102 protein-coding genes, 4 tRNA genes and 1 other RNA gene (2 of these 107 only partly in view) are annotated in these 115,343 nt (G+C 43.2%); 46 read left to right on the forward strand and 61 right to left on the reverse strand.

The window, feature by feature from the left end:
* Positions 1 to 155, forward strand: the 3' end of a protein-coding gene (gene tnpA / locus ACO067_RS05640; protein WP_421871697.1) for an IS200/IS605 family transposase. 313 nt of this gene lie to the left of the window's left edge; the window shows 155 of its 468 coding nt (coding positions 314–468); its start codon lies beyond the left edge, outside the window; its stop codon occupies positions 153 to 155.
* 167 nt (positions 156 to 322) lie between these two features.
* Here the strand turns inward: tnpA and ACO067_RS05645 are convergent, their stop codons facing one another.
* From ACO067_RS05645 to ACO067_RS05655, 3 genes are all read right to left on the reverse strand, one after another.
* Positions 323 to 3,697: an alpha-amylase family glycosyl hydrolase gene (locus ACO067_RS05645; RefSeq protein ID WP_421871698.1), complete on the reverse strand. Its 3,375-nt coding sequence runs from the start codon at positions 3,695 to 3,697 to the stop codon at positions 323 to 325.
* 467 nt (positions 3,698 to 4,164) lie between these two features.
* Complete coding sequence (locus ACO067_RS05650; protein ID WP_421871700.1) at positions 4,165 to 5,766, reverse strand: DUF6377 domain-containing protein; 1,602 nt, start codon at positions 5,764 to 5,766, stop codon at positions 4,165 to 4,167.
* Positions 5,767 to 6,000: 234 nt separating this feature from the next.
* Positions 6,001 to 6,082: transfer RNA gene (locus tag ACO067_RS05655), tRNA-Leu, on the reverse strand.
* 163 nt (positions 6,083 to 6,245) lie between these two features.
* On the opposite strand from ACO067_RS05655, the gene ACO067_RS05660 reads away from it, so the two are divergent.
* The 3 genes from ACO067_RS05660 (at position 6,246) to ACO067_RS05670 (ending at position 8,309) form a co-directional block, all read left to right on the forward strand.
* Complete coding sequence (locus ACO067_RS05660; protein ID WP_421871702.1) at positions 6,246 to 7,025, forward strand: LytTR family DNA-binding domain-containing protein; 780 nt, start codon at positions 6,246 to 6,248, stop codon at positions 7,023 to 7,025.
* A gap of 65 nt (positions 7,026 to 7,090) precedes the next feature.
* A complete protein-coding gene (locus ACO067_RS05665; protein ID WP_421871705.1) occupies positions 7,091 to 7,711 on the forward strand; it encodes an intradiol ring-cleavage dioxygenase in 621 nt (206 codons plus the stop codon).
* Positions 7,701 to 8,309, forward strand: a complete 609-nt coding sequence (locus ACO067_RS05670; protein ID WP_421871707.1) for a YceI family protein — start codon at positions 7,701 to 7,703, stop codon at positions 8,307 to 8,309. The genes ACO067_RS05665 and ACO067_RS05670 overlap by 11 nt, the downstream gene beginning before the upstream one ends.
* A 132-nt stretch (positions 8,310 to 8,441) precedes the next feature.
* On the opposite strand, the gene ACO067_RS05675 is transcribed toward ACO067_RS05670, so the two are convergent.
* The 4 genes from ACO067_RS05675 to ACO067_RS05690 form a co-directional block, all read right to left on the reverse strand.
* Positions 8,442 to 9,863: an RtcB family protein gene (locus ACO067_RS05675; protein WP_421871709.1), complete on the reverse strand. Its 1,422-nt coding sequence runs from the start codon at positions 9,861 to 9,863 to the stop codon at positions 8,442 to 8,444.
* Positions 9,845 to 10,369 (reverse strand): hypothetical protein, encoded by a 525-nt coding sequence (locus ACO067_RS05680; RefSeq protein WP_421871711.1) that lies wholly within the window; start codon positions 10,367 to 10,369, stop codon positions 9,845 to 9,847. Before ACO067_RS05680 ends, ACO067_RS05675 begins: the two co-directional genes overlap by 19 nt.
* Before the next feature lie 59 nt (positions 10,370 to 10,428).
* Positions 10,429 to 11,532, reverse strand: coding sequence for a slipin family protein (locus ACO067_RS05685; protein ID WP_421871713.1), 1,104 nt, complete (start codon positions 11,530 to 11,532; stop codon positions 10,429 to 10,431).
* Between the two features lie 778 nt (positions 11,533 to 12,310).
* Positions 12,311 to 12,394: transfer RNA gene (locus tag ACO067_RS05690), tRNA-Tyr, on the reverse strand.
* Between the two features lie 752 nt (positions 12,395 to 13,146).
* On the opposite strand from ACO067_RS05690, the gene ACO067_RS05695 reads away from it, so the two are divergent.
* Entirely contained in the window at positions 13,147 to 19,245 is a 6,099-nt protein-coding gene (locus ACO067_RS05695; protein WP_421871715.1) for a CHAT domain-containing protein, read from the forward strand.
* Here the strand turns inward: ACO067_RS05695 and ACO067_RS05700 are convergent.
* On the reverse strand, positions 19,234 to 19,707 hold the full coding sequence (locus ACO067_RS05700; protein ID WP_421871716.1) for a hypothetical protein: 474 nt from the start codon (positions 19,705 to 19,707) through the stop codon (positions 19,234 to 19,236). The genes ACO067_RS05695 and ACO067_RS05700 overlap by 12 nt on opposite strands.
* Before the next feature lie 84 nt (positions 19,708 to 19,791).
* On the opposite strand from ACO067_RS05700, the gene ACO067_RS05705 reads away from it, so the two are divergent.
* The 3 genes from ACO067_RS05705 to ACO067_RS05715 all read left to right on the forward strand — a co-directional run bounded on the left by ACO067_RS05705 (position 19,792) and on the right by ACO067_RS05715 (position 22,894).
* Entirely contained in the window at positions 19,792 to 20,682 is an 891-nt protein-coding gene (locus tag ACO067_RS05705) for a hypothetical protein (RefSeq protein ID WP_421871718.1), read from the forward strand.
* A 384-nt stretch (positions 20,683 to 21,066) separates the two neighbouring features.
* Entirely contained in the window at positions 21,067 to 21,951 is an 885-nt protein-coding gene (locus ACO067_RS05710; protein WP_421871720.1) for a hypothetical protein, read from the forward strand.
* 4 nt (positions 21,952 to 21,955) lie between these two features.
* Positions 21,956 to 22,894, forward strand: a complete 939-nt coding sequence (locus ACO067_RS05715; RefSeq protein ID WP_421871722.1) for a DUF6807 family protein — start codon at positions 21,956 to 21,958, stop codon at positions 22,892 to 22,894.
* Between the two features lie 173 nt (positions 22,895 to 23,067).
* Here ACO067_RS05715 and ACO067_RS05720 read toward each other — a convergent pair whose 3' ends face one another.
* Together ACO067_RS05720 and ACO067_RS05725 are read right to left on the reverse strand one after the other, a co-directional pair.
* Entirely contained in the window at positions 23,068 to 24,738 is a 1,671-nt protein-coding gene (locus tag ACO067_RS05720) for a M56 family metallopeptidase (protein ID WP_421871724.1), read from the reverse strand.
* Complete coding sequence (locus ACO067_RS05725; RefSeq protein ID WP_421871726.1) at positions 24,731 to 25,108, reverse strand: BlaI/MecI/CopY family transcriptional regulator; 378 nt, start codon at positions 25,106 to 25,108, stop codon at positions 24,731 to 24,733. Before ACO067_RS05725 ends, ACO067_RS05720 begins: the two co-directional genes overlap by 8 nt.
* Positions 25,109 to 25,285: 177 nt before the next feature.
* Between ACO067_RS05725 and ACO067_RS05730 the strand changes: the two genes are divergently transcribed.
* Positions 25,286 to 26,260 carry an NAD(P)-dependent alcohol dehydrogenase gene (locus tag ACO067_RS05730; RefSeq protein ID WP_421871728.1) on the forward strand — a complete coding sequence of 325 codons (975 nt, stop codon included), beginning with the start codon at positions 25,286 to 25,288 and terminating at the stop codon, positions 26,258 to 26,260.
* Positions 26,261 to 26,364: 104 nt separating this feature from the next.
* On the opposite strand, the gene ACO067_RS05735 is transcribed toward ACO067_RS05730, so the two are convergent.
* The 6 genes from ACO067_RS05735 to ACO067_RS05760 all read right to left on the reverse strand — a co-directional run bounded on the left by ACO067_RS05735 (position 26,365) and on the right by ACO067_RS05760 (position 31,173).
* Positions 26,365 to 26,715 (reverse strand): hypothetical protein, encoded by a 351-nt coding sequence (locus ACO067_RS05735; RefSeq protein WP_421871730.1) that lies wholly within the window; start codon positions 26,713 to 26,715, stop codon positions 26,365 to 26,367.
* 21 nt (positions 26,716 to 26,736) lie between these two features.
* On the reverse strand, positions 26,737 to 27,105 hold the full coding sequence (locus tag ACO067_RS05740; protein WP_421871732.1) for a hypothetical protein: 369 nt from the start codon (positions 27,103 to 27,105) through the stop codon (positions 26,737 to 26,739).
* Between the two features lie 2 nt (positions 27,106 to 27,107).
* The gene (locus tag ACO067_RS05745) at positions 27,108 to 27,470 is read right to left on the reverse strand and encodes a hypothetical protein (RefSeq protein WP_421871734.1); all 363 of its coding nucleotides are present in this window, start codon (positions 27,468 to 27,470) and stop codon (positions 27,108 to 27,110) included.
* Between the two features lie 70 nt (positions 27,471 to 27,540).
* The gene (locus ACO067_RS05750) at positions 27,541 to 28,035 is read right to left on the reverse strand and encodes a GbsR/MarR family transcriptional regulator (protein ID WP_421871736.1); all 495 of its coding nucleotides are present in this window, start codon (positions 28,033 to 28,035) and stop codon (positions 27,541 to 27,543) included.
* Positions 28,036 to 28,246: 211 nt separating this feature from the next.
* On the reverse strand, positions 28,247 to 29,365 hold the full coding sequence (locus ACO067_RS05755) for a glycoside hydrolase family 88/105 protein (protein ID WP_421871738.1): 1,119 nt from the start codon (positions 29,363 to 29,365) through the stop codon (positions 28,247 to 28,249).
* Between the two features lie 50 nt (positions 29,366 to 29,415).
* The gene (locus tag ACO067_RS05760; protein WP_421871739.1) at positions 29,416 to 31,173 is read right to left on the reverse strand and encodes a chloride channel protein; all 1,758 of its coding nucleotides are present in this window, start codon (positions 31,171 to 31,173) and stop codon (positions 29,416 to 29,418) included.
* A 335-nt stretch (positions 31,174 to 31,508) separates the two neighbouring features.
* Between ACO067_RS05760 and ACO067_RS05765 the strand changes: the two genes are divergently transcribed.
* From ACO067_RS05765 to pbpC, 6 genes are all read left to right on the forward strand, one after another.
* Positions 31,509 to 32,105, forward strand: a complete 597-nt coding sequence (locus tag ACO067_RS05765; RefSeq protein WP_421871740.1) for an inner membrane CreD family protein — start codon at positions 31,509 to 31,511, stop codon at positions 32,103 to 32,105.
* Positions 32,095 to 32,751, forward strand: coding sequence for a cell envelope integrity protein CreD (gene creD / locus ACO067_RS05770; RefSeq protein WP_421878276.1), 657 nt, complete (start codon positions 32,095 to 32,097; stop codon positions 32,749 to 32,751). The genes ACO067_RS05765 and creD overlap by 11 nt, the downstream gene beginning before the upstream one ends.
* Positions 32,748 to 33,158: a VanZ family protein gene (locus ACO067_RS05775; protein ID WP_421871742.1), complete on the forward strand. Its 411-nt coding sequence runs from the start codon at positions 32,748 to 32,750 to the stop codon at positions 33,156 to 33,158. Before creD ends, ACO067_RS05775 begins: the two co-directional genes overlap by 4 nt.
* A 19-nt stretch (positions 33,159 to 33,177) precedes the next feature.
* The gene (locus ACO067_RS05780) at positions 33,178 to 33,768 is read left to right on the forward strand and encodes a M23 family metallopeptidase (protein WP_421871745.1); all 591 of its coding nucleotides are present in this window, start codon (positions 33,178 to 33,180) and stop codon (positions 33,766 to 33,768) included.
* A 92-nt stretch (positions 33,769 to 33,860) separates the two neighbouring features.
* Positions 33,861 to 39,287 (forward strand): alpha-2-macroglobulin family protein, encoded by a 5,427-nt coding sequence (locus ACO067_RS05785; RefSeq protein WP_421871747.1) that lies wholly within the window; start codon positions 33,861 to 33,863, stop codon positions 39,285 to 39,287.
* 3 nt (positions 39,288 to 39,290) lie between these two features.
* Positions 39,291 to 41,579: a penicillin-binding protein 1C gene (gene pbpC, locus ACO067_RS05790; RefSeq protein ID WP_421871749.1), complete on the forward strand. Its 2,289-nt coding sequence runs from the start codon at positions 39,291 to 39,293 to the stop codon at positions 41,577 to 41,579.
* Here the strand turns inward: pbpC and ACO067_RS05795 are convergent, their stop codons facing one another.
* The 5 genes from ACO067_RS05795 to ACO067_RS05815 form a co-directional block, all read right to left on the reverse strand.
* The gene (locus ACO067_RS05795; RefSeq protein ID WP_421871751.1) at positions 41,580 to 42,230 is read right to left on the reverse strand and encodes a response regulator; all 651 of its coding nucleotides are present in this window, start codon (positions 42,228 to 42,230) and stop codon (positions 41,580 to 41,582) included.
* On the reverse strand, positions 42,208 to 44,787 hold the full coding sequence (locus ACO067_RS05800; protein ID WP_421871753.1) for a PAS domain S-box protein: 2,580 nt from the start codon (positions 44,785 to 44,787) through the stop codon (positions 42,208 to 42,210). Before ACO067_RS05800 ends, ACO067_RS05795 begins: the two co-directional genes overlap by 23 nt.
* Entirely contained in the window at positions 44,750 to 45,169 is a 420-nt protein-coding gene (locus tag ACO067_RS05805; protein ID WP_421871756.1) for a response regulator, read from the reverse strand. The genes ACO067_RS05800 and ACO067_RS05805 overlap by 38 nt, the downstream gene beginning before the upstream one ends.
* 8 nt (positions 45,170 to 45,177) lie before the next feature.
* Positions 45,178 to 47,082, reverse strand: a complete 1,905-nt coding sequence (locus ACO067_RS05810; protein ID WP_421871758.1) for a PAS domain-containing sensor histidine kinase — start codon at positions 47,080 to 47,082, stop codon at positions 45,178 to 45,180.
* A gap of 225 nt (positions 47,083 to 47,307) precedes the next feature.
* Positions 47,308 to 47,574, reverse strand: coding sequence for a heavy-metal-associated domain-containing protein (locus ACO067_RS05815; protein ID WP_421871761.1), 267 nt, complete (start codon positions 47,572 to 47,574; stop codon positions 47,308 to 47,310).
* 179 nt (positions 47,575 to 47,753) lie between these two features.
* Between ACO067_RS05815 and ACO067_RS05820 the strand changes: the two genes are divergently transcribed.
* The 3 genes from ACO067_RS05820 (at position 47,754) to ACO067_RS05830 (ending at position 48,841) form a co-directional block, all read left to right on the forward strand.
* A complete protein-coding gene (locus ACO067_RS05820; RefSeq protein WP_421871763.1) occupies positions 47,754 to 48,032 on the forward strand; it encodes a rhodanese-like domain-containing protein in 279 nt (92 codons plus the stop codon).
* 4 nt (positions 48,033 to 48,036) lie between these two features.
* The gene (gene trxA / locus ACO067_RS05825) at positions 48,037 to 48,348 is read left to right on the forward strand and encodes a thioredoxin (protein WP_421871765.1); all 312 of its coding nucleotides are present in this window, start codon (positions 48,037 to 48,039) and stop codon (positions 48,346 to 48,348) included.
* Between the two features lie 106 nt (positions 48,349 to 48,454).
* Positions 48,455 to 48,841 carry a hypothetical protein gene (locus tag ACO067_RS05830; RefSeq protein WP_421871767.1) on the forward strand — a complete coding sequence of 129 codons (387 nt, stop codon included), beginning with the start codon at positions 48,455 to 48,457 and terminating at the stop codon, positions 48,839 to 48,841.
* 88 nt (positions 48,842 to 48,929) lie between these two features.
* On the opposite strand, the gene ACO067_RS05835 is transcribed toward ACO067_RS05830, so the two are convergent.
* The 11 genes from ACO067_RS05835 to ACO067_RS05885 all read right to left on the reverse strand — a co-directional run bounded on the left by ACO067_RS05835 (position 48,930) and on the right by ACO067_RS05885 (position 59,524).
* Positions 48,930 to 49,982 carry a M42 family metallopeptidase gene (locus tag ACO067_RS05835; RefSeq protein ID WP_421871770.1) on the reverse strand — a complete coding sequence of 351 codons (1,053 nt, stop codon included), beginning with the start codon at positions 49,980 to 49,982 and terminating at the stop codon, positions 48,930 to 48,932.
* A gap of 227 nt (positions 49,983 to 50,209) precedes the next feature.
* Positions 50,210 to 50,293, reverse strand: a tRNA-Leu gene (locus ACO067_RS05840).
* A gap of 60 nt (positions 50,294 to 50,353) precedes the next feature.
* Positions 50,354 to 51,301 (reverse strand): L-histidine N(alpha)-methyltransferase, encoded by a 948-nt coding sequence (gene egtD, locus ACO067_RS05845; RefSeq protein ID WP_421871773.1) that lies wholly within the window; start codon positions 51,299 to 51,301, stop codon positions 50,354 to 50,356.
* 23 nt (positions 51,302 to 51,324) lie between these two features.
* Positions 51,325 to 52,593, reverse strand: coding sequence for an ergothioneine biosynthesis protein EgtB (gene egtB / locus ACO067_RS05850; RefSeq protein WP_421871775.1), 1,269 nt, complete (start codon positions 52,591 to 52,593; stop codon positions 51,325 to 51,327).
* A gap of 176 nt (positions 52,594 to 52,769) precedes the next feature.
* Positions 52,770 to 53,534: a LytR/AlgR family response regulator transcription factor gene (locus ACO067_RS05855; protein ID WP_421871777.1), complete on the reverse strand. Its 765-nt coding sequence runs from the start codon at positions 53,532 to 53,534 to the stop codon at positions 52,770 to 52,772.
* Positions 53,535 to 53,555: 21 nt separating this feature from the next.
* Positions 53,556 to 54,545: a histidine kinase gene (locus ACO067_RS05860; protein WP_421871779.1), complete on the reverse strand. Its 990-nt coding sequence runs from the start codon at positions 54,543 to 54,545 to the stop codon at positions 53,556 to 53,558.
* Positions 54,546 to 54,556: 11 nt separating this feature from the next.
* Positions 54,557 to 54,763: a hypothetical protein gene (locus tag ACO067_RS05865; RefSeq protein WP_421871781.1), complete on the reverse strand. Its 207-nt coding sequence runs from the start codon at positions 54,761 to 54,763 to the stop codon at positions 54,557 to 54,559.
* A 198-nt stretch (positions 54,764 to 54,961) separates the two neighbouring features.
* A complete protein-coding gene (locus ACO067_RS05870; protein WP_421871783.1) occupies positions 54,962 to 57,373 on the reverse strand; it encodes an FtsX-like permease family protein in 2,412 nt (803 codons plus the stop codon).
* A 179-nt stretch (positions 57,374 to 57,552) separates the two neighbouring features.
* Complete coding sequence (locus ACO067_RS05875) at positions 57,553 to 57,957, reverse strand: DUF2141 domain-containing protein (RefSeq protein WP_421871785.1); 405 nt, start codon at positions 57,955 to 57,957, stop codon at positions 57,553 to 57,555.
* A 73-nt stretch (positions 57,958 to 58,030) separates the two neighbouring features.
* Positions 58,031 to 58,810 (reverse strand): acyl-CoA desaturase, encoded by a 780-nt coding sequence (locus ACO067_RS05880; RefSeq protein ID WP_421871788.1) that lies wholly within the window; start codon positions 58,808 to 58,810, stop codon positions 58,031 to 58,033.
* Positions 58,811 to 58,933: 123 nt separating this feature from the next.
* The gene (locus ACO067_RS05885) at positions 58,934 to 59,524 is read right to left on the reverse strand and encodes a sigma-70 family RNA polymerase sigma factor (protein ID WP_421871791.1); all 591 of its coding nucleotides are present in this window, start codon (positions 59,522 to 59,524) and stop codon (positions 58,934 to 58,936) included.
* 109 nt (positions 59,525 to 59,633) lie between these two features.
* Between ACO067_RS05885 and ACO067_RS05890 the strand changes: the two genes are divergently transcribed.
* Positions 59,634 to 60,323 carry a pseudouridine synthase gene (locus ACO067_RS05890; protein WP_421878278.1) on the forward strand — a complete coding sequence of 230 codons (690 nt, stop codon included), beginning with the start codon at positions 59,634 to 59,636 and terminating at the stop codon, positions 60,321 to 60,323.
* A 327-nt stretch (positions 60,324 to 60,650) separates the two neighbouring features.
* Here ACO067_RS05890 and ACO067_RS05895 read toward each other — a convergent pair whose 3' ends face one another.
* Together ACO067_RS05895 and ACO067_RS05900 are read right to left on the reverse strand one after the other, a co-directional pair.
* Complete coding sequence (locus ACO067_RS05895) at positions 60,651 to 61,109, reverse strand: ExbD/TolR family protein (protein ID WP_421871794.1); 459 nt, start codon at positions 61,107 to 61,109, stop codon at positions 60,651 to 60,653.
* A 10-nt stretch (positions 61,110 to 61,119) separates the two neighbouring features.
* On the reverse strand, positions 61,120 to 61,665 hold the full coding sequence (locus ACO067_RS05900) for an ExbD/TolR family protein (RefSeq protein WP_421871797.1): 546 nt from the start codon (positions 61,663 to 61,665) through the stop codon (positions 61,120 to 61,122).
* A gap of 100 nt (positions 61,666 to 61,765) precedes the next feature.
* Between ACO067_RS05900 and ACO067_RS05905 the strand changes: the two genes are divergently transcribed.
* Positions 61,766 to 62,317, forward strand: a complete 552-nt coding sequence (locus ACO067_RS05905; protein WP_421871800.1) for an RNA polymerase sigma factor — start codon at positions 61,766 to 61,768, stop codon at positions 62,315 to 62,317.
* Positions 62,310 to 62,570 carry a hypothetical protein gene (locus ACO067_RS05910; RefSeq protein ID WP_421871802.1) on the forward strand — a complete coding sequence of 87 codons (261 nt, stop codon included), beginning with the start codon at positions 62,310 to 62,312 and terminating at the stop codon, positions 62,568 to 62,570. Before ACO067_RS05905 ends, ACO067_RS05910 begins: the two co-directional genes overlap by 8 nt.
* On the opposite strand, the gene ACO067_RS05915 is transcribed toward ACO067_RS05910, so the two are convergent.
* On the reverse strand, positions 62,571 to 65,168 hold the full coding sequence (locus ACO067_RS05915) for an ABC transporter permease (protein WP_421871805.1): 2,598 nt from the start codon (positions 65,166 to 65,168) through the stop codon (positions 62,571 to 62,573).
* A 1-nt stretch (position 65,169) separates the two neighbouring features.
* Positions 65,170 to 65,502 carry a PadR family transcriptional regulator gene (locus ACO067_RS05920; RefSeq protein WP_421871808.1) on the reverse strand — a complete coding sequence of 111 codons (333 nt, stop codon included), beginning with the start codon at positions 65,500 to 65,502 and terminating at the stop codon, positions 65,170 to 65,172.
* Between the two features lie 547 nt (positions 65,503 to 66,049).
* Here ACO067_RS05920 and ACO067_RS05925 point away from each other — a divergent pair.
* From ACO067_RS05925 to ACO067_RS05935, 3 genes are read left to right on the forward strand one after another with little or no spacing between them, the layout of a single operon-like run.
* A complete protein-coding gene (locus ACO067_RS05925; protein WP_421871811.1) occupies positions 66,050 to 67,996 on the forward strand; it encodes a TonB-dependent receptor plug domain-containing protein in 1,947 nt (648 codons plus the stop codon).
* Positions 67,993 to 68,499 carry a hypothetical protein gene (locus ACO067_RS05930; RefSeq protein ID WP_421871814.1) on the forward strand — a complete coding sequence of 169 codons (507 nt, stop codon included), beginning with the start codon at positions 67,993 to 67,995 and terminating at the stop codon, positions 68,497 to 68,499. Before ACO067_RS05925 ends, ACO067_RS05930 begins: the two co-directional genes overlap by 4 nt.
* A 50-nt stretch (positions 68,500 to 68,549) precedes the next feature.
* Positions 68,550 to 68,957 (forward strand): hypothetical protein, encoded by a 408-nt coding sequence (locus ACO067_RS05935; RefSeq protein ID WP_421871817.1) that lies wholly within the window; start codon positions 68,550 to 68,552, stop codon positions 68,955 to 68,957.
* Between the two features lie 38 nt (positions 68,958 to 68,995).
* Here ACO067_RS05935 and ACO067_RS05940 read toward each other — a convergent pair whose 3' ends face one another.
* On the reverse strand, positions 68,996 to 69,535 hold the full coding sequence (locus ACO067_RS05940) for an outer membrane beta-barrel protein (RefSeq protein ID WP_421871820.1): 540 nt from the start codon (positions 69,533 to 69,535) through the stop codon (positions 68,996 to 68,998).
* A gap of 197 nt (positions 69,536 to 69,732) precedes the next feature.
* Between ACO067_RS05940 and ACO067_RS05945 the strand changes: the two genes are divergently transcribed.
* The 6 genes from ACO067_RS05945 (at position 69,733) to ACO067_RS05970 (ending at position 75,660) form a co-directional block, all read left to right on the forward strand.
* Positions 69,733 to 71,679: a formylglycine-generating enzyme family protein gene (locus ACO067_RS05945; RefSeq protein WP_421871823.1), complete on the forward strand. Its 1,947-nt coding sequence runs from the start codon at positions 69,733 to 69,735 to the stop codon at positions 71,677 to 71,679.
* A 44-nt stretch (positions 71,680 to 71,723) separates the two neighbouring features.
* Positions 71,724 to 72,263: an RNA polymerase sigma factor gene (locus tag ACO067_RS05950; RefSeq protein ID WP_421871825.1), complete on the forward strand. Its 540-nt coding sequence runs from the start codon at positions 71,724 to 71,726 to the stop codon at positions 72,261 to 72,263.
* On the forward strand, positions 72,253 to 72,792 hold the full coding sequence (locus tag ACO067_RS05955) for a hypothetical protein (RefSeq protein ID WP_421871828.1): 540 nt from the start codon (positions 72,253 to 72,255) through the stop codon (positions 72,790 to 72,792). Before ACO067_RS05950 ends, ACO067_RS05955 begins: the two co-directional genes overlap by 11 nt.
* Positions 72,793 to 72,893: 101 nt before the next feature.
* Entirely contained in the window at positions 72,894 to 74,399 is a 1,506-nt protein-coding gene (locus tag ACO067_RS05960) for a TolB family protein (RefSeq protein ID WP_421871831.1), read from the forward strand.
* 105 nt (positions 74,400 to 74,504) lie between these two features.
* The gene (locus ACO067_RS05965) at positions 74,505 to 74,876 is read left to right on the forward strand and encodes a hypothetical protein (protein ID WP_421871835.1); all 372 of its coding nucleotides are present in this window, start codon (positions 74,505 to 74,507) and stop codon (positions 74,874 to 74,876) included.
* Positions 74,877 to 74,958: 82 nt separating this feature from the next.
* A complete protein-coding gene (locus ACO067_RS05970) occupies positions 74,959 to 75,660 on the forward strand; it encodes an SIMPL domain-containing protein (RefSeq protein ID WP_421871838.1) in 702 nt (233 codons plus the stop codon).
* 160 nt (positions 75,661 to 75,820) lie between these two features.
* Here ACO067_RS05970 and ACO067_RS05975 read toward each other — a convergent pair whose 3' ends face one another.
* Complete coding sequence (locus ACO067_RS05975) at positions 75,821 to 78,097, reverse strand: patatin-like phospholipase family protein (protein ID WP_421871841.1); 2,277 nt, start codon at positions 78,095 to 78,097, stop codon at positions 75,821 to 75,823.
* 52 nt (positions 78,098 to 78,149) lie between these two features.
* Between ACO067_RS05975 and ACO067_RS05980 the strand changes: the two genes are divergently transcribed.
* The gene (locus tag ACO067_RS05980) at positions 78,150 to 78,980 is read left to right on the forward strand and encodes an alpha/beta hydrolase (protein WP_421871844.1); all 831 of its coding nucleotides are present in this window, start codon (positions 78,150 to 78,152) and stop codon (positions 78,978 to 78,980) included.
* Here ACO067_RS05980 and ACO067_RS05985 read toward each other — a convergent pair.
* The 4 genes from ACO067_RS05985 to ACO067_RS06000 form a co-directional block, all read right to left on the reverse strand.
* Positions 78,977 to 79,408, reverse strand: a complete 432-nt coding sequence (locus tag ACO067_RS05985; RefSeq protein WP_421871847.1) for a hypothetical protein — start codon at positions 79,406 to 79,408, stop codon at positions 78,977 to 78,979. The genes ACO067_RS05980 and ACO067_RS05985 overlap by 4 nt on opposite strands.
* A 108-nt stretch (positions 79,409 to 79,516) precedes the next feature.
* Positions 79,517 to 81,382, reverse strand: a complete 1,866-nt coding sequence (locus ACO067_RS05990; protein ID WP_421871850.1) for a PAS domain-containing sensor histidine kinase — start codon at positions 81,380 to 81,382, stop codon at positions 79,517 to 79,519.
* Between the two features lie 63 nt (positions 81,383 to 81,445).
* Entirely contained in the window at positions 81,446 to 83,080 is a 1,635-nt protein-coding gene (gene glgP / locus ACO067_RS05995) for an alpha-glucan family phosphorylase (protein WP_421871853.1), read from the reverse strand.
* Positions 83,081 to 83,206: 126 nt separating this feature from the next.
* Positions 83,207 to 84,136: a succinylglutamate desuccinylase/aspartoacylase family protein gene (locus ACO067_RS06000; protein ID WP_421871856.1), complete on the reverse strand. Its 930-nt coding sequence runs from the start codon at positions 84,134 to 84,136 to the stop codon at positions 83,207 to 83,209.
* Between the two features lie 148 nt (positions 84,137 to 84,284).
* Between ACO067_RS06000 and ACO067_RS06005 the strand changes: the two genes are divergently transcribed.
* Genes ACO067_RS06005 through ACO067_RS06020 form a run of 4 tightly spaced genes read left to right on the forward strand, consistent with a single transcriptional unit; the run spans position 84,285 to position 86,015 of the window.
* Positions 84,285 to 84,734, forward strand: a complete 450-nt coding sequence (locus ACO067_RS06005; RefSeq protein ID WP_421871858.1) for a Spy/CpxP family protein refolding chaperone — start codon at positions 84,285 to 84,287, stop codon at positions 84,732 to 84,734.
* A gap of 10 nt (positions 84,735 to 84,744) precedes the next feature.
* Complete coding sequence (locus ACO067_RS06010; RefSeq protein ID WP_421871861.1) at positions 84,745 to 85,257, forward strand: RNA polymerase sigma factor; 513 nt, start codon at positions 84,745 to 84,747, stop codon at positions 85,255 to 85,257.
* A complete protein-coding gene (locus ACO067_RS06015) occupies positions 85,247 to 85,534 on the forward strand; it encodes a hypothetical protein (RefSeq protein ID WP_421871864.1) in 288 nt (95 codons plus the stop codon). The genes ACO067_RS06010 and ACO067_RS06015 overlap by 11 nt, the downstream gene beginning before the upstream one ends.
* Complete coding sequence (locus ACO067_RS06020) at positions 85,527 to 86,015, forward strand: hypothetical protein (RefSeq protein ID WP_421871868.1); 489 nt, start codon at positions 85,527 to 85,529, stop codon at positions 86,013 to 86,015. Before ACO067_RS06015 ends, ACO067_RS06020 begins: the two co-directional genes overlap by 8 nt.
* Here the strand turns inward: ACO067_RS06020 and ACO067_RS06025 are convergent.
* From ACO067_RS06025 to ACO067_RS06040, 4 genes are read right to left on the reverse strand one after another with little or no spacing between them, the layout of a single operon-like run.
* The gene (locus ACO067_RS06025) at positions 85,956 to 86,675 is read right to left on the reverse strand and encodes an N-formylglutamate amidohydrolase (RefSeq protein WP_421871871.1); all 720 of its coding nucleotides are present in this window, start codon (positions 86,673 to 86,675) and stop codon (positions 85,956 to 85,958) included. The two genes, ACO067_RS06020 and ACO067_RS06025, sit on opposite strands and share 60 nt — an antisense overlap.
* Positions 86,672 to 87,901 (reverse strand): carboxylate-amine ligase, encoded by a 1,230-nt coding sequence (locus ACO067_RS06030; RefSeq protein ID WP_421871874.1) that lies wholly within the window; start codon positions 87,899 to 87,901, stop codon positions 86,672 to 86,674. The genes ACO067_RS06025 and ACO067_RS06030 overlap by 4 nt, the downstream gene beginning before the upstream one ends.
* Positions 87,901 to 89,349, reverse strand: coding sequence for a RimK family protein (locus ACO067_RS06035; protein WP_421871877.1), 1,449 nt, complete (start codon positions 89,347 to 89,349; stop codon positions 87,901 to 87,903). The genes ACO067_RS06030 and ACO067_RS06035 overlap by 1 nt, the downstream gene beginning before the upstream one ends.
* Positions 89,342 to 90,100 carry a C39 family peptidase gene (locus tag ACO067_RS06040; protein ID WP_421871880.1) on the reverse strand — a complete coding sequence of 253 codons (759 nt, stop codon included), beginning with the start codon at positions 90,098 to 90,100 and terminating at the stop codon, positions 89,342 to 89,344. Before ACO067_RS06040 ends, ACO067_RS06035 begins: the two co-directional genes overlap by 8 nt.
* 183 nt (positions 90,101 to 90,283) lie before the next feature.
* Here ACO067_RS06040 and ACO067_RS06045 point away from each other — a divergent pair, with 183 nt between their 5' ends.
* A complete protein-coding gene (locus ACO067_RS06045; protein WP_421871883.1) occupies positions 90,284 to 90,526 on the forward strand; it encodes a hypothetical protein in 243 nt (80 codons plus the stop codon).
* A 394-nt stretch (positions 90,527 to 90,920) separates the two neighbouring features.
* On the opposite strand, the gene ACO067_RS06050 is transcribed toward ACO067_RS06045, so the two are convergent.
* On the reverse strand, positions 90,921 to 92,246 hold the full coding sequence (locus ACO067_RS06050) for an NAD(P)/FAD-dependent oxidoreductase (RefSeq protein WP_421871885.1): 1,326 nt from the start codon (positions 92,244 to 92,246) through the stop codon (positions 90,921 to 90,923).
* Positions 92,247 to 92,381: 135 nt separating this feature from the next.
* Between ACO067_RS06050 and ACO067_RS06055 the strand changes: the two genes are divergently transcribed.
* Positions 92,382 to 93,692 (forward strand): MFS transporter, encoded by a 1,311-nt coding sequence (locus ACO067_RS06055; protein ID WP_421871888.1) that lies wholly within the window; start codon positions 92,382 to 92,384, stop codon positions 93,690 to 93,692.
* Positions 93,664 to 94,110 (forward strand): type I restriction enzyme HsdR N-terminal domain-containing protein, encoded by a 447-nt coding sequence (locus ACO067_RS06060; protein WP_421871891.1) that lies wholly within the window; start codon positions 93,664 to 93,666, stop codon positions 94,108 to 94,110. The genes ACO067_RS06055 and ACO067_RS06060 overlap by 29 nt, the downstream gene beginning before the upstream one ends.
* A gap of 58 nt (positions 94,111 to 94,168) precedes the next feature.
* Here the strand turns inward: ACO067_RS06060 and ald are convergent, their stop codons facing one another.
* The gene (gene ald, locus ACO067_RS06065) at positions 94,169 to 95,284 is read right to left on the reverse strand and encodes an alanine dehydrogenase (RefSeq protein WP_421871894.1); all 1,116 of its coding nucleotides are present in this window, start codon (positions 95,282 to 95,284) and stop codon (positions 94,169 to 94,171) included.
* A 278-nt stretch (positions 95,285 to 95,562) separates the two neighbouring features.
* Between ald and ACO067_RS06070 the strand changes: the two genes are divergently transcribed.
* Positions 95,563 to 97,968 (forward strand): alpha-ketoacid dehydrogenase subunit alpha/beta, encoded by a 2,406-nt coding sequence (locus ACO067_RS06070; RefSeq protein WP_421871897.1) that lies wholly within the window; start codon positions 95,563 to 95,565, stop codon positions 97,966 to 97,968.
* Here ACO067_RS06070 and ACO067_RS06075 read toward each other — a convergent pair.
* Positions 97,965 to 98,741 (reverse strand): hypothetical protein, encoded by a 777-nt coding sequence (locus tag ACO067_RS06075; protein ID WP_421871900.1) that lies wholly within the window; start codon positions 98,739 to 98,741, stop codon positions 97,965 to 97,967. The two genes, ACO067_RS06070 and ACO067_RS06075, sit on opposite strands and share 4 nt — an antisense overlap.
* 54 nt (positions 98,742 to 98,795) lie before the next feature.
* Here ACO067_RS06075 and ACO067_RS06080 point away from each other — a divergent pair, with 54 nt between their 5' ends.
* Positions 98,796 to 99,776: an acyl transferase gene (locus tag ACO067_RS06080; protein WP_421871903.1), complete on the forward strand. Its 981-nt coding sequence runs from the start codon at positions 98,796 to 98,798 to the stop codon at positions 99,774 to 99,776.
* A 239-nt stretch (positions 99,777 to 100,015) separates the two neighbouring features.
* Here ACO067_RS06080 and ACO067_RS06085 read toward each other — a convergent pair whose 3' ends face one another.
* The 5 genes from ACO067_RS06085 to ACO067_RS06105 all read right to left on the reverse strand — a co-directional run bounded on the left by ACO067_RS06085 (position 100,016) and on the right by ACO067_RS06105 (position 107,907).
* The gene (locus ACO067_RS06085; protein ID WP_421871906.1) at positions 100,016 to 101,173 is read right to left on the reverse strand and encodes a sigma-54-dependent transcriptional regulator; all 1,158 of its coding nucleotides are present in this window, start codon (positions 101,171 to 101,173) and stop codon (positions 100,016 to 100,018) included.
* 18 nt (positions 101,174 to 101,191) lie between these two features.
* An RNA gene (gene rnpB, locus ACO067_RS06090) (RNase P RNA component class A) lies at positions 101,192 to 101,569 on the reverse strand.
* Between the two features lie 15 nt (positions 101,570 to 101,584).
* A complete protein-coding gene (locus ACO067_RS06095; protein WP_421871909.1) occupies positions 101,585 to 101,983 on the reverse strand; it encodes a hypothetical protein in 399 nt (132 codons plus the stop codon).
* Positions 101,984 to 102,021: 38 nt separating this feature from the next.
* Positions 102,022 to 103,320, reverse strand: a complete 1,299-nt coding sequence (locus ACO067_RS06100) for a cryptochrome/photolyase family protein (RefSeq protein ID WP_421871911.1) — start codon at positions 103,318 to 103,320, stop codon at positions 102,022 to 102,024.
* Between the two features lie 33 nt (positions 103,321 to 103,353).
* Positions 103,354 to 107,907, reverse strand: a complete 4,554-nt coding sequence (locus tag ACO067_RS06105) for a translocation/assembly module TamB domain-containing protein (protein ID WP_421871914.1) — start codon at positions 107,905 to 107,907, stop codon at positions 103,354 to 103,356.
* On the opposite strand from ACO067_RS06105, the gene tsaD reads away from it, so the two are divergent.
* The 6 genes from tsaD to ACO067_RS06135 are packed head-to-tail and all read left to right on the forward strand — an operon-like array spanning position 107,907 to position 112,113.
* Positions 107,907 to 108,917 (forward strand): tRNA (adenosine(37)-N6)-threonylcarbamoyltransferase complex transferase subunit TsaD, encoded by a 1,011-nt coding sequence (gene tsaD, locus ACO067_RS06110; RefSeq protein ID WP_421871916.1) that lies wholly within the window; start codon positions 107,907 to 107,909, stop codon positions 108,915 to 108,917. The genes ACO067_RS06105 and tsaD overlap by 1 nt on opposite strands.
* A 50-nt stretch (positions 108,918 to 108,967) precedes the next feature.
* Entirely contained in the window at positions 108,968 to 109,435 is a 468-nt protein-coding gene (smpB, locus tag ACO067_RS06115; RefSeq protein ID WP_421871919.1) for an SsrA-binding protein SmpB, read from the forward strand.
* Positions 109,436 to 109,437: 2 nt separating this feature from the next.
* Entirely contained in the window at positions 109,438 to 109,941 is a 504-nt protein-coding gene (locus ACO067_RS06120) for an HNH endonuclease (protein ID WP_421871922.1), read from the forward strand.
* Between the two features lies 1 nt (position 109,942).
* Complete coding sequence (locus ACO067_RS06125) at positions 109,943 to 111,310, forward strand: NAD-dependent succinate-semialdehyde dehydrogenase (RefSeq protein ID WP_421871925.1); 1,368 nt, start codon at positions 109,943 to 109,945, stop codon at positions 111,308 to 111,310.
* Positions 111,311 to 111,365: 55 nt separating this feature from the next.
* Complete coding sequence (locus tag ACO067_RS06130; RefSeq protein ID WP_421871928.1) at positions 111,366 to 111,734, forward strand: arsenate reductase family protein; 369 nt, start codon at positions 111,366 to 111,368, stop codon at positions 111,732 to 111,734.
* Complete coding sequence (locus ACO067_RS06135) at positions 111,721 to 112,113, forward strand: hypothetical protein (protein ID WP_421871931.1); 393 nt, start codon at positions 111,721 to 111,723, stop codon at positions 112,111 to 112,113. Before ACO067_RS06130 ends, ACO067_RS06135 begins: the two co-directional genes overlap by 14 nt.
* Before the next feature lie 51 nt (positions 112,114 to 112,164).
* Here the strand turns inward: ACO067_RS06135 and ACO067_RS06140 are convergent, their stop codons facing one another.
* From ACO067_RS06140 to ACO067_RS06170, 7 genes are all read right to left on the reverse strand, one after another.
* Positions 112,165 to 112,629, reverse strand: a complete 465-nt coding sequence (locus ACO067_RS06140; RefSeq protein WP_421871934.1) for an ExbD/TolR family protein — start codon at positions 112,627 to 112,629, stop codon at positions 112,165 to 112,167.
* An 11-nt stretch (positions 112,630 to 112,640) separates the two neighbouring features.
* The gene (locus tag ACO067_RS06145) at positions 112,641 to 113,273 is read right to left on the reverse strand and encodes an ExbD/TolR family protein (RefSeq protein ID WP_421871937.1); all 633 of its coding nucleotides are present in this window, start codon (positions 113,271 to 113,273) and stop codon (positions 112,641 to 112,643) included.
* A complete protein-coding gene (locus ACO067_RS06150; protein WP_421871940.1) occupies positions 113,273 to 113,578 on the reverse strand; it encodes a hypothetical protein in 306 nt (101 codons plus the stop codon). The genes ACO067_RS06145 and ACO067_RS06150 overlap by 1 nt, the downstream gene beginning before the upstream one ends.
* 22 nt (positions 113,579 to 113,600) lie before the next feature.
* Positions 113,601 to 114,428 carry a MotA/TolQ/ExbB proton channel family protein gene (locus ACO067_RS06155; protein WP_421871943.1) on the reverse strand — a complete coding sequence of 276 codons (828 nt, stop codon included), beginning with the start codon at positions 114,426 to 114,428 and terminating at the stop codon, positions 113,601 to 113,603.
* A gap of 151 nt (positions 114,429 to 114,579) precedes the next feature.
* Positions 114,580 to 114,822 (reverse strand): GIY-YIG nuclease family protein, encoded by a 243-nt coding sequence (locus tag ACO067_RS06160; RefSeq protein ID WP_421871947.1) that lies wholly within the window; start codon positions 114,820 to 114,822, stop codon positions 114,580 to 114,582.
* A gap of 19 nt (positions 114,823 to 114,841) precedes the next feature.
* A tRNA-Ser gene (locus ACO067_RS06165) sits at positions 114,842 to 114,929 on the reverse strand.
* A gap of 86 nt (positions 114,930 to 115,015) precedes the next feature.
* A protein-coding gene (locus ACO067_RS06170) for an asparaginase (protein WP_421871950.1) crosses the window boundary here: on the reverse strand, positions 115,016 to 115,343 show its 3' end. The gene runs 740 nt beyond the window's last position; the window shows 328 of its 1,068 coding nt (coding positions 741–1,068); its start codon lies beyond the right edge, outside the window; its stop codon occupies positions 115,016 to 115,018.

Here is a 115,343-nt window from a genome sequence, read left to right on the forward strand (position 1 = left end):
CTCAAAGTGCCGTTAACAATGTGATTCAATACATTTTAAATCAAGAGGAACACCACCGCAAAAAAACTTTCAAAGAAGAATACCATTCCTTCTTAAAAAAATTCGAGGTGGACTTTGAAGATCAATACTTGTTCGATTGGATAGACACAATCTAAACAGGTCGCTCCTACGGAGCTTAATCGAATGGTAAAACAGTCATATTACAGGTCATCCCTACGGGATTCGTTCTCTACAAACACTACTTGGGAGGTCTATGTATGCAAAAAACCGGGGCCTAAGGCCCCGGTTCTATCCAATCAAAAAAAAATGAAGAAGAAGTAGTTTACTCTTTAATCACTTTGAAGGATCTGGCCTGACCTTCAGAAAGTAACTGTAGGTGGTAGATTCCAGATTCCATTGAGCTCATGTCTAGTTGTTGATGCAGCGAACCATCGTCAGCTGTTTTTACCTTAACTGTCTGAACTTGCCGTCCGGACAGATCAGTCAGTCTCAATTCCACTTCTAAATTGCCAGCCCAGCCAGAAGCATCAAGCTTCAGATAATGAGTAGTTGGATTGGGGTAAACACTCAGAGAAAGCTGCTCTTTCAATTCATCCAGCTGCGTAGTTCTAGCGGCTGATGCAGACTCCAATGTCCAATGACTGCTATGCCAGGCGGCATTAATGGATCCATGCTGTGCATTACCGGTAAGGTTTTCTACATGTATGTAGTCACCTGACTGCCACCTGTTCCTGAATCTTTTGTGACCGTCATAGTCCTCAACCGCCCACTGGGCACTCCATGCTCCCGTGCTGATATTGGTGCTCTGTACGGTGCCAGTCAATGCCTCAATATTCATGTAATGACCGGTGGCTACATTCTGGATAGCTGTATATCCATCTACACTCACCAGTTCCCACTTGTGGTCATCTGCGCTGCTGAATCCACCATATCCCGTGTTGGTTCCTGCGTCGTAGAGATAGGTTCCCTGCCACCTGTTCTTGATGTAGTAAACAGAACCGCCACCACCAGTCTGGCTTGCAGTGAAAGTCACACTGTTTAAGTTATACCCACCACTAATCATATAAATACGAATGATTTGCGGACCGGCACTTAGCGCCACATTAGTGACTGTGACCGTCTGCCAGCTTTGCCATCCGCCTGTATTTGGTGCAGAAATTGACCCGGTTTTATCCACGCCATCAAATTCAATTCGTAGCGATCCACCTACAGCACTGGCCACTCGCACATCGACATCATAGTTTCCAGCGCTAGCGACATCTACTGTGTATTCGAGCCACTCACCACCATTGGTCCAGCCTACATTGTAGCCTCCCTCAGAGCATGCTTCTATGTCCACTCCAGTAGATCTGTACTGACCGCCATTGTTGGAGGCATCACTGTCATTATAGGACTCTCCATTAGCGCCGTTATCAAAATTCTCAGCCTCAACTGTACCAGGTAAGCTAATCACCCCATTGTATGGCGTTTGTCCGAGGGAGTTTACAGTAAGTGAAAAGTCCTGAGTAGAAGTGGCTCCACATGAATTGGTATAAGTCGCTGTGTAGGTACCTGACTGACTCACCTGTACATTAGAAAGCGTAATCTCACGAACTGAAGCAGAGTAACTGTTTGGTCCAGACCAGCTCCAATTACCACCAGTAGGCTGAGGACCAAAGGTTACTGAACCACCAGCATCCAAAGTAGCAGTGGCTGTCTGATTCCAGCTGCCGCTGTTTACATTCACATAAGGAGTGATTGTTGTTGGGTCACAGCCTCCAGGGTTGCTATTGTACCAAGTCCCATTTTGATACCAGCCATCTGTACCATTTCTGGATAGGTCGGCACTTTGATTGGTACCATCATTGAAGATCAGGTTCGTAGAAGTCACGTTGGTGAAAGTGTAAGCATACCAGCCACTTCCTTCACTGGTCATGGACACTCCTGGCCATGAACCATCTGCCAACACACCCGAAGGCTGTGCTGCCCACCAGTAAATATTGATTGCAGTTCCCCAGGAGGTGGGCTTATAAAAGTGAACAGTAAAGGTAGGAGCGGGATTTACCGTCACTGATGAACTAGCTTGAAAGCCTCCATCATTGGTGGTCACCGTGATAGTTGCCGACCCTGCTCCCACTGCTGTTACTAAACCGGAAGCACTTACGGTGGCCACACTTGTATTACTGGAACTCCAACTTACTCCCTGGTTGGTGGCATTTGATGGCTGCACGGATGCATTGAGTTGCTGGGTTAGTCCTTGATTGATGGTTATATTCGTTGGGTTCAATCCAACACCAGTTACATCTACCGTTGGTACATTCCCATTGGTCAGGACAATGTATTCATAAGCTCCCAACGTCACATTCTGACCTGTGGTCCAGATAACTGAAGTGCCGGGATTAAAAATATCGGTATAGGATCCGGCCATGCCAGACGGAATGGTAAATGATCGGTTTCCCCCTCGTGGGTTGATCAAAACAGCTACTTTCTCGCCACCACTCTCCTTAGTAAATGCGAAAATATCCGGATTAGTGTTTGCTGGATCGATGTAAGAAGTGGGTAATCCTCGTCTCAATGCCACGCTATTATTACGCGCATTGAGGATCTGTTGCATTTCCGTATAAACGGTCAAATCCTGTGACCAATTAATATTTCCAGAATTCCATGGATATGGTAGTGGATTGGTGTTACCCACTTCTATTCCATTGTAAATAAAAGGAACACTTCTGTGATAGGTTGCCAGCACAAATGCAGCCATCACCCCATTCCTACCTCCTTGAAGGAATGAAAATGGTGAACCTTCGGCATTGTAATCATCATGGTTACTTAAGAACCTAGCTACCAACTGTGTAGATCCTGCCCCATTGTATTCTCCAGCTGTAACGCCATCCAGATTGGTTACTGGCTCTCCAGAATCCCAAACTTTCTTCATGACATTCCAGTAGAAATTGGTGCCAAAGATGTAGTCAAATCCCTGGGCATAATGTGCTCCTGGCTGATTATTACCACAGGTCTGACATCCAGATTGGGTTCCTTCGTTGGACCCTTCCGCAAGCAACAAAAGGTCATGAGAAGAAATACCTCGCAGGTTGTTTACAGCATTGGTCCAAAAGGCCTGTGGAGGCTGGTCTGCCCAGTCAAAACGAAATCCATCGACATTGGCCGCAAACACCCAATACCGCATCGCATCTATCATAGCATTCGCTGCTCCCGTGTTGTTCAGGTCTATTCCTGCCACATCAGGAAAAGGACCAGCCTGTACGATATTGCCGCTACCATCTGTCTGATAGTACTCCGGATGCTGGGTAATCCAGGGATGATCCCAGCCAGTCTGGTTGACAATAAAATCGAGGATCACAGCCATGCCCATGTTGTGGGCATCTTCCACCAATCCTCGAAGATCTTGCAAACTTCCAAGATCCGGTGCTACTGCTTTATAATCTGTATTCGAATATGGAGATCCAGAAGCCTGACTGGCCGTGCTTACAGGGAAAATCGGCATCAGATAGAGCACATTGATACCGAGATCCTTGACACGTTGCAAGTTGGCTCTAGCTCCGGCAATATTTCGTGAGCTACTATACTCCCTTAGGTTCATTTGGTAAATATTAGCATCCATTCGGTTTGGCACTCCACTAAAAGGCGTGCCATACTGCGGCGGGTCTTGTGCTAGTACTAGTTGAGGGAGGAACAGCAACATCAGCATTAACGCTGACATAAGGGTCCTCAGTCTTTGGTTGAGTAAACGAATTTTCATCATTTAATAGGTTTTGGTTTAATACTTCATTCACGCGTGGAGATTGGGGGTGCGTGGAAAGCTTAGGTGAGATCAATAGACGAGCTGTCTTAAATCCCGGTAGATGTTCACTTGGTTTTTCATGTTCACTTTTGGTTAAATTCAATCAGCTACCACAATCAAGAAGTCGCATGATTTGATTTTATAAAAGAACCAAGCTGCAAAGGCAAACCCAAAATGCAGGCTCAGAATATAGAAAATATTGGAGCTCAATCACTCCTTAAGCATTGTAATTCAGTCAATTACAGAATTTAAGAGACTTGAAAAATATAGAAAATATATAGGTGCTATTTGCGGGGTATTTTGCTATTTATGCAAAAAGAGTAGCGAAATAACCAATGTTATTGCGGTATTTTTAATGAGGTGGGTGTTTACAGCAGATTATGCAATCAACTAGCCTGTATCTCCATAATCCGCTTTTCGAACTCTTCATTTGGAATGATAGACTTGCTCTTCACCCGGTTCTTGTAAGCATAAATGGTATTGACGGAGTAGCCTAAAATCTTTGCCATCTTATCACTGTCAGAAATTCCCATCCGGATGAGTGCGAAGATGCGAAGCTCCGTATTGAGGAGCTGATCCTTATCTAATACGACTCGATCCTCTTCTTTGAAAAAAGAATTGAATATCTCCACAAAATCGGGAAAGAGCTTCAAGAATACTTTATCAAAAGAATAATAAAGTTCCTCGCGCTCTTTCTTCAAGTCAATCTTGCTCATCACAAACCGGATATCTTCATACTTCTTTTGAATCAGCTTCTGATCAACCGAGCGCTTAAACTTCTCGATCTTCTCAATGTATTCCGAATTGATATTGAAATAATAACCGAGATATTCTTCTTTGATTTTATTCGCTTCAACCAGGTTGTTATTGGTTTCACTTAGGTGCAGGTTCTTATCCTGAATCACGCGATCCTTTCTGCGAAGTTTACGAAACTGGAGAAACGTGCTCACTGCAAAGAATATGGTCAGGATCGCTAATAGGGTCAACCCAATGGAATATCCCAACAACGTCTTTCGTTGGTCATCAATGTAGTTGAGCCTGGCTGAGGCTATAATAGGCAATATGGCACCTACTTCACTTTTTCGTTGTTTGGCACCATAGAAATTCGCATCATCCATGGAATGGTTAATGAACTTATAAGCAGCTTCAATTCTTCCCTGACGATAAAGCAAATCAGCGAGACTGGTCATTGCAGATGTCTCTTTGATGGCGGATTTAATATCCGAGATACAAGCCTCTGCCAGTAGGTTGATGGCCTGAGTGGTATCTCCTAACTTCAAGTGAAGGAAACTCAGCGTGGAGGCGGTGATTGCAAACTGATGATTGGTCAATTGAGCCTGCTGGTTCATCAGTTTGCTCAGGTAGTTTACCGCCTCGTCTGTACGCTCTACTCTGAGGTTATGCAAGCCTTTGAGGTAGAGAAAATTGTACGAATTTGGCTCAGACATATTCGTGGCAAACTCAATGTATTTATCTGCCATGGTCACATATCTCTTAGAATAATAGGGGTCTCTGTTGAAATCACTAATATCATAAAGCACTCGAGCCATCAACGCGTAGTAGTCAAGCTTGGTGTCATCATCAAGATCACTAATTCGAACAGTATTGAGAGTATCAAATGTTTCTTTAAACATTCCGGCAGATAATGTGGTAAATCCCAGTTGAGTTTTTGCATAACCTATTTTCCTGGGATCTGCTGTTTGATAACTCAGATCAATCAAACGCTGCGCATAAGTGAAAGCTGAATCGTATACAAAGCTTCGATATTCATTGTAGAGCTCATCTACAATCTCAAACCGGATCAGTAGATCCGCGTTTGGATTGGCGGCAAGTCGTTTCTTGAGCAAATTGATCTTTTGCTCCTTTAGAGCGACATAAGACTTCTTGTTCTCTAATACTTGATCCAACTGCTCCAGCTTACTTGTTTGCTGGGCATGCCCGACCCAAGTCATTAGGAACCCAATAAAAAGCAATGTACCTCTTGGCATAAAAATACTTCTTCAACTATCTGTGCCCTAAAGCTAATCAAATTGATGAATCAAGACTCTACTCATACTATCTCCTATTGTAAATGACCTCTACCCTGATTTTGGCAGTGAAACCAGGATATTGGTTGAAAGCACGTGCTGGTTTATGATCAGCTGTGTCAATAGTCTGAATAGCTGAATTTCACTTCAGGACACAAAAAAAGACTGATCAGTAACTGACCAGCCTTTTTTATGTGCGCACGAAAGGAGTCGAACCTTCACGCCTTGCGGCACTGCCACCTGAAGACAGCGTGTATACCAATTTCACCACGTGCGCGGATGAGATGGCAAAAGTACCGGCTAGAATTAAAAACTCGCTATAGAAGCTCACAATTTTTATAGAGACCTGTAATTCCCTGGCTATCTACTCGCATTCAAATAGATTGGTAATGGGTTTATTCAAACTCACTAACTTAAATTCTCGTTAGCTTAGAGTAATTATGATTTCGCTCCCTCTCCACATTCCCAAGTCGTCACGATACGTATTCATCCCAATCATTGGGTTAATGGTACTGGCTGTTGGTAGAGACCTTTTTTACTCCTTCAGTCACCAAAGCAGTTTTTACCTTTCAGAATCCCTTTTATTCAATTCATTCTGGGCACTTTTCCTCCCCATTGTGCTACTTAGCAGAAGAGTTGCTGGACGCTTTCCTTCAGTTCATTATACAATAATCACGGTGGTACTGACCATGTTCCACATCACGTTATTCTCTTTTACGGTTTATGCGGTTTCTGGAATTTTCATGTACCATACATTTAGTTTTTCAGGCGTTTTTGGAGAGAGTCTCAGCGATCACTGGCTGACATGCCTAATGGTGTACGGGGTTTTCCATTACCTTGAAAATGGTAGACCAAAAACGAACCCGAATAGTCCTTCATTGACTATGATCAAGGTGAGTCATCTAAATCAAAACATTTTACTGCCTATCTCAGAAGTCCAATATGTCAAAACAGAAAGGCCCTACATCGCCTTGGTCACTGCCGATAAGACTTATCTGTACAATGACACGCTCCATGGGTTCAAGGCCAAAATAGCGAGTGGAAACTTCCTACAAATACACAAGAGTACTATCATCAATTCTGACTATGTACGTTCGTACACTTCCAGAAAGAACGGTGATCATGATGTGCAAATGATGAATGGTGATAATGTGAGAGCTAGTCGCAATTATAGCCAGGAGTTTAAGTCCATAATCACTCACAGGATAGCCAGCATTTAACTCATCTTGGCCTATTCTCTGTGAAATTCGTGTCCTGTTGGCATTTTTCAGACGTACTTCATGGCATGAAACAAATCATTAGTACAGCACTCCTTATCCTATCGATCTGGTCGTGCGCTCAAGAAAAACCAACAAACTACCGACTTGTAGGTGGGCCTTGTGAAGGATGTGAGGCTATTTTCGAATACGGAGAGCGAAATCTAACGTCCATTGACACACTTCCGGATTTCAATGAAAAAGGTCCAAAAATCAAAATTAGTGGAACAGTGTATCAAATAGATGGAAAAACACCAGCGGCAGGGGTCATCATTTACGTCCATCATACCAATCAGGACGGATACTACCCACCGGCCAAGGATGCTCAAGGATGGGGAAGACGCCATGGGAGAATTCGCGGCTGGATGAAAACCAATCAAGCCGGTCAGTATGAATACTACACCTTAAGACCAGCTCCATATCCAGGAAGGACAGACCCCATGCACATTCACTACACCATATTGGAACCCAATGGGAAGTACTATTGGATTCACGACGTAGTGTTCAAGGGTGACCCTCGTCTAAAAGATTATGATGGTAGCATAGCACGAGGCGGAAATGGACTCGTGGAGCTGAAACCACAAGGCAACCTGCTTGTCGGCAACAGGGATGTTATTTTAGGCAAAAATGTGAATGACTATGAGAGGTGAGTGGGTAGTTGCATTGGTCATTTTGGTGTCCTGCTCGAGCGCATCACAGTCAGCAGAACCGCCGACTCAAAAAGCTGATTCCATCATAATATCCGATACATTGGAGATAAACCTGGCTAGGTCTATATTGCATTGGAAAGGCACCAAAATGCGTGGTTTGGGGAAGCATGAAGGTATTATAAACCTTTCAGGCGCTAGCTTATTGACTCAAGGTGATCGACTCGTTGGAGGAAGTTTCACCATCGATATGACCTCCATCCAGGTGACCGATATACCGGCCCATGAGACAGTCCCTAGAAGACGTTTGGTCAATCACCTGAAAAGTGAAGACTTCTTTGATGTGGCGAATTATCCCGTTTCCAGATTAGAAATCGCTGTGGTAAATCCAATTGGTGACAGTCTTCAGATTACTGGTAATCTGACCATTAAGGAGATAACGAAACCCATCACTTTTAATGCTTTCAAGCAGAAAAATGAGTTGACTGCTCTAATCGTTTTTGACCGATTCCGCTGGAATGTGGCTTATGAAGGGAACTTAATCGATCGAACGTTGGTGGATCCTAAAATAGAATTGAAAGTAATTTTAAAAATGGAATAAAAGAGGCCGTCTCAAAAGTGAACCAATCTCGATAATTGTCACATTGAGCTTGTCGAAATGTAGTTAATAGCACGATAATTGGTCGACAGGCTCAACCTGGCATTCGGAATTACTTTTGAGACAAACCTCTTCTTAGTCTCGCTGAGCAAATTCATTGCCCCCACACATTCTCACCACTTTCGGAGTGAACGTTCCTAGTACATCCACCAGATCTACTTGCTGCTTCATTACTTGATGAATGTCTTTGTAGGCCTGTGGTGCTTCATCCAAACCAGATCCAATCACTGTCACACCAGCTTTTTTGAGATGATTTCTCACCTCATCCTTGGATAGACTTTGCTTGGCTCTTGTTCTGGACATCACCCTACCAGCTCCATGCGATGCGGAATTGATGGAAGCTTTTTCCCCTTTTCCTCTCACAATAAAACCTGGTGCTGTCATCGATCCTGGGATTATTCCCAGCACGCCTTTACCTGCCGGTGTTGCTCCTTTTCTATGGACGATGATCTCCTCACCTTCTGCATCCTGCTCTTTCCAGGCAAAGTTGTGATGGTTCTCAACCATCGCTAGAGGCTGTTCTCCCAAAGCTTTTGCCATTCGTTCGTGGATCTGATGATGACAGGCCGACGCATAATCCCCAGCCAGATTCATCGCAATCCAGTACTCCTGACCATCTTCGGTATCCAAATCCAGCCATGCTAAATGTTTCGCTTCCGAAGGAAGTTTACACTTATCCATAGCCAGCTTGGTATAGTGTCGGGCGATGTTTGCACCCAACCCCCTAGAACCTGAGTGTGACAATACCGCCAGGTATTTACCCTTTGGCAATTTCAAGTCATTCTCATCACTTAGCAGCTCCGCCACACCAAACTCTACGAAGTGGTTTCCTCCTCCTGATGAACCGATTTGCGAGTACGCTCTATCCTTCAAGGATTTCAGAATATTGATCTCACCGAAAGACTTGTTTTCCAAGACCTCATGATCCATCGGTCTCCTAAAAGTCGCGTTTCCAAACCGCGAATTATCCTCCAATAGCTGCTTGAAGTCAGAAACTGCATCATATGAAAACAATGGCGGCAGGTCATAAAGGGTCATACACATTCTACAACCAATATCTACTCCTACTCCATATGGAATCACAGCATTTTTAGTCGCCAAGACACCACCAATCGGCAGCCCATAACCTTGATGTGCATCCGCCATTAAGGCTCCAGAGTGTGTCACTGGCAATTTCATCGCCACTTCCATCTGATGGACCGCACCCTGCTCGATTCCTTCAGCACCGTAGGTTTGATACGGAATTCTTGAAGCATTCAACTCTAGCGTTTTGTTGTGTTCAGTTTTGATAATCAAACCTTTAGCAACAGCTCCTAGCTTTTCATGCTTCTGATAGAATGCCGGATTTTCCAACACTCGCTGCAAAAGCTCTAGCTTATGCTTCTTACTCTTTCCTTTGAAATGAGCCTCCAACACTTTCATGGCCGTCCCGATTACTTTTCCTTCCGGGTAACCAAGTTGTCTCAGCTCTTTTCCTGTCAACTTTGTGGTTGCCATTTTCTAAATATTGTTTTGAATCGCTTCATGCGAATTCGTTTTACATCTTTTTTCAACTCTGCTGAGTCGTCATTGTCGGTGGATTCCATCATTGCAATACGGTATTCTTTCATCGCATTGATATAATCCCCAAGCTTCTCATAAACTACTCCGAGTTTCTTTCGAAGCATTACCTGATCAAGACTTTCAACAGTTAGAGCTTTAATCAATATATTCTTTGCATACTGATAGCGTTTTGCATTAATATGGATATCCACTAAATCACCATAAGCATCTTCATACTCAGGGTCAAATTTGATTGTCAGCATATAATGACGCTCCGCTCTTAATTTATTGACACTGTAATAATTAAAGAACCAGGCCAATGTATAATGCAGTTTGGGATAACCAGGCTCTTCGTATAAACCTGATTGAAGCAAGTCATAAGCTTGTTGATAATTCCCATCAAAGACTGCATCTTCTGCTATATTGATTAAATCCTCTAGACTTTGATCTACAATTTTCATTTTAGTATTAGGTTTTGGTGAAGCATCACCCTTCGAGTACCTCGGGGTGACAATCACCATTACTTAGCTGGAGCGAAAATCTCTCGGAGCTGGTTGACCACATGTCCGTTTCCGGAAACGGTGATCTGACCAATTTTCTCAGCGATCTTTTCTACATACTCCATCTCTTTGAGTTTCCACAACATTTCATTGTCTTCCATCAATTTTGCAGTGTTGAGCAAGCTTCGGGTAGAAGCTGTTTCTTCCCGTCTCATGATCACATTGGCCTGCGCTTTTTTCTGCGCCACCAATACTTGATTCATGATTTCTTTCACCTCGCCTGGCAAGATGATATCTCTCACACCACAATCTTGCACCACAACTCCAAGATCCGCAGCTTTCGCCTGAATCTCTTTCATCACGTATGCTGAAATGGATTCCTTTCTTTCAAGGGTTTCATCCAGCGTGTAGGTTCCAATAAAGTCTCGAAGCGCCAGCTGCACCAACACATAGAGTTGTTTTTCATAGTCTTTGTTGTCAATGACAGCTTTTGTCACATCATTGACTTTGTATTGCACCATGAAGTTCACTCGAAGTGCAGCCTTATCTCCAGTCAGGATTTCCTGACCATTGATTTCCATTTGCCTACTTCTCAGATCCACTTTCACCACTTTTATTGGGATACTGTTTTTCCAAAAGTAGTAGGCACCTGCACCTAGCTCCCTATCGAATTTACCGTCCACGAAAAGCATTCCCTTTTCATAATCCTCTACTGTAAGAATTCGGACATACCGCGCTACTTCTACTTTTTCCAAAATAGCGATTGGCACATCTTCTTTGATATCGACAGAAGTCAAATCCAGGATTTGAAATCTGAAAGCAATCAATCCTTTCCAGTAGGCATATCGACCTGGGATCAAGACATGTTTGAAGTTGTCATTTTCATAAACCAGGCATAGCTCACCATCTTTTACATTCACAATGTCCAATAGTGATGCTAGCTCCTCATCCTTGAGCAAAACATCCAGGTTTACTGGCGCGTAAAATGGCTGAGCCATATTGAACTCACGAACTGTCTCCCATGGAGACAACCAGTAAACACCTGCTGTGATTACTCGCTGGTAATCACCTCCGCGAAACACTAGTCCCACGTAGCCTACGTTGATTTTTACTCGATTCAACATTTGTTTACTCATTTAAAAAATTACACATGTGATTCTCGCTACTTGCAAGAATCGAATTTGATTTACCCCTTCCCTAAAGGGTGTCAAATTCAATTTGGGACCTCATGAGGTTGAACTATTCACCTTCAGAGCTATCACTGTTGGCCAATAATATTTTATCCACATTGTCATTCTGACGATAGGAAGAATCTTTATAGATCCTTCATTCTTCAGGATGACAAAACGTTTTCATATAAAAGAAAATGATCTCAGTGTTCCATCCGAAAATTTGGCGGAGTGTCAAATTGAGTAGGTATTTCAATGGACAGTTCATTCCTACTTCTCCTCCCTGCTCATCAACTACACAGAAGCAATCCTGAAGTACCCACTGGTCAACCCACGGTATCCTTTACACTCAAAGCCATTTCCAGACTTTTTATGAGTACATGACGGTGAAACCCCTGAGGGTTAATCTCATAAGGATCACTGCGATCATTTTCTATGGTATCTTTTGTAGAGTAGACTTCTCTTTTAAATCAAATGGAACCTAAATCCATCGCGTCTGCCAATTCCGCCAACCTAGATAACTAGGCGTGGGACTCGAACCCACACTGAAATGGTTGTTGTTCTAACCAGACTGAACTATCCTAACTTTTACATCAGGAGAGGGAATCGAACCCTCGACCTACAACGTGGTTGGAAATCCTCCAGCCAAAGCAGCATATCTCCACCTACAGGCGGACACTATGGTGCCGTACAGAAACACTCATCTGGTCTTTGTACTTTCGGTTATTTCCAGTGGGAGTAGTAGGATTCGAACCTACTCAGCTTAAAAACATCGGATTTACAGTCCGACACGACTCTCCAACTTCGTCGCACTCCCATACAGGTCACCGAATGGATTGAATAATCATTATGGTCCAATCCACCGATGACCAATCGCCTACATAATCAGAGCTTTTACAAACATCACTGAGCGAACGAAACTCAGTTTACGGTCCTCACCCGTTCTCTGAACTTAAGGAAGACACTCGTTCTGCCTCCTCCCAAGCGAATTTTCTTTGCCTCTTATGTCATAAACAATAAAAAACCCCGACCCGCCAGTTGGCGAATCGGGGTTCTCAGCGCTCATAACAGTCTATGCTACACTAAGTATCCTTTCATTCGCAACTGCGATTTACAATCATTTTCATTTCGGTCTGGACGTAATTCCGACAGGGCATACTTCTCCCATCGACTTTCAGTCGTAAACAAAATATTATTCTGTACGATATGTATTCTCACCAAATCCATAAGCAATAAAAAACCCAGACTGGAAGGCCTGGGTTTCAATATCTTTAGTAATGATAAATCAACTTTCACCAGGCCAATATCCATCATAGCATACCAATAACATCCCTTCCGGGTTACTATCAGCTTTTATATGTTGAATAAATTGACGCATGTCTTCTATTTTTAATTGTGCTGCAATGATCGGAAAAGGATTTTTAAAAACCAAATATTATTCTGAATATTAACAAATATTCATTGGGAGACTACTTTAGACTTACTTATCCAACTTCAACTAATCTACCGAGATCACGGTATTTTCCCTTAAGGGCATTTCCTCTAGTTTTAGGCATTGAGATTACCGATATGAAACCAATCGCCTACATACCCATTTTTTTGCTCCTTTTTGTGTCATTTGACAGTCTGAGTCAAATCCCCTCCCGCCCCAATGCGTACGATGCAGACAGTCTGCGGACTGGTGAATGGCTGGTACTTTATGACAGTGCAGGTGAGCATGAAGTTTTTGAAATAGCAGATGCCAACACCTACTGTCTGGTCAATTTTAAAGAAAACCTTCCTACCAATCTGGTAGAGTGTTTCTACATGGATGGCATCAAGCAGTTTGAAGGACGACTGCTTTCTTTTGATCCACTCGTCAAACATGGAAAAGTCCTCTTCTTCCACCCTAATGGGCTGGTACATCAAGATGTACGGTTTGCATATGATTCACTCCATGGCCCGATTACTATCTACCATGACAATGGACTGGTGGAGTCTACAGGCGAAATGGTCAATAATAAACAAGATGGTTATTGGGAGTACTTCTATCCAAACGGGTCTATTCAGATGACTGTCTCTTTTGAAAATGGACTCGCGAATGGACCTTTCTCAGCCTATGACCTAAATGGCAACCTCCTAAAAGAAGGTACTCTCAAAAACGGTAAAAACCATGGAGACTGGAAATATTACTATGCCTCAGGTGAACTGAAAAGTACGGCCCAATGGGAAAATGACCTTTTGGTAGGTAAAAGTGTTTTTTATTACCCATCTGGAGAACTTAAAGAAATCAACTACAAAAAGAACGGTGAACTTCATGGTCACATTACCTCCTACTATGAAAATGGAAATAAGAAATCAGAGAGTACCTACAACGAAGGTAAGAGGTTCGGGAAAGCGACCTATTACCATGCCAACGGCCACATAGAATCTACCGGCAATCTAGAGGAAGACTTGTATGAAGGTAAATGGACCTATTACCATGAAAATGGAAAAATAGCCTCATCTGGACTATATCATGAAGATCAGCGTGTTGGTCATTGGAGGTTTTATAACGACTCTGGCTTCATTACCTCTGAAGGCTATCTCGAAGGGGGTCTTTGGGAAGGTTGGGCCCGACTTTATGATCAAAATGGAACGCTCACCTCCACAGGTACTTACAAAAATGACCTAAAAGATGGCTGCTGGGAATACTATGATGGTGGCCTGTTAACAGGAGTTAAATACTTCACACAAGATGTGCTCGACGGCTCTTATGATGACTACTATCCTAGTGGAAGGTTAGAAGCTAGCGGTAAACTCACTAGTGGCAACATGGACAGCCTATTTCTATTTTACTACCCGAATGGCCACCTATCCTCAGCAGAACGCTATTCTAATGGAGTGCTGAATGGTGAATCCACCACCTACTACGAAAATGGGCAGATCAAGTCTCAGGGCGCCTACCTCAATGGGAACAGGCATGGGCACACCCGGTTTTTCTTCGAAAATGGCCAGCTCAAATCAGAAGGCCGATATGAAGAAGGCAGTATCGAAGGACCATGGACCTACTACCATCCAAATGGTCAGGTTTCATCTCATGGTGAATATATAAACAACCAGTCTCAAGGCTACTGGAAGTATTATTATGACGATGGAACCTTGAAAAATGAAGGCTTGGAGCAAGAAGATAACCGCGAAAGGCACTGGATCTATTACTATCCCAATGGCCACAAAGAAATGGAAGGGCTCTTTACCCGTGATCTTCAGGATAGCCTCTGGACTTACTATAAGGAGGACGGCTCATTCAGCAGCACTTCGATGTACCATTTGGGCAAAGCCCTCAACTTCAGCACCTACTACGACAGTGCTACTAGCCTCGCAGATGCTGGTCAATTCAAGGCTGCATTTGAGATCGCTAAAATTGCTAAAAAGAAGAAAGAGGAACAGTTCAACAAGGACCACTACTCCTATAGTGATGTATACTCCCTATATGACTACCTCTACAAGAAAGAGGGCAACTATAAAAAAGCAATCAAAATGTCCAAAAAAGCTGTGAAGGCTGCTAGAACCAGCCAACCAGACACTTCTTCCTGGGTCACGGCCAACCTAAATTCATTGGCAGCCAGGTATCTCAATGCGCGTGACTACCAAAAAGCCTTGTCAACTGCTAAAGAACTGATGCAGATTGGTCTACAAACCAAAGCAGGCATTTTCTCCAAACCTTACGATCAGGGCCTCTATCAATACACGGAGACTTTGCAAAACATGGGGCAGAAAACAGAAGCCCTTCACGAATACAAAGATTTTGTGGAAGCTCAAATCGAAAGAGATGCTGACTCGATTGTCATTGCTGAAAATGCCCTCACACTTGTGCAAAGAGCTTACAACATAGACAGCAATGATTATGCGGTAAAAATGGCCACCTTCCTGATTGACTATTCGGAAAAGAAAGGCATTACCCAACACTACACCTATCCGCTAGCCCAATACCACAAAGCCAAAATCATCATGACTGACGATTATGATGGAGCGATTGACATCCTGCAAAAATCCATTTGGGACCATTACCAGGCCAATGACACCACGTCCAACCAGTTTTTTGAAACACTCAACTACCTGGGCAATTTTTATTATGGTAAAGCGCTTCTGGATAGTGCTCAAATCTTCTTCAACGAAGCACTTTGGAGACTCGATCATCCGTTCTTTTCAGAGTCCTACTTACGGCCCAAGATGCTCGCCTCCTCGGCCAAAAATGTCTACTTGCTCAATGACAATGCAACCGCTAAAGCACAATATGAGGAAGCACTAAACCTCTACAAGAAATTAGTAGAACCAGACCCGTACATCATGAGTATGGCCTATCAGGGATTGGCTCTGATTGCTCAGGATGCAGGCGACCAAAAACTGACTGAACAATACTTCAACAATGCGCTGAGTGTACTGGAGCACAAACAGGATTACCAAATGCAGTATGCGAATACGCTGTTGCTCTATGGAGAATACTACGAAGAGATGAACAAGTATGACAAGGCTCTGCAAAGACTGAATCAGTTGGATGCTTATCGCACAAGATTTCCCAAAGAAGAAAACCTGGGGGTGGCATCAGCCCACCTGAGAGGTGAGGTATACTACGAACTCCAGCAGTTTGATTCGGCCATCCACTATTTTCAATTATGTGTAGATCTGGCAAAGGACGACCCTTTCAGTGTTACGGAGGCTGCAGAAGCGCTAAGAGGAATTGCTGACGTGTATGAGGACCGAAATCAGGACTATGTCAAAGCTCAAACCTACAATTTGAAATCATTGCATCTTCTGGATTCAACTATCGGAAAAAACAACATTCCCTACATCATCACCTTGTCCGAAATCGCCCGGAATTTTGAATTCCAGAGACAACATGCCACTGCAATCAATTACCTCAATCAGCTAATAGAAATCTGCCCCAACATCGCAGGAAACAAACTTAGCTATGAACTATTTGCCCGGATAAACCTGGGAAAAAACCTGCGGAAAAACGGAAAGGTAAGTGAGGCTGTCAAAGTACTCAAAGAGGCGAAACAATCTTTTGAATCCAATGAGTTCACCTACTCCTGGGAGTATTCCTCGGCTTTACGCGAACTGGCTTATTGCTATGAAGAAGAACCCTTCAATGACCCTCTTAGCGCCGAGAAGTTGTTGCTGGCAGCTGCTGAGGTGGCAGAAAACTACTACGGTGAAGGCAATATGGGACATGCCTCTGCACTAGACAATCTAAGCTATTTCTACACCAGGACCTACGATTATGCACAGGCCAAAAAATACAGGCTGCAGTCAATGGAGATTGTAGAGAAAAGCTCAGGCAAAAACAGAGACTATGCAACTGATCTCAAAGCCTTGAGTTCTATCGAATACCATCTAGGAAACTACCCAATAGCCATTAATCTGATCAATGAGGCTATTGACATTTATGCTGGACTAGACCTGGGAAGTGAGGATTATATGAATGCAGTCTATAGTCGTGGAGAATACCTGGAAAAGCTTGGCCAATTTCAAGAGGCCATCGACGGATATCACAAAGTGCTTGAGCTGGTGGAAAAACGATATGGAGCATTTAGCTATGCCGTCAGCAATCCGTACGAGCTCATAGCCATGACGTATTACCGATGGAAGAAGCCTGACAAAGCGATGAAATACCTCAACATCACCGAAGCACTCTACGACAGCCTCCAAGCCAAACCGACCACTTACCTTGAGGTATTTAACATGAAGGGGTTGTGTCTGACTGATCTCAATCGGCACGAAGAAAGTAAAGCGTACTTTGAAAAAGCACTGAACATCGCCAATGAGCTTTGGCCCGATGATCCGGATGCCTCAGCAGTCTATCGCAACAACCTGGCTTTTTACTACCTGATTATTGGGGAGTTTGCCACGGCAGAAAAACTATGGCTAAGTGCCGAATCCATAGGTAAAGACGGAACACCTATCCAACAGGTGCGGTGGCTGGACAACATGGCCACTCTCTACCAATCATGGGGCAAAATGGATGAAGCAGCTACCTACTGGCAACAAACATTGGATATTTTGTTTGACAAGATTGAAACAGACTTTCCCTACCTCAGCGAAGAGGGCAAAGCGGCCTTCTGGGATGCTTACAAAGAAGATTTCGAATATTTTAACAGCTATGCCACCAAAGCAGCAGGGTTGGGCCGTATGAACGCCCTTCGGGATATGTATGACAACCATATTCGTACCAAGTCGCTACTGCTGAGCACCAGCACCAAAGAACGACAAAGAATACTCAGTAGCGGTGATAGTACACTGATTGCGCTCTACAAGGAATACCTTGGTCTGAAAGAACAACTCGCCAAGTACTATGGCTATACCAAAGAGCGACTGGCTGAAGAAGCCATCAATTTGAAGGCAGTAGAAACAAACATCAACCGAATGGAAAAGGTCCTGAGCATGGATGCTGAAGCACTGGCCTCTGCCCAGAAGGAATCCAAAATCCGTTGGAAAGACGTCCAACGCTCTCTTCAGCCAGGTGAGGCAGCCATTGAGATCATTCGCTACCGCCAATTCGATCGGGTAGTGACCGACTCAGTCATTTATGCTGCACTCATTCTCACTCCAGACACCCGCAATCAACCAGCACTGGTAACACTTGGTAATGGGTATGAATTGGAAACCAAATACCTGAAAGCTTATTTATCGTCCATCAAATACCAGGTACCGGATCAGTATTCGTACAGTCAGTTTTGGCAACCCATCAATGAGCAGTTAAAGGGAATCGAAACACTCTACCTATCTCTGGACGGTGTTTACAACCAAATAAGTCTTGGTTCCATTCCATTTCCGGATGGGTCTTACTTACTGGACCACTATGACGTGCGCCTGGTGAGTTCGACCAAGACTATACCAAGTTTAAAAAACGCGACCAAAAAGAATTTTCTGAGCAATATTGGATACTTATTTGGCTATCCCAAATACGACCTCAATCATGAATCGATAGAGCTGGAGCTGAAAGAGCGCGGCATCACTACTGCCCCTGCCTCTACCGAGCGAGCTACTGACATGCGCAATTTTAGCTTTGCTGAACTGCCCGGCACCAGGGACGAAACTACAGGTATTTATGACCTACTTGCTGATAGAAAATGGGAGATGAACCTCTACCTTCAAAATGAAGCGCTGGAAGAGGAACTGAAGCGCGTTTCCAACCCCAGATTACTCCATATCGCAACGCACGGGTTCTTCCTGGAAGACACCGAAGAATCATCCAACCCGATGCAGCTGGGCATCAACACCGAAACGAGTAGAAACAATCCACTGCTCAGGTCGGGATTGCTCATGGCTGGAGCTACCCAAACAGCCCAGGGCAATCACCTGGAAGGAATCGAAAACGGTGTATTCACAGCCTATGAAGCCATGAATCTGGATCTCACGGATACCGAACTGGTAGTACTTTCAGCCTGTGAGACGGGCCGTGGAGAGATCAAAAATGGTGAAGGGGTATATGGACTACAGCGTGCTTTTCAGATTGCTGGTGCTGAGGCCATCGTGATGAGCCTTTGGAAGGTGGATGACCGGGCCACACAGCTGCTGATGAACAGCTTTTATGATGCCTGGTTACAGAATCAATCGAAAGCACAAGCTCTGAAAACCGCCCAGATGAAAGTGAGAAGAGAATTTGCCAATCCCTACTATTGGGGTGCATTTGTGCTAGTGGAGTAACCCCTCCAGCTCCAGCTCATAGTCGTGCTGTAAATCTGCGTGAAGCGCATTAATGGACTTGCGAATGATTTGAATCTGGCGGAGATACAGGTTCTTTAACGGAATGCTTTTGTTGACAAACCCAGATTCATCAAGCTCTGAACAATAATGCAGCAGCAACTCCACCTCAGTTCGTTTCTGTTTTGAATAACGAATGTATTTTTTGGTATTTCGGAGAATCTTACGTGCACTCTTTTTCACATAATAGACGCTTGACGTGTTCATGTCCATAAAGTCCTCGGTAATTTCAGCCTTCACCCCTGAGATGTAGCTCTCTTCGTCGTGCGCTTCAAAAAGGAGATAGGTCAATAGCTCCTTGGTATCTTTCTTGAACTTGGCCATACTCAGACATAGCTCGATCAGGTCTTCTTTTTCCTTATGCTTGAGTTCGTCTTTCAGTTGCTTGACTGTTGCTGTGATCATTGGGTAAATTTAGAGGATAGATCTCAGACACTAGATATTGGATGTTAGACGCAAGACTGATAGACAAAGGGTATATTGCGAGATATGAAAATTCCTTATGTGCAATTCACGTTCCTAGTGGTGTTTAGTTGCTCTCTGGTGAGCTGCAATAGTCCAAAGACCTCTCCCAACCTGGATAAGAGAAATCAGGAAAGAATAGCGAACCTCTCAGACAGAATAGTCCATAGCATCAACCATTTTGATTTTTCGGTGATCAACAATAGCTGGAACAATGAAGCGTTTAAAAACCGTTTATCAAGCATTGGTCGAGTTCAGAAAAGTGTTTTTGAGCATCTCTTTGAGTCAAAGCTCAAATTTCATATCAAATCAGGTAATCTATCACTGATTCATGATATCAACGATTACAATGGGCAGGCTTCTTTTTTGACGCTCAATCACTTTGAGGAACACTCTGAACTGATACTCCTGGTCACTTTTCCAATGAATTATGACTTCATGAAATACCGGATTGAGATTATCAAAGGCAAGCTCGCGATTGTGGATTTTTATAATTTCAAGGACAATCTCTGGTATTCAGAGAGCATCATTAACTCCTTACAGTGGAATTCGGAATATGATGCCTACTCAAAAGAACGGCATAACGCCAATGCTGCCGTGGGACTGTACAAACAGGCGGCAACCAGGGAAGAGAAGAAAGCAGCCTTAAGAGCTTTAAACAACATTCCAAAGACAGATATTCTGGGAAACGAACTGAGTATCATGAAATTGACCCTCGCCATGGACTTGGGTGATACCATATATATGGGTGCGTTGGCTTCCGAATATGAACACAATCAAAGTTTATACCTGCAATATCTTTACTATTGGTTGACAGACACCACCAGACTCGGGGAGGTATACCAGTCAATTGAAAAAGAAATCGGGGAATCCATCTCATTGGATACGCTTTGGAACGGGGATCGTGTGTGGAATTGATCTGATTAATGAGTATTTTCATTGGCAATGAATACTTCAAAACTTCTGATATTTTTTAGCTTAATAGGTTATTCCGTTAGTAGCTTCACACAGTCAGCTGACTCGGTGCGATTGGTTAGATGGAATACGTCTGAATGCAATGATCAATATGATCCGAATAAGCTACTCAGCAGAATATTAAATACGGAAAAAGAAGGCGAATTGACTAGCATTAATATAGGTTTTAGTGATAACTGTTGTGTGAAATTTGACCCCACAATAACGTTTAAAGACAATCGCCTAATACTAGTACCTTACATCAATCCTGGAGAAGAAATTTGCATGTGCAATTGTTGTTTCTCAATCGAATATGTAATTGAAGGATTAACTGACCAAAGTTACAATGTGTATTTTAGAAATAAGAAATTGGAAATCACGGATGATTATTATGAAACATTTGACTCAAGTCAGTTAACCTATAATGGTGATATTATCAATAAAACTAATAAATACGGTTTTCAGGAAGGATTATGGATTAGTTTTTTTCCTGACAGCACAATAAGTACACTTGAAAAATATCCCGATAAAGTTCTCTATTTCGAAGCAGAAGCAGATTGGGCAAAAAGGTTTTATTCAAATGGAAAACTTAGATCCTATCATCGGAAGGATACATCACAGTCATGGTTAGAGTCGGGAGAACTGGCCTATGAAACAATTAAGTATCAGATAAATGATACAGTTTTCCACAGAACTTTTACTCTTTACGAGAATAGTCAACTCAAAGAGAAGTCGCTGACAAAAATATATCGAGTCTTGTATGATACATGCGATCGGTTAAAGGAGTATCGTAATGAAACGATATATAAGGAGTCCTATTACCAAAACGGTCAACCGAAATACTTGTATAGCCAAGACACAAGCTACCAATGGTATGAAAATGGTATCACTAAGGAGTTGACAATTGGCAAAGAAAGAATCATTCGATTCGATTCTAATCGAAACTTAACAAGCCGCGTGTTTCGATGGAAAAAACCAGGAAGAACCTGTGGTTATGCTTTGAGCAATAGTTTATATGTCATGTACGCCAATCGTAATGAAATTCAGGAAGTAAGACTTATTCGAGATGAATTAACAGATGATGGAACAGCCCTGGGTGTCAGCTATACCTGGCGATGGGATGAGGAGAACAACCTAATAGAGTCACCAAGAAACTGGAGTGAGGAGATGCCCTGGGAAAGGTTTTCATCTCTTCTTGAAGAATTCCATCAGAAGCAACAAATCAATAAATAATCTCATGAAACTCCTCACCACTCTCCTTTTCACTTTGCTCCTCACTTATGCTTGCTCCCAGCCAGTTCGACTGGACATCCAACCAGAAGGCGTGCTATTCACCGAAAACTCCGACACCATCCTTTTCCACCAAACGGCGGAGAAATCTCTGAACAGTGAGTATACACGGTCCAATTACATTCATCCACTCTACGCCTTGGATGGAGAAGTACTCACTGAAGACTTCCCCGAGGACCACCCACACCACAGAGGTATCTTCTGGGCCTGGCACCAGCTTTATGTAGGTGAAAAGCGAATTGGTGATGGTTGGTTGATTGAAGACTTCAAATGGGAAGTACTACGTGTGAAAGAACTATCCACAAAAACCAAAGCTAAAAGCGTCCAAACAGATGTAGTTTGGAAATCGCCATTGTGGACAGATGATACCGGAAACGAAAAGCCACTGGTTTCGGAAACTACCACCATCACCGTCCACCTAGCCAAAGCGAATTACCGCCTAGTGGACATCACGATTTCCATGATTGCACTGGAGCCCGACATGCGACTGGGAGGATCAGAAGAAGCGAAAGGGTACGGTGGATTTTCACCCAGAATCCGACTATCAGACAACATCATCTTCACCGGACCAGAAGGGCAGGTGGAGGCGCAAAACTTGCCGGTATCCGCTGGTGGCTGGATGGATATTTCTGGGTCTTTAGGAAAAGGTGGTTCACCTGCAGGTATCACGATCATGGCGCACCCAACAAATCCCGGTTATCCCAACCCCTGGATTCTACGCGCCAAAAACAGTATGCAAAACGCCGTGTTCCCTCACCCCGGTGCTCAGGCGATTCCACTTTCAGACACTGAACCTACAGTTTTGAAGTATCGACTGGTGATTCACATGGGATTGGAACCGGAAGTGATTGGTAAGCTGCATAAGGAATATAAAAAAGGTGATTAACAAAGGAAACTTCACTCCCCGAATCACTGCACAACACCTTTTAAAATCTTCTCATTTTGTGAGCGAGAGTAACAAGTATAAACAAAACAACTGCCTCCCTCCGGAGACAGTTGAATACTCGATGTGTACTAAGTTTTTTAATTGATTTAATCCTCTAACACCCCCACCCAGATCTACTGAATGGCAAACATGGAGCTGATCTGGAAACCATTTGGATCGCCAATCTGGATCATGACGGCATCTCCTTTCTGTGCATCTTTCAAGAGTCCTGCTAATTCAATAGAAGATTTCGGCATGATCTTTTTGTTCGTAATTTGTGTGACCATTCCCTTGCCTCTCATCAGGCTAACTGTAACATTTCCCGCTTGCTTTTCCAGCACGCTGAAGTCTACAAATTCGGAAATTACATATTCCAGTTCTACCTTAAACGCTTTATCCTTTAGCGAGGAAAAGGAAACGCCTTCTTGGCTGCTGACCGCCTTACCGTCTACAAAAAGATCCATCGGAGCTGGGGGCAAATCCATACGATTCGCTTTTTCCCAGTTATCACTTTCTCTGAAAAGTGGAAAATGATACAACTTGGTCACCTCAGCCGGCCCATCTATGATGTCGATAATGAGGTAATCCTCAAGCTCCGCCTGGCTAAGCAATTCACCAATATTGAAGGAAGCGCTTTCTTGCAGCTTCTTGCTCGCATGACCTACTTTCTGACCTTTTCGCACCAGCTCCACACCAACATGGATGTTGTCTTGTTTGTCATTGCTGATTTCAAATCTAAACTCACCCGCACTGTTTTTTAGCTTCGAAAACTCAAGACCTTTGTTCAATGGAACCCCGTCAATGAAAAATTGCATTTCGGCTATTTCACTAGCTGTCCGATCCATCTCACCTAAAGGTTGGCTAGTTAGAAATGCGTTGCTTTGTGCAGTCATCAGACCTACTAATAAGATGGAGGACAATGCTACTGCCACTTTTACTTTTCCGGTCAGTCCGGATTCTTTTACTTTCATCATGGTTATTCTCTTTTTGATAAATGATAAATTGAAATTGTGTACCAACCCGTATGAGTTGTTGCTGATCAATTGTCTCAATAGCAAGGTTTGGTACTCCACTAAGGAATAACCCTGGTTAATCATTTGCTTGTCTACAATGTATTCATGAGTTGCTTTTAGGGATTTTATCAGCTGCCAGACCACTGGATTAAACCAAAGGAAGGCCGCTATCAGTTGAACAAAAATTAAGTCGATCGAATGTCGCTGATCAATGTGTGTCTTTTCATGTGCCAGAATCTGATCAAATGAGGCATCGCTGCACGTCTCTTCAGGCACATACATGGCATTCAAAAAGGAAAATGGAGCCAGCTTGTAAGGCAGTTTCACCACCACCACTCCATCGATGATTTCCTGGACATGGCGCTTTCTTAAGCGATGCATCCAGGTATAGGTCCAGATCGTTCGGTAGATCAATGCAATCACTCCAACGGCATATATCAATAATACGCTGCTCAGTAGCCATTGCCTCACATCCATGGATGGAATGATGGAATACTGCTCTGGAGGATTTACCGCACCACTTCGGGCCTCAAAGACCCAGTTATCCAGTGACTGGTAATAAGCCATCCGCATGGCACTAAGCTCCGAAACTGGTCGGTTAATGACACTCTCGGCTGATGGCATGAAATCAAAACTCAAAAGCGGGATCACCAAAGCAAAAACCAGAATAGTCAGCAGAAAGAACCGATTGAGGTTAAAAAACGTCAATCGCTTGAGGAGTAGGGCATAAAACGTATACAGCAATGCCAGTGTCACACTAGCCTCCAGTAAGTATAGTATGAGCTTATCCATTTTTTTTCTGTGATTTTAACTCTTCCAGCATTTGTATGGCTTCATCCAGCTCCTTTTCATTGAGCTTCTTGCTTTCTGAAAAGAAACTGACCACTTGCTTCAGCGAATTATCATAATAATCCGTCACCAGACGCGAGAGCTGCCCCTTACTGTAATCTTCTTTCTCGATGAGTGGGTGGTACTGATGTGACTTGCCGTAGGCAGTATAGCCCACGATTTCCTTTTGCACCAACACCCTTACGATCGTCGAAACCGAATTGTAAGGAGGTTTAGGGTCGGGATATTGATCCAGTATATCCTTGATAAATCCTTTTTCAATATCCCAGAGGATCATCATGATCTTCTCTTCTGCCTTAGTGAGTGTAACCATTGCTTTTGAGTTTAGATTAATCAGCTATACAATAGTATAACTTAATTTTAAGTTTACCAACTTATTATTAAGTTTTATAATTTAATTTTAAGTTAAATCAACTGATTATGTCAATAAATGGAGGTTTTCCCATAGTTTCATTGATGATTAAATCAGCAGAAACACTATTTTACTCACATGAAGGCAGCAATTCGTAGAAGGTACGGCTCACCCGATCAGATCACAATAGAGACCGTGGACCAACCGATTCCTAAAGATCATGAAGCCCTGGTAAAAATTCATGCGACTACCGTCAACAGAACCGACTGTGCCAATCTTACCGCCAAACCATTCATTATGAGGTTCGTGCTCGGGTTCTCCAAGCCAAGAAAAATCACCCTGGGAACGGATTTTGCCGGTGAGATCGTAGCGATTGGTAAGGACGTAACTTCCTTTCAGGTTGGCCAACGCGTGTTTGGGTTTATCGACTTAGGTGCTGAGTCTCACGCAGAATACGCTACAATTACAGCAGACCATCTATTTCCTATTCCCGATAACATCACTTACAATCAAGCTGCGGCAAGTCTGGAGGGAGCCAACTATGCCTACACGTTTATTCATAAGGTATCGCTACAGCCTGGACAGAAGGTACTTATCAACGGAGCAACTGGAGGAATAGGCTCTGCCCTACTTCAGTTTGTCAAACAGTTTGATGTGGAAGTTGCAGCTACCTGCAATACCAAAAACATTGAGCTCATCAAATCATTAGGAGCTGACAAAACCTATGATTACACCAAAGAAGATTTCACTGCTGGCCATGAAACCTATGACTACATTTTTGATGCTGTAGGTAAAAGCACCTTTGGCAAGTGTAAACGGCTATTGAATAAAAACGGCGTATACATCTCCTCTGAATTGGGCCCCTATTCCCAAAATCTCTTTTATGCGGCAATATCCTTTCTGACAGATAAGAAAGTAATCTTCCCAGTTCCCTACAGCAAAGACAAGACCATTCCTTACATCAGCTCCTTGCTGGAACAACAGAAATTTCAACCAGTAATTGATCGGAAATATGAGCTAGAGAACATCCGTGATGCTTTTGACTATGTGCTTACAGGTGAGAAAACCGGGAATGTCCTTATCCAAATTACAAAAGCTGAAAGCCAAAGCTGATTATTCATACAATTCTTTTCACCTCATCATTTGGATCGACTAAATCGGTAAAGAACCTACAAACCCCGAATCGCCTCACCTAAACGTTTCTATGATGATCTTTTTCATGGCTTTTTATGGTATTGGTAGGACAAGATCATGAAGTATATGGCCAGTATCCATGGAATCACAAAAGCGAGCAATGTCGTGACCAGACGAAAGTCATCTGGTTCGATCATAGTAAATAGGGATAAGCACAACAAATTGGCTAGTGCCGCCAGGAAATAAACTCTAAATTGTCCATTAAGCACACTTTTGAAAGCGAAAAAAGCCCCTACTAAAAACTGGTACACCCCCACTCCAAACTGAAGATAAAGGATGAGCATCATCAGACCATTTTCAAAAATGGATGCGAGTAAAATCAACAGGATGGAAATGACAATTCCCAATTGAACATAATAATTAAAGGTTTTCATAGCCATTATTTTGTTTGATTATCAATTAGATACGGGCGACACTCGCTTCCACAGCAAATCTTCAATTACTACCAGGAAGTAGATGGCAAAAATCCACGGTACTCCAAAGACCAATACCTGCCATTGAAAATCACTAAGATCCAAACTCAATCCCAAGATGATCAGGAGAATCACATAGCCTTTGACGCCTACCCAGTAAATCGTTAGTAGCCCCTTGTTTCTTTTCAGCCGAGTTATGAGCATCCAGCTCATGCCATACTGATACACACCCAGCAGGAACATGAGCAGTCCTGCATAGAAATACCCAACGCCCTGATCAGGCCCTTGCAGTCCACATGCAAGGGCTACTAAAATCATCAGGCTTTGGATGTAAAAGTGAAGCTCTTTCATGGCTACTGAGCAGTTACTTCAGCTTGAGCTCTGTTACGCAGACGGAAAAAGACAAACAGGTTGAAGAAATGCATGCCGCCAAGAATCAGTATGATTGCCCCGATCTTTAGACTCAGCTTTTCAATCACCACCTGCACGGAATCAATTTCCCCCATAATCTGCAAGGTATAAACGGCATACCCGACATTAATCAGGTAAAAACCAACGATTAAAAGTTTGTTCACACTGTCAGCCAGTGCTTCATTTCCATGAAAAATATCAACCAGGAAAATTCGGCCATTATTAAATAATGTTTTTGCCACCCACACGGTGAGCACCACCGTGATTGGTAAATAGATGCCATAAGTTAAAATAGAGTAGTTCATGACTTTGATGTTTAAGTTTACTAATTATTGTATTTTCAGAAATATTTGAAAGTAATATTTAAAAAAATAGTCAGAGTTTCATCAGCAGTTTCAAAAACCAGTTTTGATCGGATTTTACAAACTTGTCCAGGACACCGTCCACCTTTTCACTAAAGTCCTTGAGTTCACCTGTCACCGCTTTAAATTCATCCACTTTCTTCCCACTGCCCTCTACTGCCTGCACCTGACTAAGCACTTTGATGATGGGTTCGATCTCTCGTTTTCTTCGTTCTCTTGATACCTGTCGCGCCAGCTCCCAAACGTCCTTATCAGCTATGAAATAGTCCTTACGATCTCCCACTCGGTTTTCCTTTGTGACGATTCCCCAATCCATCAGCGCCCGCACATTCATGTTCACATTACCTCGAGACATCTGCAGCTCATCCATGATATCGTCAGCAGTAAGAGGCTCTGGACTGATGATCAGCAGCGCATGTATCTGTGCCATCGCTTTGTTGATGCCCCAGTTGGAACCCAAGGTACCCCATGCTTGAATAAACTTATGTTTTGCGTCCAGGTAATCCATAGTGATACAAACGTACAGTTATTTTCTAAAGTTTCAAAACTTTTTGAAAGTTTATGAGTGGTGGGGTAGACACTATGTACAAACGTTTACTGAGCATGAAACCAATTCGTTTCCTTATTTGTCTTGGCCTAATGCTAATCTATGCGTTGATCAGCTCCCTGTGGTTTGGGTAAAAACTATTCACTGGTGTTACCGCCTGATCATTGTACTATTACTGCATCAATGTGGATGCAAACCAAAGCATCGGTGCCTGACCATGAAGATCTCCAGCCACCCTGGGACGCTGACGGTAGTATTCAGGATCCAGACTCTGTCCCGTACCCACACAAACTTCTCGGATATTTCCACGTGAGTCTAGATACTTGCACAAGGCATTCCAGGCGTTGACATAAGACCTGGTATAGGTCTCATCCAATAGTCCTTCTTTCACTCCTACAGCCATTGCAAATCCAAACATGGCCGTGGAGGAGCTTTCTTCAAATGAATCAGGCTTGTCAATCAACTGATGCCACATTCCATTTTCACCCTGATAGCTTAGAAGGGTTTTCATCATGGCTTTGTAGCTGTGGAGGAGTAATACATAATGTGGATTGGACTCGGGCAGTTCAGACAGGAGCAGGGCCAAACCTGCTGCTACCCATCCGTTTCCCCTACCCCAGTAAAACGGAGCCTCCGGACCATGATAGAACAATCCGTTAGCCTGCTGAAGCTTTTTCACATAAGTAGCCACAGTCGTGGCGGCACGGTCAAGATAGACTGGCATATTGGTGGCTCTAAACGCCTGCACCTGTAGTGCTGAAATCATGTAAATATCATCTATCCAGTAGCGGGTTTGATACGTCAGGCCATTGTCCAGTGTATCGCTCCATTGTCCATCAGCTAGATATATCCCCTGATGGTAAAAGGTACTATCAACGGTTTGCAGAAACATTTCAAGTGGTAATATCCCAACTACATTCGCATCCACATGATTGATGGTATTTCGAATGTGCGTGGTGTCTGTTTTTGCGTACCGCTGAACCAACCTGCTGATCATCACTGAATCATCCACCAGACCAGCAAAATCCAATGCACCAAACCCGGCGCACGCTTCTGCATAATGCAAAGCATATACATCAGGCGTATCGTACATCATAAAACCTGCTCTGGAAAGCAGGTTTTCCACTAGCAAGCTTCCCACCTCTTTCGGATCATTGGTGATCGTTTTTTGTGGAGAGCAAGCCGCAAGACTAATCAACAAAGTCCATGATCCCAGTAAAACAGCGAGACTCTTATAGGCATATTTAATCATGAGATAAATAAACCATTTATCAACCAAACACTTGGGCATGAAATCGAATCAAAAGCGGCACAATTTCTCTTGAATGATCGAGAAGCCGACTAGTCCATACTCAGGGTAACCAGTACATCTCTGTAGGCAGAAAGTAGCTTGGATTTACTAATGAATCCTACGTAATGTCCTTCTTGATCAACCACTGGGAGATTCCAGGCGGAAGTACGGTCAAACTTCTGCACAATCTGCTGCATGCTGTCAGTAGCCAATATCAATGCTGGTGGTTGTCGCATCAGTTCGCTCACAGTCAACTGATCAAACATCTCTTGTTTGAAAATAAAAGGTCTGGCATCATCCAATAAGACAATACTCACCAGCTTACCTTCATCGTCTAATACTGGGAAAATATTGCGTTTGGACTGTGCCACAGCATCTTTCAGAAATTCGCGTAGTGTGGCATGTGGATGCGTAGCTTTAAAGTCATTTTCCACAATACCTTTCATACTCAGCATAGATAAAGCCGCTCGATCCTTGTGGTGAGTAATCAGTTCGCCTCTTTTAGCCAACCGGCGGGTAAACAACGAATGAGGCTCCAGGTAATGAATTATAAGGTATGAAGTAGCCGAAACAAGCATAAGTGGCACAATCAGGTCATATCCACGGGTAATTTCAGCAATCAAAAAGACTGCCGTTAGTGGTGCATAAAACACCCCACTCATTACTCCTGCCATTCCCACCAGTGTGAAATTATCTTCAGACAACCGAACACCAAAAAAACCCATCATGTTCACCAACCTGGCTAGAAGAAACCCTGTGATCCCGCCCATAAAGAGTGATGGAGCGAAATATCCTCCAATACCACCAGCACCCAGAGTGAAAGCTACGGCGATAGCTTTCACTACCAGCACGATTGCCAGAAATATCAAAAAATGGACATGAAACTCATCGAAACTAGCAAAAATGCTATTGTGAAGCATAGCGCTGGACTGTCCAGACAGTATCTGGTTAATTGCACTATACCCTTCACCAAACAATGGAGGCAAACAAAAGATCATCAGAGCCGCCAGACCTCCCAGCACTATGGTCTTTTTCCAACCTTCACCCAGCCTCCGCCTGAGGCGCTCAGTGAGACGATCAGTCCATGAAAAGTAAAAAGAAACCAAAGCGCACAATACGCCCAAAATCAAGAAATAGGGCAGTTGTTCCACGACAAACGAACTGTGATGGGAGAAATCTAACACCAGATCATCACCCAAGAAAACCTTACCAATGATAGCTCCGATCACAGAAGCCACCAGCAATGGCAGTAATGAATTCATCGTAAGATCCAGCATTAGCACCTCCAGGGCAAAAATCACACCGGCTATCGGTGCATGAAAAAAGCAAGAAAGAGCAGATGCCGCTCCACAGCCGAGTAGTAGCACCCTGTTGGAAAAACTACCGCGAAACCATCGTGCAACATTTGACCCTACTCCCGATCCAGTCATCACCAGGGTAGCCTCCATCCCTACCGAACCTCCAAAACCAACTGTCAATACGCTTCCAAAAAGAAAATAAATGACATTTTTGATTTTGACGATACTTTTCTGTTGGCTGATAGAATAAAGGACATTGGTAATACCATGCGCAAATGACCCCCTATAGAGGTACTTTACCATAATCACAGACAGGCTGATACCCACTATGGGCAATAGGAAAAACCAGAAGTTGTGCGAGGAAGTATGAATGGCATTAGTGAGCGCTCCGTGGAGGAAATGAATGCCCAGCTTGATGCCCACGGCTAAAAATCCCACGATGATTCCCACTATTGCACTTAGTAGCAACACGAACTGACGATCATTCAGGTTTTTGGAACGCCAAACCATTATTTTACGCAATACGCGGCTCAAGACTCCAGTTTTTTTTATAGTTAGGAAGTTGGTTCCTATAAGATTAACACATCAGCAAGGGTGTAGTTCTTACTTATAAACGAAGGAACAGAAAACACTCCGAAATACTTAATATTCCTAGAAGTTTATCGCCCTCACAACCTTAAATGATCAATTACCGTTAGTAAACTTTGTATTTCAAAGTACTTTTATTTAATATGAATTCTGAATCAAACATTACCGAGCGAATTAATAACTGGATGAAGCATTCGGTTACTCTCAAATTAATCAGCATTACTATACTCATTTTGCTCCTACTAATTCCATCGTCGATGATAACATCAATCATTCATGAACGCGAAAATCTGAGTCAGGAAGCAATAAGTGAAGTAAGTTCTAAATGGGCCAATGCCCAGTTAATAAAAGGTCCTGTACTCTCCATTCCCTTAATCTATGAACTAGAGAAGAAGGATGGCATGGTTGAGCTGACCCGTTATCTACATGTGCTTCCCGAAGAGCTAAACATCAATGGGAAAATTGATCCAGAGCAACTCAAACGCGGGATCTATGAGGTGGTCGTCTACAAATCCAATCTATCAGTTAATGGGTCATTTTCCCCTGAGACCTTGATTGATCGGAATAATCTCAGAGAAGTCAAATGGGATCAAGCGTTTATAACCATTGGAATCTCAGATCTTCGGGGCATCAAAGAGGATATTATTTTAGATTGGAATAAGGAGCATATCAAAGCTGAACCGGGATCCAAAATCGCTGATCTCATCTCCTCTGGAGTTACCATTGACCTCCCAAAAGGATTTGACCCAACTAAGAAATCTATAGATTTTCAATTTAACCTTCAGCTCCAGGGAAGCGAAAACATGTCTTTTGTGCCACTAGGAGGAACTACCAATTATCCAACTGGAATCTAAGTGGAATTCTCCAAGTTTCAATGGAAACTTTCTACCGAACGATCGCAGTGTAACTCAAGAAGGATTTACAGCAAACTGGAAAGTACTTCAACTGAACCGTAATTATCCGCAGCAATGGATCGGGGATCAATACAGTCAGTCACTCAACCAATCAGCCTTTGGTCTAGACTTGATTCTTCCGCTCGATGATTATCAGAAAGCAATTCGTTCTGCGAAATACGCCATCATGACCATCGCACTTACCTTTCTCATTTTCTTTTTAGTAGAAATCCTTCATGGTCGCAAAATACACGCCTTTCAATATACACTGGTTGGACTTTCATTGTGCTTATTCTATATTCTGCTGATCTCCATCTCAGAACACTCCAATTTTAACTTTGCTTACGGTATCTCTTCTTTAGCAATCATTTCCATGATTTGGCTTTATTCCATGAGTGTATTCCGTGCAAGGAGAATATCAGCTTTGCTGCTAGTGGTATTATGTGGTATCTATGGGTTTCTCTTTGTCACCCTTCAACTAGCCGATTATGCATTGCTGATGGGTGCTGTTGGGCTCACTGCCATATTGGGAGCCACTATGTATTTCACTCGAAATGTCAACTGGTTTGATCTCAGCACTCAAAAACTTAAAACTTCAGCCGAATGAGACTACTAACTATGAAATCGGGGCAAGTTAGGGTTCTCCCCTTCCTCTTCTTCTTCCTATTTATCGGCTACATCATTTACGCTGCTGATGCAGACAATGGTTCCTGGCTGATCGAAACGGCAAAGACCATCAAACACGGTGACAAGCTCGGCCACTTCTTACTTTATGGAATACTAAGCTTTCTGCTCAATGTTGCCTTGAACCATCGCAAGATTTCATCCATTCGGGTTCCTATTGGCTCCATTCTGGTGTTGGCTTTTGCGCTGATAGAGGAGTTCACTCAACTGGCATTTGCAAGTAGGACCTTCGATTGGGTAGATATGCTTTGTGATGTGGTGGGGATTGGTTTATTTGCACTCATCACCTATGGAAAATCACAGACAAAAGCTCCGCCAACAAGTATTTAAACCAACTAGTGTCATATTATTGTCATTTCTCCTGGGGTGTAGCTCATCCCAGGAGAAACTCCTCCTCATCCCAGTGGACCAATACGACCGACATAACTCCTCTCTGATACAACTCACCGAAATCGGTGATTTCGGTATACAACGAGTAGCCAGGCCTGGTATTCCAGCCCATTTACACACAGGCATAGACATAGCGCGTCCTTCCAATAACTACATGCATGAACCAATATTCCCCATAGCCAAAGGACGAGTTATCAGCAAACGAACGGACGGACCCTATGCGCAACTCATTTTGGAGCACCAGCTGCCTTCTGATACCTTTTGGACCCTTTATGAGCACATCGCAGAAATACTCGTATCTCCCGGACAAGAAGTGAATACCTCCACTGAACTTGCTCGGTTCTTTAACCGGCAAGAGCTCGATACTCACGGTTGGCAGTTTGATCATTTTCATTTTGAAATCTTAAGGACAGCCCCACTCCCGATTCAGCCAACTGAAGACACTCCAGATCGGTATTTCCTATCGAGAACACTTCAGTGCTATACAGAAGCACAACTCCTGACCCATTTTTACGATCCAGTCTCTTTCCTGAAAAACCCACAGAAATAGCACATTCTTAACGGTTGCTGTCTGATTATTTTGTAATTTCAAACGTTACTTACCGATTCCAATTTATCAAACAGATTTAACCTGCTTTTTCAATGGCTCATCCATTTAGATCCACCATTTTACCGGTCATCTTCCTTGTACTTTTTGCTTGTGGAGGTAAAAAATCCGAACAACCAGACACTTCTGAAATCGAATATTCAGAAGAAGTAGCTCAAATGATCAATAAGATCACCTCTGGAATCATCTCTCCCTACGACCCGATTGTGATACAGTTTAATGAGGATATGATCACTCCTGAGCTGCGCAACACGAAAATCGAAAACCCATTTACCTTTTCACCAGATATACCAGGAACTGCACTCTGGACTCAAACCAACCGATTGCAGTTCACACCTGACGAACCACTCAAAAGCCGAATCAACTATACAGGTAAGCTGAATCTTGAAAAAATCAATCCAAACCTGAGTGTAAAAAGCATAGACCTGAAGTTTTACGTTCAGGGACAGGAAATCAGCACGTTTACTGGAGATCTTGAACTAGTAAGCCCCACAGATCCGAACAAACTGGTGTATCGGGGGAAGATCTCTTTTTCTCAACCACTGGAGCTGGAAAAGCTACAAACCGCAGCAACTTTCGAAAACGCTAAACTCAATTGGAATCAGGAAAACGACAAGACCTTCAGCTTTGTCACGGACCCATTGCTTCGCCAATCGAGAACGACCCGCTTCTTGTTCACCCTGGACAGAGAGCTGCTGAACCTCACCGAATCGTTGGAAAAAACAATCGAAGTGGTTCCTCTGAGTAAGCTAGAGGTTAGTGCGCTGGAAAAAGATGAAACTGGAAAAGCTCCGAAGGTGATGATTAAGTTCTCCGATCAGTTGGACCCTGGACAGGACATCAATGGATTCGTCTCAGTCACTCCCGATGTGGAGTTCAACATTCAAAAACTCGGCAAATACGTCATTCTGGATGGTGACTTCCGTTTTGGGAACAGTTACAAAATCAGTATTGCGAAAGGTGTGAAAAGCCGTTGGGCCACTACTAGCGAACAAGCTTTCTCAGAATCAGTAAAGTTTGCCGACATAGCTCCGCAAGTGGAGTTTGCCTCCTCTGGGGTGTTCATGCCCACTAGTAACAACAAAAACCTGCAGTTTCTCACTACCAACCTCAAAAAGGTTCATGTGGAAGTTAAAAAGGTCTTCAACTCTGATATCGATCAGTTCTTCAGAAGTGAAAACATCAAGAGTGGAACCAATAGAAACAATGAATTCAACAACACCTACGTATCATCGGTAGGCGCCATCATTTACAATCAGACGTTTGAGATTGGAGATGAAAAGAACAAATGGCTTTTACATAACCTGTCGCTAGACAATGTGCTTACCAACTACGACAATGGATTGTACCTGATCCGCATCAACTTCAACCCGCAGGACGTGCTCGTGCCTATAGAAGGTGAGCCGCTCCAGTACATCCAAAAATACGGACAGGTGTACAAACCTTTGACGATTTCTGATATCGGTCTACTCGTCAAACGAGAAGGCAACGAGGAATACCAAGTATACACCACCGACCTGAAATCTGGTCAGCCTATGCCAAATGTGAGGGTCACTATTCAGCGCTATGACAAGTCCTACTCTCGCACTACTAACAATGAAGGTAGAGCATCAATCAGTGCCTCCTCCTACATCCAACTAGTTAAAGCGGAAAAAGACGGTCAGATCAGTGTGATCAAACCCAACGAAATGCAATGGAATAACTCCGGCTTTGACGTGGGTGGTCTGAGCGAATACGAACTACAAACGCGAGCATTTATCTATACGGAGCGAGGTGTCTACCGTCCGGGAGATTCCATTAACCTCTCGTGTATCGTTCGGTATCAAAACAAATCCAATGCGGATAATATCCCGGCTTACCTGAAACTGTATAATCCTGAAGGCACACTCGTCATGGAGATGACACAAAAAGGAGCACGGGATGGTTTCTACAACTTCAATCTGGGCACCAATCAAAACGATCCTACAGGCAACTGGAATGTACAGATCAATGTAGGTAACAAGTATTTCTACCACAACCTGAAGGTAGAAACCGTAGTAGCCAATCGACTAAAAGTCAAAGTGACTCCCGATCTGAAAGTGCTAAAACCCGAAAACAAACAGCTCAAGTTTTCTGTAGAAAGTAAGTACCTCTTTGGAGCTCCAGCCTCTGGCTTGGCTTATGATACAGAAGTAGAAATCTTCGATATCACCACGGCCTTTCCAAAATTCGGTGAGTACAATTTCTTCAATAACAACGTTGAATTTCAAGATATCAAAACAGAAATTCGATCCGGTGTACTCTCTGAGGATGGTACTGCCAACATCACCTGGAACATCCCCAATATGAGTCAGGCACCCGCTCCACTCAAAGTGAAAATCACAGCCACCGTACAGGAAGATGGTGGCCGACCAAACGAATCATGGAGTTATCTGGACCTGCATCCATTCTCCAACTATGTGGGTATACAAGATGATGGTTATTCTTATGTGCAGTTAAACGCTGAACAGAAAATCCCCGTAGTATTGGTTAATACCGATGGCGAAGCAGTAACAGGCAAAGAACTGGTATACCGAATCTATCGCAACAGTAAATACTGGTGGTACCAGTACGATAGCTACAGAGAATTCAAATTAAGATACAAAACGGATAAGCATTCTTATCTGGTAGAAGAAGGGACCATTACTTCTGCTACGCCGTTCTCGTCTATTCCATTCAGACCTACGCAAAGTGGACAATACCTGATTGAGGTTCAGGATGCTTCCGTGCCTATGGGCCATACTTCCAGCATCTTCATGAGCGCATATCCCTATGGAGGAATTCCTTCTGGCGATGAAAACGCCGGCACCCTGAGTCTGAGGAGTGATAAGGAAACCTATGAAGTAGGTGAAGACATCATAATCACCTTCCCATCACCTCGCCAGGGTAATATCCTGATGACTGTGGAGCAGGGCAATGACATCCTAAGAAGCACATGGATTGCCCCTAAGGACCAGGAGAACATGAGGCTCCAACTCAAAGCCACCAAAGAAATGGCGCCAAATGTCTATGTGAGCATCACCGTATTGCAGGATCATTCCCAGACGGTAAATGACCGTCCTATCCGCATGTTTGGCATACTACCTATCAGTGTGGTAGATCCGGACACCAAACAGGAGTTGGTCATTGCTATGGACGAAGAATTACTACCAGAGCAGGAGTTTGAAGTGAACGTGAGCACTCTATCAGGTAAGCCTACGCAGTTTACAGTGGCCGTAGTGGATGAAGGATTGTTGGACTTGACCGGTTTCAGAACACCGGACCCATGGAAAGAATTCTTCAAGAAAATCCGCCTGGATGTGGAAACCTACGATCTGTTTGGGCATGTTATTGGAGCTAACTCTGGAGACGTATTCAAAACCTTTTCTATCGGTGGAGATATGGATTACCGGGAGTCCCAGTTGGATCCATTTGAGAAGAAAAAACGATTCAAGCCAGTCTGTATGTTTGAGGGACCCATGCTCACCGATGGATCTGGTAAGGCCACTGTCAAATTCAAAATGCCAAACTATGTTGGATCCGTACGAGTGATGGTAGTTGCTGCCAAAGGAAACTCCTATGGCTCTGCTGAAAAGACCGTACCAGTGCGAAGTGACCTGATCATACAACCGACCATTCCAAGAGCACTAAAACCTGGCGATGAGTTTACCGTTCCGGTGAATGTCTTTGCCACCAAAGAAAACCTTGGCACCGTGGACATTGCCATTGCTACTGAAGGTCCTCTGGAAGTAGTAGGAGACGCGTCAGTTAAGCATACTTTCGCTTCTGTAGATGATCAGATGTTCTCCTTTAAGGTACGTGTAAAAGACGCAGTAGGCCAGGGCAAAATCATGATCACAGGTAGAGGAAGTGACACCCGCAGTACATTTGAAGCGGATGTTCCCGTCAGCCCAAGTGCCAGCCGCATTTACCAATCAGAGGAAAAAGTGATCAAACCGGGTGAGACCATCACATTTGATCTGCCAAAAGTGGGACTGGACGGCACCAACAACGCGCGCCTGAAGCTGGCAGTATTCCCGAACATGGATTTTATGCATCGACTGGATTACCTGATCCGATATCCATACGGCTGCATCGAGCAAACGACCTCCTCGGTGTTTCCGCAGCTAGCGTTGAAAACATTGTTTAAGAACAATCCAAGCCGACAAAAAGAAATAGACAAAAACATCAATGCCGGAATAGACAGGTTGCGGATGTTCCAACTGTCAGACGGAGGATTCAGCTATTGGCCAGGAGGTAACAGTGCCAGTGAGTGGGGCAGCAACTATGCCGGCCAGTTTCTCATAGAAGCGAGAAAACAAGGATACGTTGTACCAGACCTGATGTATGATGGGATCGTTCGCTACCTCGAACGTCAGACCAAGCGTGGCTCCAGGGACTCGCAGTACCTGATGACACGTGTCAACAGATGCTTTGTGCTGGCACTGGCTGGTAGTGCGCCAATGGCAGAAATGAACCTGCTCAGACAAAATAACTACGAGGAAATGTCCAATGTACAGAAGTGGATGCTGGTCACCTCCTATTCACTTGCTGGAGCACAGGATAAGGTGCGAGATCTTATCGGACAGATACCGATGACGGTAGAAGAGTACCAGGAGTTTGGTCATACCTATGGCTCTACTAACAGGGACCTGGGTATTATCCTGCGTTGTTTGACTATACTGGAACGAAATGAAGATGCTGAACTGCTGGCTAAAAGCATTGCCAAGGTGCTCTCAAGTCACTACTGGTATTCCACACAGACAATCGGTCAGATGCTTTTGGGAATTGGGAATTACTTTGACAAGGCGGGTATATCGGCAACCGATGACCTGATCATCGAAGGATTGGTAGAGCTTCCCAATGGTAAAACCGAAACCATCAAGTCTGTAGACACTTATGACCTCTATATCAATGAAGGCTATGGACAGCAAGTTAAAGTATCGCTCAACAGCAGTGTGAATACCCAGCAACTTTACGCTACCATGTCCAGCAATGGAGTACCGCTAAAAGACAATACTCCGGAGGAGAATAAAAACATTAACCTGGAAGTAGACTGGTTCAATGAAAGTGGTGAAACCATTGATATAACCAATGTGAAGCAAGGAAGTACATTCTATGGTAGGTTCCGAGTTTTCAACAAGAGTGTGACACCAACCATAGAAGAAGTAGCCCTAATGCAGATCTTGCCTTCAGGCTGGGAGATTGAAAATACCCGACTAAACGGTGAAGTTGCTTCCAGTTGGATGGCTGGATGGATCACTGGCAAGGAAGAGTATCTGGACATTCGTGACGACCGAATCATGTGGTTCTTTGATCTGCAAAAATCAAAACTGGATTTTGTGGTGAAAGTAAATGCCATTACTGCAGGAAGTTACATCATGCCAGGTGCACGATGTGAAGCCATGTACAATAATGACTATCTGGCTACTAAAGCAACAAAAACCGTGACTGTGACAAAGTAGCCTATGTGGAAGAGGATTCTGATCGGAATCGGAGGAGTTGGATGTATGTTAGCGGTTTATCTGGCACTGCCACTAAATCAGCGTTTGAGCAAGGATTTCAGTCAGGTGATTTTGGCGAAGGACAGTACTTTTCTCCGGGTTTTCCTTAACACCGATGAGCAATGGTGTATGCCTCCTGAGCTCCAAGCGGAGATACCGGAGAACTTAAAACTTGCCGTACTCACTTACGAGGATCAGTACTTTGAGTATCACCCGGGAATCAATCCGTGGGCGATCTTGAGGGCGTTGTACCTCAATCTGAAACATGGCGAGGTGATCAGTGGTGGTTCCACCATTACCATGCAGGTGGCCCGCATGATTAGAAATCAAGACCGGACGATCTATCAAAAGCTGGCGGAAACCTTCCTGGCACTGAAGTTAGAGACCCGGTATTCGAAGCAAGAGCTATTGAGTCTATACCTGAATCATGCTCCGTATGGTAGCAATGTGCGAGGATACCAGGCCGCTTCCTATCGGTTCTTTGATAAAAAACCCTCTCAGCTCTCCTGGGCCGAAGCGGCTACTTTGGCCGTATTGCCAAATGCTCCAGGTATGATCTTTCCGTCCAAAAACAACGAAGCACTTCAAGTCAAACGGAATCAACTACTGACCAAATTACTGGAAGAACAAATCATCGATCAGGAGACCTATGAGCTCTCACTGCTGGAGCCTGTTCCAGATCAGATTTATCCTTTCCCCTTGGCGGCTCCTCACTTGACCGAACTCATTCATCAAACCAATCAACTGAATGTAATTCAAACAACTATAGATCCGAACATTCAGTACGAGACCGACTTCTTCGTGAAGCAACACAGTGCACGCATGCGCCAGATGGGGGTAAATAATGCCTCAGCACTAGTCGTGGACAATCACTCGGGACAAGTTATCAGCTATGTAGGCAGTCAGGATTTTGATGACCTGGAGCATGGTGGACGTGTGGATGGTGTACAAGCACCACGATCTTCCGGCTCCATTTTGAAGCCTTTCCTGTATGCATTGGCCATAGATGAAGGACTGATTTTACCCAATACGCTCATCAAGGATGTACCAACGTACTTCAACAGCTTCTCTCCTAACAATGCCTCCGAAAAGTTTGCTGGCATCATTCCTGCCAATAAAGCATTGATCTACTCGCTAAACATTCCGGCAGTACGCCTGCTAAATGCCTACGGGATCAATAAGTTTTATAACAACCTGGAGGCAGCAGGCATCTCCACACTGTTCAGGACTCCAGACGAGTATGGCTTGCCAATCATTCTCGGTGGGTCGGAAGTAACTCCCTGGGACATGGCTAGACTATATCGGGGTATGGCCAACGGAGGCAACTTTCAGGATATTACCTATTTGGCCAATGACAAGCATGACTATCAAAATCATCTGATAAGCCAAGGTGCATCAGTTTTGATACTTGATGAAATGAAAGAGCTGATCCGGCCAGGCCTGGAGTTTTATTGGAAAAAGTATGGAAGCCAACGACCTATCGCCTGGAAAACAGGCACCAGCTATGGACATAAAGATGCCTGGGCCGTTGGTACCACACCAGATTATACGATAGTCGTTTGGGTGGGAAATTTCGATGGACAATCCAACAAAAACTTATCGGGTATGCGAAGTGCGGGGCCATTGCTATTTGATATACTTAATGTACTGCCAGGTAATGAATCCAGTTGGTTTGAACAAGAGGCAAAAGACTTTGTGGAAGTGAAAGTATGTAAGGCTACAGGATTTTATGCCACTGATGAGTGTCCTGTGACTCAGATGGTTTCTGCTCCTAAAGACATGAAACCCATGCGAATCTGTCCGTTTCACCAGCAATTGATGGTTGAGGACGATCGCGTTGTTTGCTCGCATTGCTGGGGGGAGCACCCTCACGAACAATCCTTCCTCAGCTACCCACCAGATGTCAACTACTACCTCAGACAAAATGGAGGACTGGTAGAATACCTACCAGAGCACAACCCAAATTGCCCCACGCGGAAGGAATCTGACATCCTGAAAATCATTTACCCACTTGACCAGGCTAATATTCTGGTGACCCGAGACTTTGATGGATCTTATCAGCCAGTGGTCAGTAGAGTGGCTACCAGGTATGCCGATAGAGAGCTCTTTTGGTACCTTGATGATGAATACCTCGGAAGCACAGTAGACCAACCTTCCTTGCCACTTAAGCTAAGAGCCGGAGACCATCAGCTAGCGGTGGTGGATACAGAAGGCAACCGCCATCAGGTTTCCTTTTCAGTGATTGTCAATTGACTAGTCTGGCAATAGGTCATTCTCTACTGCGTATAGTACCAAACCTGCCACATTTTTTGCTCCTGTTTTCTCTATGAGGTTATGTTTATGACCTTCCACCGTACGAATGCTGATGAATAACTCATCCGCAATCTCCTGGTTGCTGTACTCCTTAACAATAAGTTGCAGCACTTCCTTTTCACGTTCGGTAAGGGGCACATTGTAAGTAAGACGCTTTTTGGGTTGTATTTTCTTCCCCACAAAGTCCTTCAGAATGGTACCGGTCACCTCATCAGAGAAATAATTACTTCCGGACATAATCGTATCTATGGCATGAAATAGCTCTTCCTGCTTCGAGTTTTTCAGGATATAGCCATTCACTCCCAGAGCGAGTAAGTTTTTGATGTGTTGAGACTCACCCATCATGGTCATGATCAGAATTGGCTGCTCCTTATTGTCCTTACGAATCGTTTGGACCATCTCCAACCCATTCATTTCAGGCATGGAAATGTCCGAAATGATCAAATCATAAGACTCCTTCTGGAGTAACCCAAGTGCCTCGGCGCCACTATTAGCTATGCTCTTGATACCATACCGCTCACTATTTTCAAAATAAAACTTCAGCCCATCAAGCACTACCTGATGGTCATCAACTAGCATAATGTTTATCATATATTTCTTTTTTCGGAATGTTGATTAATAAAAGACTCCCTTTACCTGGCATGGAGTCAATCTGCGCCAATCCACCAAGAGCTGTAGCCCTACTGTGAATGGAATTCAAGCCATTGGTTTTACAGTTTTTCAGGTCTGCATCAAACCCTTTACCATTATCCTCAATACTGAGAATAACGTTTTTGTCAACAGCTATTAGCTGCACAATCACTTTCGTCGCCTCAGAATGCTTCACAATGTTGCTGAGCGCTTCCTGGGTAATTCTAAACAGGTTCAGTTCGAGTTCTTCACACAACCGTTCTCCTTTCAGGTTGTCATAATACTGTACAGCTATCCGGTCTTGAATACCAGCAAGGAGTGACTGTACGGCCTCTCCATATCCAAAATCCTTGATAGCTCTTGGCAGCAACTGATGAGCAATGTTTCTTGACTCTGCTATGCCTTTATTGACATATTCAATTCCGCGCTCCAGACGTGACGCATAGGGCTCAATTAGTGCTGCATTTGATTTGACCGATTCCAGATTGAACATGGCGGTAACCAAGGTCTGTTGCAAGCCATCATGTATTTCCCTGCTGATCCGCTCTCGCTCCTTTTCTTGAGCATTGATCGTCGCTTGCATCAGCATTTTATCTTGATTTACATGGTCTGTGATGTTCTGAATGATACCGATCATTCGAACCGGTCTGTCCTCAGCAAAACGAATAGTACCCCTGATACTTAACCATTGCACTTCTCCTTTCTGGTTGAGAATTCGATAGGAGTGATTCAAATCCTGAACTTTTCCCTCATAAATCTTTCTGAAACTAGACTTCATGGACTCACGGTCTTGAGGATGAATCAGTTCATTCAAGAAGTTTTGTACGGTCGGCGTGTAGTTTTCAGGATTCCACCCGATCACCTCATAATATTTATTATTCACATCTATACGATCATGGATCATATCCCAGTCCAATACTCCAAGTACTGCTGATTCTATAGCTGCGTCCAGGCGCTCTTTGGTAGAGCGGATTTGTTCTTCATATACTTTCTGCTGGGTGATATCAGTTTGAATGGCAAAAAAGCCTTCCAATTGTCCTTTCGAATCAAACAAGGGCTGACTCGTAATCCTAAACCAGAAAGGGTCACCACTTTTTCTATAATTGAGAATTTCCACCTCAAAAGACTCCTGATTGGCTACCGCTTCATGCATTATAGCCATGGTCTCAGGATTCGAATCCGGTCCTTGTAGGAGTCTTCCGGGCTTTTTACCTAGCATTTCTCTGAGTTTATATCCTGTCTGTTCCTCCAGAGCACGATTGCACCAGGTCACTAAGCCCTGTGCGTCAGTCATGATTGCTCCATTAATCGTCTCTTTGGCAATAAGCGATAGTTTACGCACTTCCTGTTGATATTTCATTCGTTCGGTAATATCAATCAGTACAGAGACATTGAAATCCCGCCTTAGTCGGGTAGCATGATACAGGGCACACTTTCGCTCCCCTTGCTTATTGTAAAAGTGAAATTCTCCAGTCTTTATCCCCTCTTCTTTGAATGAATCATATTCATCAGCGGATGAATAATCATTAAGCACACAAATATCATTAAGGTTCATCTTCATGAACTCATTGCGGCTATAGCCAAACATCTGCTCAGCTCCTGAATTAACGGCACTGTAATTGCCTTCATCATCAGCAACTAGTACTGCACTCAACGAATTTTCAAACAAGGACTTCAGAAATGCTTCACTTTCACGGAGCGCTTCATTTGCCTTATTGACCTCAGTCAAGTCCTGCACTGACCCAATGATGTATTCGCACGCACCCGAATCATTGAAGTGTGGAGTCAGCGTGACAATTCCGGCCGTTTGTCCTGGATCAAAATCCATTTTCATTTCCCAGCTATTGGTCGTTTTGGAGGTAATTGCCTTGTTGTATTCTCTAAAGGTCTGCGCTATGGAATTGGAGGGAAGCACTTCCTCTACAAGCTTGCCGATTATCTCTTCAGACTGTTTACCAATTCGCTTACAGAAGGCGTGATTGACCATGAGGTACCGAAATCTGTTGGGACCTTCCACACTTATCTTAAAAATGACTGACGTGACCGTATCATAAATCTCCTGCAAATGAGCCTCACTTTCACGCACCTTGTTGCTAAGCTTGTGACGTTCGTAACTGTAAGTAATCGTTTTCAGTAACAACTGCTCATTAATCGCGTTTTTCACCAAAAAATCCTGAGCTCCATACTGGACTGATTTTTCTCCAATATCCCAATTTTCATTACCAGTAAGGACTACTGTGCACAGGCTTGGGTAATGCTTCATCAGCGTGCACAGCGCGCTAAGACCATCACTATCTGGTAAATTCAAATCCAACAAAACCACATCCACTGTATGGTCAGATAACCACGACATGGCATCTGACAATCGATGCTGCACAGTGACATGAACGTTCAGATCAAGTTGTTCCAGACTCTTAGCAATTAAGAATATGTCTCCTGGATTGTCCTCAACATGTAATATGTGATACTCCTTCTTCATCCTAGCCTGGTATTGCTGCTGTTCTAAACCAAAACTCATCAATAGACTGAATAGCACTGATGAAATCATCCAGATCAATAGGCTTTGATATGAAACAGTTGGCATTGAGGGAATACACATCCACTATGTCTTGTTCCAGATTAGAACTGCTCAGGACCACAACAGGTATCGACTTGAGCAAGGGCTGACTTTTGATGAAGTGAAGAACCTCTTTGCCGTTAATCCTGGGCAGGTTTAAATCGAGAATGATCAACCTGGGCTTTTGCTGATATTCCAAACCCCTAAAGTAATCCAGAGCCTTCTGACCATCTGCCAGATGAACCAGTTCTCGTTGTACCTTTTTCAAATCCAAAGCCAATTTGATCAGCTCCAGGTCCCCTTGGTTGTCTTCTACGATTACTATTTTTTGCTGATTGTTCATAAATTGTTCTAGCTGGTTAAGGGTAGCCTAACAAAAAAAGTCGATCCTGTCCCTTCTTCGGATTCCACTTCTATATGCCCTCCATGTCGTTCTACGATCCGTTTTACAATGGACAGGCCGATACCTGTGCCGGGATATTCACTCGTACTATGGAGTCTTTGAAAAATCTTAAATATTTTGTTGTGAAAAACAGGATTGATCCCAATTCCATTATCTGTTATAGATAGCTCCAGGAAGCCGTCTATTAGTTTGGTAGCAATATTGATCTGACCGGTCTCATCTTGTTTTTTGAACTTAATGGCGTTCTCTAGCAGGTTTTGAATCACTCGCTCAATGAGAGATGGGATCACCTCTACAGAGATGGAAGCCACGCTACTAGTAATAATCACACCGGGCACCTCCTTATAAGGAGCTATGACGGTATCAACAATGTCTTGAATGTCAACCAGTTCCATACCCTGGTCTGTGGTATTCACTCTGGAGTATTTCAATAAATCATCAATGAGTCGTTTCATTCGATGAGCACCTGACAAGGCGAAATCAAGGTATTTATGACCATTCTCATCGAGCAGGTCGCCATATTCTCGCTGTAGTAGATTTCCGAAGCTGGAAATCATCCTCAAGGGCTCCTGCAGATCATGAGACGCCACATAGGCAAAATCAGTCAGCTCCTGATTAGATCGGTTCAGTTCTTCATTGAGTTTGATCAACTCATTTTCCAGCAGCTTGGAATGGTCAATATTTCTGATCGTGGCAATCACTTGTTTGATATCACCTGAGCCATTGAGTATTGGTTTAAACACCGTCTCCAACCATACTACTCCAGCAGTGGCATGGTGGTATCTGTAAGCAAATCTGCCTTCCATACGCCTACTACTCAACTGTGTGAAAAAACTATAAATGCTCTCGGCATCCTTTTCGCATATGTTCTTATCAATATTGGAACCCAATAGTGATTCAGGAGAATAGCCTAGCACCTCCACACTTGATTCTGAGATTTTCTGAAATATGCCATGCTCGTCAAGTAGGCAAATGACGTCACTGCTATGCTGGTAGAGAAACGCATTGGACTCTTCGCTCTCTTTGATGAATTCGGATTGCTCCCTTATCTCAGAAATGTCTCTAAATACAGCAATCACACCAGTGATCTTTCCACTTTGGTTCGTTATCGCCGTACTATTGATGGATAGCCAACGGTACTTGGCTGACCCAGTGGCAATGCCCATGATTTGATTTTCCAGTGACTCGCCGGTCCTAAGAGACACGGCCACTGGATGTTCTTCTGGAGGGTAATAGGACCAGTCTTCCCTTACGGTATTCCATTCTGGACTGAAATTGGTCTTGCCCATCAACTGATCTTCCGTCAAGTGGAGGATCTCCAAAGCACGCTCATTGAAATACTCCACCTCTCCGTATTCATTCTGAAACACTACCCCGTCAGACATACAATTGAGAATCTTGGAGTATTCTTTATTGAGCTCATTGAGCTCACGTTCCTTTAGATCATATTTCTGTTGAGAGCTTTTTGATTTGGATATATCCTTAAAATAAGCAACGAAGTGAGTAGGGTCTACGGGCACTACCCGCACCCAAAACCAACGATCGAGCCCTTCCACATAGTTCTCAAACTCACTCGGCTCCTCTTGCTTCAATACTTGGTGGTATTGACCCAACCAGTTGGCCGGATCATGTCTAAAACCGGGGATTAATTCTACTACAGTCTTTCCTTCAACCAATCCCGGAGGAAAGGGAGTATGCTTATAAAATGCCTGATTGATTGATAGAAACCGATAATCTACTGCTTCACCGGTCTGGTCAAACAACATCTCGCAATAAGCTATCCCTTCAGATGCCTGCTCGAATATACTCTTGTAAAGATGCGAAAACTGGTCTGGTTGAATTGTAATCTCCATGTCTTTAAGATCGCTGGTAAACCTTTAAAAACTCCCACCAATATAGAGTTTGTCATGGTAAAGACAAGTGATTTATCGACGAGTGAGAATAATTTGCTCTTGAAATGTATCTATCTGTTAATCAAATATTTACACCCGTGATTTATGTAAGCAAAACACCTAAATGATAATCTTAAGACGAAGATTAGAAGCCTAAGACTATCACCTAAAAGATGTTACACTTAATCAATGTTGTATTCTTCCCACTGCGCAGCTCACGTAGGATTTTACTTTCTGATAGCCGTTAGTAGTCCCTTGTTCTGGATAACCTAAAGAGCCAAGTCGGTCCAGGATGTCCTGCTTGTGTACCGCGGTTTCGTGGAGCAAAGTGACGGCAGCAGTGTCCACATCCACTGCCACTGCATGAATTCCAGATAGTTTGGAAAGGTTGTTTTTGATCGTGTTTGCACATCCTCCACACTTGAGATTATCTACAATGATTGTTGTCTCCATAGTATTAGCTTTTTAGACATACAAAGCTAGCTTTCACTCCAGTACCTTTTGATGACAATGTTTATTTAAGCCGCTGACTTTTAGCATGATTGAGTGTAACAGAAGTTACAAACCCGACAGAATGATCACCGTTTCTTTGTACTGGAATTGGTAATCAGAAATCTAAAATTTTAATACATATGAGTTTAGAAAAACTAATCAATGAAGGAGCAAAAATCATCGATGTAAGATCTCCTATGGAATTTGCGGGTGGCAGTGTACCTGGTGCCATCAACATTCCGTTAAACGAAGTTGCTAATCGAGTGGATGAATTCAAAGCCATGGAGGGTCCACTTGTTCTATGCTGCATGAGTGGCAATCGTAGCGGTCAAGCCTGTGCATTTTTGGGTTCACAAGGTATCGAGTGCTACAATGGAGGCAGCTGGTATGATGTGAATGCATTGGTACCACAAGCATAATCAAATGCCACGCACATTTCATGAGCTCATTCAATCCAGCAAACCAGTGCTAGTCGATTTTTCGGCTGAGTGGTGTGGTCCATGTCAAATGCTCGGGCCGATACTGAGCGAACTCAAAACGAGAATGAAAGACCAAGCCACGGTAATCAAAGTGGATGTAGATAAAAATCCACAGCTGGCAAGGTCGTTGAAAATCCAGAGTGTACCCACGCTGATGATATATCAAAAGGGACAGGTCATGTGGAGACAATCGGGAGTGAAACAGGCAACAGAATTGGAACAAGTTCTCAATTCTTTTAGAACACAAGAGGTTTAGTTGTTGATCATAGATAGCTGAGAGGCCGGCCTGATAGTTCAGGTCGGCTTTTTGTTTCCAACCAATCAGCAGGACCTGTAGTCTTTAACATCAAATAACGATCTCTATGAATATCCGAAACACCTTCGTTTTTTGGTCCGTATCAATGGTCATAGCTATCAGTAGCTGTGCTGATGAGTCTCTCCAGCCTGAAGAGCAATGTAGCACCCATGCGGTGATTGAAGACTGGTCTGGCCTGGATGGATGCGGATACCTACTAAAGCTAGACAATGGCGAATACCTCGAACCCATTATTGTGGGGTATTGTGGCACTCCTCCGATTTCCGAAGAGCAAATGAACGATCCATTGGCTAATTTTTCTATGGAAGATGGTATGGAAGTGCTGATAGACTATGATGTAGCCAGTGAGTACGGCTCTATCTGCATGAAAGGCACCACAGTCAAAATTACCTGCATACAGGAAGTAGGTAGCACTACGGAAACAGACTTATAAAAAAAGAGGCCGTATCAAACAAGTTTGAACGGCCTCCAATTTTTAGATCGGTACCAAATAGGCTTATCGCTTCATACAGCCTTTCTATTTAGTACTCCCAGCTGGCAGTGTCTATCTCCTCGAGGGCTGCTACTAACAACTCGATAGAACCCACTATATCTTCCTTATGCGCCATTTCGATTACCTGATGAAGGTGTCTGGTTGGGATGGAAATCGCTCCAGCTATTGATCCATTTTTGCCCATACGTTGCACTCCGGAAGTATCAGTACCACCGGCTGCCAATATCTCCGGCTGCCATTTGATCTTGTGGGCATCAGCAGTCTTTTTCAAAAACTTCACCATACGGCTATCGCAAATGGTCATGGCATCCATGATCTTCACTGCCGTACCACCTCCAAGTGTTGTCACTTGTTCGTGTGATTGCGCTCCTGGCAGGTCATAGGCGATTGTGGTATCCAGGGCAATCCCAAAATCCGGGTTAATCGTGTGAGATGCTACATTCGCTCCGCGGATGCCCACTTCCTCCTGCACGGTAAACACTCCGTAAAAATCAAAAGCAGGATTCTTGATGTTTTTCAGTGCTTCGATCAGTATGTAGACTGAAACCCGATTGTCAATGGATTTACAATTCACACAATCACCCATCTCAATCAGTTCTCGCTCCCGGGTGATTGGATCTCCTATTTCGATTACTTTTTCCAGCTCCTCTTTGGACATACCACAGTCAATGAAATACTCATCAATTTTAGGAGGTTTGTTGCGCTCTTCGGGTTTCATCACATGAATAGGTTTGCTACCCATCACTCCGATTACCTCTTTTTTACCATGGATGATCACACGCTGAGCGGTGAGCGTCTTGGGATCAAAGCCCCCCAATGTCTGAAACCTGATAAACCCCTTATCATCAATGTGAGACACCAAAAAGCCTATCTCATCCATATGAGCAGCTACCATCACCTTTTTGCCATCTGGGTTTTTAGTCCCTCTTTTGATAGCAATCACATTGCCCATATTGTCAATCGAATATTCATCTACATGGCTTTTTATCTCCTCTATGATCAGTTGCCTGATAGGGTTTTCAAAGCCCGGTGCTCCCGGAGCCTCACAAATATTTTTGAGTAATTGAACGTCTACTTTCATGTTTTCAATCTAATGATTTTCCTGCCTATGAAACAAAAAAGTCTGACCAATGATTGATCAGACTTTATTTTTTTAGTGGTCACAAGTAAAGGTCGATTAGAGTAGCCACTCTGCACAATCTAAAACCTGACATCACATTTGTGCGCACGAGAAGAGTCGATCTGGTCGATCACATCGCAGCGGCGAACCGCCTTCCACACCTAAAACCTTATGGTGAAAATTCTTAGTGCCCAGAGCGGGAGTCGAACCCGCACGTCCTTAAGAACACATGGCCCTCAACCATGCCTGTCTACCAGTTTCAGCACCTGGGCAATAGGACGGCAAATTTACTTTGATAATTGAAAATCAAAAGAATCTGAAGGATTAAAATCTCAAACCACCTCCCAAATAGAGTCCGCAAACAATTGTTCTTGGTCAAAGAGGTTTTCCCGAACGCGAAATCCGGTGGACTCAGCAAGATCAGCAATCTCATCCAGATCATATTTCTTGGACACCTCCATGTAGATAGGCTCCCATGCTCTAAATTCATAAGACGCATTCAATTCTTTGATATGCACCTTTTGAGGAGTTTTAGCTATCAAATAGCTACGGCATTCTCCCGTCATGGGATCATAGATAGGATTGTGGTCAAAAGCTTCCAGATCAAAGTCTCCACCAAGTTCGTCATTGATCCTCTGAAGCAAATTCATATTGAATGCACGAGTGACACCTTGCGAATCATTGTAAGCACTAAGGATTCTTTTTGGATCCTTCTTCAGATCAAATCCAATGAGCAGAAAATCGCCTTTAGCCAGGTTTTGCTGAATGCTGCTCAGAAACGCTATGGCCAGGTCCTTTCGAAAGTTGCCAATATTGGAGCCAAGGAAAAAAGCGATGTTTCTTTTATGATTCTGAAATTTCAGCTCCGACAACACCTTGAAGTAATCACCCGCCAAAGGTTCCATCTTCAAATGGGGTAGTTCTGCCAGAATGTTGCGTTTGAGGTCTTCCAACACATTGGCTGATATATCAACCGGACAGTAAGAAAAATCAGCGCCTTTTTGCTGAAAATATTTCAACAACACTTTGGTTTTCATCCCATCACCTGCTCCCAACTCTACTATTCGGAACGCTCCACCTGAGTCAAACAAGTCAAGAAGGTGTTGGGATTGAGTCTGGAAAATATTGAGTTCGGCTCGAGTGAGGTAATATTCCTCCAGTTGCATGATCTGCTGAAAGAGTTTGTCTCCTTTGGCATCATAAAAGTACTTGGAAGAAAGACGCTTGGGTGTTGAGTTAAGACCCTCTTTTACGTCTTCGGCAAATTGAGTTTTGGACAAAATGAAGTGTGAGTTAGTGAAGTTTAAATATGTCTTGATAATCTAATCCCTGCAAAAAGCCATTGCAGGTGCGGATGAAAGAAATTTCGATAGGAATACCTGATTTGTTCTTTGGGTGTGGCAAAAGAACCTCCTCGAAGCACCTTTTGATTGACCATAAACTTACCGTTGTATTCTCCCAACGCACCATCTGGCGCTCGGTAATACGGATAAGGCTGGTAGGCACTGGATGTCCATTCCCACAGGTTGCCATAAAACCCTGGCCCACTTGCATGCTGCGGGTGAAATGAGCTATTGTCCATGAGATGAGCATTGGCTGGAATTTCCCGTTCATATTTCTGGCAGGCTACTTCCCATTCAAACTCGGTGGGCAGTCGATAACCCGTCCATCTGGCGTAAGCATCTGCTTCATAAAAAGATACATGAGCAACCGGCTCATTCATATCAATCTCCTTCAACCCACCTAGGGTGTAATACATCCACTTATTGTCTTCTTTGATCCAGTACATCGGGCTTTTATAGTCCTGGTTATTAACCCAATCCCAACCCTCGGATAGCCAGTATTCATGGTTTTCATAACCTCCAGCATGGATAAACTCAAAAAACTCTCCATTGGTCACCAATCGATCGGCTATTTCAAAAGCTTCTAAATGAATTTCATGTCGGCCCAGCTCATTGTCAAAACAAAAGCCATTTCCATCATAACCTACAGAGTAGTTCCCTTTCTCCACCGACAACCATTGCATAGCGTCGACTTCCTGGGAAGGTGCAAGAGCTAAGTCCTTATATGCTGGAAATAAGGGATTGTGACCAAGGATGTATTTAATGTCATAAAGGAAAAGCTCCTGGTGCTGCTGCTCATGCTGCAGACCTATTTCCATCACATAGGCCAGGTCTTCGGTCATCTTTGCTGTGGATAAGAACGTTAGCATATGCTCTTCTACATAAGCCCGGTAGTTCATTATTTCTTTAACAGTAGGCCTGGTAAGAAATCCTCTCTCGGCTCTGGTCCAGCGGTCACCAGCGGCTACATAGTAGCTATTAAACAAGTAGGGATAATCGGGATGAAAAAGTTGGTAATCCTTGACATTGGGCACCAACACGAACACTTCAAAAAACCAGGTGGTATGAGCGAGGTGCCACTTGGGCGGACTTACATCCTGAACAGGTTGCACCACGAAATCTTCAATCTCTAGTGGTTCAACCAATTGAAGGAATCGATCACGTACGGTTTGAAATCTTTGGATTAGCTGACTGGCTACTTCATCAATGGAAGCTTTGGGAATAGGCATAATGTATTGAGTTCTGATAGTTGAAACTAGTAAAACTCATTCTGGTTTCAATTGAATTTAATAAAAAAGCCCTGACCTCCAGGATCAGGGCTTTCTAATTAATCAAAAACTCAAAAACTTAACCTTACTGCCTTATGGTGAAAACAACAGATTGGTAAGTTTTAGTTCCAATGCTTTTAGTCATTCAGCCATCGCTTAAATGGCCCGGAACGCTCCACGCTTACAACCACTTCCATGGAGTTGGGCGGAGGTGGTACCAGATCGATTTTTACCCGGCTTTTGGAGTAAGAAACCATGTTTTGGATGCTGCCATATGAAATGATAAACTTCCGATTGATCCGGTAGAATTTCTTTGGGTTGAGGCTGCCTTCCAGATCCCCCAGGTTCGTATTGATGATGTGCTGCGTCCCTTTTTTGGTGACCAGAAACGTATAGCGATCTTCACTGAAAAAATAGGCTACTTCCTCCTCCGGTATGGAATGAATCTTCTCCCCCAAAGTTACCAGAAAACGCTCCTGAAATTTCTGATCAGAATACGGCTTAAGCACCTCCAGTAGGTTACCCATATCAAATTCCTGACCATTCTGACGCCAATTTTTATACTTGGTAATAGCAGTCTCCAGCTCCCCTTTATCTATCGGCTTGAGCAAATAATCGACACTGTTCTCCTTGAAAGCACGAATGGCATATTGATCATAAGCAGTGGTGATGATAATAGGGGCGGCGTTTGTTACCTGATTAAAAATATCGAAGCTAAGCCCATCGCCCAGTTCAATATCTGATAGGATCAAATCCACCTCATTGTTTTCCAACCATTCTACGGCGGATTCTACACTGGCTAGCTTCGCCACCACTTCAGCCTCTGGGTCTACTTGTATGAGGGTTTTCTCCAGATCTTCCGCGGCGAGCGGCTCGTCTTCAATAATAGCAACTTTTAACATATAGCAACCTTTCTCCTGAATTTAGGACTTATCTTTTAATAATGGAATTTTGGATACATAAAAATCACCATCCATATAGAACTCCGGCGCAGGCAAAGATAAATAAGACATGCGTGCTTCCAGATTCTTTTGCCCCACTCCGGTAGAGTCTCGTTTGGAGTCTTTTGGTTGGTAATTATTCTTCACGTACAACCAGTCATTTTCTATATACACTGATACGTTCAGTGGTTTTTCCCTGGTGATTTTGTTGTGCTTTAGGGTGTTCTCAACCAAAAGCTGCAATGATGCACTGGGGATCATGTATTCTTTGTCAGCTCCCTCCAGCTGCATCTCAAAAGTAAATGCATCTTTGAATCTCACTCGCTGCAAGTGAATGTAATTCTCCACAAAAGAAACCTCTGATGTAATGGGTACCAGATTTTCACTATGCTCTAACAGGTAGCGATAAGTGCTAGCCAAATTCTTAACAAAATCACGGGCTTCAGCATTGTCATGTACGAGTGCGTGCAGCGTGTTTAGGCAATTGAACAAGAAGTGTGGATTTACCTGATTGCGCAAATTCTCCAATTGGGCTACTACACGCTCTTTCTCCATCCTTTCTGAACGAATCAACAACTCCTTGTTGATGGATCGCAGCCTATAAGTCTCTATGGCGCGTTTGATGATGATCTGCATCTCATCATAAGTCCACGGCTTGGAGATGTAGTAATAGATATGTCCCAGGTTTACGGCGTTGATCACCGTTTCCATATCGGCATACCCAGTCACCAAAATCCTGATGCTATCTCGAGCGATATCTATGGACTTGCGCAAGAACTCCACACCAGTCATCCTGGGCATGCGCTGATCGGTCAGAATCACCGGGATATCCTGATCACGCTGCAGGATCTCAAGACCCTCCTCGCCTGAATTGGCCGTAACTATCTCATACTCACGCCGAAAAACCGACCGGAAATAATCGATATTCCCGCGTTCGTCATCGACATACAGGATCTTCACTACATCTGACATTTAGCAACCTTTTATCCTCCCAAACCTCTTTTAGCTATGAGAATAACAAGCATGCCTCCTAAGAAAAATACAAATCCGAGTAAAAATAATTTCAGCGCCTGCGGAACATGTCCCATGTCACTCTTTATCAAGATCATGAGTATGCCCATAATGGCCAAAAATAATGCTCCAAAATATACAAGTCTTCTTAGTACGGTGATCATGCTTTCAATTTTCATTAGTTGGAATTACTATTGAAAAATAAAGCATTTAATTTATCCGAACGACATCTTATCATTTTGTTAGACGAACTAATGATCTAATAGGATAAATAGTGCATTAGCTCCCCTTAAGAATCCAAATCATAATCATATTGAACTCTGACTGTCTAAGTTGAAATATTTACAATTAACGGACAAGTAAAATGTGGTTTTTTACTATTCATATTTCAAGGTTTCAGCTGGATTGATCAGTGCCGCTTTCAAGCTATGAAAAGCCATGGTGACTGTAGCTATCAGTGCTGTCATAACTCCCGCCACAATAAAAGGCCACCAAACCAGCTCCACTCTAAAAGCGAAACCGCTCAACCACTCTTCCAACATGAAGTAGGCACTTGGTACCGCCAACAAAAACGCAATTCCAATTAGCAAGAAAAACTCCTTAGACAATAGCATTACGATTTGTGGAGTACTAATCCCCAACACTTTGCGGATACCAATTTCTTTTTTGCGCTGCTCCATAGCATAGGTAGTGAGACCAAACAAGCCAAGGCAAGCCACAAAAATGGCCAACCCTGAAAAGATCACCGTGATGGTGCTGAGCTTCTTTTCTGCACGATAGGATTCTTCAAGCCTCTGATCTAAAAAGAAGTAATCAAACGGACGTGCTGGCATTACTTGCCTCCAGGCGCTTTCTATATCAGCCAGAGCCAATTGGGTCTGTTCCGAATCAATCTTCACTGCCACGTATTTGATGAATAGATTAAATGCTCCCGGATGCGTATTGAGAGACAACACAAAAGGTGCAATCGGGTGATGTTTGGAAACGAAGTTATAATCCTTCACCACACCAACGATCTTACCACGCAGCTCTCCCCGATAATAAAACCGCTTGTTAATGGCCGCTTCTGGAGATTCCCATTGCATGGCTTTCACCAGGGTTTCGTTTACCACCAGAGCAAGAGAATCATCAGTCTGAAACTCATAGGCATAGTCTCTGCCCGCTACCAAATCGATCCCCATGGTTTCGGTAAAATCGTGCCTCACATTAAAATGCGGAAAAGGCTTGGACTGTTCCATCCCTTCAAACTGATAGTTATTGACCTGATGCTTGCTTCCTACAATCTCCTCCACCCCTGTCATGCTCTTGATCCGTGGACTCTCCAAAGCGATGTTTTTGAAATTCTCATAGTGCTGACCCATTGGACTTCTGATTACCGGCAGCATCACAATAGCGTCCTGATCAAAGCCTACTTCATCGTTTTGGAGCATGTTCAATTGACGAATGGCCACAATAGTCCCAATAATCAAAGCAATAGAAATGGCAAACTGAAAGGTGACCAGTATTCGTCTAAAGTTAAAACCTGAAACCTTGACTGTGGAGCTTTTAATTACGTCAATGGTCTTAAATGAGGAGAGCACAAAGGCTGGGTAGAAACCCGACAGTAGCCCAACCACCAAGGTCAAACCAAGCAGACCGAAAAGCATGTAGGGATCTAATAACCTGGTAAATGAAATGGCCTTTTCTGTCAACTGATTGAATGCCGGTAATACTAAAAACAGCACCACCAAAGCAAAAACTACTGCCAGCAAAGTGAGCAACAGAGACTCCACCACAAACTGACTGATCAGCTGTTTCTTTTCACTACCGAGTGATTTTCTCACCCCTACTTCCTTGGCACGCTTGTTTGCTCTGGCCGTGGACAGGTTGATGAAGTTGATAGAAGCGATCAACAAGACGAAGACCGCCACCATCCCAAATATCTGCAGGTTATCCATACTGCCATTGGCTTGAATTTCATAGTCCAATCTGGAGGTGAGATGAATCTCTTCCAGAGGCTGTAACTCCAGTGTGACATCATCTACAATGAATTTAGGAAAATATTTTTTCACAAAATCGGGAAACTGTGATTCCATATTTTCTGGCCGGACGTCTTGTCCTAGCACCACATAGGTCCAGCAGGGGTTCCAGTACCAGGTCTGTGGATACCCACCACCAAAGGACTGTTTCAAACTGGAGAATGAACCCAAGAAGTCAAACTGAAAATGAGCATTCAGAGGAGCATCTGCCAAAACCCCTGTTACTTTAAAGTTTTGGTTTCCCTGAAACTCCAAAACCTTACCTATTGGATCTTCCTTGCCAAAGTATTTTTCCATCATGGACTCAGTTAGCAGGATACTATTTGGCTCATCAAGAGCAGTTTCTTTGTCCCCTACTAATAACTCAAAATCAAAAACATCGAAAAAAGTAGAATCCACGAAAAATATTCCTGATTCATTAAATGCCTTGTCCTTTTCCCGATTTGCCAGTGCCAATGATGGTGACTGAAAATTGAACATTCGAGTCATGGCCTCTATTTGAGCATCAAAATCCGCCGCTAGCGTTGGGCCTGTTGGGAACGGTTGAGAGGCACTGTGCTCTCCTACTCCTTCACTTTCGAAGTGCTCCACCAGTCGGTAGGTCCTGTCTGATTTACTATGAAATCGATCATAACTTAATTCATCCTGGATGTAGAGAAATATCAGGATGAAGCAACTCAACCCAATGGCCAAACCACTGATGTTGATGGCTGAGTATACTTTGTGGTTAATGAAATTTCGGTAAGTGATTTTCAGATAGTTAAGTAGCATTGGTAGTTTGGTTTTTGATCTTATGCAATTGAACGCAGGCATCAGCATGTGTCCAAAATTCTTTGATTATAGGCTGCTATTCACATTTGAATGGTCATTACAGCTCTCGTAATAAACAAAAACCTGGCCCTTTTCCCTTATGATAAACTTAACTTCATTTCAACTCTGAGGACCTCCGATCACCGCAACTTGATCGTAATCCGCTCGGCATCAGGCACTCTTATTCTAGCTTGCTCAAAGGATGGTGGACCAAAAGTGCCCATCGCGTTGTTGGAAAAACCATATGGCTCTTTGGGCATGCCTATCATGTTTTTATTGAGCGCTTTATCTCCATTGACATCATGAAACACCGCAACCGAATAACTTCCCTCTGGCAGCTGAATCCTGATGGTCATCTCACCAGTAGCATTCACTGGCTCTTCGTGAAAAAAAGAAATCTGCTCTTCATCCAGATGCACCTCATCCGAATCATAAACAGCGATTCGGATCATTCCCTGTGGCTCTTCTATACCCTGGATTTTAACCTCCAGTGTATTGACAAATGAACCAAATAGTAGGAAAAGAGAAAATAACTGACAAAACATAACTGGTATCAACGAAAAAACCGTTTCAAAGTTAATTGAAACGGTTTCTGAGATTTCTAACTATATTCTACAATTAAGCAGCAACCTTTTTCTTATCTATTTTCTCCATTTTCACTTCTTTCTGCTTGGCCAGCTTGATGACACCTACAAAATTCAGAAGTTTGATCACCTGATAGGTAGGGTCGATTTCATGCCATCTCACACCTCCAAAGTTCGCCCTAGAGCCATGCTTGTGGTGGTTATTATGATAGCTTTCACCCATCATCAGAAAGTCAAATGGCAAGAAGTTCTTAGAGGTATCTCCTACTTCGAAGTTTCTATATCCATAAATATGTGCGAACCAGTTGATAATGGCTCCATGGATAGGAGACAACAAAAACTGAGCTGGCAGGAGCAACCACAACCACCAGGCGTCCGCAAACACCCAATACACAGCGAAGTAAGACGCACCCCAAAGAATTCTAGAAACCCAACTGCGGGCAAACTTATCAAATGCATGCCATGAAGGTACCCCTTCTGTAAATCGCTTATCCACTTCTACCCTTCGGCTAGTGATATCAGAATAAATCGTCTTGGTCTTCCACATCATTTTGAAAATGGTCTCGTCATATTTTGGCGAGTGTGGATCATTTGGCGTATCAGCAAAAGCATGGTGCATTCTATGCATGACGCCATAGCCATAGGCACTTAGATAATTAGACCCTTGGAATATCCAGGTTAATACAAAAAACACCTTTTCCATGAATGGACTCATGGTAAACGCCTTGTGCGCAGCATATCTATGCAAAAAGAATGTTTGGAAAAATAGCGACAAATACCAATGCGCTATAAAGAATGGGATGATTACCTCCATTTACTCAACTATTAATTTGTTTAACTCAATTTTGGAAAGTGAAAATTCCTCGCTTTCTAAACTGTAAGACAAGTTGAGTGATCGTTTGTGACAGATTGATGAAAAAAAATGAAACTTTTTTTTCTACTCTTCGTCCTCCTCTAGAATTTGTCCTAGTAAATCATCAAATTCTCCACTTGAGCACGCCTTTTTAATGGCTTCAAAGTATTTGTCAGAATTAAATGAATAGGTGAACCGCTCCGTCTCTTTGGAAAGTTTGTCTTTGGCTCTACAGACGAGCTGACGGCAGTGTTCTTTCTTCTTATTAAAAATGTGCTGAAGCTCTTCATAGTCAAAATCAAACCCTTCACGCAGGACAAACAATCCGCGTTCCAGTGGTCCCAGTTTCTTGTGAAGTACTCCCAGTGCTGAGCTAAGCTCATGCTTTAGGTCCAAATGACTGAAATCGATCTTATCGAAGAGATCGGGCAGTTTTACCGATTCCAGGTAATCTTTTTTCTTCTGCTTTAAACTATTGAGATGATTCAGGCAGTTATTTGTAACAGAGCGAATCAAATAGGCTTTTACATTATCAATCTTTTCATGATCGACAGACAGGTACTTTAAGAAAGCATCCTGTACCATGTCTTCAGCATCGTGCATGCATCCCAACATCTTGTAGGCGATGGATTGCAGCATTGGCTGGTATAGTGCTATAGTAGTTGTCTGGTTCACTCTTCTAAATCAACCTCAAATTTAAGGTGTCAATAATTATTTGAAGCATCTTTGGGTCAATTATCGACAAGCTGTGACTAAAGTCATGCGCTTGGATAAAGATTACGTTATGTTGGAGATACTCTTTCAAGACTCATATTTGTTGGCCATTAACAAGCCCCCCGGACTTTTGGTTCACCGGTCTCCCATTGCCAAAGATGCTGATGAGTTTGCTGTACAAATGCTTCGCGATCAAATCGGCCAACACGTATACCCGGCCCACCGTCTGGATCGCAAGACATCTGGAGTATTGCTCTTCAGCCTTGACGAACAAACCCATCGCCTCACCCAGCCACTGTTTGCTTCCAAATCCATTGCCAAAACCTACCTGACGATCGTGAGAGGCTATATCGACGATGCTGGCACTATAGACTATCCGCTCCGAAGAGATGATGGCAAACTCCAGGATGCCGTGACCCACTATCGCTGCCTGGACAGGGCTGAATTGGACGTGCCTTTTGGTAAGCATGCTACCTCCAGATACTCCCTGGTGGAGGTCCGGCCGGAGACGGGCCGAATGCATCAGATACGCAAACACATGGCACATATCTTCCATCCCATCATTGGCGATCGCCCTCACGGCTGCAACAAACAAAACCGACTGTTCAAAGAGAAATGGACTATGACAGACATGATGCTTCACGCACGTCAGCTTTCATTCATGCACCCAATTGACCAGATCGCAGTGGATATCGTTGCGCCTTTTAGTCAGGAGTTTAATCGCATGATGCATTTGATGTCGTTCAATTTTGAACAATGAGAAATCAAACCTGTCCGAAATCACACATTTGGTGACGAATCACATGCTATCATCACATTGAATTACAGCCACTTAGCATTTGTGGCGAGAATTTTGTTTTAAAGAAAGACATGCGCACGATAATAGTCATACTTCTTTGGTGCATCTTATTTTCGCTTTCCGCACCACTGGCCATTGGTTTATTTTTGATCCTGGCTTTTTTCTGGTTGATCCTGTTGCCCTTCAGAATTGTCGGTTTCACGCTCAAGGCAATTTTTCAGATCGTGTGGGGGATTCTATCCCTACCGTTCCGGTTGATCAGGGCTTAATGATCAGGTACTCCATTATTTATTGAGTAGCTTCTGGGCGTGCACGATATACTACCTTTCTGGCGTTAGCCTTCTTCAATTCTTCTTGAACATCGGATATCAAGCCCATTTTTACAAACTCATCTGCTTTGATCACCACTATCATTTGATCCTTGAGTGCTTCTGGCAGTGTTTCTTTTTGCTCGATGGCCCACTGAGCTATCTGATCTACTCTAATGATTTGGTTAGCAACTGATATCACATCCTGATCTCCTAAAGAAGTATTTTGCGGATGCCCGATGGATATTTCTCGAATCAAAGTCTTCTGATCTACAGACGTGATGGCCAGAGCTTGAGGTGTCTTATAAGTCACTTGCTCATCCACGGGTTTAATAGTGGCACTTACCATAAAGAAGAATAACAAGAGAAAAACAATGTCTGGCAAGGAAGCTGTAGATATTTCGGTATTCTGAAACTTGGTTTTTGTCTTAAATCTCATGGGATACATTTTAGTTATTAGGTTGTGCAATGGAAATATTCATGGGAGTGCCTTCTTTCCCCTTTATATAGCTCATTTTTTGATCCTCTCTGGTCAGATCTAATTCACGATAGGCCTGGCTACTGATGCCTACATTGGCTCCATAGATTTCATAATATGCCTCTTTGACCTCATCTAGCACCTCTATGAAGTATCTATAATCTGTACCACGATTAGCTTTAATGGATACGGTAGCCTTAGCTGGAGAATCAGACAGATTCGGATCCTCACCCCCGTTTAGAACGAACTTTTTGATCTCATCACGCAAACCAATCAAGTCGGATCGAGTCTTATCCTCCACTAAATATTGATTGTTCGAATTGATCAAAATCTTAAACAGGTTACGATCGTTCACTTCCATTACGGACCTATCTTCTGGTTCAGGAGGTAGCTTCAAGGAAAGCCCCTTTTCTTGAAGAAGGGTAGTGGAGACTAAAAAGAAGATTAACAACAGAAACGCGATATCCGCCATTGACCCGGTATTCACTTCAGGAATCTTTTTGCGATTAAGTTTCATAAGCATTCGTTTATCCATTAAATCCACTTTTCCGGAAAAGTCACAAGTCATACTAAAATTCTTGTGACTATTGTGCGTTTTTGGATTACATGAGTACTAAATGAGTAGTCGCATCGATCATAATCTGGAAGAAGAGCGGGTTTGGATAGAAAAATCCAAAACCGATATAGGAGCATTCGAACCGCTCTACAATAAATATTATGACCTGATTTTTCGCTTTTTGCTCAGAAGAACTGATGACGAGACATTGGCAGCAGACCTCTGCTCTCAAACCTTTTTCAAAGCTTTGGCCAGTATTGGACGATTCAGTTGGCAAGGAAAACCTCTCGCTCCCTGGTTATACCAAATTGCTTCTAATGAACTAAAGAAGCATTATCGGAACAAAAAGCCTGTATTTGTAATAGAACAAGACTACATTGAAGCTAGCGAAGACCTGAAAGACAGCTGGGAACAGCTGATAGAATCAAACAAGCTGAATGAAGTACTCCACTCATTAAAAGAAGACGAAATAAGGTTAATCGAAATGAAGTACTTCGAACAACTCACATTTGAGGAAATAGCCCTTTTGACAAATTGTAAACTAAGTGCCATTAAAATGAGGCTTTACCGGTTACTGGCCAAACTAAAATCAAACCTGGAGGAGTATGTCTAGATATGATTACCGTGTGAAAAGAAAACTATTCGGGAGGAGCCAATTGAGTGAACATAAAGATTTTGGATCATTCCAAAAAGAATACCTGCATCGTAGGCGTGTGCTCCGTAATAGCAGATTTCTTGTCATCTTAATTGCTCTGATCATTCTAATCGGTATAGCTGTGTTTGCAGCCAGAGCTGATGTCAGCAAAGAGCATGCAATACCCCTTCATGACGAAAAAGCAGTTCGAGTTACACCTGATCCACTTTAATCATTCATCTTTCAGCGCATCTGCTGGATTGACTCTAGCCGCCATCAGCGATCGGTAGCCCACCGTAAGTATTCCCACCAAAAAGATCACTCCGGCAGCTCCTACAAACTCCACCAGGCTCAGACTGGTACTGAATTCGAAGTTGCTCAGCCATTGATTCGCATAATAGTAGGCCACAGGCGTAGCTATCACGAAGGCAACCAACATGAGTCTCACATAATCGGATGAAAGCAATACCATCAACTGGGAAATAGTGGCTCCATGAACTCTCCTAATGCTCAACTCCTTGGACCGCTGCTCTGCAGTGAATGCTGCAAGCCCCAACAATCCCATACTCGAAATAATGATCGAAAGGACTGCAAAAATCCCAATAAGACGGCTCACGGTCATTTCATTTTGATAGTTTGCCTGGTACGCCTGATCCAAAAATTCGTACTCAAACTCATATTGAGGATTCATATCTTTAGTAAGTGCTTCGATGGATGCGATGGCCTCATTGGTAGAACCTTGTATTCTGATCAGGGCAACGGTGGCATTGCTCGGGGAAATACAGCTAATGATCAATGGAGCAATCGGCCGATACATGTCTCGCATATGGAAGTCCCTGACCACCCCAACAATGCGACCATCAATACCCCAGAAAGAAAGTTGCTTACCTATGGGGTTTTCAAAACCCATCAACTCTGCTGCTACTTCATTGATAAGGAAATTAGTAGAGTCATTCAGCTCGTCTTTAAAATCCCGCCCTTCCTTCATGCGCATACCCATTGTCTGCACAAACTCCTTATCCGTCAGCATCACATTGATCTCATATCCCGCCTCGGGACTTTTACTTTCCCAGCTGGCAGAGCTTGTGGACCGGCCATAGCTAATGGGGTTTCCAGAGCTCACCGTCACTGACGATACTTCTGGTATGGACAGCAACTCGTTCTTGTAAGCATCCAGGCGCTCATTCAAATTTCCCTTGAGCTCTACCAGCACCATGTTCTCTTTATTGAGGCCAAGGTCTTTGTTAAGTACATATTGAAGCTGCTCATATACGATGCCTGTGCCCACCAGCAGGATCATAGCCACAGCAAACTGAAACACCACTAAGCTTCTTCGCAACATACCAGCTGTCTTTCCCTGATGGACACCTCCTCGCAGAGCACTGGATATCTGGAACCTACTGATCAGAAGTGCTGGGTAGCTTCCCGAAAACACTCCCAGCAGAACAATCAATCCTAACAGGATCAGTAGGAAGTTAAGATTCGAAAAATCCAGCATCAGCTGTTTGCCAACCAATTGACTAAAATAAGGAAGCAAAAGCCACGCAAGACCCATTGATAACAGTACTGCCAGAGTGGAGATCATAAAAGCCTCTACATAAAACTGTGTGCGAATAGATGCCCGCCGGGCGCCAAGAACCTTGCGTACACCTACCTCTTTGGAGCGGCGACCAGACCTGGCAGTTGCCAGGTTCATGAAGTTAATGACGGCAATGAGCAGTAAAAACAACCCTGCTGCTGTCATGATCCTCACATAGACTATGCGTCCGCCAGATTTCACCCCGTTTTCAAAATTGGACTGGAGGTAATACTCCGAAAACCTGTGCACGATGAGTGTCTCCTCACCTGCCATGTCATTGTCCTGAGTGTGGTCTATTATCTCATTGTGAACTCTTGACCTAACTGCCTCTAGCTGTGACTCGTCTCTGAGGGTAAAGTAGACTTTGAAACTTCCGTTGCCCCAGTTGTCCACCCACTCATTTTGGTTGAAATAATGCTGAGCAGGTATAAGCCAATCAAACTGTAGCGAGGAGTGCCTTCCTGGATTTTCAAACACCCCCGATATGACAAAGCTTTCATCTCCTCCGATCATCACAGAACTTCCGACGGCCTTGGATGACCAATCACTTCCAAACAATCTTTCAGCAAGGTTTCGCGATATTAGCACTTCATTGAGTTGTGCATAAATGGAGTTTTTGTTTCCTTCTAGTAGCTCAAAACTGAACATGTCGAAAAACGATCTGCTCACACAGTAGCCTGATTCAGAAAAGTTCTTATCCTCATGACTAACCCGTAGGTTCATTTCCCAACTCATATAAGTCAATTGATCGATCTCTGGATACTCTGCCAGCATGAGATCTCCAGCTGGTTTGGGAATCGATTCGGTGGTATTAATGGCTCCTTCAGATTGCTTCATGTTTCGGAAGAGCTGATAGATGCGATCACCATTCTCATGAAATTGATCCACCTTCACCTCATCATTCACCCACAAGAATATCAGCATGGAACTAGTTACACCTATCACCAACCCCATCAGGTTCAGGAACGTGTAGCTTTTGTATTTTTTCGCATTTCTGACTGCAACTGTCAGGTAATTGGTTAGCATGCTCATAGCAAATGGATTAGTGATTGAAAATGACCGGATGATACCCGGTCTGAAAAGTTTAACAATACTCAGCAGATACCACAGGTTAGCTTTATAAGGACTTACTGAGTGCTTCTTGTCATAAATCTCTGACAAATCCCCAGACACATCTTCATACAAAGACGGCTTGCAGAACCATTCCAAAAACCTGGACAAAAAACGAGGTGGGTAACTCGGTCTCTTCATACTACTTGAAATCAAAAGCTATGTCCGGTACTGCGTCCCAAAGCTTTATTCGTGCTTCTCTCACTTGATCCAAAGCTCTTTTACCTTCTGGCGTCACTCTAAAGAACTTCTTACGTTTCCCCCCGCGCACTGCCGTAGACTCACCAAACTCCGAGATGAGATAGCCCTTCTCTTCCAGCCGCTGCAAAGCCACTCGCATTGCTCCCACGCTGACGTTTCGTTTGAGTCTTGCCTCAATATCCTCTTTGATGGTCACCCCATAAGCATTGCCATACAGGATGGCTACCGTGAGCATGACCACTTCTTCAAACTCCCCTATTGAATATTTTCCCATTGAAATGATATTTAAATCTAATTGTAATCTAAATATAAAAATCCTAAACGCAATTATTATCAAAAGGGTTGTAACCAGGGGAAGAATATACCCACTAGTACGGATAGTATGTACACAGTCTTCTGCCGAAATTTGGATAACACTACTCGGTTAGAGTTCACCGTTCACATGCTAAGGGACAGTCTAATTGGGCTGTCCCTTTCTTGTCTTAAAAATAATGTGATTCATCTGCCTTTCTAGTGAGGACATTAAAAAAGCCCTTGCCTGTGGCAAGAGCCTTATTATCACCTAAACATTTTAATGACAAGTCAATATTGACTTGTGGGAGTATTCCCGTAGTGGGGTTCGTCCTGAACAACATACGAAAGTTGATAATCCTTCGGATGTTTGGTCACACCAAAGCTTTCCTGAACAAACGAACCGTTCCTCCTTTTCTTCATTGATATTAAACAAATAATGGTCTAAGTTGCACGCTGGATTTATACAGAAATACTTCATATCTCTTGCGCTCACTTGTCTCTCTTTCAGCAAACTCTGCGCTCAAACTGTGGATTCACTATCTACTATACTGCTGGAGGAGCTAACCGTCACTACCTACGAACAGAAGTTGGCGGAAGAAAGTACCTCCATGATCTTATCCCTGAGCAAGGATAGTTTGGCTCGCTACGGCAATTATAACCTGACAGACCTTATCGCATCAGAACCCGGAGTAGATGTACTAAGCTCTGGAGTAGGTATTTCCAAACCGGTCATCAGAGGGCTGTATGGAAACCGTATTTTGGTCTTGCTATCAGGTCTGAAGTTTGACAATCAACAATGGCAAGATGAACATGGTATGGGCCTCTCTGATTTTGGTTTAAAAAAAGTGGAAATCATCAAAGGACCGATGAGTATTCTCTATGGAACAGAAGCCATCGGTGGCGTGATTAATCTAATCGAAGAGTCCAAGCCCGCACCCAATCAGTCAATCAGTGACTATGGTGTGCGATTCCATAGCAATACGCTTGGAGGATTGGTACAGGCCGGTTATCGCAAAAACAATGGAAACAACTGGTGGCGTCTGAGGGTTGGGGCCGAAAACAACGGTGACTATTCTGATGGAGACAATACTCGGGTTCTCAATTCAAGATTTAACGGTTATTACTTAAAGTCCACTTACGGATTCAGTAAACCAGACTGGACCTCCACTAACAACTTCATGTCGTCGTTCAATAAGTTCGGTTTTGTCTTTAATGACGTTTATACCTTCATAGAACCTGACACGCGATGGAGCAGGAACTTACAGCAGTTTCCCAATCATATCGTACTGTTAAACATTCTCTCATCGGAGAACACCATCAAGCTGCGAGAATCCAGACTTCTGGTCAATGTGGGGATTCAATCGAATGAACGCATGGAGAATGAAGGTGGCGGTAAAATCAGCCTCAACATGCATTTACTCACCTTTCAGTACCTGGCAAAATGGGAAAAACAGCTTTCCAACAAGCACAAACTGATCGTCTCCAATCTGGAGTCATTTGAAAAAAATCTCAACTATGGCTCGCGCAAAATCGTCCCAAATGCCTCTATGCAAGAAAGTAACCTTTCACTATTTCTTGAATCATACCTGGATGATGGTTTGATCCTGGAAAATGGAATCGGTGCCGGAACCAAATACATTCATACCTTCTCCACCCCCACGGTCAACGATAGCGAAAAGGAAGTAGATCCCTTCTCCAAATTTGCACCTTACTATACTGCCTTTACCGGACTCACTTATTTTGGCAGACCGGCATTCCAGGTAAAGTTTAACATTGCCAATGGAGTGCGTATACCTAATCTTGCTGAGCTCTCTGCAGATGGCCTACATGAAGGAATCTACACGTATGAAATAGGCGATCCGTCCATGCAGAATGAACAAAGTGTGGCTTTCAACCTGTATGGACACTATCAAAAGAAAGGATTAAAACTGTCTATAAGCCCATTTTACAATCGCTTTTATAACTATATCTACTTGAGCCCAACAGACGAAGAGTGGTTTGGATTTCCAGTGTATAGATACCGACAGCAAAACGCTTATCAATATGGGAGTGAAGCACAGTTATCTTTCCGTGTGGGGTCGTTTCGCATCAATACTTCGTATCAATGGATGATCGCCCGAACCGACAGTGGCGGTTACCTACCATTCTCTCCTGCACAAAAAATCAAACCGGGAATCTATTACAATCGCACACATAAATCCACCAAATACGGCCTATTCACCACAGCAACTGCCGCATTATCACAGCAGAGACTGGCCGCTGAGGAAATCGGTACGGATGGTTATTTCCTGTTAAACGTCGGCGGGCATTTAAGCCTGAATGATGGTAAATACTCCCTCAGTGTTGCTGCCAATAATCTTTTAAATACCACCTACTATGACCACCTCTCTCGTTACAAATACTTTGGACTGAATAATATCGGTCGTAATATCACGGTCAATTTCACCATGCAGCTAATCAGCCATCATCCATGAAAAAGCTGATAGTCATCGTGTATTTTCTTATTGGTAATTGGCTGTTGATTAGTACGCTCCCCTATTTGCTACTGCAGTGGCAAAAACATAAGAGTCGACAGGTTTTTGAATCTAAGAGAACTGAGCATTTATCATTGGAAATAAAAGAACTGCACGTCTCTATTGAAGCCAATCTTCAATGGGAGAAACCAGGGCGAGAATTCCTTTATCAAAACCAAATGCATGATGTGATCTCGATGATTCGAACTGAAGACTCATTGATCATACGGTATGTGACTGACCACAAAGAAACCAGGGCAGTCATAGATTATAAAAAGAACCGAGAGAAGCAGCAGCATCAAAAGTTGGATCAGAGCAGTAAACAACTGTTTATCCAGACAATAAGCCCCTTCATACTAGAACGTCACGCTGTGAGCCAAGCAATTTTTGGAATTGCCGACCAGCGTCTTTTCAACGGATTTCCCACATTGCCATTCATTCCTCCAAGACAACAACGTATTTGATATGAATGGGTCGCCGTAGTTTTTAGTTCAGATTCAACAAAAAACTACTTATGAAAATTTTATCCAAAATACTATTCATGTTATGTATCTCGATGGCACTACTCTCCTGTGAGGAAGATGAGGGTTTATTGCCAGCCATCAGTTTCAAAACAGCGGCAGGTTACACCAGCGATGACGTTACCTTATCATCTGGCAGTGAGATCACCATCGGGATCACTGCCAAAAAAACAGAAGATAAGGATGTCTTGAAGCAGTTCAATATTTCTGAAGCGGTAAATGGAGACACTCCCGGTACGGTGCTCACGGAAAGCCTAAGCGGCAGTGATGAAGACAACTATGAGTATGACTACACCACTACAGTGGAAGGTGATAGTGGAGATACCCATGAATTCGTTTTCACTGTTTCCAATAGAGATGGCCTGGTCAACCAAGTCTCTCTAGTGGTGACAATCGAATAAGAAAAAGCCTCTGCAAATTACTGCAGAGGCTTCTTTTATTAATTGATGGTATAGAGAAGACCAAATTTTACTCCAACCCAGTTCAGGTCAGTACCTTCGGAGAAGACATGTGTGTAATCCACCCCAGTATCTAAAAACCAGTTATCTGATAACTCCACAGCAATACCTATCCGAGGCGAGATACCACCGTAGCTATCAGTAGTGTCCGAAGCGCTTGACGAAAAAATATACGGACCACCTCCAAGTTCTCCATACAGGTCTACGATATCCCCCAGGTCATTGTGGAGTCCCATGGTCAGCAAAACAGGCACTACCGTGAACTTCTCATTTTCAAATGCCTCTTCCTCATACTGAAAAGACCTAAAACCAGACTCTATCCCCAAATCAAAGTGCTCGCCGAAATAGTAATCTAATGATCCATCTACTCCCCAGCCAGCTTTGAGGATATCATTATTATCCCCTAGTGGACTAGCCGTAGCTGCATTCAGCCCAAAGTTGATTTTCCCTTCTTGAGCATTGGATGCGATTGTTGTAAAAGTTAGTACAATGATTGTCGTTACTATGATAAGTTTTTTCATCTCTACTATTGGTTTTGATTCGACGCAGGATGTGCCAGAACCATTCCAAGTGGGATTTAATGACATTTTTAAGAGTATAGGATGTCCTTGACTTTCAATAAGAGAATTTTTTTTCAGAATTGAATGAACCGCTGCCTATTTGAAGTGTACTACTTAGTGACTTCCGGAATCACCTAAACCATTTAAAAAACTAAGTCATGAAATTTTCTCTAATCATATTATTCACCCTCTCCTCATTCATCTCCTCTGCCATGAAGAGGCCGGAAGAGATCCCTTCCAAGCTTAAAGAAGTCAAAGTAAGTAGCTGGTACCTGGAAAAGTACAGATCCTGGACTTCTTATCTGGAAGATAACTCCACTGACAAGGACGGATGGGTCCAATGCTTCAAAGCAGCTAGGTATGCTGATGTATCAAAAACTCAAATAGACGAATTAGTCCAAAAAATAGAAACGCTCTTTCCTGGCTCTAGTGAGTTATATTGGGTGAAAGCCAAGTATGAAGGATGGAATGATGCAGGTGTAGCTAACCTTGAAAAAGCACTGATCAACTCCTCCAAAGACGAATGGCTCGTGGAGAAAATCATGCTGGCAGAAGTTACGTCTAAAGACAAAAGAGATCTCCTTTCGAAACTTCATCGGCAAAACCTGATTTACCCCAGTCTGCTAAATTATTGCTACAATGTGCTCATGTCAGTAGGAGATAATGGATATCTCCTGACCGAGGGTGAGAATACCACAGTGCCAATTTGGATACTACAAGAGGTCATGAATGTCCGGACTGATGTGAAGGTGCTCAACAGAGATCTATTGCTTAATACCTCCTACCTTGAAACGGTTCTTACGAGCAATGATCTCCACCTCTCTAATGGTGATATCGGACGCTTACCACTTGAGAACCAGGACAAACAGTTCTTCTTTGCCTTAACCTTGCCAAAGGAGCGAATCAAAGAACTCCAGGACCAGCTCTATGTGGTGGGATTGGCCTCTTTACTGAGCAAAGAACCGTTTGATAATTACCAGACCGTACAAAAAAACATTGAGGATAAGTTTCTACTGGACTATCTCACTGTGGACTTTAATGGCGAACCAAAAAATGCAACCGGCAGAACATTTGAGACCAACTACATCGTCCCATTTTTCATTTTGAAACAGTATTATGATGAGTCTGGGAACACAGAACAATCTGCTTACTGGGAAACTCAAATCAAGCAAATTGCCGAACGGTCTCAGATTGCCGCACGAGTAAATATGTTGCTCTCCAAGAACAGTAGTCCGCGAAACTTTAAACCAACTGACATAAAAGTCAAGAAACTAGAGAAGCGACTGACCAAGGTGAAAGACAACATCTATGCTGGATCCTACGAGGTGACCAATGAAGAGTATGAGTTTTTCCTAACCTACTTGCTGGATGAAGGATATAAGGACCTGTACCAACAAGCCAATTTTGATTTTTCAAAGTATGATGTGGTCAACCAGGTCTTTGGGAAGGCATACCACTACACTTTCAACAAAGGCACTCGCGAAGACTTTTCGAATTATCCATCCATGGATATGACTTATGAGGCGGCTCAGCTCTACTGCGAATGGTTAACAGCGCAATACAACATACAGGATGGCCGAAAATTCAAGAAAGTCAAGTTTAGACTACCTTCCAAACAGGAATGGATCATGGCAGCTCTTGGCTATGTAGATTTTCAATCCTGGGTATTTGAAGACAATATCGTGAAAGCACGACCTGATGGCGATAAAAAGCCAAGATATTTTGAAGAGTTTCGCATCGGTGACTATGAACATGTAGACTATCCCTGGTATCATTCCGATTGGTATAAGTCTCGTAGTGCCATCACCAATCAGTTTGGTTGCTACCTTGCCAATGTGAAAGTACCCGATACAGTCTCATGCAAGGCAGGTATAAGTGGAGATGGATTCACCATCACATCGCCGGTAGGCACTTACTTTTCCAATGACATGGGACTATACGATGTAATCGGAAATGTGGCGGAAATGATCGACCAGCCCGGCAAAGCCATGGGAGGCAGCTGGGGACATATTCCAGAAGAATCAACGATAACCAGCATCAATCAGTATGACACCTCCGATCCGAAAGTTGGGTTTCGGGTCTTCATGGAAGTAATTGAAGAATAGTGGGCCTATTCACTTCATATACAAAAAAGACAGATGAACAGCTGATGATCCTCACTCAAAGTGGGGATCATCGGGCATTTAGTCATTTGTATGACCGATTCGCACCTCGCCTCAATGCATTCTTCTACAAAATGCTCTGGTCAGATTCAGAACTAGCTGAGGATCATGTCCATGATTTGTTTACCAAAATCGTGGATCGACCAGACCTTTTCAAAGAGGGGAATCTGGTGAAAGCCTGGTTGTTTCAAATCGCATCCAACATGTGCAAAAACACCTACCGAAAGCGACAGTTCGAAACGGTCTATCTGGAGCATTTGAAGAGCCAGGGCCTGCAAATCACCACGATGGATTCCAAACTCGACGAAGAACTCCAGATGAACCTCATTACTTCAGCTTTAAAGCTATTATCAGAAGACGACAGGTCACTATTTCTGCTTCGATATCAGCAGGAAATAGGCATTCAGGAGTTAGCCAACATATTCGAAATACCGGAAGGAACAGTAAAGTCCAGGCTGTTTGCTTTGAGAAAACACCTGGCCAATTCAATCAAAGACGAGATAAAACCAGTAAGTCATGGAAAATAACCTGGAATACATAGACCATCTTATCAGAACAAAAGCATACGAAGAACTAAATGAAGAAGAACTCAAACTTATCCAACAGCACATGGGTAGTAAAGAGAGTTTTGAGCATTTTAAAGGTCTAGTTGGAGCTGTTAGCTCTTCAGCATATCACCCATCCAAACAGGTCAAAGCTAAGCTAATGACCAACTTCAAGAGAAGACATCAAAGCTGGTTTGATTTGGCCATAAGCTATCAAACGCCTGCCTATTTGAACCTCTCATTGATACTTCTTGCCGCTCTTATATTTTGGATTTTCATTCCTCCAAAAGAAGTAATGGTCAAAGACCCGATCGTGGTGGAACTACCCGGTAAAACAGACACCCTAATAGTAGAAAAACCAGCAGATACCGTATTCATAGAACGAGTCGTGCGTGTGAAAGTACCAGTACTGATGGCCAGTGAAAAACCCGAACAACCCAAGCCAGTCAATGGCAGCCGCACCATGGCAGATCAGCAGGAGCTGTGGGAGTTAGTGGGTAGTGACGATTGACCCGTGGGCATGATATGTCCATAATTGATACCTAATTGGAGCATAAAATAAAGGGATCATCTCATAAGTGAGTAATTTCACTTGAATCCTAAAAACTCCAAATGATGAATCCTTTCAAAGCACTGTTAACCATTGTTTGCTGCTCCGCGCTATTCTATGCGCAAAGCCAACTGCTCCGTACTGGGGTTTTCAACTCCACTATAGATGTAGGTCATCCATCTAAGGCTGGCCAAACAATTTACGATGCGTCTTCACAGGTCTATTCCTTATCAGGATCTGGTGCAAATATGTGGGCTGATCGCGATGAATTTCACTATGCCCACAAATCAGTGGAGGGGGACTTCATCCTTAGAGCAAGAGTATCCTTCATAGGAGATGGCGTGGATCCACATAGAAAAATTGGATGGAGTGTACGTCCCACTTTAGAAGCAAATGGACAACACGTGAGTGCCGAAATTCATGGAGACGGTCTCACATCCCTCCAATACCGCCAAAACACTGGAGGCATCACAGAGCAGATAACCTCTACGGATAGCCTGCCGGATATCGTACAGCTAGAGCGAAAAGGGAATACTTACATCATGTCCACTGCGAAATACGGCCAGCCATTTACCTCGGTTGTGCTTGAAGGTGTGAGTTTGCCAGACAGAGTATTCGTCGGTATTTTCATTTGCTCGCACAATGCTGAAGTATCAGAAAAAGCCACCTTCAGCAATGTAAGAATCATAAAACCAGCGCCTGATGACCTGATACAGTACAGGGATTACCTGGGTAGTAATCTGGAAATTATGGACATAAAAACAGGAGCCAGAAAAATTGTCTGGCAGTACAAAGGAAGCTTTCAAGCTCCCAACTGGACTGTTGATGGAGAAAAATTGATTTACAATCAAGAAGGATCCTTATACGGTTTTGACATTGCTACACAGTCCACTACACTGATCAATACAGGATTTGCTAATCGAAACAACAACGACCATGTGCTGACATTTGATGGAAAGACCATAGGCATCAGCCACCACAGTGACTCAGATGATGGGCAGTCCATCATCTATTACCTCCCCGCCACTGGCGGTGATCCCATACGAGTCACACCTAATGGACCATCTTATTTTCATGGATGGTCTCCTGACGGTCAGCAGCTGGTCTACACCGGTGGCAGAGAGAATAGCTACAACATCTACACAATCTCCAAATCCGGAGGAAAAGAAACCCAACTAACTGATGAAAATACCCTGGACGATGGCCCTGAGTACAGCCCCGATGGAAACTATATTTATTTCAATTCGGACCGAACTGGAACCATGCAACTGTGGCGTATGGAGGCCAATGGAGGCGCTCCTACCCAACTCACCTTCGACTCCTTCAATGATTGGTTTCCTCACCTATCACCAGATGGTAAAACCATCGTCTTTATCTCCTTTCCAGAATCCGTCCAGTCAGACCAACATCCGTTTTATGAGCAGGTGTATATCCGCTCCATGCCTGTAGCAGGAGGCCACATTAAGGTCATCGGATATGTATATGGTGGTCAGGGTACGATGAATGTACCATCATGGTCACCTGATGGTAGTAAAATCGCATTTGTGAGCAACACGATCATGGAATAATAGAAGGTAGCACCCAATTCGTCGAAAACTAATTTTGTAAAATGAAATAATATGTAGATTTTTCAATTCACAATTCACCACATTTTAACAAACCGTAGAAGACCTATGCCCACCGTAACCATTTCATCCATTATATGTGAGTTACCTCAGGAAACAGATAAAGATGAAATCTACTTAGTTTTTAAGGGTAAGAAAATCTGGCCAAGAGATCAGAAGTATCAAAAGATAGATACTGATGAAAACCTGCCTATCAACATCAAACTGAAACTAAATGGTAAGGGGTGGTTGAAACTGGAGCTTTGGGAATATGACCTCACCAGCAAGAATGATCACCTGGGCACCTTTCACCTCAAAGTGGACGACTCAGAGGGAGATTTCTCTGAAATGCTCACCAATATCGACCCTCACAGCGAAGTAAGCTACTTTCTCAATTGGCAATTAAAGCAGGACAAAGCTCCAGAGCCAATAGCCGAATAACATGATTTAGTTTTTTTGACTTTCTCATAGCATTTTGGCACCTTCATTGTTACTATTGGTGCTAAATGTTAAATCATCTATTATGAGAAAGATCCTATCCATTTCCGTATGCTGTTTACTGGCATTTGCAGCAACAGCTCAAAGCACTCTCAGTGTACAAGGAAACGCTTCGCTGGCGGTAAAACCTACACAAACCACCGTCAACTTAAACATTGAATCCAAAGACGCTACCTATCCAGGAGCTGTCGAATCCATGATCAACCGAGTGGAGCAACTTAGCAAAGACTTGAAAAAACTCGGTTTCAAGGATAGCGATATCATCACTTCTAACTTTAACGTAAATCAGGGACGGGTTTATGTCAAAAACATGTGGAAAGACAGTGGCTTTGTAGCCACTCAGCAGCTAATGGTGACTTTCCCTCAGGACAAGAAAAAACTTCTGGATGTTCTCAATACAGTTACAAAGAGTTCAGCAAAACCGTCGATCAACTTGTCTTTTGGGTTGGATGTGACCAAAAAGGAAGAGGTGAAAAATGAATTGATCAAACTGGCTGTGAAAGATGCTAAGACTAAAGCCGAAATCATTGCCTCAGCATCAGCATACAATATTACGGGCATCAAATCCATAGAATATGGTAGAGCCAATAATGGCCCTCAACCTATGTATGAGGTGGTGGCTTCTGATACCTTTCTGAAGGCAGCAAATGTGGAGATGAGTAATTTCGAGGCGGCTGACTTGAGGTACAATGAGACAGTCTTCATTGTCTATACCATCGAGCAATAAACATAAAAAAAGGAGGGTTGCGCCAACAAACCCTCCTCCGTATAATCGTTTAAACTTATGAACCTTTAATCAAGACCAAGTCTTAATCACTTATAGCAATATTAGTGGGTTCCTGCCATAATCAATCTCTGTAATTCAACTCATCTTTTACTCCGTATTTCTACTGATCATTTAGATTCTCATCCAATTTATCCAGTGCACGGGTATTGTTCTCCAGGCGAATGTTATTGATAATGTTCTGCTTTTCTTTGGTGGTAAGATGCCAACTGAGTGAAGCACGCTCCAACTGCTTGCGTTCCACTTCCTTAGCTGATAGCAAGTAACTCTCATCTATATTGGTGTAGGTATTGTACTCCAATTCCACAGTTTCTAGCGGCACATCCAGCCAGTCTGCCAGACCATCCAGCTGCATGTCGTTATTGATATCCTGGATATTTCCCAGATTGTTATACACACTAGCTATGGGGTAAGTCAGCTTTTGCAAAAGTGAAGATCCAGACTTAGGCTCTATTGGTGCATTTTTTCGCGTATCACGAATGATCAAAAAAGTGACCCCTGACGTATTCTCACTAAACCAATTGCGAAACACATGAATGAACCGGACCGCATCACCAATACCAAAGTTATCAGCTATGCCGGCGTCCATGATTTCGATTGAGGGCTCGCTGGGTAGATTCACCGTAGGTGTGATGTATGGAAAAGATGCCGACATACGAAGTGCCGTAAGAAAACTCAGGTCATCTGCACCCTGATCATCAAACAACTGCTTGAAACCAACTCCCCGGATCTTACCCTCTCCATACTTATCTTTTCGCTCCTTGATCCCCATAAAACTCATCGACAGAGGTGATATGTACAAACTACGGCCATCGTTGGAGATAACAGGAGACATGAGCATGATAGGAATTTCAGCCTGTTTCTCAGGCTTGTAATAATCTTTTAACTGCTTATCTAGTACACCACCCAGATTTTTATTGAGGTTCTGCTCAAAAACATAGCCTCTATCTTTCAGGTAGCGCTTACCAGCATACTCATATGACCTGATCCGGAAGAACGCGTCGTTGACGAGCAAGGAAAAAATCACCGCATTCAGATTATCCCGACCAATATTAGTAAGCTGTTCTTTTTGGCCAGGTATCGGTAACTGCTGCTGCTGTCTGTAAAACAGCTCTCGGTAATATGCAGCGCCTATCATGCCACCTGATGCACCAGATATCAAGATCACCTGATCCATGAGTTTACCAGAGACTCTATCATCCGCTTGCTGCAAAGCATTTACTGTCCACAATGCAGCCCGCTGACCACCACCACTCACGCACAGAAAGACAGCCTTGGGTAACGAATCCGCCTGTTTCACCTTCCACAGGTTGAGCGTTTTTATCATCTCCAGGCTGTCTGCAGTATATTGCTCTGGGCTGTTTAGTGAGGTCAGTTTGTCCAGTGTATAGCTAGACTTATCAGCATTATACCTCAAGCCCCGGGCATGAAATTCACCCTCAATCACTCCCCATTTTACCAAAAGATTGACCATTAGAAATAGTCCAAAAACAAAGGCCACTCCCCATCCCCTGAGCCAGTAAGAGAATGCTCCAACGAGCATTACCAGGATGGAAAACATCAGTAGTGAGCTGGCTGCTGCTGGAATCTGGAAATAGGGATTATCCATGAACGTACCCAGAAACAGAATCAACAGGATAATTGCCAGCTCGATAATGACCGAGTTGAAATGATTCTGATCAAAGACCTTCAGCACTGCCTGTTTATCATAGAAGTCCTGTAGATTTTTGCACGATCGTACCCTGAATTTTAGATCTAAATAGGAATGTACCTCATATCTTTTTTGACGGGTTTCATTGAGCTTGTTCATCATTCGCTCTCTACTGAGCTTTGATTTCCTCAATCGTTTATCTACTGATCCCGCCAGGTATTTAAAGATGTCCTTATTGGTAAACTTGAAGTACAAAAAGAACAATGCCAGCATCATGCTAATGCCTATAAGCAAACCCAGTATATTGATAAACACATTCCAACCGGTAGAAAACTCATTGTAAAACTGAAACCGAATGATCAGAATTACATAGACGATAAGCGCTATAACCGGCAGCAGACTATTGTTGAGGGAAAATTTAGCAAATGGCCGCTCAAGCACACCAACAAAAGTGAATCGATGGCTGTCCAGTATGTAGCATGTGATGTGATAAGCCATGGTGAAATTACCAAAAGCCAACCCTACTATGAGAAAACTCCAAAAATTGACCTTATTGACATACTCAGGATCCAGGTACAGGTAGTGAACTCCGTATATTTTCCCGATTCCCCCGCTGATGGTTGCGATCAAAAGAATCCATAAAAGAACTAGGGGAAGGTTTCTCCTTACATGATGAAAAACCAGTTGAATGGAGAAGGAATAAATAATTGAATCGATAATTTTACGCATTCGGTATGGCGGTCATAGCCGGAGATAAGTTATAAAAATTCGGGATTATAAGATGAGCTTCACTGAGGAAACCCAATACTTTTTGAGCCAGGATGGTTTGAGAATTTACTACAGACACTGGGACTGCCAATCTCCGAATAAAATCTGCTGCATAGTGCACGGCCATGGTGAGCACAGCGGGCGCTATGAGCATGTGGCTAAAGTACTAAATGAGGCTGGCATCACTGTTTTCGGAATGGACCTGAGAGGACATGGACTTTCTCAAGGCAAAAAAGGTCATGCAAAAAGCTATGAACACCTAATGAGTGACATTGAAGAGCTACTCAAAACTGCACGGGCCACTTACACCGAGCTCCCAATGTATCTTTTTGGTCATAGCATGGGTGGAAATCTGGTAGCCAACTACCTCATTCGAATGAATACCAACGAGCTCTCAGGTTTCATCTTATCGTCCCCATGGCTCAGACTAGCCACTGACCCACCGGCCTGGAAACTAAAACTCGGGCAGATTATGAGTTCTGTATGGCCCTCTGTCACACAACCGAGCGGATTGGATGTCAATCACATAAGCAAAGACCCTGCTGAGGTACAGAAGTATGTAGCCGATCCTTTGGTACATAGCCAGATGTCCGCAATGCTCTATAAAGTAATCACAGAAGCTGCAGAATATGCGCTATCCAATGACGAGTCCATTACCCTACCAGGACTTATATACCATGGCAATGCAGATAAAATCATAGACTGGACTGCTACCAGGGATTTTGCCGATCAGGTTGAATCAGCAACATTCGTGGAGCTGGAGCACATATATCATGAGCCGCACAATGACCTGGAAAAACATCAGGTCATCGAAAGTTTGAAAAATTGGATGATGAATAACTAAACAGACTCCAAGAGGGACTGGGAGCGTATTTTCTTCATGCGTTCATACTCCTCTCTGTTCTTACCTAAAAAATAGATCTCCTCATCTACACCGTCATAGTGCGACAGCTTGATGTGAAAATAGAGTGCATTGAGTCTGGTGATATATCCACCATGCACATTGGGTTTGCTGTGCAAGAATCCGCTCACACCCTGGAGCATGTATCCTTTGATCGTTCTGTCTTGAATCAACATCAGAATTCCTTCCTCCTGCTCTGATAGTACCGCTCTAAACGAGTACTGTCTCTCTCCCAACTTGAAATGAACCTTGATCAGAATGTTATTCAGTGCGCTGATGGCTACCTCAGTATTAATTATACTTTTGGATCCATTGTAAACAATGTTACCCACGTACCATTCTGACAGGCTAGATGTTAAATTTATTTCCATGAATTAGACATTAGCTGATCACAAATATAGATAGTATGCATGCATACCTATAACCAAGAAGGGTGAACAGGAGCATTCGCAAAGTGAAAGAGACACGATCCGATGAAACTATGAAATTGGTAGACTAATGGAAAACTTGGTACCCTCACCTTCTTTACTCGTCACCTTGATGTGGCCTTTGTGCTCTTCCACTATTCGGTAAGAAATAGCCAAACCCAAGCCAGTTCCTTCACCCACATCTTTGGTAGTAAAAAACGGGTCAAAAATCTTGGAGAGGTGTTTTTTGGAAATACCACTTCCGGTGTCTTTGAAAGCAATGACTACATGGTCTTTCTTCAGCCGAGAGGTTATTTTTATAGTTCCATTTCCATCTATCGCCTGCACGGCATTATTGAGCATATTCAAAAATACCTGGCTGAGTTGTTGAGAGTTGCAATTAATCTCCGGTATTTCTCCCAGATCTACTTTCAATTCAATTCGATTTTTCAAATGATGCCGTATCAAGTTGATAGTAGTCCTTAAAGAGTCGTTGAGGTCACAAGGTTGTTTCTTGGAAGCGTCAGGAAGTGAAAATGCATTAAGGTCGCTCATAAGGTTTTTTACCCGAGCAGTGCCCTCGTCAACGCCATCCAGCAGTGATTCCAGCTCGTCAAAAATAACATTGATGTTTGCGGCGTGCTCATTCTCCTCGTTTTGTTCCTTCTTAAGCTCCTTCAGATAGTTGCGGAGTTCCTCTATATCCCGACGTATCGGACTTACATTACCAGCCACATAGTTGATCGGATTGTTGATCTCATGTGCTAAGCCCGCGGTGAGTTGACCTAGTGAAGCCATCTTTTCCGACTCTACCAATCGCATTTGGGCTGATTTAAGACGGTTTAGCGCATTTTTCAGTTCCTGGTTGGCTTCCAGCAACTTGAGTTCTGTCTCCTTCAAATGGTTGATGTCAAAATGAAAGCCCAGAACATATTCATCATCAAAAACCTTCATTTTCCGCTTGCTGAGAAACAGCCACCTCCCAGAGCCATCCTTGTTTTTGTGAAAGGACTCTTGCTCGATGACTTCATCGTATTTGATGACTTCTCGATCCTCTTCCTCAAAACGAATCGCTTCTTTCTTGTCATAGTGGGTCTCCAGCACCGACTTACCTACTACCTCGCCAGTACTCTTACCAAAAGTATCGGCCATTGCTTTGTTGACCAGGACATATCGGCTCTTCTTATCTCTAACAAAGATGAGGTTTGGCAGACTGTCGATGATTTCCTGAAAAAACAACGTCTGTCGCTCCAGTTGACTGGTTCGGTCCTTGACCAACTCCTCCAGCTGGTCTTTGTAGCTCTCCAGCTCTTGCTCAGCACGCACACGTTCTGTCACATCAAAAATACTGCTGGTAAGACCTATTACCTGATTATTGGGATCCCGAACAGGATTGAATACCTGGGAAAAATACTTATCCTTTAAAAGGCTGGTGACTTGAAAATGCTCGCCCTGCAGCGCCTTGTCATAATTCTTAACCGCCCGTTCTGCCCAGTCTTTGGGCAATACTTCCAGTATATTCACTCCTACTTGCACATCTGCGTCAAACACTTCCTTCATCTCTTGCTTGTGCAATGAATTGAAGCCTGTATAGCGATAATCAGTATCGATGGAGTAAATACTTACGTATCCGGGATGCTCAATGAAAGAATTCAACCTCGCCGAATAGTCCCCAAGCTTTTGTTCTACATCTTCGGTGTTTCTATCATGCTGCCTAAGCAGGCGAGTAAGGTATCCTGCAGCAAAAAATGTAAATGGAATCGACAAAAAGAAGAGACCTCCCAGGACTATCTTGAGCCAAAAAAGCACCCGGCTGTCCTCTACACCAAACCAACCAGAATCCATCCCTACAAGCACTAGAAAAAATAACAAGAGTAGTATGGTGAGTTTGCCACCCATCAACCAAGCTACCCTAGTTATTTGTCTTTTGGCATTCATAAAATCTGGGCTGAAAATAGCCAGAATTTAGAAATACCTAAAATAAAACGGAGCCAATCAGCATTAATACAGCTCAGAGTAGTACTGATGGGCCATTCGGTGACTACCAAATTCTGGCAAGACATCTTTCATGCTTTTAAACACCAAATCCAACCACTTGTCCGCTTTCTGATAGTAGGTAGGCACTACTTTTTTCTCAAGAATAGCATATAAGCTTTCATAGTCGGCCTTATCATGCAGTTCTAAAGGTAACGAGGTATCGGCTGGTGGGATCACATAGCAGTTCTTTCCATCCTTGGCAAACTCCGGTATCCAGCCATCATAAGTAGAAAGGTTTACCGATCCATTCATAGCAGCAGTCATACCACTAGTACCTGATGCTTCGCGGGTGATTCGTGGGTTGTTCAGCCAAATATCAGAACCTAGCTTGAGCAATCTGGACAGCTCTAATTCATACCCTGTGAGCACAGCCACATTTTTGTGATTGAGGCTAAAACGATGCAGTCTGTTAAATACATCTATTGCCTCAAAGTCACGAGGATATGGTTTTCCGGCCCAGATCACCTGCACTGGTTGCTTGCTGTCTTCTAGCAGCTTTTCGAACCGTTCCACATCACTGAGTAGTAAATCAGCACGCTTGTAGCCAGCAAACCTTCGTGCCCAAACAACAGTAAGCACCTGTGGATCGAAGATCTTACCGGTCTGATCAGCAACCACTTTGAATAGATCAGACTTAAGCTCTGCCTTGCGCTTGGCAAAGGCTTTTTTATTTCCTTTTTCCATAGCCGTCAGCAGCGCCTTATCTTGCCAATAGGACTGATTTTGAGCATTGGTGATTGGAATGATATCACTAATCCCTTTGTAGCCTTTCCACATATCTTTAGACACCTTAGCGTGGATCTTAGACACCGCGTTGGATTTCTTTGCGTGCCGAAGAGCTGCAACGGTATAACTGAGCATGCCATTGTCTGTTTCAGCTTTAACCTCCTTTTCAGATAGATTTCGTGTGAAGAAACCCATACGATTGAGTAGATCACCAGCCCGTTCTTCGTTTCCGGCCTTTTCTGGAGTATGTGTGGTAAATACAAAGTTCTCCTTTTTCAGTCCTTTGTCTTTGAGGTAGTAAAAAGCCGGCAAGCCATGGCCTTCATTGAGGTGATACACATCCGCACCACCTAGAGCTTCCACCACTTTTGCGCCACCTACACCAAGTACGATACTCTGACTGATACGCGTCAGCTCGTTTGCATCGTATAAGCGATCGGTGATTGTCTGAGAGAGGTGATCGTTTTCCGGCAAATCTGTGGATAGAAAATACATGGGTACCGTACCAAAAATCTCTGGTTTCAGGCAGTAAGCACGTACCTGTACGTTGGGATTGTCCACTACTCGCACAGAAACCTGGATCCCTGTATCCTCCAAAAATGAATAGCGCTTTTGCACAAAATGAGGAGCGAGCGTGCCGTCTTCATGTCTTCCCTGATCGTAGTAGCCATACTTCCATAGCATGCCAATACCGATCATGTTTTGCTTCAATTCATAGGCACTGCGCATGTGCGAACCCGCCAAAAAGCCAAGTCCTCCGGAGTAGGTTTTTAGGGCTTGATCAATCGCAAATTCCATACTGAAATAGGCGACTTTTTTACTATATTTTTTATCAGTGGTGTAGGGATGATACCAACTAGAATACTGAGTCATTTCTTTAAATCTATTGATGGAAAGCATCGAAAATAGTGCTTAAAATCAAACATTTAGCATGACCCTGGAAGAATTTCCGCTCATCAGGAATTGAAAACGTTTTCAGTTAGAAAAAACTTCTACAACTCAACTCCCCACATGAAACAACGCATCTCCTCGGTTGACTACTGGGTTGTTATTGATGGCGATGATGTGGCCCTCTAGCGGTGACTTGATCTGTACTTCATACGTGCCATAGGGATCGCATACTTTTCCGAGTACTTCTTTATGACTAATAGCACTTCCATTTCGATGATACCCAAAGTGCAATCCGGCTGATTTTGCCCGCACCCATGAAGACTTCATGATTACTATTGGCTCTCTTTCTCTTTTTGGAGCTTCTGACCGCATCTTCAGGTGCTTCATTACTCGGAGCATTCCTTCTATTCCTTCATCTATGGCATTCTTCCTAAGTCTTAGGGACTCCCCTCCTTCATAAACCAGTATTCGCTTGTCTAGCTTGAACGCTTCCTTTCGAAGTGATCTATCTCTGAAAGGAGAGTTAAGGATGAATTTGGTCCCAAAAGCTTGAGCAAGCTCCAGGTTTTCTGGATCGTCAGTTTTTACCCGGATCTGTGGTGAGTTATTGATGCGGGCACCACCAGTATGAAAATCGATCCCATAATCAATGTGCGGGATAATTTCCTGCATGAGGAAGTATGCTACCTGGCTAGCCAATGAACCCGTTTTAGCTCCTGGAAAAGATCGATTGATGTCCTTGCCATCAGGCACATCCCTGGAGAAATTAATGAATCCGTAGATGTTCATAATGGGAATGCAAATCACTGAACCAATCTCTACCTTGTAGAGTTTCTCGCGTATAATCCGGCGCATAATCTCTACTCCGTTGATCTCATCGCCATGCATGCCTGCCAGTAGAAGCAACGTGGGTCCTGACGCCTTGCTGCGATAAACAATCACGGGAATATCAATCGAAGTACCTGACGGAAGTCTTGCGATGTTCACATCAATTTTTTTGGTATCTCCCTTTTTTATTTCTTCACCGGCTATTTTCATGGTTTTTGATTTTCTCAGAACGAGTGAATTTCAGCATTAAATAGCATTTAGAGAAAAAAATTAGCTGTGATTAAAAAATATTTCATTGTACGCCGCAGGATCTTTCCATAGTCTGCATCTAAAAGAGTAGAAACCAAAATTTAAGACAATGAAAAAGATCACATTAATCATGGCGATGGTACTCATAGGAACTATCGCATTTGGCCAACAGCGCGGACCAAGAGCCAATCGTCCGGATAGACCACAGCAGGAGAATATGCGTGAAATGATGGCTACTCGTCTGAACTTATCGGATGCACAGCAGCAACAGATGGAAGATTTACGCATTGCCCATTTAAAGGTAACAGCTGATACCAAGAGTCAACTGGATATCAAAAGAGCAGAGTTAGAAGCTGCCATAAAAGGTGAAAAGTCAGTAGATAAACTGATTACCGAAATCGGTAACTTGGAAAACAAACTTCTAGATGCCCGCATCAAGCACCGAATAGCCGTAAGAAATGTATTGGATGACAACCAAAAGGTGATTTTCGATCAAATGCGTCAAAATCATCGAGGTATGGGACAGGGCATGGGGCGTCCAGGAGGTCGAGGAAAATAATCGAACGTCTTTGAATAGCATTCAGGAAATCATCTCGGAATTCAAAAACAAGGTCTTCAACACCGCTCTTGGCATGGTCAAAAACTATCAGGACGCAGAAGACATTGGACAAGAAGTCTTTCTGGAAGTTTACCAGAAGATAGATCAATTTCGAGGTGATTCCTCCCTGAGCACCTGGATCTACAAGATTACAATCAACAAATGCTTGCAGTTCATTCGCTCCAAAAATGCTCTCAAAAGACAGGCGGAAACCACCTCCATTCGCGATCAGATGATGAACATCCCTGATTTTGAGCATCCGGGGTTGAGTCTGGAAAACAAAGAACTGGGAAGATTGCTCTTACGGGCAATAGAGCTATTGCCTGAGCCACAACGCGTGGCTTTTACCTTGCACAAAATAGAGCAGCTATCTCAGGAGGAAATCGCGGCAATCATGGAGAAAAGTGTATCTTCCGTGGAGTCATTGATGCATCGCGCAAAGCAAAATTTAAGAAAACACTTAGAAGCGTACTATGAAAAATAAGGAAGAACAAATCCACAAAACATTGCAAGCATTGGATGACTTTTCGCCAGTTAATGCTCCTTTGGGTTTTGAAGAACGAGCAATGGCCAAAATCAATCAAAGCAAAAAAGCTCAGTGGTATATAAGACTCGCTGTGGCAGCTCTTATTATTTTCAGCCTGGCAAATGTCTTCACTGTCATGCAGTTCTCATCTGCTACGGATCAAAGTAGCTATCTGGATGAAGCCTATTTCACTGAAAGCACCATATCTATCCTAAACTTATCGGAAAATGAATAGTAGTCAAAAATGGCTAATCGCCGCAGTGCTGGTCTTAATCGTTATCAATATTGCGCTGATGGTAGTGGTATGGCGCGGACACTCCCGCATGGCGGTTTCTCCTCCAATTCATGACCAGATGCGCAGACCAGAAATCACCGGACGCTCACTTATCCGTGACCTGGCGATGGATCGGGAACAAAGAGATCAGTTTCGAAGCATATTTGAGGCGCACAGACGAACCATGGACTCTCTCAGTATGCAAATGCGTCAGGTCAAACACGATATCAACCAATCGATAGTCCTGGGAGACACCACCGATCTGGCCACGCGAAACTCCGAGCTCTTTGCCATCCAGCAAGAAATAGAACTGGAAACTCAGCAACTAACCAAAAGGCTTGCTGAAATAGCTACACCAGACCAGCGCGAAAAATTTTTAAAATCAATGCAGGGAGCCTTGATCCGCAACCGACCAGGCAGAATGGGCAGACAAGGCCAATAGGGTCTGGCAAATGTTCATCCGAAGCTGCCCCTGGTCAATGCGCTGTTGGCTAACCTCTAGCTCCACTCCCACATAGTCTTCTGTAAACTGCCTGCGCAGGTGTGTCGTGAATCCATCATCCACACCCAAGTAAGGTTCGTTGAACCGAACAACCGCACTACTTTCCGCCCTTAGCAAATCAAGCCAGGCACGACAAAATTGATACTCTGGTAAGCGCTCCGGATCAAATAACAATCCCACTTCTACCTCGCGATGTTCCCCGAAATAGATCTGAGTAAACGAATGGATGGACAAGTGAACAACGCGGCTCCCCGCTGCAATCAACTGGCGTATTTTGTCTTCCACTCCATCACGATAGGGTTTGTAATAAGTGTTGATCAAGTATGTCTTCACCTCCTCGCTCATGGAGCGTGTATAAGCAGAAAAGAGCTGTTCATGATGCAGTGACCGATTTACTTCGATCAACAGGCGAGTGTATTCGTAAGTAATTAATTCAGCATTCAAAATAGCACTAATCTCCTGAGCTAACCCCAATGCACCAGGGTCCCATCCCTGATGCGAAAAAAGTACCTCCTCTACTCCTTCGAAATACGCCTGATAAATATGAGGGACCTGATTCCCTGCATGCTCGCAAGTAATCAGGAAAACAGTTGATTTCAACGCCTGAAGAGCTCATCGCTCTTTAATGAGTCAGCGATTGCTGCATACACAGCGTGCAACTTCTCTCGACTGTAATCCTCGTTGAGAGCTGTATAAATCCGCTCGGCCAATGTGCCAGCAGAAATCAATTGATGCAAGATAGGCTTCCAAGAAACAAGGGCTTGATTGTCGCCTAGCTTTTCCAAAACCATCTGCCAAAACTCCTGGCCAGTAACTGGAGCTGTTAAACCCCATGCGCTTAAGTAAGTCGGATCTGAGATAACATATTTTCCGGCTTGCTTGACGGTGCCTTTCAGCAATTGATGCAGCTCTTCCGTTTCAAAAGACTGCTGCACTTGAAATGACACCCATTTTTCCTTAACCAGCACCTTGACCAGCTCGGTAATCAATGCCACAATAGCCAGATCAGCGCTGGGGCATTCCTGTATGTCAATGATGCGAATTTCGATCGCCCCTCGGTCAAAACGGGCCATAGCTCCACGCGAATTGAGCCAAACTGGTTTTAGAATGTTATCCGTATCGAATGGCTTTATAGCTGCCGATATCTTATCATAGACATGCTTTTGATAGGCATGTTTGGTGAAAAGTCTTTCCGGCACCACCTTGCCAGTTAAGACAGGTATCTTGGACTGATTTTTCTCATAATAGTACAGTCGCTTATCGTAGTACCCGGTAAACTTCCCATCCAGCACAGGGCTAGAAGCTGTCAAGGCAGGGATCATGGGCATCATAAACCGAATGGCTGTATGGAGCTTAGAAAACTCCTCATCGTCATAAAACGGTAAATTGATATGAGTGCTCTGAAGATTGGACCAACCGTGACCTTTGCAGCCAAAAATCCGGTCATAAGTATGATAGATTTCCTGACTTTCATGTTGCCACAACTTTGTTTCCTTAGCTGGGTTCATCCATGGATGCGCCGCAGAAGATAGAAGCATAGCATTCTGATTAGCTAAGATTTCATTGACTTCTGCTATATCGGCATTGAATTTATCCCTCAAAGCCACCAAATCTCCCGTAGGTCCATTGGACTTCAGTTCCAATACGTGACTGACCAGCTCATTACTCCAAGCCGTGAGTCCTTTGTCCATCTCACCTTCTATTTCTCCATTGGCATTGGTCAGCGGCAGTTCAGCGATGGATTTAATAGCTAAAGTATCCCGATCCACAATCATGTATTCGAGTTCTACACCGTAGCCTTCGAATAAGTGTAAGCGCTTACTCATCACAGTAATCGATTCATAAATTCCTGCATGATAGAGGTGTAAAGTTGTTGCTTTAGTAATTTATCTTCTACACCTTCATCCAGGTTGGGGTTGTCATTTATTTCAATAATGTAAAACTTCTTACCTCGCTGTTTGATATCCACACCATATAGTCCATTCCCGATCAGTGAGGTAGCTTTCACGGCCAGGTCCAGTAGGGCTTTAGGAGCATCTTCAATAGATATTGTGTCCGCGTCACCTTCTTCTGGTGAGTCTGCTCCCTTCCAGTTGACGATCTGCCAGTGATCTTTGGCCATGTAATACCTACAGACATAAAGCGGCTTTTTGTTTAGCACACCTACACGCCAGTCAAAATCAGTCGGGATGAACTCCTGAGCAATCACCAGCTCAGAGGTCTGAAAGAAATCTTTCAACACCTTCATTAGTTCTAGCTCATTCTTAGCCTTCTTCACTCCTTTGGAAAACGAGCCATCAGGCTGCTTCAGAATAATCGGGTATTCAAACCCGGAAGTATTGAGCTGGCTTAATTTGTCTTTTTTAATGATGTAATACTTCGGTGTAGGAATCTTATGTGCGCTCAGCAATTCACTCAGATAAACCTTGTTTGTACACCTGAGAATCGACTCTGGATCATCCATGACAATTAATCCCTCGGATGCGGCTTTCTTGGCAAACTTGAAGGTGTGATGATTCACGTTGGTGGTTTCCCGAATGAATAAGGCATCATACTGGATGAGCTTGGCAAAATCATTTTTGGTGATCACATCCACGTTGAAACCTACCTTCTCACCTGCCTTTACGAAGTTTTGGATAGCCTTCTTATTGGATGGCGGTGTGGCTTCCTCTGGATTGACTAAAATGGCCAGATCAAACTTTTTACGGCTGTAGCTCTTGTTGAGACGGTTTTTTCCCTGCAGGTATTCATCCAGTGAAGCGTTCATCAATGAATGAAGGCCGTCTGGTAGTTCCTTTAGATTGAGTGGTTTTAGCTGTACTAGCTGCCACTTATCCTTTTTCTGAAAAGTTGCTTTGAGTATTGGCACCTGAAACAGGTTGAACAACAGCGAACCAACTCTCGCGAGTTTTACATCCTCTACATTACCCAGACAAACAATGATTTCAATCTTTTCATCACTCTGCTTTTTCAATGCCTGCTGGATAAGGTCTTCAAAGTCCTCAGCTTCTTCTTTGACCAAAGTCGGAAATTTGAAATCCTGCAGGGTCGAAATCTGAGGCATCACTTTGTGTCCACGGGCTTCAGCCAATAAGGAAACATAGTAGCCGATGCTTTGGTACGAATAGCTTTTGCAAAGATTGACCAGTTTATACTTTCTGGACTTCTGAAAAGTCTCATCCGAAAAATAAGTAGATGGAGAAATAACTTCCACATCCGCTGGCAGGTCAGTCCACTGACCTTCACCTTCCAATACAATGAGTTTGTTAGCCATGATTTTTGGGTGCTAGTACTAATAAGTTAGCATCGTACGTGACGATTCCCAATAGAATTGAATTAATTAATCGCTGAAGTGACACTCGGTAGTGCTGCTTGTCACTGATGGGGTTTTTCTCCAGTGGATCGGCAATATGAGCCACTTTGGAGGCTACGTCATACCCATGAATCACCACAAAGTGGCCAGTTGGCTCACCCTGCACATCGTGATAGGTGTTGGTCTCACCAATCTCCCGAGCGCAGTTGTAAAGATACGTAGCACTGAGACCAGTTAATATTGGTGTATGTTCATTCAACAGGCGCTTGATCAGCTTGGTATTCAGCTCCTCAAACTTGATTTGACCACCGAGTGATAAAAACTTAAGATATGAATTAGCAGCTACCTGAAACTTTTTAGCCGTCTTGAACTGCTTCTGTTCGGTCAGTTTGGCCACCAGATCCACCTCCCCATGAAACCAGGTAGGATCAAACATCTGAAGATTGTAGGTATAGATAGTTGCCTCGTATCCACGAGCCAAAGCATGGTTTCCCAGCATTACTGCCAGTGTGCCACCGCCTTTGAGGGTTTTCACTTCGGCAATAGTCTGCTCCAGCGGCATAAAGTCGTCATAATACTGGTAAACCGCCTGCAAACAGGTGGGCCCACATGTTTCGTCGTTGGGCTGTGCGTGGATGTCTAAACGGAGCGTTTTGGCATCCAAATCGGTGTTTTTAATCAACGTAAATACGTCAGCGAAATCGCGATACAAAGTTTACGTAATTAGTTGGTTTTAGATGTAAAAAGAGAGCAGTTAGAGGAAATATATTTTTGAGGTTTATCAACTTTGACTATTTATCTATATTGAATCCTAACTGAAGCAGAATAAGTAATTGAAACTCGTGAGTATATCAATTGCATTAAATTAAAGTGATCATTGATTATCTTTACTGATATGGATATACAAGCCGAAAAACTTAGTTTGATAGAATGGTTAGCCAAAGTGGATGATGATCGAATCATCAAACAGTTCAAAGCTCTACAGCAATCTAATGAAGCTGGGTTATCCCTCAATCTTACATTAGAAGAAAAAGCAGCTGTTGATCAAGGCTTGAAGTCAATTGAAGAAGGTAACGTTCATGACCATGATTCTGTGATGAAATCTACAAAAGAAAAGTATCCGCATCTCTTCAAATAAGCTTCATGCAAATCATCTGATCAGAAGAAGCCAAACACGATTATCTAGAAAATATCGAATACTTGCTGGAAAAGTGGACCGAAAAATCAGCCATTAATTTTATTAATGAAGTAGACGCTATTTTAGAGATACTAAAAATCAATCCGGACTTTTCCCGCAAAGCGATTACAAATCGATCAGAAGAGCAGTCATTAGAAAACAAATAACACTCTATTACCTGCTTAAAGATTCTGACATTTACTTAATTCGATTCTGGAATTCTTATCAAGACCCGGACTCTTTAGAAGTTTAAAACCCCTCCGATGGTGCAAGCTTTTGGCTCTTAACATTTCAGCATATTTACCACGAGCATAATGCTCGCGATAGCTGTAGTCTGTGAACTAATCCGACACAACTACAGATCATCCAAATCCTTATTAATAATCAGACGGTTTCCTCTGTTGTAAGTCAGATAGTTCCATACCCAGTTGGAAAAGACCAGCAGCTTTCGGCGAATACCTATAATGGAAAACAAGTGCACGAACATCCAGATGAACCAGCCGAAAAATCCTCCCAGTGTAATGCCCGGTGCGTCCACCACTGCCTTGTTTCTACCGACAGTAGCCATGGTACCTTTGTCCAGGTATTTGAACGGCTTCAGCTCCTTGTTCTGATGGATTCGTATGATGTTCTCACCCAGGTTTTGTGCCTGCTGGATCGCTACAGGTGCTAGTTGTGGCAATCCTTTAGGATAATTTTTATCTGTTTGTAGGCACACATCACCTATGGCGTATACATATTGGTGGTTTTTGACACGATTGTATTCATCCACCAGTATGCGGCCCTTCTCTACCGCTCCATCTCTCAGTCCATCGATGACATTTCCTTTCACACCGGCAGCCCAAATAAGGCAGCGGGTTTTAATGGTCGAACCATCGTTGAGGTAAGCCACGCCATCTTCGTATTTCTCCACCAATTTGCCAAGCTCCACATTAACTCCAAATTGCTTGAGGTAGTTGGCAGCTTTCTTTCCAGCCTTGTCAGACATAGGTGGAAGTACCCTATCCAGACCTTCCACCAGATGTATATTCATTTTAGAAAAGTCCAACTCAGGATAGTCCTTGGGTAGCACATGACTTCTGAGCTCTCCAATGGCACCCGCCAATTCCACCCCAGTTGGACCCGCTCCCACGATGACAATGTTCATGTGCTTCTCGAGTTCCTCCTGTTCATCATCATAGAGCTGGAGAGCCTCTTCAAAATTCTCTATGAGTTTAGTTCGGAGCTCGATGGCATCACTCATCACCCGGAGCTTCATGGCCTTTTTTTCAATTTCCTTATTACCGAAGAAATTGGTAGTAGCGCCGGAAGCAATCACCAGTGTATCGTATTTCAGGAACCCCAAATTGGTCTCGACTTTCTTATCATCCGCATGGATTTGCTTTACCCGTGCCATGCGAAAGTGAAAGTGCTTGCTATCTTGTAAAAACTCACGCAACGGACTGGATATATCTCCAGGACTTAGCCCGGCAGTTGCCACCTGATAAAGCAGCGGGATGAACGTGTGGTGATTTCTGCGATCGATCATCACAATCTGAACCCGTTCCTTATTCAACTTTCGCACCAGCTCGATTCCTGCAAAGCCACCACCTATGATGACAATACGTGGCATATCGGTATCTGGTATGCGTTCATTGATTTTATCAACTTTCCGTACAGGTGCTTCTATAGTTGCTTCCACGTTTTCCTTTTTATTTTATCAACAGATAAGACTAAATCTTGTTAACCTTGTCCTTTTTAAGCCTCCTTAGTACAACGAATTTGCCTCCCGGACGGACGCAGGAAAATGAGGTTTTTAACTATTTATTTTTAGCCAATGGAAGCCAACAAAAAAGTCATTAATTCCTGGTGCATGTACGACTGGGCCAACTCGGTTTACAACCTGGTGATCAACACCTCTATTTTCCCCATCTACTATACGGCAGTAACTGCCAGTGAGAGTAATGGAGACAAGGTTTCTTTCTTTGGATTCGAAATGGTCAACTCGGTGCTCTATAGCTATGCATTGTCCATCTCCTACCTACTTTCCGCCATGATGCTGCCACTCTTATCTGGAATAGCTGACTATACCGGTGAAAAGAAAAAGTATCTCAGAATTTTCACCACCCTGGGCTCTTTGGCGTGTATGGGCATGTTCTTTTTTACATCCAACTCACTGGAATGGGGAATTATCTGTGTGGTATTGGCGAGTTTAGGATATAGTTCTGGTTTAGTCTTTTACGATGCATACTTGCCAGAAATCGCTCCGGCACACATGACCGACCGAATCAGCGGTCGTGGTTATTCGTTTGGTTATGCCGGCAGTGCGCTTCTTCTGATCATCAGTTTGGTACTGATCAGCTTTTATGATTCTCTTGGGTTTCCAGATAAAGGCCTGGCCACCCGAACAGTGTTTCTCATTGTCGGAGTTTGGTGGATTGGTTTTGCTCAGATTCCTTTTAAGAATCTTCCTTCCAATGTTTTTAATCGCAAACCAACTGGCAGAGTACTGGTCAACGGTTATAGAGAACTAAGAAAAGTTTTCTTAGAACTTAAAAACTTACCGAATATTAAGAGATACCTGATTGCTTTTTTCTTTTTCAACATGGGCGTACAGACAATCATGCTACTAGCTACATTATTCGGAACCAAAGAATTAAAACTTGGCTCTTCACAGCTAATACCGGTCATCCTCATTATTCAGTTTGTAGCCATTGGCGGAGCTATTTTTTTTGCCAGAATCTCTGAACGAAAAGGCAATATCTTCTCTCTCGGAGCGATGATCGGGATATGGATAGGAATCTGCTTTTTTGCCTACACCATCACCACGGTGAATGAGTTTTACATTGTGGCCGTATTGGTGGGTCTGGTAATGGGTGGCATCCAGGCACTCTCCAGAGCTACCTTTTCTAAACTCATCCCAGAAGATGCTGTGAATCATGCTTCTTACTTTTCATTCTTCGATGTGCTCTTTCACTTGTCTGTCGTTCTCGGAACATTTAGCTACGGAGCAATCGAACAACTCACAGGTAGTATGCGGAATAGTACACTCGCTTTGGCTTCCTATTTTGTGATTGGATTACTCTTCCTGATCTTTGTGAAAATGCCAAAAACAAACAATGCAGCCGCTCAAACTTCCGACATGTGATCTGAAACTCAAGAATGAGGAAGGCAATCAGTTTGTCTTTGATATCATTCGAAAGAAGTATGTGGTATTGACACCCGAAGAATGGGTGCGCCAACACTTCATCCACCTGATGATCAACCATCTCGGCTACCCAAAATCCTTAATGAAAGTAGAATCCGGGTTATCCTATTTCAAATCAGCCAAGAGAAGCGACATTACCCTGAGAACATCGGAGGGAAAGTTGTTTTTACTCGTTGAGTGTAAAGCTCCAGACGTGAAACTGGATCAAAAAGCCCTCAATCAGGTCAGTATTTACAACAAAGAATTAAAAGCCAACAATGTTGCCCTCACCAATGGCCTACAGCATTTCATCTGGTCATTTGATGAACTGAAGGATCAATACACTCAGCAGAAGGAGTTTCCAAAATTCGGAGGATAAAAAAAGCGTCTGCCAGTTAGCACACGCTTTTTGTAGATTTAGATGAGTTAGTAATGACTTATGATAAGAACTTCTCCGCTGGAGAGAATGGCAAACCAAATGCATTGGCCACACCTTCGTAACAGATCTCGCCATTCACCACGTTCAGTCCCAGAAGCAATTCTCTGTTTTCATTGCATGCCTTCTTCCAGCCTTTATTGGCCAGTTGGAGGGCATAAGGTAGCGTTGCGTTAGTCAGCGCAAGTGTGGAAGTGTAAGGCACTGCTCCAGGCATGTTAGCTACACAGTAGTGCAGCACGTCATCAATCACATAGGTAGGGTCCTGGTGAGTAGTCGGCTTACAGGTCTCTATACATCCACCCTGATCTACAGCTACATCTACCACTACAGTACCTGGCTGCATGTCTTTCAACATATCTTTAGTAATCAAATGCGGAGCTTTAGCACCCGGGATCAACACTGCACCCACAATCAGGTCATGAGTGGAGATCAGTTCTCTGATATTGTATTCATTGGACATGAAAGTATTGACGTTCGCTGGCATCACATCATCAAGATAGCGCAGACGATTCAGGTTCACATCCATGATGGTAACATCCGCACCCATTCCAGCAGCCATTTTCGCAGCGTTGGTACCAACGACTCCACCACCAAGAATAAGCACCTTTGCCGGCCTCACGCCTGGCACTCCTCCCAGAAGGATGCCACGTCCTCCCATTGGTTTCTCCAGGTATTTGGCTCCTTCCTGGATAGACATTCTTCCAGCCACTTCAGACATTGGCACCAAAAGAGGCAACGAGCGGTCCGCTTTTTCCACTGTCTCGTACGCCAGACAAGTGGCACCACTTTCCATCATTGCTTTTGTAAGGGGCTCGTATGATGCAAAATGAAAATAAGTAAAAAGTAATTGCCCCTTTTTTACCAGCTTATATTCCGGCTCAATAGGCTCTTTCACCTTGATGATCATTTCTGCAATCTCATAGGTTTCTTCTATGGTTGGCAGCATCTTAGCACCAGCTTCCTCATACTGTGAATCCGTGAACCCACTGCCCAAACCAGCTGTAGACTGCACATAAACCTGATGTCCGTTTTTGGTAAACTCTTTAACACCAGCAGGGGTGACAGCTACCCTGTTCTCGTTGTTTTTGATCTCTTTTGGAACCCCAATAATCATAGTCGTAATATCTATTTTGGATTAATTCTCGTACAAAGATATAAGGCTGTTTTCACAATTATTTAGGGGTCATAAAATTCAATAGAAGCAACACCTCTCTTTTGTGTTTAATAAAATATTATTCTGAAGTTATGTTATTTACGGAATATTGTTCTTTATGAAAACGTTTGATACAGCCGGAACATATAGATTATATGGATAAAAACAAGGAAAAGTCCTTCATTTTTATTAGTTTTGAAGGTGAACATATTCAACATTAACCCCCAAAACTTGACTATATGAGCGCTACAAAAACCATCAAGAAGATTGCTCTGAAAAAGAACGAAATCATAAGCGATTACGCCTTAGCCGTTGAAAGCCGGGAGGACAGCTTGATCGGCCGCAAAGAAGTTTTCATGGGAAAAGCCAAATTCGGTATTTTCGGTGATGGCAAAGAAGTAGCACAAATAGCCAAAGCCAAATTCTTTCAAAATGGAGACTGGCGGTCAGGATACTACCGCGACCAAACCTTTATGATGGCTATTGGTCAATTGACCTCTCAGCAGTTTTTCGCACAACTATACGCTCATACAGACGTAGACGCTGAGCCAGCCTCTGCAGGAAGAATGATGAATGGTCACTTCGGTACAAGGTCTCTGAATAGCAAAGGAGAATGGAGGACGCTGACGGATATGAAGAACAGTTCCTCAGACATCTCTTGTACTGCAGGCCAAATGCCACGGCTCGTTGGACTTGGGTGGGCATCTAAACTTTATAGAGAAAATCCAGCACTTCACGACTTCAAAGATTTTTCTATCAATGGCAATGAGGTTGCTTTTGGCACCATTGGTAACGCTTCCACCTCCGAGGGTCACTTTTGGGAAGCGATGAATGCAGCAGGAGTACTGCAAATACCAATGGTCATGTCTATATGGGATGACCACTACGGCATTTCGGTACCACAAGAGTACCACACCACCAAAGAATCCATCTCAGAAGTGCTAACAGGGCTTCAGAGAACAGAAGATAAAAAGGGATTTGAGATCTTCCGAGTAAATGGCTGGGACTATCCAGCATTGCTGAAGACTTATGAAAAAGCCATTAAAATAGCCCGAGAAGAACATGTGCCATGCCTGGTACACGTCGTTGAAGTCACACAACCACAAGGACACTCCACTTCAGGATCACATGAACGGTATAAATCCAAAGAGCGTCTGGATTGGGAAAAAGCACACGACTGTATCCTGAAGATGCGTGAATGGATACTGGAGTCAGAGCTTTCTACTGCGGATGAACTTGATGCTCTTGAAAAAGAGGCCAAAAACAAAGCCAAAAAAGCACGAGACAATTCCTGGAAATCCTACACTTCAGAGATCAAAGAGGATTTGAACCAGGCGCTGGAACTTATCGGCAAAGCGGCACTTTCTTCGGATAACAACAAGGCGCTGCAGCAAATCAAAAACGACCTGAAAAGCGCATTAAATCCATTTAAAGCAGATATTGCCAGAGCGGTAAGGAAGAGCTTCCGATACCTAACCAGTACTGAATCAGAAGAGAAGTCCCGTCTGATCAGCTGGTACAAGGAGAAATTCGATAAATACCGCGATGAGTACAGCTCCCACTTGTACAGTGAATCTGATCAGGCTGCTCTAAAAGTGGACGGTGTTCCTGCAACTTACACAGACGAATCTAAACTTGTGGATGGCCGTGAAGTTGTTCAAGCTTGCTTCGACGCTCTTTTTGATAGAGACCCACGTGTTATTGCTTTCGGTGAGGATGTGGGCAGAATAGGTGATGTAAATCAGGGATTTGCCGGACTACAGGAAAAGTATGGTGAGGTACGAATCTCAGATACTGGGATTCGTGAGACAACCATCATTGGGCAAGGTATTGGTGCGGCATTGAGAGGTTTAAGACCGATTGCTGAAATCCAGTATCTCGACTATTTGCTTTATGCGATTCAGACATTATCTGATGACCTGGCCACTCTACAATACCGCATGAAGGGTGGACAAAAAGCGCCACTTATCGTTCGTACGAGGGGTCACCGACTGGAAGGTGTATGGCACAGCGGCTCTCCAATGGGCATGATCATTAATGCTATTAGGGGAATGCACGTACTGGTTCCGAGAAACATGACACAGGCGGCTGGGTTCTATAACACGCTGATGGATGCAGATGATCCGGCAATTGTCATTGAATCTCTGAATGGCTATCGATTGAAGGAAAAAATGCCCGAAAATATTGGGGAATTTAAGGTTCCTTTGGGTGTGCCAGACATCCTCAGAGATGGTCAGGACATCACGTTGGTTACCTATGGATCCATGTGCAGAATAGTGATGGAAGCAGCTCAGCAACTCAGTGAAATCGGCATCAATGCGGAAGTGATCGATGTGCAAACACTCCTACCATTTGATCGAAATCAGGTGATTCTGGAATCAGTGAAGAAAACAAACAGAGTGGCTTTCATCGATGAAGATGTACCGGGAGGAGCTTCTGCGTTTATGATGCAAAATGTTCTGGAAAGAGATGGTGGATACTTCCATTTGGATTCAAAGCCAATTACCATTACCTCGCAAGAGCATCGTCCGGCATACGGTACTGATGGAGACTACTTCTCAAAACCTAGTGTGGAAGATGTGTTTGAGCGGGTGTATCAACTCATGCACGAGGCAGCTCCAGAGCAATTCAAAAAGCTCTACTAATCCGAAATAATATCTGGCAGGGTGAGATCGGGGCTTTCTACCACGTTGCTCTTGTGCAATGCCCTGTCATAAAGGTAAAATTGCACCTTGAAAGTATCTCTGGCTAAGACTATTTTATGCCCACTGGAACGCATGGAGTAGGATATATCGCCCTTCAAGGTTCGGCCAATGTTGGATTCATCGAACACCGGAATCCGTCCGTTGAAGCTTGATAGTGCGCAATCAGCATTTCCTGAAGCCTCAGCATAGTTTACAGGAGAGTAAGTGCCGTTCCGCTTTCGCAAAATGCTCACGTGTAGATTATAGTGGAACTCATTTTGCTGAATGTAAAAAGTATCCTGACCAACTCCTAGATCTGAAAAACTACTGATGATGTAGTTGGTACAATTATATCCGGGACGGTTGTCTTCTTCACTAAAAGGCTCACGGGTACCTAAGGGGTCAATCGTATAGAAAGGAGGTTCAAAATCACCCGTATAAGTAACCAAAGAATCCCTCGAATCGATAATGAGATTAAAAGAATGATAGGGGGTAAAACTTTCATTGTCACGGAGACCAACATCACCATTACCATCTTCTATGCTAAAGGAAAGCACTAGAGAGTCCACGGGCCGAGTCCCACCATCCGGAATTACATAGTCGGCCGGAATCTCTACAAATCTTAAGGACTCATACTCGATGTATGGGATTTCTGAGAATTCTGGTGGATCAAAACACCCGGAAATCGTCAGTGTGACTAAAATTATGGATATTTGGGCTACTCTTAATTTCATACATTTTCTACTAGACAAACCTATTCATTATTCCCCTTACGGAAGTTATAACCAATGATTAAACCTGAAAATTTCACAAGTGAGATTTTTTTTCTTCAATCTAATCAATTCGACGCAGCAGCATTGGATGTGTTTGCCTATCAATACTCCAACAACTCCATTTACCGGCACTTCTGTAATTACTTACATCGAACACCACAAAATGTTCATTCAATCGCCGAAATTCCTTTCCTACCTATAGAGTTCTTCAAAGATCAAAAGGTTGTAACCGGAGAGTGGCCAGAGCAAAAGATTTTTAAAAGCAGTGGCACCACCGGACAGGTAAGGAGCCATCACCATGTAAAATCAATAGACTTCTATCACCACATAACTCAATATATTTTTGAGAGTCACTATGGACCACTTTCAGAATATATCATCTATGCCCTGTTGCCCTCCTATCAAGAACAAGGAGACTCTTCACTCATTAGCATGGTTGACTATTTCATGTCTCTGGCAGATGTCAACAGTCAGTATTTCTTACATTCCCAAGACCAACTGGCAGATGAACTTAGACACAACTGTGGTAAGAGGATTCTTCTTATTGGTGTGTCGTATGCTCTATTGGACTTAGCCGAAAAGACAAAACTGCCACCGGAGCAATACATAGTCATGGAGACAGGCGGTATGAAGGGCAGACGAAAAGAAATGATTCGGACTGAGCTGCATGAGGTGTTAAAGGCTAGGTTTCACCAAAATCACATCCATTCTGAATATGGCATGACCGAACTCACCTCTCAAGCCTACGGAGTAGATGGTTTATTTACTTTCCCAACTTGGTGCAAACCAATGATCAGAGATGTAAATGACCCGCTCACCGCAGTTGGTCATGGAAAAGTTGGAGGACTCAATATTATTGATCTGGCAAACATACATTCATGTGCCTTTCTAGAGACCAAAGACCTGGCTAAAACACATGAAAATGGAACTTTTGAGGTGTTAGGTAGGTTTGATAATTCAGATATTCGTGGCTGTAATCTGCTCATAAATTCATGATCATTGGAGATTAATTGATCAATTTTTTGCTTTGGTAGAAACTAAATGATATTTTTGAAGATAGGTAGTTATGAATATATCTAGGTTTACTATTGCAAAATAGCCGCTCATGAAAGTAAAAATATTTGCCATCGCACTAATTATACTCGGTCTTTCTGCTTGTACTCAGAAGACATGTCCTACATACGCTAAAAGTGATGTAGAAAAGCCTCAAACTGAAGAAAAGGCTAACGTATAACTTAGATTTCCACGTACTTCTTCACATCCTCGTGAGTAATTTCATCGTTTGACATAATGATCAATCGCTCTACGATATTTCTAAGCTCACGTATATTTCCTGTCCAGGAATATTCCGCCAATTGTTTCAAAGCCTTATCTGTAATCTTCTTAGGCACAGTTCCATATTCCGTAGAAATCTGATTTAGGAAATGATCTACCAACAAAGGTATGTCCTCTTTACGGTCACGAAGTGCTGGTACCTGAATGATCATAACACTCAGTCTATGATATAAATCTTCTCGAAAATTACCTTCCTCAATCTCTTTTTTAAGATCCTTATTGGTAGCTGCCAGCACCCTGACGTCTACCTTGATTTTCTTATCTCCCCCTACTCTGGTAATCTGACTTTCCTGCAGCGCACGAAGGACCTTGGCCTGTGCAGAAAGACTCATATCACCGATTTCATCTAGAAACAAGGTACCACCTGTAGCTTGCTCAAACTTACCGGATCGCTGCTTATGAGCAGAGGTAAACGACCCCTTCTCATGCCCAAACAACTCACTCTCAATGAGTTCGGAAGGAATAGCAGCACAGTTTACTTCTACCAGTGGTCCTGCAGACCGAGCACTTTTGTCATGTAGCCACCTGGCCACCAGCTCCTTTCCAGTTCCGTTCTCGCCAGTAATTAGGACTCTGGCATCAGTCGGAGCAACTTTTTCGATAGTGGTCTTGATCTCCGAAATTGGATCAGACTGACCAATGATATCAAAAGCTTTGCTGATTTTCTTTTTCAGACGCTTTGTTTCTGTCTGCAGTGTGGACTTATCCAGTGCATTGCGCACCGTCAGCAATAGCCGATTCAGATCTGGTGGCTTCTGGATAAAATCATAGGCCCCTTTTTTGGTAGCATCTACAGCTGTTTCGATAGTGCCATGAGCAGAAATCATGATGAAAGGAACGTCCACTCCAGCTTCAACCACCTTGTCTAACAACTCAATACCATCCATCTTTGGCATCTTGATATCACAGAGTACTGCATCATATGAGTTGCTCTGTATCATCTCCCAGGCTTCTTCTCCGTCTCCTGCCTGGGAAACTTCATACGATTCATCTGATAAGATCTCTGTAAGTGCCTGACGAATGGTTTTTTCGTCATCTACCACCAATAGATGTGCCATTTTGCTTTTTGTGTTTTAAAAGTATGCAAGTCTGTAAGCCGGGTTCTGTCTGCCAGGTTTCCCTGGGAGTTCATCATTTATCTAGCCCTAACGTCACCGTCAGGATCAATCAGCCTACCCATCCCGTATACGAGCGAGCCACTCTAAACCGGGACCTATTTGGCTTTTCAGCCCGCAAGGTTTACCACGCATCAGGACTCACGCCACTGACCGGTGAGCTCTTACCTCACCTTTTCACCTTTTCCCCAACGAAACCGCCAGGGTAGTTTACTTTCTGTTGCACTATCTGTCTTCTTGCCAATAGCAAGAATCCTTCCTGTTAGGAAGTGCGGTGCTCTGTGCTGCCCGGACTTTCCTTATCCGCCAACTGACGGACACGATGAACCGACTTGCACTGCAAAAGTAATTGATTCAGTAAATATCCTTGCCGGTAATTTTCAATTCCCATTCGTCTGCCAGATTTGCCAACTCCACAATTGCTTGTTCAATGAAGGCTTCATCTACAGATTTGAGTAAGATGGCCGAGTCTACCTTTAAGAATCCATCCTCGACTATGAAACTTGACAGTTTAAAATCAGCACTGGCTTCCAGGATAGCAGGGTAATCTATTGATTCAGACACTTCACATACCTTCGAGGTAATGTGTACAACTTCCGCATCTTGATTGTCAATTCTAACCAGTCGAGCAATGACCGTTTGGAATCGATCATTTTTTATAGGAATGATGAAAATTGAGTGGTCGTCATCGTAATCATTGTACTTGCCACCAATAGTATCGGCGAATTTTTGACTAAAAGCTTTGAAATTCATGAGTAAACGGGTTTGGTAGAAAGATACGAAAAATCTTGTTACGATAAAGCCTCTTTGTAGGTGTCAATAGCTCTTTGTCTGGCTTCTTTGTGCGGAACAATCGGGTTTGGGTACTCTGCGGTATCAAACTCAGGTACCCACTTCTTTATGTACTTGAATTGTGGGTCAAATTTCTCCTGCTGGCTGTAAGGATTAAATACGCGAAAGTAAGGCTGTGCATCTGTACCGGTACCTGCCGCCCATTGCCAGCCACCATTGTTACTACTTAGCTCAAAGTCCAGCAATTTCTCAGCGAAATAACGCTCTCCCCATCTCCAATCTATTAAGAGATGCTTCGTCAGAAAACTGGCGACCACCATTCGTACCCTGTTGTGCATGTATCCCGTGGCGTTTAACTCGCGCATACCTGCATCCACAATCGGGTAACCAGTCTTTCCCTCACACCACTTCTGAAAATGGGACTCATTATTGGTCCACGGAATTTGCTCATATTTTGACTTAAAGGCATGATCTACCACCTCCGGATAATGACCAAGGATCATCATATAAAACTCGCGCCAGATGAGTTCATTTAACCATACATCACTCAGTTCGCTAGCTCTTTTGGCATGCTGGCGGATGCTTATGGTACCAAACCGAAAATGTATGCCTAAGCGAGAAGTACCGTTCTCTCCAGGGATGTCCCTTTTCTCTGAGTACTCTTTCAGTAGGTTTTCTGATACTGAAGGCTCGGGGATGGCAATGGTTGATCTCTGAAATCCGATATCTTCAAGTGACATTAAAGGATCGACATCAGCTGACCAAAGTGCCTGGAGTTTTTGTTCTGAATTATAAGATTCCAATTCCAGATTGCTCCACTTTTCCAGCCACTTGTTTTTGTAGGGAGTAAACACCTTATAGGGCTGCTCCTGATCTGTAAGGATTTCGCCCTGTTCGAATATCACTTGGTCTTTAAATGAATAGAAACCGATTCCCTTGCCTTTTAAATACTTGGCGATAGTAGCATCTCTTTTTTTTGCATAGGGCTCATAGTCCCTATTGGTGTACACTCCCACAATCTCATACTCTTCTGACAGTCGCATGTAGACGTCTTCTGGTGTACCATAACAGACTTTCAACCCACTTCCGTTGTTCCTGTAGACTTCATCAAGCGCCTTCAATTGATCGTGAATGAAAGTGACTCTTGCATCTGTTTTGTCAGAAAGATCATCTAAGATATTGGTATCAAAAATGAAAACAGGTAAGACTGGATAGTCGGTATCTAAAGCGTAGTAAAGCCCAACATTATCATGATATCGCAAATCTCTTCGGTGCCAAAAGATGTTAATTTTATCCATGGCTTAGAAACACCCGTGCACCGGAGATGTTTGCTATTTGGAGGAAGGTTTTTGACTTTTATTAGCTTCTATTTCCTTTGAAATATCCTTAGGTTTGGTGGCAATGGCTTCTTCACGAGATTTGGTGACTAGCTCTCTAAAATCATTGAAGGATTTTAAGTACTGAAAGCTGACTCCCGTCTCACGCACCAATGAATTAGCCATCTGTTCGGTCTGACTGAAAGCTTTCACCCTCAAATGTCCATCTGGAGTCAATAGATATCTTACAGACCAATCACCAATGTAGTTGGACGCGCTTACATCCTCACCATCCTGAGGGATACCACCACCACCAGACACTCTCAGACGTCCGTCTAAAAATGTATAGGACAACCGTAGCTGAAAAGTATTGAATGCATTTTGATCCAACGAGGACAGGTCTATGTCCACTTCCAGATTTTCATCCACCTGGCTAATAAAGTAAGAAAACTGATTGGAGAAGAACTCACTCAAACTCCCACCAACAGCTCCACTGTTACTCAAATCAAACTGGGACTGTGGAGAAATCTTCCTTAAGATCAACAAGCTGAACACTTGTTTTTTCAACTCTTGCTCATTGCTATTGATCGCAGTAATGGCACGCTCTGCTTCTGCAGTTGGTGAAGCTTGAGAGTCCTCTAGCTGTATAGCAAACTCAATGCTAGGAGACAACATCTCACCAGTAAGCTTTACAACGACCAATACCGGATATTTCTGTTTTACGGATTGGTCCTCACCTTCAGCACTCGGGTAATAATCAGCCGGAGAGGCGAGTTGCCGATAGGTAGCATCCAGATTTAACACTCCCGAATAAGGATCTCCATACCACGAAATAGTACCCCCAGGCACAATATTAAACTCCTTATTGATGAAATTGGGAATGGTGAAGTTATAGGCTCCCTCAGTGATTGTGAGGTCTCCAAATAGCTCAAACTCCCCATTTGTATCCAAAGACAGGTTGAGGTTCCCATTTCCTCTACCTCGTATAATATCACCGGTCCGTATATCAAAAATCAGCTCTACATAGGCATCGGGAGTGACGTCAATCTCACAGTCCAGCCGTACACCTGAGATACTGTTTTGCACGATTTCATTTAAATCGATGGTTTTAGTGGTGTCTCTCAGATCCACAAAGGAGATGTAATCTTTTTGCGTAACTTCCTCACTCGTTCCTCCGAGTGGGATATATAATTTAGTGCCCTTATTGGTCGTAGCATTGGCCTTGATGAGCAAATCATCCACAGGTCCTAAGATTTCAATATCTCCTGTGGCATTGGCAGTACCGTAATACAGCGAGTTATCCGTAGATGTGGTATTCAGAAGTTGGAAATTGGAAACTGCCAGTTTCAAATCTGTTTCAAACTCCTTGAAGAACCTGTGCTTGATCACACCAGAAAATGACGCTCTATTTTGATCCCTATCTAGCAATCGGATACCATTGAACTTGATGGATTCATTATCAAAAGCAATGTTCCCGTTGAACCCGTAAGTCGTACCAAGGTAATCAAACTCAAAGGTTCCTGATTCAACGTCACTACTTCCGATGATCACTGGTTGACTTAAAGAGCCAGATACATCGACCTCACCACTCGCATATCCACCTATATTGGAGAAAAGTGACTGAAAGAATGGATTAATTAACTGCAGGTTGGCCTGATTGAATTTAGCATTGAGATCTAGCTGATTTTCAGTGTCATCAGGAGTGTACGATCCGGCAATATCGATTGTATTGACACCTTCTCTACGCACATTCAGGTCTACTCCGAGTTGCTTTTTAGTAGCATCCCATTGCGTTTCACCCGTCACATTTCCAATTAAAAACTCGTTCATCATGAACTCTTCCAATTTAATCTGACTGTTCAGCACAAATGGATCACCTCTCTCTTTTCGTTGCAAACTGACTGAACTATTCAGCTGTCCACTGAGATCAAAGGGTACTAGTGGCCCAATACTTCGCATCGAGAAATCTTTGAAATTCAAAGACAAGTCGGTGGCACTGCTGTCAGAATAGACCCCTTTGAGAAGGATAGATTCGGCATTTTGATACAGTTCCAGACGATCCACAAGCACTTCTTTTTCCGTGATGGTTATTTTATTGTAAGGGTTGAAAAACCACTGATCTCCAAAAACGATCATTCTGGATGGTAAAAAGTTGAACACCAAACGATCATCAGAAATCATCAGCTCTCCATTGACACTAGCCGAACTATTGTTCTCAGGTTGGGAAATTGTACTGGTAACATTGATGCGATTATTGAACCACACTGCTTCTAAAGAAAAGTCTTTGGTTTGAGGGATGTTTCTCCAGACCTGATTGGAAGAGTTGACGAATACAGATGCGATGATCCCGGCAGAGTCTAAGTCTTTGGAGAAGTTTGCATCGAATGTATTGCCATTGTATCCCACTCCATCGTAATTAATGGAATCAATCTCTGTGAATACTGATAAAGTGGCGTTGCGGCGTTGGTAGTAGGTACCTTCGAAAACACCTTTCGGGGAAATATACAATGGCCAGTCGAAGAGTCCCAGGTATTGATTGATATCGTCATACTCTACCTCAAAATCAATAGAATACTGATTGATATTCTGCTCCTCTCTAAACCCACTTGTTTCTGAAGTATAATCTGGACTAAAGTAATCTTTTACTTCTTGTGCTAACAATCTCACATCACTCAACAACTCTGAAAAATAGAAGTCGCCATCCATCCCAACATGCACATCAGGAAGGTCTACCTTTATTTGACGTTGTGTTCCCTTGGTATGCGACGTTACAATTATTGAGTCCAACTCCAGGGAATCTTTTTTCCAATGCAAATTGAGATCTGTCACCTTTGCCTGGCCCTGCAAACTATCCAAATTGAGCCCTGAAACATCAGCCTCCAGACTACCAACAATAGTCAGGTAATCATCAACAAAACCAAGCGCCTGGAGGTCTACAAAATCTATTTGACTACTTAAAATCACTTGCTCCGGAGTATGTGAAATATCTACCTGCCCACTTGTCTCCATCATGCAGTTTTCATCACTAACCTTCAGTTGACCATTGAAAAACTCAGCCGCCAGATCTCCCTTAGCACTAATGCTATCATATCGGTAGCCGAAGAGCTCCGTATCGAAAAATTGAACATTCAGATTCAACTTTGCCTTTTCAGGCTTCACTCCTCTGCCGCGTAGATCTCCATGCATGGTAACCTCACCAACATATTCAGGTCGTCCCACCAATCGTCCTACATCAAAGTGATCCAGGCTCAGCTTACCAGAATAGGAAGCATTGTCCCAGCCTTGAGAAAATTTCAAATTTATGTCTGAACTCAGTTTTCCCAAAGGCGTTTGGAATGCAGCATTAGCTACAAAATCATGAGTAAACCCCAGGAAATTACCCTTAAAGCTTAGTTCATTCAGCACTCCCAACTGCTGGAGAGATTTATCGTCCAGAAACGGAGCCAAATCAGTAACCAAAACGTCCGATTGTCGGATGCGTGCCTCGATGAAAGTCTCATCTATCACGGGTAAGCCCATGAAGTCAATATTCCCTTCGAGAGTGGACCTCTCTCCAAATTTCAAACTCAAATCCTGAATGGATAGAGCTGGTACTGTACCTGAGATAGAAGCATCTACTGAAGCAATAAAGTCCTCCACCGGAATGCTGGCAAAATACGCAATATCCTGTCGTGAAATGCGAGAGTCAACCAGGTTAATGTCCATGCTCACACTATCAACAAAGTACCCTAAATCATCAAATCCATTAAAGCTTAGTACCACTCGATCATTGATATGTGAATGATTTGTTTCAAGGTCGAGTTGTGTTAAAGCTATTTCCTTGCTACTGATGCGCAAATCAGACTTCATTCGCTCCACTCTCAAACCAGAACCCTCATCAATAGCCACCAATGAATTTATCCGAGCCTCAATGGTATCGTTGACTACACGAAAACCCTCGAATACACCGCCAGGAATGTCCAGTAAAAAATGCCCATAATCAAACCGATCTTTTGGTAAACTATCTTTAAGCTGATTGTCATAGGAAAACTGAAAATCCACCAAATGAATCCTTTCCACTAGCAGTTCCATTGGTTTTTTCTGACTGATTGTGTCTTCTGGTTTTCTCTTTAGTGAGTTTAAATCCTTGATTAGTTCCACCAGATTGATATCCAGTGAATCAGGATATTTCGTCAGATCAAGCTTGGAATCTGTCAGGTAAACATTATCAAATGATATCTCATAGTCCGACAGAAGTTTGCTTAGTTCATAATCAACCTTCACATTACCAGCTGTGAATAGGCGATTACCTTGATAATCCAGCACTTCTACCTCTTTTATTTCAACAAAATCAAACCATTTGATCTTAATGTTTTTAAACTTTGCCGTTTGTCGGGTATTATCATTGATAAAACGAAGTGCCTGGCTTCCCAGATAATTTTGAAAAACCGGTGTTTGAAGAAGAATGATCAGCGAAAATAGCGTCAGAACAACAGTAGTAATTGTCCAAAAGACGATCTTTCTGACCCATTTTAAGATTTTTCTAAATACGTTTTGCTGTCCCTTCAACTCCCAAAATATTAATTTCAATGAGTACAATCATCTTAGGTATTGAGTCATCATGTGATGAAACCGCCGCGGCAATCTGCAAAGATGGAAAAATAATCAATAACATTATCGCGACTCAATCCATACACGAAAGTTATGGAGGAGTAGTTCCCGAACTTGCATCGCGTGCTCACCAAAAGAATATCATTCCTGTAATCAACGAAGCTTTGACTACATCAGGTATATCCATGCGAGAGATCAGTGCCATAGCCTATACACAAGGACCTGGACTTCTTGGTGCCTTGTTGGTTGGAAGTTCATTTGCTAAGTCCGCTGCTCTGGCGCTAAACATTCCGGTAGTTCCTGTTAACCACATGCAAGCTCATGTATTGGCGCACTTCATAGAAGAGCCAAAACCCGAGTTTCCTTTTCTATGCCTGACGGTCAGTGGTGGCCATACCCAAATTGTCAAGGTCAATAGCTACCTCGACATGACCATCATAGGACAAACAAAAGATGATGCGGTGGGTGAAGCATTTGATAAATGTGCTAAACTACTTGGTGTTGGCTATCCTGGTGGTCCTAAGATTGACAAACTGGCACAAGCTGGCAATCCTGAAAAATTCACATTCCCGCAAAGCGATATACCAGACCTGGACTATTCGTTTTCTGGCATCAAAACTGCCTTCATGTATTTCCTGAGAGACCAGAAAAAACAAAATGAACATTTCATCGAAGAAAACATCAATGACCTTGCAGCTAGTTTACAGTTTACCTTAATCGATATGTTGTTTAAGAAACTGAAAAAAGCGGCTAAAAAAGAAAAGATTAAAAACATTGCTATTGCAGGAGGGGTTTCAGCCAACAGTGGATTGCGCGATCACCTGACCGCAGAAGCTAAAAAGTTTGGCTGGAAAGTATTTATCCCAAAATTTGAATACTGCACAGATAATGCAGCAATGATTGCCACAGCAGGGTATTATCAGTTTGGGGCCGGCAAGACTGGTTCTCTCAGGGATAGTCCAATGCCTCGAATGGCATTTTCTGAATAATCCTTCAATTCTACCCACAACTTGATTATTTTTAGATTGATTGAACAACCATGGCAAAAGAACAACCTCGATTTTCGAATAACATTCAGATTAGAAACCGAAAGGCAAGTTTTGAATATGAATTTCTAGACAAGTATGAAACAGGCCTGGTACTGAAGGGTACGGAAATCAAATCCATTCGGGAAGGGAAAGCATCCGTCCAGGAAGCCTACTGTTACATCAACAATGGTGAGCTTTTTATCAAAGGAATGAACATCTCCCCTTACTCAAACAGTTCGTTTGAAAACCACCAAATAGACCGAGAACGCAAGCTTTTGGTCAAAAAAAAGGAGTTGGAGAAAATTCAATCTAAGATCGAGGAAAAGGGACTAACGATCGTTCCTACCAGGATTTACATCAACAAGAGAGGATTTGCGAAGCTAGAAATAGCGGTGGCTCGTGGTAAAAAATTATATGACAAGCGAGATAGTATCAAAAAGAAAGATCAGGATAGAGAATTAAAACGAATGCGCATTTGAACATGACCGTCTTAGTACTAAATGCAGATTACACTCCACTGTCAGTTTGTACGGTGGAGAGAGCCTTCTTGCTGATGTACTTGACCAAGGCGGACCTTATTTCAGAAGTTAAAGGAAAAAAACTACGTTCTGTTGACGACTCCTATCCCTACCCCAGTGTGATCAAAATAAGGCAGTATATTCATGTTCCGTACAAAGGGGTAGTGCTTACACGACACAATGTATTCAAACGAGACAACTACTGCTGTCAATACTGTGGATCCGGAAAAGATCTAACCCTGGACCACCTCATTCCAAAATCCAAAGGAGGTAAATCTACCTGGACCAATCTGGTCACTGCCTGCAAAAACTGCAACGCGACGAAAGGCGATTACAAACCCGAAGAGGTAGGGTTATCACTGGTCAAAAAACCAATAAGGCCTTCATATGTTATGTTCTTGAGGTTTTCAACGAAGCTTTTAAGCGACGACTGGATTCCTTATTTGGAACATAAAGTGAGTGCCTAATATGATTGATTTCAAAACGATCAACCCAGCAACAGAAGAGACTATAGAAGAATACCAATACGAAAATCCTAAGTCCCTTACCAAAAAAATCGAGCAGTCTTATAAAGCATGGGTTTCCTGGAAAGATACCTCATTTCAATATAGAAGCGACTTATTACTGACTCTCGCCAAATTACTAGTAAATGAAAAGGAAGATATAGGTCTATTGATCACACAGGAAATGGGTAAACCCCTGAAACAAAGCATTGCTGAAATTGAAAAATGTGCTTGGGTCTGTGAATATTATGCCCACTCTGGGGAGATGTTTTTAAAACCAGACATTATCGAGTCAGATGCTACGGAATCTTTTGTCAGCTATGAACCACTGGGACCTATTATGGCCATTATGCCCTGGAATTTCCCCTTTTGGCAGGTGTTTAGATTTGCTGCACCTAACCTGATGGCAGGAAATACAGGCATCCTTAAACACTCACCCAATACTACTGGCTGCAGCTTGAAAATACAGGCGCTGTTTGAAAAAGCTGGCTTCCCAGAAAATACCTTTCAATCCATCATTGCACATACGGATGATATAGAAGGGGTAATCGGAAATAAGTTCATTGCTGGGGTTACGCTAACAGGATCAACAAAAGCTGGAAGGTCAGTAGCCTCACTAGCTGGCAAGTACCTAAAAAAGACTGTATTGGAGCTTGGTGGAAGTGATCCATACCTGATCCTGGAGGATGCAGACTTATCCCTGGCCGCAGAAAAATGTGTTACCGGAAGGCTGATTAATACTGGCCAGAGTTGTATTGCAGCCAAGCGCTTCATTGTGACATACAAAAATGAAGCAGAATTCACAGAGAAAGTGAGAAGCCTGATGGCTCAAAAAGAATTTGGAGATCCGGTATCCAATCAATTTGACCTTGGAAGTATGGCAAGAGGAGACCTCAGACAACAATTGCACAATCAAGTCAAAAAAACTATAGAAATGGGAGCTCAGTGCATACTGGGTGGAACACTCCCAGACAGTGCCGGCTATTTTTATCCTGCCACCTTACTTACCAATGTAACCAAAAATATGCCTGCCTATGAGGAAGAGCTCTTCGGTCCAGTAGCAAGTATCCTGGTGGTAAAAGACGAGGAAGAGGCCATACGAGTGGCCAATGATACTTCTTACGGATTAGGTGGTGCTGTTTTCACTGATGATCCTATTCGAGGGAAAGAAATCGCTCATCAAATTCAAGCAGGCTGTGTCTTTGTCAATGACTTTGTGAAGTCTGACCCAAGACTGCCGTTTGGAGGGGTGAAGTCGAGTGGATATGGACGAGAGCTATCGCCATTGGGAATCAAGGAATTCGTCAATGCTAAAACTGTTTACCTCACCTGATTCTAAACATCAACCCTTGCCGACCTGTTAGTTTAATGTACCAAACATGAATATTATGCAGATTAGTGAAGGAGAATACCTATTCATATACAACAGTAACATGATTCAGGACAAGACGGCTAAAGGTTATGCTTTGTCCATTAAACATGTAAAAATCAATGAAAAAGACATCCACAAGGATCATCTCACACCCAAGCAGATAGCTGAGATTGCTAATCACCTGGATATATCTATCAAAGAGTTGTATAGAGAAAAAAGTGCCACTGCATATGAACAGTTTACGGATGATGAATTGATCCGTGTGTTGTCCATTGATCCTTCCAAAATGAAAACTCCAATTATAGTTTCTCCGAAACATTCCTTTATTGTAGGTTCGTCTTATGAACTCATTAAAGAAGAACTAAGTGTAAATGAAACGAAATAGACCATACCCGATCATTCTGATATTAAGCGTGCTGATAGCAAGCTGTACTACAGATAACGATCAACAAAAGCTTTCTAAAGAAGAGTTAGTAGAACGCCTGGAAAAGAAACAAGAAGATCTGGAAAAGGACTTACAGAAATTAAAGAAAGATTCTGAAGACCTATCAGAGGATGCGCGGTATCAATTGTCCAAGGCCTTGGATAGAATTGAGGATGAGCGAAGTAAAGTCAAGCGTCAAATCCGTAAGGTCAAGCGAGCATCTGATAAAGAACTGGATAATTTGAAAGAAGAGGTCGATGATTTTTTGGAAACCTCCTCGAAAGAAATGGATGAGATTTTTCAAAAAACAAAAAAGGCTCTTAAAGATTTAGACCAATAAAAAAAGGCTCGCAAATGCGAGCCTTTTGTTTATATAGATCAATTATCTTAATCAATTACTATCTGCTCTTCTTACGGAGCTATATAGAACTTTCAAAGCATTAGCTTCTCTAAGTTCTTGCTGTACGTCAGACACGATACCCATCTTCACATCCACATCTACCTTCATTGACATGGTGATCTTATCTCTCTCAGCCTCAGAAAGCTTATCCTTCTCCTGGTTTACGAACAACACGATATCATTTACATCTACCAGGTTGTCATTGGTCTGAACCTTAGGTTCATTACCGTATAGAGAAGTGTTTTTAGGCTCTCCGATATATATATAGCTAACCAAAGACTTTCTTTCGATTTTAGTAAGCTGAGTAGCTCTAGGAAGCTGTTGCTTCACCATAATATCGGTTTCTCTCATCACAGTAGTTACCATAAAGAAGAACAAGAGCATAAAGATAATATCTGGAAGTGCTGCTGTAGGTATGTCCTGTTGTGTATTCGAACTCTTTTTAAACTTTGACATAATTCAATGATTTAATCTGGTTCAGCAATTGATATTGCACGAGGAATACCTTGACGAGCCTTTTCATACATATCGTTTTGGATGTCATCCTCACGATCCAGGGCAAGCCATTCTTCCACAGTAATACCTACTCGTTCTGCATATACTTCGTTGTAAGCAGCATTAATAGCGTCTAGTACGTCAATGAATAATTCGTAACTAGTACCACGTGCTGCCTTAAATGATACCACACATTCCGTGGGGTCATCAGACGAATCAAGCTTTCTTCCGAATTGATTGATTTTCGTTTTCATAGAAGACGGCAGACTATTATAAATCTGAATACCTTCTTCTCCGGGAGAGCCAAAGTTCAAGATGAACTCTTTCACGTCTTGTTTTAGCTGATCCATATCATCTCTGTATGGTTCGTCCTCCACAAGGAGTTGATCTCCTGAGTTCGCAAGAATTTTATAAATATTCTTGTCGTTTTTCGTCACCTCTGGTGGTGGCTCATTTGGGTCTGGCTTAGGAGGCAATCGCATTGCGATACCTTTGTCATTTGCTATTGTGGTAGTTACCAAAAAGAAAATAAGCAAAAGAAACGCAATGTCGGCCATCGACCCTGAGCTGACCTCAGGTGGTTGTCTTTTTTTACCTCTTGGCATTATTTAATCAGTTTTGAAATTTCAGTGTATACAATTCCAACTACAGCTACTGCAAAGAATATGTACATAGCTATCAGACCAGCTCCTACCCATTTAGAAACTGATTCTGTCGCACCAGCAGCATTAGGGTCTGCCAAAGCATACCCAACAACAGCCACAACGATTAAAGCCCCTAAACCAATTCCTGACTTAATTAATGCTTGCGGATCGCTGATGATCTGTATGATAGGAAATACCACAGCAGCAAGAGCGCAGATGGCTATAAGTACATAGCCGGCGTATAAACCTACATCTATAATATCCATAATGTCAGTTTAGTTTAGGTAATTATTTAGAAAGATTGTGTTTCACTAGCATATCAACCAGGGAGATAGAAGCATCTTCCATGCTGTTTACCAATGAATCAATTTTAGATACCAGGTAGTTGTAGAACAACTGAAGGATAACAGCAACGATCAAACCACCAACTGTAGTCAATAGTGCTACTTTAATACCACCAGCCACAAGTGCAGGAGATACATCACCAGCCTCTGCGATCGCATCGAATGCTCCAATCATACCAATTACAGTACCCATGAAACCAAGCATCGGCGCCAAAGAGATGAAAAGAGAAATCCAAACCATTCCTTTTTCTAGCTTGCCCATTTCAACAGAACCATAAGCAATGATTGATTTTTCAACCATTTCAATGCCCTCAGACATTCTCATCATACCTTGTACGAAGATTGATGCAACAGGTCCTCTTGTATTTCTACAAACTTCTTTAGCAGCTTCAACACCACCTGAAGAAAGAGCGCTTTCTACATTGCTCAATAATTTCTTCACGTTAGTTGTAGCCAGGTTTAAGTGAATGATTCTTTCGATAGCTACCGCTAAACCAAATATCAAACAAAGCAATACAATACCCATGAACCTAGCATCACCGTCAATGAATTGCTCTTTAACGATTTGATGAAAGGATGGCTCTGCTTCGTCCTCTATAGGTTCAGTGATTTCTTCAGCGATGGCTGCCACGGGTTCTTCTTCAACCACTGTGGTGCTATCAGCCACTTCAGTAGAGTCTGATGCTGCATCAGAACTGTCTTGTGCGAATGCATTCACTGAAGAAAAGGTGAAAACACCTGCCAACATCAAAAGAGATAATAACTGTTTCATAATCTGTCTCGTAGTCTTCGGTTAAGTTTAAATTTTATGTAAGATTCGTAAATATATTAATAATTCAACAACTGCAGAGAGGAAGGCCTGCATACCGCAGGCAAGGATTCTTCCGTAGGAATGCCTTCGGCAGAACCCTCGATACCCAAACCTAGATAATCCCTTCGGATTTGAGCCAATTGTGGCCATCACTAGATTTGAAGAATCTTTCTCTTTGTACGGCTTCCGATCTCGTATCAAAAACCTCACTGTAAATCAATGTCCAGGGCCGTCTGCCGTTCGTATATCTTACTTTGCCTGAATTATACTGGTTCAAACGCTCTTGTACGTCTTTAGAACTACCATAGTAATGAGTCCCATACGTGGTACTCTTCAGGATGTAAGCGTAATACAAACTATTTCAAATTCAACTGCAGAGAGGAAGGGATTCGAACCCTCGATACCCTTTTGGGGTATACACACTTTCCAGGCGTGCGCCTTCGACCACTCGGCCACCTCTCTGTTTAGGTACTCGACCTATTTTACAAGCCAACAAAGAAATTAATAAAATAAAGAGTATGCAAATTTAAATTTCAATTCAAAAAACTTCAATTATCCATTTCGCCATTTAACGGAACAGCCAATTTTCTTCTGACAGCAGCAGTATTTTTCTCATTTCCCAGAAGAAACATAAGCTTGGATATCGCCGCTTCAGTGGTAATATCTCCACCGCTTACAATTCCTATATCATTTAATCGCTTGCTTGTCTCGTAGCGGCCCTGTATTACTTCTCCTCCACTGCACTGACTCACATTATACAGCACTATATCCTTCTTCATCGCGTCTTCCAATATCTTAATGAACCAATCAAAGTTCATAGTGTTTCCTGACCCGTAGGTCTCCAAAATCACTCCACGCAGGCCTTTGATCTTGAAG

Origin of the sequence: Marinoscillum sp., assembly GCF_965229915.1 — a bacterium.
Taxonomy (GTDB): Bacteria; Bacteroidota; Bacteroidia; order Cytophagales; family Cyclobacteriaceae; genus Marinoscillum.

What these genes read in the sequence shown, in the direction of transcription:
- ACO067_RS05975 (WP_421871841.1), bottom strand. Translation starts at nt 78,097, where the DNA reads ATGCGTAAAATTATCGATTCAATTATTTATTCCTTCTCCATTCAACTG.
- ACO067_RS06000 (WP_421871856.1), bottom strand. Translation starts at nt 84,136, where the DNA reads ATGAAAATAGCCGGTGAAGAAATAAAAAAGGGAGATACCAAAAAAATT.
- ACO067_RS05830 (WP_421871767.1), top strand. Translation starts at nt 48,455, where the DNA reads ATGAATATCCGAAACACCTTCGTTTTTTGGTCCGTATCAATGGTCATA.
- ACO067_RS05715 (WP_421871722.1), top strand. Translation starts at nt 21,956, where the DNA reads ATGAAACTCCTCACCACTCTCCTTTTCACTTTGCTCCTCACTTATGCT.
- ACO067_RS05755 (WP_421871738.1), bottom strand. Translation starts at nt 29,365, where the DNA reads ATGCCCAAGTGTTTGGTTGATAAATGGTTTATTTATCTCATGATTAAA.
- ACO067_RS05820 (WP_421871763.1), top strand. Translation starts at nt 47,754, where the DNA reads ATGAGTTTAGAAAAACTAATCAATGAAGGAGCAAAAATCATCGATGTA.
- smpB (WP_421871919.1), top strand. Translation starts at nt 108,968, where the DNA reads ATGGCAAAAGAACAACCTCGATTTTCGAATAACATTCAGATTAGAAAC.
- ACO067_RS05950 (WP_421871825.1), top strand. Translation starts at nt 71,724, where the DNA reads ATGATCCTCACTCAAAGTGGGGATCATCGGGCATTTAGTCATTTGTAT.
- ACO067_RS05765 (WP_421871740.1), top strand. Translation starts at nt 31,509, where the DNA reads ATGATAACATCAATCATTCATGAACGCGAAAATCTGAGTCAGGAAGCA.
- ACO067_RS05875 (WP_421871785.1), bottom strand. Translation starts at nt 57,957, where the DNA reads ATGTTTTGTCAGTTATTTTCTCTTTTCCTACTATTTGGTTCATTTGTC.
- egtB (WP_421871775.1), bottom strand. Translation starts at nt 52,593, where the DNA reads ATGCCTATTCCCAAAGCTTCCATTGATGAAGTAGCCAGTCAGCTAATC.
- ACO067_RS05740 (WP_421871732.1), bottom strand. Translation starts at nt 27,105, where the DNA reads ATGAAAGAGCTTCACTTTTACATCCAAAGCCTGATGATTTTAGTAGCC.
- ACO067_RS06140 (WP_421871934.1), bottom strand. Translation starts at nt 112,629, where the DNA reads ATGTCAAAGTTTAAAAAGAGTTCGAATACACAACAGGACATACCTACA.
- ACO067_RS05835 (WP_421871770.1), bottom strand. Translation starts at nt 49,982, where the DNA reads ATGAAAGTAGACGTTCAATTACTCAAAAATATTTGTGAGGCTCCGGGA.
- ACO067_RS05645 (WP_421871698.1), bottom strand. Translation starts at nt 3,697, where the DNA reads ATGTCAGCGTTAATGCTGATGTTGCTGTTCCTCCCTCAACTAGTACTA.
- ACO067_RS06035 (WP_421871877.1), bottom strand. Translation starts at nt 89,349, where the DNA reads ATGGCTAACAAACTCATTGTATTGGAAGGTGAAGGTCAGTGGACTGAC.
- ACO067_RS05650 (WP_421871700.1), bottom strand. Translation starts at nt 5,766, where the DNA reads ATGCCAAGAGGTACATTGCTTTTTATTGGGTTCCTAATGACTTGGGTC.
- glgP (WP_421871853.1), bottom strand. Translation starts at nt 83,080, where the DNA reads ATGACTCAGTATTCTAGTTGGTATCATCCCTACACCACTGATAAAAAA.
- ACO067_RS06150 (WP_421871940.1), bottom strand. Translation starts at nt 113,578, where the DNA reads ATGGATATTATAGATGTAGGTTTATACGCCGGCTATGTACTTATAGCC.
- ACO067_RS05980 (WP_421871844.1), top strand. Translation starts at nt 78,150, where the DNA reads ATGAGCTTCACTGAGGAAACCCAATACTTTTTGAGCCAGGATGGTTTG.
- ACO067_RS05940 (WP_421871820.1), bottom strand. Translation starts at nt 69,535, where the DNA reads ATGAAAAAACTTATCATAGTAACGACAATCATTGTACTAACTTTTACA.
- ACO067_RS06145 (WP_421871937.1), bottom strand. Translation starts at nt 113,273, where the DNA reads ATGCCAAGAGGTAAAAAAAGACAACCACCTGAGGTCAGCTCAGGGTCG.
- ACO067_RS05900 (WP_421871797.1), bottom strand. Translation starts at nt 61,665, where the DNA reads ATGAAACTTAATCGCAAAAAGATTCCTGAAGTGAATACCGGGTCAATG.
- ACO067_RS06075 (WP_421871900.1), bottom strand. Translation starts at nt 98,741, where the DNA reads ATGAAATTAAGAGTAGCCCAAATATCCATAATTTTAGTCACACTGACG.
- ald (WP_421871894.1), bottom strand. Translation starts at nt 95,284, where the DNA reads ATGATTATTGGGGTTCCAAAAGAGATCAAAAACAACGAGAACAGGGTA.
- ACO067_RS05695 (WP_421871715.1), top strand. Translation starts at nt 13,147, where the DNA reads ATGAAACCAATCGCCTACATACCCATTTTTTTGCTCCTTTTTGTGTCA.
- trxA (WP_421871765.1), top strand. Translation starts at nt 48,037, where the DNA reads ATGCCACGCACATTTCATGAGCTCATTCAATCCAGCAAACCAGTGCTA.
- ACO067_RS06055 (WP_421871888.1), top strand. Translation starts at nt 92,382, where the DNA reads ATGGAAGCCAACAAAAAAGTCATTAATTCCTGGTGCATGTACGACTGG.
- ACO067_RS05760 (WP_421871739.1), bottom strand. Translation starts at nt 31,173, where the DNA reads ATGGTTTGGCGTTCCAAAAACCTGAATGATCGTCAGTTCGTGTTGCTA.
- ACO067_RS06135 (WP_421871931.1), top strand. Translation starts at nt 111,721, where the DNA reads ATGAAACGAAATAGACCATACCCGATCATTCTGATATTAAGCGTGCTG.
- ACO067_RS06130 (WP_421871928.1), top strand. Translation starts at nt 111,366, where the DNA reads ATGCAGATTAGTGAAGGAGAATACCTATTCATATACAACAGTAACATG.
- ACO067_RS05685 (WP_421871713.1), bottom strand. Translation starts at nt 11,532, where the DNA reads ATGTTGAATCGAGTAAAAATCAACGTAGGCTACGTGGGACTAGTGTTT.
- ACO067_RS06070 (WP_421871897.1), top strand. Translation starts at nt 95,563, where the DNA reads ATGAGCGCTACAAAAACCATCAAGAAGATTGCTCTGAAAAAGAACGAA.
- ACO067_RS06080 (WP_421871903.1), top strand. Translation starts at nt 98,796, where the DNA reads ATGATTAAACCTGAAAATTTCACAAGTGAGATTTTTTTTCTTCAATCT.
- ACO067_RS05805 (WP_421871756.1), bottom strand. Translation starts at nt 45,169, where the DNA reads ATGAACAATCAGCAAAAAATAGTAATCGTAGAAGACAACCAAGGGGAC.
- ACO067_RS06155 (WP_421871943.1), bottom strand. Translation starts at nt 114,428, where the DNA reads ATGAAACAGTTATTATCTCTTTTGATGTTGGCAGGTGTTTTCACCTTT.
- ACO067_RS05810 (WP_421871758.1), bottom strand. Translation starts at nt 47,082, where the DNA reads ATGGAGATTACAATTCAACCAGACCAGTTTTCGCATCTTTACAAGAGT.
- ACO067_RS05865 (WP_421871781.1), bottom strand. Translation starts at nt 54,763, where the DNA reads ATGAAAATTGAAAGCATGATCACCGTACTAAGAAGACTTGTATATTTT.
- ACO067_RS06060 (WP_421871891.1), top strand. Translation starts at nt 93,664, where the DNA reads ATGCAGCCGCTCAAACTTCCGACATGTGATCTGAAACTCAAGAATGAG.
- ACO067_RS05855 (WP_421871777.1), bottom strand. Translation starts at nt 53,534, where the DNA reads ATGTTAAAAGTTGCTATTATTGAAGACGAGCCGCTCGCCGCGGAAGAT.
- ACO067_RS06030 (WP_421871874.1), bottom strand. Translation starts at nt 87,901, where the DNA reads ATGAGTAAGCGCTTACACTTATTCGAAGGCTACGGTGTAGAACTCGAA.
- ACO067_RS05965 (WP_421871835.1), top strand. Translation starts at nt 74,505, where the DNA reads ATGCCCACCGTAACCATTTCATCCATTATATGTGAGTTACCTCAGGAA.
- ACO067_RS05795 (WP_421871751.1), bottom strand. Translation starts at nt 42,230, where the DNA reads ATGATAAACATTATGCTAGTTGATGACCATCAGGTAGTGCTTGATGGG.
- ACO067_RS05680 (WP_421871711.1), bottom strand. Translation starts at nt 10,369, where the DNA reads ATGAAAATTGTAGATCAAAGTCTAGAGGATTTAATCAATATAGCAGAA.
- ACO067_RS05675 (WP_421871709.1), bottom strand. Translation starts at nt 9,863, where the DNA reads ATGGCAACCACAAAGTTGACAGGAAAAGAGCTGAGACAACTTGGTTAC.
- ACO067_RS05745 (WP_421871734.1), bottom strand. Translation starts at nt 27,470, where the DNA reads ATGAACTACTCTATTTTAACTTATGGCATCTATTTACCAATCACGGTG.
- ACO067_RS05800 (WP_421871753.1), bottom strand. Translation starts at nt 44,787, where the DNA reads ATGAGTTTTGGTTTAGAACAGCAGCAATACCAGGCTAGGATGAAGAAG.
- ACO067_RS05955 (WP_421871828.1), top strand. Translation starts at nt 72,253, where the DNA reads ATGGAAAATAACCTGGAATACATAGACCATCTTATCAGAACAAAAGCA.
- ACO067_RS05670 (WP_421871707.1), top strand. Translation starts at nt 7,701, where the DNA reads ATGAGAGGTGAGTGGGTAGTTGCATTGGTCATTTTGGTGTCCTGCTCG.
- ACO067_RS05725 (WP_421871726.1), bottom strand. Translation starts at nt 25,108, where the DNA reads ATGGTTACACTCACTAAGGCAGAAGAGAAGATCATGATGATCCTCTGG.
- ACO067_RS05930 (WP_421871814.1), top strand. Translation starts at nt 67,993, where the DNA reads ATGAAAAAGCTGATAGTCATCGTGTATTTTCTTATTGGTAATTGGCTG.
- ACO067_RS05750 (WP_421871736.1), bottom strand. Translation starts at nt 28,035, where the DNA reads ATGGATTACCTGGACGCAAAACATAAGTTTATTCAAGCATGGGGTACC.
- ACO067_RS05910 (WP_421871802.1), top strand. Translation starts at nt 62,310, where the DNA reads ATGTCTAGATATGATTACCGTGTGAAAAGAAAACTATTCGGGAGGAGC.
- ACO067_RS05785 (WP_421871747.1), top strand. Translation starts at nt 33,861, where the DNA reads ATGGCTCATCCATTTAGATCCACCATTTTACCGGTCATCTTCCTTGTA.
- ACO067_RS05905 (WP_421871800.1), top strand. Translation starts at nt 61,766, where the DNA reads ATGAGTAGTCGCATCGATCATAATCTGGAAGAAGAGCGGGTTTGGATA.
- ACO067_RS05815 (WP_421871761.1), bottom strand. Translation starts at nt 47,574, where the DNA reads ATGGAGACAACAATCATTGTAGATAATCTCAAGTGTGGAGGATGTGCA.
- ACO067_RS05920 (WP_421871808.1), bottom strand. Translation starts at nt 65,502, where the DNA reads ATGGGAAAATATTCAATAGGGGAGTTTGAAGAAGTGGTCATGCTCACG.
- ACO067_RS06125 (WP_421871925.1), top strand. Translation starts at nt 109,943, where the DNA reads ATGATTGATTTCAAAACGATCAACCCAGCAACAGAAGAGACTATAGAA.
- ACO067_RS05860 (WP_421871779.1), bottom strand. Translation starts at nt 54,545, where the DNA reads ATGTCAGATGTAGTGAAGATCCTGTATGTCGATGACGAACGCGGGAAT.
- ACO067_RS06085 (WP_421871906.1), bottom strand. Translation starts at nt 101,173, where the DNA reads ATGGCACATCTATTGGTGGTAGATGACGAAAAAACCATTCGTCAGGCA.
- ACO067_RS06100 (WP_421871911.1), bottom strand. Translation starts at nt 103,320, where the DNA reads ATGGATAAAATTAACATCTTTTGGCACCGAAGAGATTTGCGATATCAT.
- ACO067_RS05945 (WP_421871823.1), top strand. Translation starts at nt 69,733, where the DNA reads ATGAAATTTTCTCTAATCATATTATTCACCCTCTCCTCATTCATCTCC.
- ACO067_RS05915 (WP_421871805.1), bottom strand. Translation starts at nt 65,168, where the DNA reads ATGAAGAGACCGAGTTACCCACCTCGTTTTTTGTCCAGGTTTTTGGAA.
- ACO067_RS05985 (WP_421871847.1), bottom strand. Translation starts at nt 79,408, where the DNA reads ATGGAAATAAATTTAACATCTAGCCTGTCAGAATGGTACGTGGGTAAC.
- ACO067_RS05720 (WP_421871724.1), bottom strand. Translation starts at nt 24,738, where the DNA reads ATGGATAAGCTCATACTATACTTACTGGAGGCTAGTGTGACACTGGCA.
- ACO067_RS06020 (WP_421871868.1), top strand. Translation starts at nt 85,527, where the DNA reads ATGAATAGTAGTCAAAAATGGCTAATCGCCGCAGTGCTGGTCTTAATC.
- ACO067_RS06005 (WP_421871858.1), top strand. Translation starts at nt 84,285, where the DNA reads ATGAAAAAGATCACATTAATCATGGCGATGGTACTCATAGGAACTATC.
- ACO067_RS05880 (WP_421871788.1), bottom strand. Translation starts at nt 58,810, where the DNA reads ATGGAGGTAATCATCCCATTCTTTATAGCGCATTGGTATTTGTCGCTA.
- ACO067_RS06045 (WP_421871883.1), top strand. Translation starts at nt 90,284, where the DNA reads ATGGATATACAAGCCGAAAAACTTAGTTTGATAGAATGGTTAGCCAAA.
- ACO067_RS05705 (WP_421871718.1), top strand. Translation starts at nt 19,792, where the DNA reads ATGAAAATTCCTTATGTGCAATTCACGTTCCTAGTGGTGTTTAGTTGC.
- ACO067_RS05890 (WP_421878278.1), top strand. Translation starts at nt 59,634, where the DNA reads ATGTTGGAGATACTCTTTCAAGACTCATATTTGTTGGCCATTAACAAG.
- ACO067_RS05735 (WP_421871730.1), bottom strand. Translation starts at nt 26,715, where the DNA reads ATGAAAACCTTTAATTATTATGTTCAATTGGGAATTGTCATTTCCATC.
- pbpC (WP_421871749.1), top strand. Translation starts at nt 39,291, where the DNA reads ATGTGGAAGAGGATTCTGATCGGAATCGGAGGAGTTGGATGTATGTTA.
- ACO067_RS05660 (WP_421871702.1), top strand. Translation starts at nt 6,246, where the DNA reads ATGATTTCGCTCCCTCTCCACATTCCCAAGTCGTCACGATACGTATTC.
- ACO067_RS06120 (WP_421871922.1), top strand. Translation starts at nt 109,438, where the DNA reads ATGACCGTCTTAGTACTAAATGCAGATTACACTCCACTGTCAGTTTGT.
- ACO067_RS05775 (WP_421871742.1), top strand. Translation starts at nt 32,748, where the DNA reads ATGAGACTACTAACTATGAAATCGGGGCAAGTTAGGGTTCTCCCCTTC.
- ACO067_RS05700 (WP_421871716.1), bottom strand. Translation starts at nt 19,707, where the DNA reads ATGATCACAGCAACAGTCAAGCAACTGAAAGACGAACTCAAGCATAAG.
- ACO067_RS06015 (WP_421871864.1), top strand. Translation starts at nt 85,247, where the DNA reads ATGAAAAATAAGGAAGAACAAATCCACAAAACATTGCAAGCATTGGAT.
- ACO067_RS05990 (WP_421871850.1), bottom strand. Translation starts at nt 81,382, where the DNA reads ATGAATGCCAAAAGACAAATAACTAGGGTAGCTTGGTTGATGGGTGGC.
- ACO067_RS05970 (WP_421871838.1), top strand. Translation starts at nt 74,959, where the DNA reads ATGAGAAAGATCCTATCCATTTCCGTATGCTGTTTACTGGCATTTGCA.
- ACO067_RS05730 (WP_421871728.1), top strand. Translation starts at nt 25,286, where the DNA reads ATGAAGGCAGCAATTCGTAGAAGGTACGGCTCACCCGATCAGATCACA.
- ACO067_RS05935 (WP_421871817.1), top strand. Translation starts at nt 68,550, where the DNA reads ATGAAAATTTTATCCAAAATACTATTCATGTTATGTATCTCGATGGCA.
- ACO067_RS06095 (WP_421871909.1), bottom strand. Translation starts at nt 101,983, where the DNA reads ATGAATTTCAAAGCTTTTAGTCAAAAATTCGCCGATACTATTGGTGGC.
- ACO067_RS05665 (WP_421871705.1), top strand. Translation starts at nt 7,091, where the DNA reads ATGAAACAAATCATTAGTACAGCACTCCTTATCCTATCGATCTGGTCG.
- tsaD (WP_421871916.1), top strand. Translation starts at nt 107,907, where the DNA reads ATGAGTACAATCATCTTAGGTATTGAGTCATCATGTGATGAAACCGCC.
- ACO067_RS05895 (WP_421871794.1), bottom strand. Translation starts at nt 61,109, where the DNA reads ATGAGATTTAAGACAAAAACCAAGTTTCAGAATACCGAAATATCTACA.
- ACO067_RS05960 (WP_421871831.1), top strand. Translation starts at nt 72,894, where the DNA reads ATGATGAATCCTTTCAAAGCACTGTTAACCATTGTTTGCTGCTCCGCG.
- ACO067_RS05870 (WP_421871783.1), bottom strand. Translation starts at nt 57,373, where the DNA reads ATGCTACTTAACTATCTGAAAATCACTTACCGAAATTTCATTAACCAC.